Below are 114069 nucleotides of genomic sequence, written 5' to 3'. Positions count from 1 at the left end.
CGACCTTGAAGGCCTTGATGAAGGCGCGGATCAGGGCGTCCTTCAGCCACACGAGGCGGCACTCGGCGAGAAACCCCACTAGCCGTGAGAGCAAGTGGTGGGGAATGGGGTACTGGATCAGGGAAAAGAGCTTGGAGAGTGACAAGGGTGGAATTCCGTCCTATTTCTCGATGGGGGTGTCGTCGCGGTTGCCCCATTCCTTCCAGGAGCCCGCATAACCGCGAATCTTCTCGAACCCCAGCGCCCTGCCCACCAGCCACGTGAAACCGCTGCGGTGATGGCTCTGACAGTAGGTTGCCACTTCCATGTCCGGCGTCAGGCCCAGCGCCTCGAGTTCGGTGATCAGCTCGGCGTAACCGCGAAGGCGCAGGGCGCGCTCACGATCCATGGCTTGGGTCCATTCCATGTTCACGGCGCTGGGAATGTGTCCCAAGTGCTTGTTGTTGCCTTTCTCGCCCCGGTATTCGGCCCTGGAGCGGGCATCCCAGACGGCGAAGTGTCGATCACCGAGGCGATCCTGAATCTCCTGACGATCGATGGCCGCTTCGGGGTGAAGGATGCCCGCCTCGTAATGGCTGGCCGTGGGCGCGTGGGGCTCGGTGGATAGCGGCAGGGCATCCTCGCGCCAGGCATGAATGCCGCCGTTGAGATAGGAGTAACGGGTATGACCGAGCAGCTCGAGGGTCCACAGCAGGCGCCCGGCCCAGCCGCCGCCTTCGTCGTCGTAGGCCACAACGTGAGTATCGCGCGTCAGCCCCAGCGAGGAGAACAGCCGGGAAAGCGCCTCCGACGAGGGCACGTCATTGGGGACTTCGCCCTCGCCACGCAGCAGCTCACGATGGTCGAGGAACACCGCACCGGGCACATGCCCCTGGTCGTAGCTTTCGGCCTTGGCTGGGACGTCGATGATCAGCAGCGAGGGCTCATCGATATACGCCGCGAGCTGGTCGGGTTCGACAATCAACGGCAGCAGGTTGTCTTCGGAACTCATGGCAGTCTCCTGGCTCGGGTCAACGTAGCTTAACGGGGCGTTGAGGTCGCGGGGTCGTTGAGGCTGTCGACGATGCGCCGATAGCTGGCGAAGCGCTCCGGGTGAATCTTGCCGCGCTCCACGGCGCCAAGCAGGGCGCAGCCGGGTTCCTGACGGTGGCGACAGTCTCGGAAATGGCAGCGGCCGAGCCATTCATGGAATTCGATGAAGCCCTCGGCGACCTGCTGTTCGTCCAGATGCACCAGGCCGAACTCGCGGATGCCCGGTGAATCGATCAGCTCGCCGCTGTCGGCAGGGCCGGTGGCAAGGTCTTCGCCGCCATGATCCCCGGTGGCTGGGTTGTTGGCATCGGTGCCGGGTAATCGATACAGGCGGGCGGTGGTGGTGGTATGGGTGCCCTTGCGCGAATCCTTGGACAGCGCCCCGATACGCAGTTCCTCGTCCGGCAGCAGGCGGTCGATTAATGAGGATTTGCCCACCCCGCTCTGGCCGACGAAGACCGAGGTGCGCCCGCCAAGCCGCCTGCGCAGCGCGGTCAGGCCGTCCTCCCGGGCGGTGGTGGAGTTCACGACCGCATAGCCCAGGCCTTCGTAGCGGCCGAGCAGGTCGCGTAATTCACCGCCGCCAACGGGCAGCAGATCGATCTTGTTCAGCACCAGCACCGGTGCGATGCCGGTAGCCTCGGCGGCGACCAGGTAGCGGTCGATCAGGTTGGCGTGCGGCGCGGGCTCCACGGCGAAGACGATCAGTATCTGATCGATATTGGCCGCCACGGGCTTGAGCTGGCCGCGGGCATCGGGGCGCTCGAGCACGCTCTCGCGCTCGCCGCGCGCGACCACCACACCGTCGATTACCCGGTCGTCGGCGTCGCGGGCGGCACGCCAGATCACGCGGTCGCCGGTGACCAGGCCGTCGAGATTGGCACGCAGGTGGCAGCGTACGATCTCACCGCCGCCGTCCGGCGCCACGTTCAGCGTGCGGCCGAAGTGGGCGACGACGCGGCCGGGCTGTTCAGGGCCATATTCCCCGGCGGCCAGCTTGTCACTGTCCCGGGTGTCGTGCTTCTCGGCGCGCCTGGCACGCTCCGCCTGGACTTTCTCGACTCGCCAACGCTGCTGACGACTCAGGTTACGTTTGCTCATGGGGGCCCGATGCTCGGTACAATGGGGGCATTGTACCCACCACGAGCGGCCGCTGTCGTCAGCCACCGTTCTTCAAGCACCGTTCCTTCAAGCTCCATCTCTCAAGTATTGTCACTCAAGGAAGTCTCTTCATGTCCGCAAACGACACGCACGATCCGCGCGCCAATCGCCTGGTGTGGATCGATCTGGAAATGACCGGGCTCGATCCTCAGCGCGAGCGCATTATCGAGGTCGCCACGCTGGTCACCGACAACGCGCTCAACCTGATCGCCGAAGGGCCGGTACTCGCCGTCCATCAGCCCGAGGCGCTGCTGAGCGCCATGGACGACTGGAATCGCAAGACCCATGGCGAGTCGGGGCTGATCGAGCGGGTCAGGCAGAGCGAGATCGGCACCGCCGAGGCACAGCGCCAGACACTGGAATTTCTAAACGCCCACGTTGCCCCCGGCAGCTCGCCCATGTGCGGCAACAGCGTGCACCAGGATCGGCGTTTTCTCGAACGTGAAATGCCGGCACTGCTGGGCTTCTTCCATTACCGCAATCTCGATGTCTCGACCCTGAAGGAACTGGCCAAGCGCTGGAATCCTGGCGCCATGGCCGGCTTCGAGAAGTCCGGTGCGCACCTCGCCATGGACGACATCCGCGAGTCGGTCGCCGAGCTTGCCCATTACCGCAAGACCTTCCTGATCGTGCCCGAGGATACGCCGGCGTGACGGCTCACGCCGAGGCGATCAGCGCCTCGCGCTTGTCTCGCTGACGAGCCAGCGCCCAGCGCACATGCTCGCGCACCAGGTCGGAAGGGTAGGGCAGGCGTGCCCGCAAGGCGGCTTCGACCGTCTCGCTCCACGGCGCGTTACCGAGCCCCACCGCCAGGTTGCGCAGCCAGCGTTCGTAGCCGATGCGGTGGATGGGGCTGCCGGCGGTCTTGTCGAGAAATTCCTGCTCGCCCCAGGCGAACAGCGAGACCAGGCTGGCTCGGTCCAGGTCATGACGGGGGGCGAAGTCGGCCTCGTCGCTTGCGCGGGTGAAGCGCGTGAAAGGGCAGACCAGCTGGCAGTCGTCGCAGCCGAATACGCGATTGCCCATGGCCTCGCGATAGCGCTCGGGAATGGCACCGAACAGCTCGATGGTGAGATAGGAAATACAGGCCCGGGCATCCACCACGTGGTCCTCGACGATGGCGCCGGTGGGGCAGGCGCTGCGACAGGCGCTGCAGCTGCCGCAATGCTCGCCCTCGAAGGGCGCGTCCACGGGTAGCGGCAGGTCGGTGTAGAGTTCGCCGAGAAAGAACAGCGAGCCGGCCTTGGGATGAAGCAACATGGCGTTCTTGCCGAACCAGCCGAGGCCGGCCTTTCTGGCCAGCGCTCGCTCCATCACCGGGGCGGAATCGACGAAGGCGCGATAGCCGAACGGCCCGGTTTCGGCCTCGATCCACTTCGCCAGGGTCGCCAGGCGCTTGCGCATCAGCTTGTGGTAGTCGCGGCCGGTGGCGTAGCGGGAGACATAGGCCTTCCGCGGCTGGCCGAGGACCTTGGTGGTTTCCACCTCGGCGGGCAAGTAGTCCAGGCGCACGCTGATCACCCGCACGGTGCCGGGGATCAGTTCCTCGGGCCTTGTGCGCCGGGTGCCGTGCTTGGCCATGAAGCCCATCTCGCCATGATGACCCGCGGCGAGCCAGCGCTCGAGGCGTGCCTCGTCGGCGCTAAGGTCGATATCGGTGATGCCCAGCTGCTGGAAGCCGAGCTCGCGCCCCCAGGTCTTGATCCGCGCGGCCAGGGCGTGCAGGTCGGGCTGGGCGTCGGCCAATGTGTCGGGCTGCGTATGGGACATAGTTGCGGACATCGTCACCGGGGCATGTATGGGAGAAACCGCTATTGTGGAAATACGGCTGATGCCATCTCTCGGCACTTGGCGAGAGGCGGTCAGTTCTTACACTGGATGATAAAGCATCGCCTTCAGGGGAGACACCGATGTCCGTCGCGTCATTTGCCCACCGCGCCGACCCGGGTCGCGCGCTCTACCGCGCCGAGCAGGTGCGAGAGCTCGATCGGCGTACCATCGCCGCCGGCACCCAAGGATTTGCGCTGATGCAGCGCGCCGCCGCCGCGGCCTGGCAGGACCTCAAGGTGCGCTGGCCCGGGGTGCGCGCGATCAGCGTGCTGTGCGGCGGCGGTAACAATGGCGGTGACGGCCATGTGCTGGCGGCACTCGCCGCCGCCGAAGGAGTGACGGTGCAGCGCATCGTCCTCAAGCCCCTCGAGGAACTCGGCGGTGATGCCCGCCGCGCCGCCGGGATGGCCTCGGCCGGCGGGGTCGCGGCGATTGACTGGCAGCCGGGGCTCAGGTTGAACGGCCAGGTGGTGGTCGATGCGCTGCTGGGGACGGGGCTGACCGGTGAGGTGCGTGGCGCTTTCCGCGAGGCCATCGCGGCGGTCAACCAGAGTGACAAGCCGGTGCTGGCGCTCGACATCCCCTCCGGTCTGCATGCCGATACCGGTGCGGTGCTGGGTCTGGCGATTCGCGCGACACTGACGGTGACCTTTATCGGCGACAAGCTGGGCCTGCATACCGGGGCGGCGTCGGCGTATGTCGGCGAGCTGGCGTTCCGGAACCTTGAGGTCGATGCCGAGGCCGAAACGGATCTTTTGCCTGCGGCGCGGCTGCTCGGGGCAGGACTGGTCGCGGCCGCGATGCCGCCCCGCTCGCGTAGCGCGCACAAGGGCGATTTTGGCCATGCACTGATACTTGGCGGTGCGCCAGGGTTCGGTGGCGCGGCGCTGCTCGCCGCGGAGGCCTGTGGGCGGCTGGGCGCCGGCAAGGTGAGCCTTGCGACCTCGCCCGAGCATGTCGTGGCGAGCCTGGTACGACGGCCCGAGGTGATGGTGCATGGTGTGCGTGGCGCGAGCGAGCTGGGGGAATTGCCGCACCAGGCCGATGCCCTGGTGGTCGGGCCGGGATTGGGGCAGGGCAGTTGGGGGCAGGGCATGCTCCAGGCGGCCCTGGCGGCCGGCAAGCCGCTGGTCGTGGACGCCGATGGCCTCAATTTGCTGGCGACGCGTTTTACCGGTGAGCGACGCGACGACTGGATTCTCACCCCCCACCCGGGCGAGGCGGCACGCCTGCTTCGGATCAGTGCTTCTGAGGTGGAGGCCGACCGTCCTGCGGCGGCCCAGGCGCTGCAACGCCAGTTTGGTGGTGCGGTGGTGCTCAAGGGAGCCGGCAGCCTGGTGATCGGCTCTGAGGGGCTGGTCGTCTGCCCCTTCGGTAACCCCGGCATGGCCAGTGGCGGCATGGGCGATGTGCTCACGGGCATGTTAGGCGCCTTGCTTGCTCAGCGTTTTGTACTAGAGCAAGCCGCAAGGCTTGGGGTGCTGGTACATGCTCTGGCCGCCGACCTGGCGGCTGATGATGCCGGGGAGCGTGGTCTGCTGGCCAGCGATCTGGCATCCTATGCGCAACTTTTGATCAACCCCGGGACTGGCGAGGACCATGCTGCTGCGACTCGATGACGAAAATGCCCAGGTCGCCTTCGGCAAATGCCTGGGACGGGCGCTTGGCGGGCAAGGTAGGGTGCACCTGGCCGGTGAGCTGGGTGCCGGCAAGACGACACTAACGCGTGGCCTTCTGCGTGCCCATGGCTATAGGGGAGCGGTCAAGAGTCCGACCTATACGCTCGTGGAACCCTACGAGCTCGATGACGCGCGCATTCATCATTTCGATCTCTATCGCCTGGGCGATCCCGAAGAGCTTGAGTTCATCGGGGGGCGCGACCTGCTGGGCGACGACGCCCTTTGCATTATTGAATGGCCGGAACGTGGCGAGGGCTGGTTGCCGCCCCCGGATCTGAGCATCGAGCTCACCATCGCCGGCCAGGGCCGCCAGGCGAAAGTTGGAGCCAAAAGCGAGCAGGGTCAGCGCGTGCTGGCGCGCCTCCAGGCCGACCCGGCACTAGAGACGATGATCATGGAGCGTCTCGAGCCTGACGAAGGGAGTGCGACAGCATCATGACGTTACCGGTTCTTGTCTTGCGCCGCCTGGGGGCGCTGGGCCTGTTGATGGCAACGCTGCTGGCGGGCGCAGCCCAGGCCGGCCAGGTCGACAATCTGCGGCTGTGGGCGGCCCCCGATCATGCAAGATTGGTGTTCGACCTGGCCTCGCCCACCCAGGCCAATGTCTTCGCCCTGGACAACCCGCGCCGCCTGGTCATCGATCTCGACGACAGCCGCATGGCCGCCGCGATCGAGGACCTGGATCTTTCCGGCAGTGCGATCAGCGAGGTGCGAAGCGGCACTCGCAATGGCAATGGCCTGCGGGTGGTACTGGAGCTAGAGCGCGCGGTGGAGCCGCGTCATTTCACGCTGGCACCCAACGACCAATACGGCCACCGCCTGGTGGTGGACCTCGAGTATCCCGGCGAGAGCGCCGTCGAGGACCCCATCGATCCCATCGAGGCGATGATTCGCGAGCAGGAAATCATCGCCAGTCGCGGCCAGACGATGTCCGAAAGCAGTTCCGGCCAGGATGCCTCAGCGCCCACCGAAGCCCTCAAGCCGGCGCAGCCGCATCCCCGACGTGACATCATCGTCGCCATCGATGCCGGCCATGGCGGCGAGGACCCCGGTGCCATCGGACCCGCCGGCACTCGCGAGAAGGATGTGGTGATGGAGATCGCCCGTCGCCTGCAGGGGCTGGTCGATAGCGCTGAGGGGTTTCGCGCGGTGATGATCCGCGATGGCGACTATTACGTGGGACTGCGACAGCGGACCCGCATCGCGCGTGAGCAGAAAGCCGATTTCTTCGTCTCCATCCATGCCGACGCCTTCAACAGCCCGCGTCCCAACGGCAGCTCGGTCTATGCGCTTTCCCAGCGTGGCGCGACGTCAGAGACCGCGCAGTGGCTAGCCGCCAGCGAGAACCAGGCCGACCTGATCGGCGGTGTCGATGGCAGCCTCTCCCTCGATGACAAGGACGAGGTGCTGCGCGGCGTACTGCTCGACCTGACGATGACCGCGACCCTCAACGATTCCCTGACTATCGGCGGTCAGATGCTCGACCAGTTGGGGCGCGTCAATCGGTTGCACAAGCCGAGGGTCGAGCAGGCCGGCTTCGTGGTGCTCAAGTCGCCGGATATTCCTTCGCTGCTGGTCGAGACGGGGTTCATCTCCAACCCCGAAGAAGAGCGACGCCTTAACGATGGTGGGCACCAGCAGAAGATGGCCGAGTCGATGTTTGGCGGCATTCGTGGTCATTTCCAGCGCAATCCGCCGCCCGCCAGCCTGCTGGCCTGGCAGCGCGACCGCAATCGCGATACCGATGACAACGATTACCGTATCCAGCCCGGCGATACCCTGTCGGAGATCGCCGCCCGTCATGATGTGCCGGTGGCACAGCTACGCCAGGCCAACGAGCTCAACGGCGACGTGATTCGTGTCGGCCAGGTGCTGCGCATTCCCCGTTCATGAGCTTCGAGATGCGAGCTTTGAGAAGTGATATGACCGAGCCTCGACGTATCCGGGTACTCGACCCGCGATTGACCAACCAGATCGCCGCCGGCGAAGTGGTGGAACGTCCCGCCTCGGTGGTCAAGGAGCTGGTGGAGAATGCCATCGATGCCGGCAGCCGGCGTATCGAACTGGAACTCGAAGCCGGCGGTTCGCGCCTGATTCGCGTGCGCGACGACGGCAGCGGCATCGACGAGGAAGACCTGCCGCTGGCGCTGTCGCGCCATGCGACCAGCAAGATTCATTCCCTCGAGGAGCTCGAGGGCGTGGCAAGCCTAGGGTTTCGGGGCGAGGCGTTGGCCTCGATCGGCTCGGTATCGCGGCTCGAGCTGACGTCCAACATCGACGACGACCCCCGCAGCGGCTGGCGAGTGGTGACTGAAGGGCGTTTGATGGAGCCCCGCGTCAGCCCAGCCCCGCATCCGCGCGGCACCTCGGTGACGGTGCGCGATCTGTTCTTCAATACCCCGGCGCGGCGCAAGTTCCTGCGTACCGAGAAGACCGAGTTCGGCCATATCGAGGAAGCCTTTCGTCGCCAGGCGCTGTCGCGTTTCGACATCGGCTGGGTGCTGCGTCACAACCAGAAGACGCTGCATCAGCTCAAGCCCGGCGACGACACGGTGGCCCGCGAGCGTCGCCTGCAGGCGCTGCTTGGCAAGGCGTTTCTCGAGAATGCCTTGCATCTTGATCTTGAGGTCGGCGGCCTACGCCTCTGGGGCTGGGTCGGCTTGCCGACTCATTCACGAGCCCAGGCGGACCAGCAGTATTTCTATGTCAACGGGCGCGTGGTGCGCGACCGCCTGGTTGCCCATGCGGTACGCCAGGCTTACCGCGACGTGCTGTTTCACGGCCGCCACCCGGTCTTCGTGCTCTATCTGGATGTTGACCCCACGCTGGTAGACGTCAACGTTCACCCCACCAAGCACGAGGTGCGCTTCCGCGACAGCCGCATGGTGCACGACTTCCTGTTCTCCAGCCTGCACCGGGCGCTGGGGGAGGCGCGGGCCGGGGATCATATCGCGCCAGCGGTCGAGGGAGCCGGTTCCGCGCCTTCGTCGTCAGGTGCTGGGTCGTCAGGTGCCGGGGTTTCAGGAGCCGAGGCGCCAGAAACAGGTGCAGGAATAGGAGAAAGCGCCGGACGCTGGGAACAGCAACCTATGTCGCTGCCCGGTCGCGAGGCCGAGCGTCAGCCGGCGGTCACGCCCAACCGCGTCAGGGCGTTCATGGAAGGGTATAGAGCGCTGCATCCCCAGCACGAGGAGAGCCTGTTGACCCCGCAGCCAACCGCACCCGATGCGGATAGCTCGGCGGCGGCGCCGGCGACACAGCAGGCCCTGCGGGACTCGGGTCGTACCTTGCCCGCGGCGGACGACACCCGGGCACCGCCGCTGGGTTACGCGCTGGCGCAGCTCAAGGGCATCTATATCCTCGCCGAGAGCGAGCGAGGGTTGATTCTGGTGGACATGCACGCCGCTCACGAGCGTATCGTCTATGAGCGAATGAAAACGCAGATCCAGACGGGCGCGCTGCAGGCGCAGCCGCTGCTGATGCCTGTCTCACTGGCCGCGAGCCCGGCCGAGATAGCTACCGCCGAAAGTGAACACGACGCCTTCGCCCGGTTTGGCGTCGAGCTCGACGTAGCCGGCCCCGAGACCTTGCTGGTGCGGCAGTTACCGATGATGCTCATCGAGGCGGATGTTGAACCGCTGATCCGTGACATGCTGGCGGAGCTGGAACGTTACGGGCGCTCCGACCGTCTCGAGGCGCACATCAATACCTTGCTCTCCACGATGGCTTGTCATGGCAGCGTGCGCGCCAACCGTCGCCTGACCCTCGAGGAAATGAATGCCTTGCTGCGCGACATGGAGCGTACCGAGCGCAGCGGGCAATGCAATCATGGCCGGCCTACCTGGACCGAGATGGGGCTTCGCGAACTCGATCGTCTGTTCATGCGGGGGCAATGATGTCGACAAGCCAGGCAGCGGCGACCCGGGACGATCGCCCCCTCGCGATCATGCTTGTGGGGCCCACCGCCGCCGGCAAGACCGACCTGGCCATTGCGCTGCACGAACGGCTGGGGCATGAGCTGATCAGTGTCGACTCGGCCATGGTTTACCGAGGCCTGGATATCGGTAGCGCCAAGCCCTCAGCCCAAGAGCTGGCCCGCGCGCCGCATCGTTTGATCGACATCCGCGACCCCGCCGCCCCTTATTCGGCCGGTGATTTCCGCGAGGACGCCATGGGCGAGATGCGGCAAATCAGCGCAGCCGGTGGGGTGCCGCTGCTGGTGGGCGGCACCATGATGTATCTCAAGCGATTGCTCGAGGGGGAAGCCAATCTGCCTTCAGCCGACCCGGAGGTACGGGCTGAGCTGGAGCGGCGGCGCGAGCGCCTGGGGCTGGCCGGACTGCATGCCGAGCTTACGCGCCTCGACCCGTCATCGGCGGCGCGGATTCATCCCAACGACCCGCAGCGGCTGATGCGGGCGCTGGAAGTGCATCGGCTGAGCGGGAGGCGTCTCAGTGAACTGTGGGATGAGCAGAGTGTCAAAATCTTTCCCTGGCGTACACTGTCGATAGGCTTGGCCCCTTTCGACAGAAAAGTGCTGCACGCGAGAATAGCTCAGCGCTTTGCATTGATGCTCGAGGCGGGGCTGATCGAAGAAGTCACCGCGCTGAAAGCGCGTCCCGAGTTGCATTCCGAGCTGCCGGCGATGAAGAGTGTCGGCTACCGCCAGGTCTGGGAATACCTCGATGGCACGATCGACATGCTGGAGCTGGAGCGTCGCGGGGTGATTGCGACGCGTCAGCTGGCCAAGCGGCAGCTGACCTGGATGCGCAGTTGGAACGACCTGCGCTGGGTCGACAGTTTGGAACCCGATCCTCTCGCGAAAGTGCTGAAACTGGTGCGAGAATTCAGTAGTTAGCGTAACATGAAACCTTCGAGTGGCCGGACGACCAGGCCCCTTCGGGTAACACAGAGCGCCGCGTCAGGCGCCGCAGCAAACATAATTTTAACCCCAGAGACAATTTCAGGGAGAGTAACATGTCCAAAGGGCAGTCCCTTCAAGACCCGTACCTGAACATTTTGCGCAAGGAGCGCATTCCGGTATCGATTTTCCTGGTCAACGGCATCAAGCTGCAGGGACAGATCGAATCATTCGACCAGTTTGTCATCCTTCTGCGTAATACCGTCAGTCAGATGGTCTACAAGCACGCTATTTCCACCGTGGTGCCGTCTCGCAACGTGCGTTTGCCGGTCCAGGATCCTGCGGCACCGCAGGACACCGATGTGTGAGGTACTGATTGTTTTTTGAGCGTCCCGATGCCGGTGAAATGGCCGTTCTCGTTCATGTGGATTTCCATGACGAGCAGGAGCGCGAGGATCCTGGCGAATTCCTCGAACTGGTGCGTTCCGCGGGTGCCGAGCCGGCAATACTGGTTACCGGCAGCCGTCAACGCCCTGATTCACGGACCTTCGTAGGCTCAGGCAAGATAGAAGAGCTGCGCGAGGCGTTGTCGGTGCATCATGCCGACCTGGTGATCTTCAACCATGCACTGAGCCCCTCCCAGGAACGCAACGTCGAGCGCGCACTCAAGTGTCGCGTGCTCGACCGCACTGGCCTGATTCTCGATATCTTCGCCCAGCGCGCCCGCACCCATGAGGGCAAGCTGCAGGTGGAGCTTGCCCAGCTCGAATATATGTCGACCCGTCTGGTGCGTGGCTGGACCCACCTGGAGCGCCAGAAGGGCGGTATTGGCCTGCGCGGACCCGGCGAGACCCAGCTTGAGACGGACCGTCGTCTGCTGCGTGGCCGCATCAAGTCGATCCACAAGCGGCTCGACAAGGTGCGTAGCCAGCGTGACCAGAATCGACGCGCGCGCTCACGGGCAGAAATCCCCAGTGTTTCGCTTGTCGGCTATACGAATGCCGGCAAGTCAACGCTGTTCAACGCCCTGACGGCATCGGAGGTCTATACGGCCGACCAGCTCTTCGCTACGCTCGATCCGACACTGCGTCGCCTGGACATCGAGGACGTGGGGCCGGTCGTGCTTGCCGATACCGTCGGCTTCATCCGTCATCTGCCGCACAAGTTGGTTGAGGCCTTCCGCGCCACCCTGCAGGAGGCTGCCGAGGCGAGCTTGCTGGTGCATGTGATAGATACTGCCGACCCCGACCGCGAGCTCAACGTTTCACAGGTCGAAGTCGTGCTCGACGAGATCGGTGCGCTGGACGTGCCGACCCTCAAGGTGATGAACAAGATCGATCTGCTCGACAGTGCGCCGCGCATCGAACGCGACGGCGAGGGGCGCCCCGAGGTAGTGTGGCTGTCGGCACGTGACAACAAGGGGCTCGAGCTGCTGGCGCAGGCACTCTCGGAATGTCTGGCCGATGACGTCATCGACTTCGAACTCAGCCTGGCGCCCGAGCAGGGTCGTCTGCGGGCGGGACTGCACGAGCTTGATGCGGTACGCGAGGAGCGCTTCGACGAGGCGGGGCATACCATCCTCGAGGTGCGGCTGCCGCGCCGCGATTTCATGCAGCTGATGGCACGCCTCGGCGAGAAGGCCGATGACTACCTTCCGAAGACCCTGCAGGCGCCGTCCATATGGGAAACGTGAGTCAGTTATCCGCCAGGATGGTCGTGGATCCGAGGCATGGCAAGGCTGCACGGCAATGAATGGATCACAAGGCGCCGTCTCCAGGCGCTGACAGGATCGCAACCGATATCCGTCGCGGAAACCTTTCCGCCGCGGGACGCAACGCATAGTGGAGAGAGGACGTATGGCCTGGAATGAGCCTGGTGGTGGCAACCAGCACGACCCCTGGAGCGGTGGTGGTGGCGGTCGACGCGGTGGTAGTGGCAACGGTGGCGGCGGTGACAAGAACCGTGGCGGCAACCAAGGGCCTCCTGACCTCGACGAAGCCCTGAAGAAGTTTCAGGACAAGCTCAACGGTATGCTGGGTCGTGGCGGCAAGGGCGATAGGCCCGGCGGCTCCGGTGGCAAGAGCGGCGGCGGCAAGCCGCGCAACGTCTTTACTCTGCCGGGGCTATTGATCGTGGTGGCGCTGGCGATCTGGGCGGCGTCCGGTTTCTATCTGGTCGACCAGTCCGAGCGTGGCGTGGTGCTGCGTTTCGGCGAGTTCCAGGAGGTGGTGACCCCGGGCCTGCAGTGGAATCCGCCGCTGATCGATGATGTCCGCATGGTCAACGTGACGCGTGTGCGTTCCTTGACCCAGACCCAATCGATGCTGACCCAGGACGAGAACATCGTCTCGGTGGAAATCTCGGCGCAGTACCAGGTCGCCGATCCGCGGGATTATGTGCTCAATGTGCGCGACCCCGAACTCAGCCTCGAGAACGCCCTGGATTCGGCCCTGCGTCACGTCGTCGGCGGCACCGACATGATCGACATCCTGACCTCGGGGCGTGAAATTCTCGGCAGCTCGGTCAACAGCCGCTTGCAGTCCTACCTCGACAGTTACGGTACCGGCATTCTTCTGCAGACCTTGAACGTCGAGTCCACCTCGCCGCCGACGGCCGTGCAGGATGCCTTCGACGATGTCATCCGTGCCCGCGAGGATCGCCAGCGCACCATCAACGAGGGCATGGCCTACGCCAACGCCATCATCCCGCAGGCACAGGGCCAGGCCCAGCGCCTGGTCGAGCAGGGCCAGGGCTACCGTGAATCCGTGGTGGCCGAGGCGCAGGGCCAGGCCAACCGTTTCACCGCCCTGTTGACCCAGTACGGGAACTCGCCGGATCTGATGCGCGAGCGTCTCTATCTCGACGCGATGGCCGAAGTGCTCGGCAATACCGAGAAGGTAATGGTCGACGTGGCCGGGGATAGTCCGCTGATGTACCTGCCGCTGGACCGGCGCCTTGGCGGCGCTAGCGGCGGACAGGATAGCGATGCCCGACTCGGTGAGGAGGGCGAGCTCGATCCACGCGTGCTCGAGCGCCTGGGCAACACCCAGTCGTCGAGCAGTAGCGCAAGCAACAGCAACAGCAGTGGAATCCGCAGGGAGGGCCGCTAAATGATCAATAATCGTTCCCTGCTTATCGTCGGCGGCCTCGCCGCTGTCGCCTGGTTGGCAAGCAACACCCTGTATGTGGTCGACGAGACCGAACGCGCGGTCAAGCTGCGCTTCGGTGAGGTGATCGAGGAGAACATCCAGCCGGGCCTGCATGCGAAGGTTCCGATCACGCAGACCATCCGCAAGTTCGATACGCGCGTGTTGACCCTGGATACCGAGCCCAGCCGCTATCTGACGCTCGAGCAGAAGGCCGTGATCGTCGATTCCTATGTCCAGTGGCAGGTGGTCAACCCCACGCGCTACTACGAGGCGACGTCCGGCGACGAGCTGATGGCGATCCGGCTGATCCAGCCGCGGGTCGACGAGAGCTTGCGTAACGAGTTCGGTCGCCTTGATCTGCAGCAGATCATCGCCGAACGCCGCGACGACTTGATGACCGGACCTGCCGAGGATCTCGACGAACTGATGCGCGAGGAACTGGGCGTGTCGATCCTAGATATCCGCGTCAAGCGCATCGACCTGCCTGAGGACGTGTCTGCCGCGGTCTACGAACGGATGCGCTCCGAACGTGAACGACAGGCGCGGGAATGGCGTGCCCAGGGCCAGGAAGAGGCCGAGCGGATACGCGCCAACGCCGATCGCCGACGCCAGGTGCTGCTTGCCCAGGCCCAGGCGCGTTCCGAAACCCTGCGAGGTGAGGGCGACGCCGAGGCGGCAGGGATCTTCTCCGAGGCATATGGCGAGGATCAGGAGTTCTTCAGCTTCTGGCGCAGTCTGAATGCGTATCGCGAGAGCTTCGAGGGCGACGGCAACATGCTGGTGCTCGATCCGTCGAGCGAATTCTTCCAGTACCTCAAGAGCCCCACTCCCACCGAGGAGTGAGGCGCCGGCGGGTGGCACGCCGCCCGCCGCATGGGGTTCATCCCGCTCTCAAACGTGGTAAGATCCTGAAACCGGGCGTGGCCCGGTTTTTTTGTGGCCGTCGTCCTCGATCCGGTCACGTCTGGGCAATTCATCGTCTTGCAGGATTATTCTCATGACCATCGCTGACCGCTGGCTGCTGCCCGACGGCATGGATGAAGTGCTGCCGCCCCAGGCGAGCCGCATGGAAGAGCTTCGCCGAGCGCTGCTGGACCTCTACCAACGCTGGGGCTATGACCAGGTGATGCCGCCGCCGGTCGAGTTTCTCGACTCGCTGCTGACCGGCACCGGCACCGATCTCGATCTGCAGACCTTCAAGCTCACCGACCAGCCGACCGGCCGCATGATGGGGGTCAGCGCCGATGTCACGCCCCAAGTCGCGCGCATGGACTCGCATTCCATGAAGCGCCAAGGGCCGGTGCGGCTGTGCTACTGCACCAACGTGCTACGGGCCAAGGCCGACCAGCACCAGGGCGGGCGCAGCCCGGTCCAGGTGGGCGTGGAACTGTTCGGTCACGCCGGGCTGGAGGCCGATCTGGAGGTACTCCAGTTGGCGTTGGCCAGCCTGAAGGCGGCCGGTGCCGACGAGGTCCACCTGGCGCTGGGCCATATCGGCATCTACCGCAGCCTCGTGCAGGCCGCCGGGCTCGACATCGAGCAGGAACGGGCGCTTTTCGCGGCGCTGGAACTCAAGTCGCCGGGAGAGCTCGCGGCTCGTGTCAAGGAGAGTGTCGACGATGCGTCCTTGGCCGATATGTTCATGGCCCTGGGCCGCCTGCATGGCGGGCCGGAAGTGCTTGATGAGGCGCGCGAGGCCTTCGTCGAGGCGCCCGCGCCGGTCGGCGCGGCGCTCGACCAGCTGCGCGCCCTGCAGCGTGGCGTGCTGGCCGAGCATCCGGAGGTGGCGCTTTACGTTGACCTGGCCGAGCTGCGTGGCTATCAGTATCACACGGGAATGATGTTTGCCGCCTATGCGCCCGGCTACGGTCAGGCCCTGGCAAAGGGTGGGCGTTATGATGATACCGGTCGCGCCTTCGGCCGGGCCCGGCCGGCCACCGGGTTTTCCATGGATTTGAAGTTGCTCGCCACGCTGGTGTCGGTGGCGTCTGCCCACGACGGCATCTGGGCACCTGCCGAGGGGAGCGGGCTGAGAGAGGCGGTGTCCGTCCTGCGTGAGCGTGGCGAGCGGGTCGTGCAGGCGCTTCCCGGCCAGCGCACCGGACCCGAGGCGCACCGCTGCGATCGTATTCTGGAAAAGCGCGACGGACGCTGGGTCGTGATGTCCCTGGCGGCATCATCATCGGATCGGGCCTGAGGGTCGGCGGTCACGGAACATGGCCCTGGGCCCGGACGGGCGCGGGGTCGCAACGAGAGACGAGAGCTAATGGGTAAGAACGTAGTCGTACTGGGCACCCAGTGGGGTGATGAAGGCAAGGGCAAGGTCGTCGACCTGCTGACCGAATCCGCCTCGGCGGTGGTGCGCTTCCAGGGTGGCCACAATGCCGGCCACACCTTGGTCATCGACGGCGAGAAGACCGTCCTGCACCTGATCCCCTCGGGGATCCTGCGCGACGACAAGATCTGCGTGATCGGCAACGGGGTCGTCCTGTCACCCGAGGCGTTGATCAAGGAGATCCGCGAGCTCGAGGCCAAGAGCGTGCCGGTGCGCGAGCGCTTGCGCCTGTCGCCTGCCTGTCCGTTGATCCTGCCCTATCACGTGCACCTCGATCAGGCGCGTGAGAAGGCTCGCGGGATCGCCAAGATCGGCACCACCGGGCGCGGCATCGGCCCAGCCTACGAGGACAAGGTGGCGAGACGTGGCCTGCGCCTCGGCGACCTGCTGCATCGCGAACGCTTCGCCTCCAAGCTCGGCGAGGTGCTGGATTACCATAACTTCGTGCTGACCAATTATCACAAGGAAGCCCCGGTCGACTTCAAGGAAGTGCTCGACGGCGCGATGGCGATGGCTGAAGAGCTCCTGCCGATGGTCTGCGACACCGTGGGGCTGGTCCATGAGCTGCGCCGCGCCGGAGAGAATATTCTCTTCGAAGGCGCCCAGGGCTCGCTGCTCGACATCGACCACGGCACCTACCCCTTCGTGACCAGCTCCAACACCACGGCCGGCGGAACGGCCACTGGCTCCGGCGTCGGGCCGCTGTATCTCGACTACGTGCTGGGCATCACCAAGGCCTATACCACGCGGGTCGGCTCCGGGCCTTTCCCCACCGAGCTTTTCGATGCGCATGGTCGACACCTGGCCGAGCGTGGCCACGAGTTCGGTGCCACGACCGGGCGTCCGCGTCGCTGCGGCTGGTTCGATGCGGTGGCACTGCGTCATGCCGTGCAGATCAACTCGGTGTCCGGGATCTGCCTGACCAAGCTCGACGTGCTCGATGGGCTGGAAACCATCCGCGTCTGCGTGGGCTATCGCAGCAAGGATGGCGACGTGCTCGACACCCCGGTGGATTCCGAGGGCTACGCGGCTATCGAGCCGCTCTACGAAGACCTGCCCGGCTGGAGCGAATCGACCCTGGGCGCGCGGCGCATCGAGGACTTGCCGGCCAATGCCCGCTCCTATATCAGCTTTCTCGAGGAGCGGGTGGGCACGCCGATTCATATCATCTCGACCGGGCCGGACCGCAACGAGACGATCGTGCTGCGCAACCCCTTCGACGACTGAACCGTTCGCGTCGATGGCAGGCATCGCAAAGGCGCCCGAGAGGGCGCCTTTCACTTTTTGTGGTTCGGTGCGAGCGTGGTTCGGCGCATCGAGCGTTCAGTAATCGATGCCGCGCCTGGCCTGAAGGCCGTTGTTGAAGGCGTGGCGGACCTCCTGCATCTCGGTCACGGTATCGGCCATGGCGGTGAGCTCGCGATGCGCATTGCGGCCGGTGACGATCACCGTCTGTTCAGGCGGGCGGTTCTCCAGCGCCTGCTTGACCGTCGCGATGTCCAAGTAGCCGAACTTGAGCATGTAGGTGATCTCGTCGAGCACCACCAGATAGACCTCGGGGTCGGCCAGCATGCGTTCGGCCTCGACCCAAACCTCGCGGCAGGCACGGGTGTCAGCCTCGCGGTTCTGGGTATCCCAGGTGAAGCCGGTGGCCATGATGGCTACGTCGAGGTTGGGGTCTTCCGCCAGGCGGTCGCGCTCGCCGCACTCCCAAAGCCCCTTGATGAACTGCACCACGCCCACCCGGTAACCGTAGCCGAGCGCCCGCGTCACGGTTCCCCAGGCGGCGGTGGTCTTGCCCTTGCCGTTGCCGGTGAATACCAGCAGCAGGCCGCGTTGCTCGTCGGCACTGGCGACTTTCTCGTCGACCCGGGCCTTGAGTTTCTGCATGGACTGTTGGTGGCGGGATTCTCGATCGCTCATCACGGCTCCTCGACAGGGGAAGGGGATCGCGAAGCGTACGTCATTTTCCCTCGCTCGTCAGCCGCTGCGGGCGCCTGGCGAGCGTTACGCACCCGTGCTTCCATACGCGCCAGGAACACACCCATGATGCGCTCATAGAGGGCGCAGCCAAGGATCGCATCCTCGATACCGGCATCCACGTTGGGGTTGTCGTTGACCTCGATCACCACGACCCGCTCGCCCGCCTGCTTGATATCCACGCCGTAAAGCCCGTTGCCGATCAGCCGTGTCGCCTTGAGCGCCGCCTTGATCACCCCCTTGGGTACCTCGGCGGGGTCATGGGTCGTGAAGCCGCCGCTTTTCACCCGAGCGCCGGAATGATCGTAGATCTGCCAGTGCCCGCGGGCCATGTAGTAGCGACTGGCAAACAGTACCTGGCCGTCGAGCACGCCGATGCGCCAGTCGTACTCGGTGGGCAGCCATTCCTGCAGCAGCAGCAGGGCGGAGTCCTGAAACAGGCGGCGGGCCTCGGATTCAAGCTGCGCCAGCGATTCGATCTTGACGATACCGCGCGAGAAGGCGCCGTCGGGAATCTTCAGCACCAGCGGGAAGCTTAGCCCGGCGACCCGCTCGGCCAGCGGGCGCCGGTCGCGCCGCTTGAGCAGCACACCTTCCGGCGCCGGCACGCCGCGGGCGCGCAGCAACGCATGCAGGTAAACCTTGTTGGTGCAACGCAGGATGTCCTGTGGCGCGTCGATCACGACCAGTCCCTCGTGCTCGGCCTGGCGCGCCATACGATAGGTGTGGTGATCGAGCGCGGTAGTCTCGCGGATGAAAAGTGCGTCGAATTCTGCCAGGCGCCCCGCGTCGCGCTTGGTGATCAGCGACACATCGATCCCCTGTTTGCGTCCGGCGCGTATGAAGGCCTTGAGCGCGCTGCGGTTGCTGGGCGGGAGGGCCTCCTGGGGTTCGACCAGGATCGCCAGGTCGAAGCGGTAACGACGCCGCGCCGTGGGGGTTCGCCATACCTTGCGCGAGTGGCGGTTGAGCGCGACGGCGAAGCGGTCCTGCTCGTCAGCGTTCAGGTCACGCAACCGCAGGGGTTTGAGGCTGGCCAGCCGCCAGAGGTCGTGCCGACGCTCGAGGCGGGCCTCGAGCAGCGGGCAGGGGAGTCGCTCGAACAGCTTGCGGGCGAGCTTGGCCAATTCCGGCAACAGGCATTCGCCGAACAGCAGCCGCAACGAGAGGCGACCACCGGAAAGCGAGCCACGTCGGGCCAGCTCGCTGAGCAGTGGCGCAATATCATCGAGTTGCAGGTCGATAAGGGCCTTGCGCGACAGGGCGTTGAGTGTCTCGACCGTGGGTATCGCTCGCTGCCCACGTGCTTGTGCCAGCAGCGAGACATAGTACCCGGTCCCCAGGTAGTCGAGCTCGCCGCACAGGTTGATCACGTGCGTGGATCGTTCCTGGTTGTGGACATCGCCATGGCGACGGTCCAGGGAGAGAAAATCGTCGGCGGTGATCAGGTCTTCCGAGGGATAATAGGGCTGCCAATCTTCCAGACGGTCAACAACAATGCGTAAAGGGCACATGAGGGGTTTCCTGGAATGAGCCGGAGCACGAGACGGGGCGAGCTGTGGGCAAGTCCGTTAGCATGACCGTGAGATTCTTCATCAACAAGCAGAATTCGTAGTGAAAATATTTCATGTAAAGACGGCTGACAGTGACTCACGCGATGGCCACAATCACAGCCACTGATCAGGAGATAAGTCATGACCGCCAGCCTGCGCCAGGCCACTTCCCGCGACCTGGACGCCATTTGTCGCCTGGAGCAACTCGCCTTCAGCGGTGATCGTTTCAGCCGGCGCCAACTCTGGCACCTGCTGAATCGGGCCAATGCCGAGACGCGCGTGGCAGTCGATGAAACCGGCCGCCTGCTCGGCTACGCGACGGTGCTGCTGCGTCAGAACAGTCGGCGCGCTCGACTCTACTCCTTCTGCGTTCACCCCGAGGCTCGGGGAAGCGGCCTCGGGAAGCGTCTGCTGGTGACCATGGAGGCCGTAGCGCGCGAGCGAGGCAGTGATGTGCTGGGCCTGGAAGTGCGAGCCGACAACCGCGTGGCGCTGGGGTTATACCGGCGCATGGGCTTTCGTCTGCAGGCCTGGCTCGAGGCCTATTATGAGGATGGCTGCGCCGGCTGGCAGATGGCAAAGCCCCTCGCGCCGGTGGTCGAGGCCGCGTCCTGATCCCTGGGCTGATAAGCGGCTTGTCGTTCACGCCGCTGTGTCATGGCTTTTCACAGCGTACTATCCATCAAAGCCTCGCAGCTCACTATTTCTCAATACTCCGTTGTCATTCAGGAAAGCGCCATGCCCTCTTTCGATATCGTCTCCGAGTTCGACCGTCACGAAGCCAGCAATGCCGTTGACCAGGCCAACCGTGAGATACAGACGCGCTTCGACTTCAAGGGCGTCACCGCGAGCTTCGAGCTCAGTGGTGAGACAGTTGCGCTGGAGGCCGAGGTCGACTTCCAACTCAAGCAGATGCTCGATGTGCTGCGCAACAAACTGATCGGCCGGGGCATCGATGCGCGCTGCATGGATATTCAGGAGCCGGTGCTCTCCGGCGTGCGGGCCCGGCAGGAGGTGAAGCTCAAGCAGGGCCTCGACGCCAAGGAGGCCAAGGACGTGGTCAAGCGCATCAAGGACAGCAAACTCAAGGTGCAGGCGCAGATTCAGGGCGAGAAGGTCCGGGTGACCGGCAAGAAGCGTGATGACCTCCAGGCGGTGATGGCGCTGCTGCGGGGAGAGGGCGGCCCAGACCTGCCGTTGCAGTTCGACAACTTTCGCGACTGAGCCCTGGTGACTGGGACCACGCCAAGAGTTACGCCATCGCTGGCCTGATGGGATCGAAGCGCTTTGATTGGCCTTGCCGAGCATGATGCGCTTCAATAAGGGACGAGGACGAAGGAGGAATTCGCCGATGTCGTCGTTGCGGCGCGTCATTTACATTGCCGTTGCCTGGGTCGGCTTTTCGCTCGGCGTCATTGGCGTGTTCGTGCCCTTGATGCCGACGACATGCTTCATGCTGCTGGCCGTCTGGGCGGCGTCTCGTGGGTCGCCGCGTTTCGCTGAGTGGATTCGCGAACATCCGCGCTTCGGCCCAGCCGTCATCGCCTGGGAGGATGAAGGGGCCATCCCGCGTCATGCCAAGTGGCTGGCCGTCTTCATGCTCGGTGTGTCGATGCTGGTACTTGTCTTTACCGTTGGCATCCTGTGGCTCAAGCTCACCCTGATCGTGGGGCTCTCGTCGATTGGCGTGTGGATCGTTACGCGGCCCGAGCCTGCCGTGACCTCCTGATGTTGTGCCGCAGGGACGTTTCTCGTTCCGCCGCGAGCGATGTTTAGGGAAGCGATATTTTGGGATAAGCGGCAGCGGCGCCGTACAATGTTCGGTAATTCCAGACAGGAGCCTTACTGAATGTCCGAACCGCAGCCGACCTACCTGAGCGACTACCGGCCTCCCGCCTATCGCGTGACGCACACCGAGCTGACGTTCGACCTCGACCCATCCGCGACGCGCGTCAAGGCACGCCTGCACCTGGAGCGTCATCCCGAGCATGAGCCCGGCGCGGCGCTTGAGCTCGACGGGGAACAGCTGACGCTCAAGGCCATTGCCATCGACGGGCAGCCACTGGACGAGGACGAATATGCGCTGACGGACACGGGGCTGAGGGTACACCGCGTTCCTCAGCGCTTCCTGCTCGACACCGAAGTGAACATCGCGCCAGAGGCCAACACCGCCCTCGAAGGGCTCTATCTCTCTAATGGCATGTACTGCACCCAGTGCGAGGCCGAAGGGTTTCGGCGCATTACCTATTACCCGGACCGCCCGGACGTGATGGCGACTTTCTCCACCACGGTGATCGGCGATGCCGTCCAGTTGCCCATCCTGCTGTCCAACGGCAACCCGGTGGAACGGGGCGAGCTGCCCGGTGGCCGCCATTTCGTCACTTGGGACGACCCGCACCCCAAGCCCAGTTATCTGTTCGCGTTGGTGGCCGGCGACCTGAAAAAGGTCGAGGACGGTTTTACCACCATGAGTGGGCGCGATGTGACGCTGCAGATCTGGGTCGAAGAGGAGAATCTCGACAAGACCGATCATGCCATGGCGTCCTTGAAGCGTGCCATGCAGTGGGACGAGGAGACCTATGCTCGCGAGTACGACCTCGACCTGTTCATGATCGTTGCGGTCAACGACTTCAACATGGGCGCCATGGAGAACAAGGGGCTCAACATCTTCAACTCGGCGGCGGTGCTGACCCATCCCCATACCGCGACCGATGCGGCTTTCCAGCAAGTCGAGGGAATCGTCGCCCACGAATACTTTCACAACTGGTCGGGTAATCGGGTGACCTGCCGCGACTGGTTCCAGCTATCGCTCAAGGAAGGTTTCACGGTCTTTCGCGACCAGTGCTTCAGTGCCGATACCAACTCGGCCCCGGTCAAGCGGATTCAGGACGTTTCCTTCTTCCGCACCGCCCAGTTCGCCGAGGACGCCGGCCCCACGGCGCACCCGATTCGTCCGGACCACTACATCGAGATCACCAACTTCTACACCCTGACCATCTATGAAAAGGGGGCTCAGGTGGTCCGCATGCTGAGCAATCTGCTGGGTTGGGAGGCGTTCCGGCGCGGCAGCGATCTCTATTTCGAGCGCTACGATGGCCAGGCGGTGACGATCGAGGATTTCGTCGGCTGCATGGCGGAAGTGTCGGGACTGGATTTGTCCCAATTCATGCGCTGGTATTCCCAGGCCGGTACGCCGGAAATCGACACACAAGGCGAGTATGACTATGCCAAATGCGAGTATCGCCTGGTGCTGCGACAGCGCACGCCGGCGACCCCTGGCCAGCCCGACAAGCTACCGCTGCACATCCCGCTGCGTCTTGGCCTGGTGGGCACCAAGTCCGGACGTGATCTGCCGTTGACTCTGGACGGTGAGTCGCTGGGCAGCGATACAGTGATCCATCTGCGTGAGGAGGAGCAGGAATTCGTCTTTACCGATGTCTCGGAGGCACCGGTGCCGTCGCTACTGCGCGGCTTCTCCGCCCCGGTGAAGCTACGCTTCCCTTACGGCCGAGAAGATCTGGCTTTCCTGCTGCAGCACGACTCGGATGATTTCAACCGCTGGGATGCCGGCCAGCGGCTGGCCATGCTGGCGTTGGAAGACCTCATCGCCGCGCATCGCAACGGGGTCGAGAAGGTCATGGATACGCGGGTAGTGGAGGCTTTCCGCGGCCTGCTGGCGACTGAGACCGACGACAAGGCGGTGCTCGCCGAGATGCTGACCCTGCCCACCGAGGCCTATATCGCCGAGCAGCAGGCGCTGGTGGATGTCGACGCCATCCATGCCGCCCGCGAATTCGTCAAGCAGTCCCTGGCCGCTGCCCTTCGCGACGACTTCCTGCGCCTCTTTGAGGAAAACCGCTCCGATGCGGCCTACGCCCCCGAGCCTGAGCAGATCGCCCAGCGCAGCCTTAAAAACGTGGCGCTCGCCTACCTGATGGCCATCGAAGATGATCAAGGAATAGAACTGGCGCGCACCCAGTTCGCCGCCGACCACAACATGACCGATGTACGCCATGCCCTGACCCTGCTGGTGCACAGCTCGCGCACCGATATCGCCGAGCCGGCACTCAAGGCCTTCGGTGAGGCATGGGCCCACGACCCGCTGGTCATGGATCAGTGGTTCAGCATCCAGGTGACCCGTCCCCAGCCGGACGCCCTGGAGCGGGTCAAGTTCCTGATGGATCATCCCGCCTTCTCGCTCAAGAACCCCAACAAGGTACGCGCCCTGATCGGTGCCTTTGCGCAGAACCGCGTCAATTTCCATCGTCTCGATGGCGCCGGCTACCGGCTGCTGGCTGACGTGGTGATCACGCTCAACCAGCTCAATCCGGAGATTGCCGCCAGAATCATCACGCCGCTGACTCGCTGGCAGCGCTTTGAGGAGCCGCGCCAGGAACTCATGAAAGCCGAGCTCGAACGCATTCGTGCCGAGGAGCTCTCGCCCAATGTCTACGAGGTCGTCGAGAAGGCCCTGGCGTAAGCCAGCGAGGTCAGGGCTACCGGCAGCAGGACCCGTCAACGACAACGCCGCCCCGGGGCGGCGTTGTCGTCTGGCGTCGGTGTCTGCGAAAGTCGCGACGCGTTAGTTGATCAGCCAACTAAGCACGACCACGGCTAACAACCACCAGATCAGGGCGGCAATCAAGCCTCCGCGGGTAATGGCGCGCAGGCCTTTCCAAAGCAGCCACAGCCCGATGATCAAAACCCCCAGGCTGATCAGAGAAGGGGCGATACCCAGCGACTCGGAGAGCCCGCTCAAGAACCCGCGGGTCGAGTCGCCCAGACTGGCAAAGAGATTGGTCAGCAGGTCGACCAGAAAGCGGATGATGTCGCCCAGGGTACTGCCGAGCCAGGAAAAGAAGTCTGCCATCAATTAATATCCCGCATCACTCGATCAGGTCCATCACGGTTCCGACGATATCGTCCATGGTCACCAGGCCGACCAGGCGGTTGTCGTCGAGCACCAGCACGCGCTTCACTACGCTGGTGGTCATCAGGCTAGCCACGTGCTTCACATCAAGCGACTCGCCGACGCCGATCGCCGGTTTGGCGCAGACATCGTAGACGTTGATCAGGTCGATGTCGCCATTCTCGGCGACGATCGTCTTGAGAATATTGGTATAAGTGATCAGCCCCCAGGCGTCGTGGGGGGTCTGTTGTTCGACGACCAGACACTTGAGGCGGTGACGCTTCATGAGCCCGAGGGCATCGCGTAGGGTGGCAAATGGCGATACCGTCACCGGGTCGCGCATCATGATGTCTTTGACCAGCATGCTGTCTCTCCGTCGATTGGGTTCAGCGCTCATGTCTGAGTTGCTCCTCAAAGCGCATGACCTGAGACATGTCGATGCCGCCCAAGTGTTCCACGGGCAGCGTCATGACCAGGCCGCGAGAGTCGTCACCGGCAGGGTTGAGCACGTGGCGTATGGCCTTTAGCACCTTGAGTGACAGGCTTTTTTCCAGGGTTATCAGCACCACGCTCTGGCTGCCTTCGAAGGTCAGGCCGAAGAAGGTCTTCTTGCGTTCGCCGCCGATGCCACGCCCTGACATCAGCGTCATGCCCACGGCCCCCGCGTCAGTGGCGGCATCGATGCACGCCTGCTCGAGCTCCTCCGGTGCAATGGCGACCAGCAAAGAAAATTTCATGTCGTCTTGCCTCTCATTTTCATCAGGCTTTCCATCAGAATGGCATAGCTCATTACAGTCACAATAGGAAAGATCGAGGCGAAGGCGATCAGTCCAAAACCGTCGACCAGCACGTTGCGTCCGTCGATCTGACTGGCCAGGCCAATGCCTAACGCTGTCACCAATGGCACCGTGACCTCGGAAGTGGTGACGCCCCCCAGGTCGAAGGCCAGGGCCACGATGTAGCGGGGCGCCAGTGCCGTCAGCACGATCACCAGCGTGTAACCCCCGATGATGTAATGGTGGATGGAGTCGCCGGTGATGATGCGATGCACGCCGATGGTGATGCCGATGGCGACACCCAGCGCGACCAGCAGTCGAATCACATTGCCTTGTATCTTTCCAGCGGCGGCCTCCTCGGCCTGCTGGCCCACGGCGATCAACGCCGGCTCGGCCATGGTGGTGGCAAAGCCGATCGAAAAGGCAAACAGATACACCCAGAGCCAATTATCGAAGGCGATCAATTGTGTCGCCATGCTCTGCCCGATGGGAAACAGGCCCAGCTTCAGCCCTACCACGAAGGCATAGAGTCCGATAATCACAAGAGCGAAGCCGACGGTTACACGGAGGGGGTTGGTCAACGGATGCCGGAGAACCGCGTACTGGAAAAACAGGATCACCAGGATGATCGGCAGCACATCGCGCAACATGCCCAGCAGGTCGAGGACAGCCTTCAACAGCCCAGAAGGCGCTTGCGTATCGGTGGCCTGGGCGGTGAGCCATGTCACGCCACCTGTTACGTTGCCCGGGTCGCTGTACACCAGGATGCCGTAGAGCTGCACACTGATCATCGGTACCATGACCGCCAGGGCGACCAGTCCGAAACCATCGATCAGTGGGTTGCGGCCCCGGATCGAAGACGCCAGGCCAATGCCCAGGGCGGCGATCAGCGGAACGGTTACGATGTTGGTGGTCACGCCGCCGGAGTCGTAGGCCAGCCCGACAATTTCCTCGGGAGCGAAGAAGGTGACGGTGACGACAGCCATATAGCCGATGATCATGTACCAGTGCAGCGGATGGCCGAGAATTACTCGAAACACCCCGAGCGCCATGACCAGCCCGACCGAGGAGGCGACGATCAACCTCAGGGTCAATGCCTCAATGCGCCCCTCGCTGATCTGTGAGGCTTGCTCGGCCACGGCGATCAGGGCCGGCTCTGCAACGACAGCCGAAAAGCCGATGGCGAAGCCGAACAGCATCAGGATCGGCATCGAGCCACGACGTGCGAATTGGTTGGCCAGTCGTTTGCCGACCGGGAAGATGCTCAGTTCCAGTCCCCGCAGGAACAGCGCGACGCCCACGGCAACGATCAGCAGCCCCGCTATCATGCCCATTCCACCCTCGGGCCACTCTTGCAGCAGCAGCGCCTGAAAGGCCACGACCACCAGAATGATGGGCAGCAGGTTGCGCAGGGCATGGGCGAGGGCGTGGGCGAAGTCCCTGAGCTGTTCCGCCAAGACCACCTCCATGGTCTGCATGGGTTATTTGGCCGGATCGACCATGGGGCTAACAATCTATCATCATTTCCCGCTGTTCTCCCCAATGACCGGTCAGCGTTGTTAATAAGATATTGTTGATAAGCTGACAGGGCATCAGGCCACTACGCTGAGCGCTCATGAAGATCGGCAAGGCAGACGAGTGGGGGAAGACGTAAAGTATATGGCATGCCTTCCTGCCATCAGCGGGAGCGTAAATGGGCGCCAAGACCAGGAAATCTTCAGGGAGTTGATATGATTTCGCTCATTCTGAACGGAATGAAGGCTCAGTTGCCGGCGGTACGGGATGCGGTTAACGCGCGTCGCAAGTCAGGTGATGTTTTCGAGGTGCTCGTGACCTGGGAGCCAGGCGATGCGGCGCGTATGGCTGAGCAGGCAGGTCAGGCGGGGGTGAAACGGCTGATTGCCGGGGGCGGCGACGGCACGGTCAACGAGGTTGTTAAAGGCCTCATGCGCTTGCCGCGGGAGCGACGCCCCGAGCTGGGTATCCTGCCTCTGGGCAGCGCCAACGACCTGGCGACCTCAGTGGGGCTGCCATTGGATGCCGAGCCGGCTCTTGAGGCGGCCCTACGGCTGGAGGCGTTTCCTGTCGATGTGCCGCGGCTTGGTGATCACCATTATCTGAACATGGCCAGCGGTGGTTTCGGCCCTGAAATCACCTCGTCCACGCCCAAGACACTCAAGCGCCTCCTCGGCGGAGGGGCCTATTCGTTGATCGGTGCGCTGCGTGCCTGGCAATACAAGCTCTATCCGGGGCAGCTGGAGTGGGAGGGAGGCAAGCGCAGCGCCTCCCTGTTCCTGCTTGCCATCGGCAATGGAGTACAGGCCGGGGGAGGGCAGCCGCTGACGCCGGAAGCCAAGCTCGATGATGGGTTGCTTGACGTACTGGTTATTCGGGACTTCACGGGCCTGTCGCAAATGCGGAAGGTCATTGCCGAGCTCCAGTCCCGTCCTAAGCAGGGCGAGTTTGTCGATGCCTTTCGCACCCCCTGGCTGACGTTCGAAGGCGATGTCGAGCTGCCCATCACTCTGGACGGTGAGCCCTGCCAGCGCCGGGGCTTTCGCGTCGAACTAGACCCCGGGGCTCTCTCGCTGGCGGTTCCCCTTGACTGCGCGCTGCTTTCCTGCGAGCGACCAGGTGTGACCGCTCAGCTGGCAAGCCGACAACAGTCGCGGCATCATGGCGTCTGATATGTCCAAACAATGGAGGAATTTCCCATGCTGACGCCTTTCCATCTCGCCGTTCAGGTCCGCGACCTGGCGGAAGCGCAGGGCTTTTATGGAGACCTGCTGGGCTGTCCGCAGGGCCGCTCCAGTGATACCTGGGTCGATTTCAATCTTTTCGGTCACCAGTTCGTTTGCCATCTCAATCCGGCCCTGGGTGACAAGGGCATCGACGACCACCGCAACCCCGTCGATGGTCATGGCGTCCCGGTGCCCCATTTCGGCGTGGTGCTGGAGATGAGCGACTGGGAAGCGCTGGTCGACCGGCTGACCGCGGCGGGGGTGCGTTTCGAGATCGAGCCCTACATCCGCTTTCGCGGCGAACCCGGTGAACAGGCCACCATGTTCTTCCGTGACCCCAGCGGCAATGCGCTCGAGTTCAAGGCGTTTCGTGATATCGAGGGGCAGCTGTTTGCGACCTGACAGGTCACGTTGTCTTGCGGGAGGGCCGTCGCTCTGCTGCAATAGAGTTTTTTCGTCAGGAGCAAGAGGATGGCAATGAAACCCTGGATGCCGCTGGTCATGGCCCTCACATTGAGCCTGGGGCTTTCGGCCTGTGGCAATGGTGAGGACGAACCCGAACCATCCCAGACCGAGCCGTCCCAGACTGAGCCGAGCCAGCCTGAAGCGGAGCAGGAAGCCCCGGAAACGCCTGAGACATCGGACGCTGCCGCCGAGGAAAGCGACGCCGCTTCCGAGGCGCCGCCTGCTGACGACACCGTAACGGACGCGGACCCTGCGCCGGGTAGCGACGCCGACCCCGATGCCCCGACAGCCGAGGGCAACGAGGCCACGGCAAGCGATGATGGCGAGGTCGAGGCCGACACCGAGACGACACTCGGCGAATCGCCGGGCACCAGTCTGGAAGGGGACGAGGCGTTACCTGGAGAAACCACCAGTGATGACGTGGATGCCATCATCGAGGAGCAGGAGCGGCGCTTCGACGAGGCTAGCCAGCGCATCGACGAGCAGTTCGAGCAGGTAGAAAGTCAGCCGGCCCTGCCGGATAGCCTCGACGAAGAAACGCTGGACTCGGAAATGCAGGCACTGGACTCGGAAATGGAGTCGACTGATGATATCGGCTCGACAATCGACGAGGAAGCCGCCCAAGCCGGTGAGCCTACCAGTCGCGATATCGACGCCATCATCGAGGAGCAGGAGCGGCGCTTCGAGGAAGCCAGTCGACGCCTGGAAGAGCAGTTCGAGCAAGTCGGCGAAGACGAGATGCCCGAACTGGAACCCATGGAGATCGACGAGCCACTGGAAATCGACGAACCCATGGCCGAACCCATGGAAAGTGACGATCCTGCCGGCCTCGACGAATCCCCTTGAGTCTGACGCTGACGCCTCGTGAGGTAAGTCGTCACAACACAAAGAAGGCCCACCGTCAGGTGGGCCTTCCTGTTTCGCTGTATGGTAAGGGTCGCGGCTAGTGCCTGGCTGGCTTACTGTATCCTGCCAGCCGGACAGGACCGTACCGCTGCTACAGCGCCGTATCGCTGGATGAGTTAGTGCTCAGTTGGCGAGACGGATGTTGGAGGCCTGAAGGCCCTTCTTGCCTTGAGTGACCTCGAAGGAGACCTTCTGGCCATCCTGGAGGCTCTTGAAACCTTCAGCCTGAATTTCGGAGAAGTGGGCGAACAGATCATCCCCGCCATCATCGGGAGAAATGAAGCCGTAGCCTTTAGTGTCGTTGAACCACTTGACAGTGCCAGTTGCCATTATCGATTTCCTTAACTTACTGTAATGATCATGCAGGGTACCCGAGGTGGATTCGAGCGCCCCAAATGCACAGGTGCTACAAGGAAAGTTCATTAATGCCGTATCGACAGAGTCGAGATGCCATCGACAAACCTTACTCTTAAACCTGCACAGCGGTTGATGCGACAACGCTTGACCTAGGCTGTGCGGCCCTTCGTCTCGCGCGTTGCAAATACCCGCAAAAATCACTTTAGTTGTAAAGCCGTCACGCGTCCAGCAACGGATTTACGCATTTTTTTCATCTTCACGTGAGGCTCGTTATGTGGGTGGATGACCAATTCTGGCCCTTTCTGGTGGCCATCACCTTGTTGACCGTAAGCCCCGGGGTCGACACCTTGCTGGTCATTCGCAACACTGCGCGAGGCGGCATACGCGACGGGATACTGACCAGTCTGGCCATCAGCTGTGGGCTTTTTGTGCATGCCGGGGTGTCGGCGTTGGGCATCTCGCTGATTCTGCTGCAATCGGTCTGGGCCTTCGGTCTTCTCAAGCTTGCGGGGGCCGCCTACCTGATATGGCTGGGGGTGACGAGCCTGCTGGCCGCCCGTCGTGGGCGGGGATTGATGTTTGCCGGCAGGCCCGGTGAACCTCAGCGAGTATCGGTCTGGCGCCCGTTGCGGGAGGGCTTTCTCTCCAATGTGCTCAACCCCAAGACGGTGGTGTTCTACATGGCCTTCCTGCCACAGTTCATCGCCCCGGGCGATCCTGCCCTCGCCAAGTCATTGTGGCTGGCCGGCGTACATTTCATGATTGCCAATGCCTGGCAGGTGGCCATTGCCATGACGGTCGGAACGGCCGGCGAATGGTTAAGTAGCCCGCGGTTCGCTCGCTGGCTCAATGGCATCACGGGGACGGTGCTGGTCGCGCTGGGCGTGAAACTGGCATTGCAGCGCTTGCCGGGCTGACGATCATACCCACGAAAACGCCCGGCATTGGCCGGGCGGTAGTCGGGGGGACGGGATGGGCGCGAAGACTAGCGACGCGCGAGCAGCGATACGTCGTAGCGCACGGTCTTCTCGGCAGCACTCAGCATCGAGACCCCTTCGCTGTTGCCATCGTTGGCGAGACTTTCGAAGATCGCCCGATAGGAGAGGACCGCCTGGACGTAGGCGCGCGTCTCGCGGAAGGGGATGCTCTCGACGAACAGGTCGAACTCCTCGGGGGCCTCGCGTAGCCAGCGGTCGACCCGGCCGGGGCCGGCATTGTAGGCGGCGGTGGCGGCCAGGCGGTTGCCGCGGTAACGATCCAGCATGTCACGAATATAGGTGCTGCCGAGCCGGATGTTGGTTTCGGGGTCGAGCACACCGTACGGGCCGGGGTCGGCGATGCCCAGTTGACGGCTGAGCTGGGTGGCAGTGGCTGGCATCAGCTGCATCAGACCCCGGGCCCCGGCAGGGGAAAGCGCCGCTGGATTGTAGGCACTCTCGCGACGCGCGATCCCCATCAGCAGATAGGGGTCGACATCGTTCTGCTGCCCCCAATGGATGAAGTCGTCTCGATAGGCTTCGGGAAAGCGCCAATCCAGCGCATCCCACATGCCACCGGCAATAGTGGTCTGGACCAGCTTGGCCAGCCAGCCGCGGCGCTGGGCATAATCCGCCATGGCTCTTGCCTCGCGCGGGCTGGCGTTGGCCACCGCGCGATACCATTCGCTGCCTGCCAGCCCCGGCTCACCGATGCGCACCAGGGCCTCTGTGCGCCGAACCACCGGCCAGCTCTCGACCTCTTGCCGGTAATCGTCATCGAAGCCGTTGCGCTCCAGGTTCAGGGCGTAGGGACGCTCGAGGCGGTCGGCCGCGGCGAAGCCGTAAAAGCTGCGCTGATCGGCGGCGGCGGCATAGGCGGACTCCGCCGTGACAGGATCGCCGAGCTGTTCGAGTGCCCGGCCCAGCCAGTATTGCCAACGGGCGTCCTGGCGGGGATCGTCGGGCATACGATGGATCCAGTCGATGACGGCCTGCCAGTCGCGTTCGGTCAGGGCATCGCGAACCCGCAGTTCCAGCAGTTCGGGGTCTGCGAGTCGCGCCACCGTGTCGTCGGTCCAGCCCCGATGACGGTCGATATCCCGCACCAGGGCATAGAAGGCGAGGTCGCGCTCGATGGTTTCTCGATGCATGGTATCGATTGCCAGGTGTGGTGCGATCTTGCGCCAGGCCTCGAGGGCGGCTTCGGTGTCGGCGCGGGTGAAACCATGCATGGCCGCGGCGAAGAGTGATCCGCTGCCCTGGCAGTCGGGGCCGATGCAGGTCGGGATGCGAGTCACGGCGCTGAAATCTTTCTTCAGACGTGCGAGGGCGTCGCGCCCATCCTGCCAACGGCTGCCGAGCATGCGGTCGAGATAGCGCACCAGGCCGGTTTCACCGGCCTGCCAGGCCAGCATCATGCGCGCCCAGACGTCGCTTTCGCTGATCTCGCCCCTGTCGCGCAGGGTCTGGAAGAGCGTATCGCAGGCTCCCGGCTGGGAGTGACCTACTCGCCATAGCTCACGCCCGCCCTCGGCGGCGACCTGTGGCTCGCGGCCGAGCAAGGCCGAGTAATAGTGGCATTGGCGCTCGGCACTCGCAGGAACACCGTCGGCGACGGTGAGCAGGTTATCGTAGCGACCGGCCTCGCCATAGCGAGCAATGGCCTGGCCGCGCATCCAGTCACTGAGCGGTGAATCCGCGTAACGCTCGAGATAGGCCAGCACCTCCTGCGGGTCGGCATAGGGGAGGCGCTGAAGCAGGCCGTGATAGGCCACGTAGCCGACCAGGACATGGTCCTCGATGGCGACGTGATCGATCTCCTGCCATTGCTTCTGGCGGGCCGCCTCAAGCGCTTCGCGCATGGCGTCGTCGTTCGCTTGCGCCACCATCGGTGACAGCGTGCCCAGCAGAATGGTCGCTGCGAGAGCGCGCCGACAACGAGACCAGCCACGAGAGAAGAGGCGTGTAGGCATCGAGAAACCTCATGAGATGAAGGTGATCGGCTAATGAGGTAGGTGATCGTCTATAGTGATCATCTTCGCCGATGATGGGGTAGATGAGTAGTGTCGCGCCACCACGACAGTTACCGCAAGGCATGTCGGGCTAGTATGGCAATATGGGTGGCCGGCGGGGTCGCCACGGTCAGCAAGGAGGACATGAAATGGCCAAGAAAGGCGGTTTGACACGGGTGGGACGATTGAGGCGCCGTTCGCGGATGCTGGGACAGATAGCTGGCGCCCTCAAATGGTTTCTGCCCATGACCCGCGATGTGCTGAGCGGTCGTTATCGACCGGTGCCCTGGCGCGCGTTCGCTTGGATGCTGGCGGCGCTGGCCTATCTGATATCGCCTCTGGACCTGATTCCCGACTTTATTATGCTGCTGGGCCTGGTCGACGACGTCTTCATCGTCGGCTGGCTGCTCACACGCGTTGACATGGCGCTCTCGGACTACCGTCACTGGCGTGATGCCCGGGACGCTCCGAGCGAGTAGTGCGCTTGAAATCCTCTTGTCGAGCCCCATATCTCTTCCAGCCTTGGAATCGTCGGCGCGCCTGCGCCGTCGTGATGTGCATTCGATGAAGGATTCGATAAATGACTACTGCTACGCGTGAAGAGACACTGGGTTTTCAGACCGAGGTCAAACAGCTTCTGAACCTGATGATCCACTCCCTGTACTCCAACCGGGAGATATTCCTGCGCGAGTTGATCTCCAATGCCGCCGACGCCTGCGACAAGCTGCGTTATCAAGCGCTGGACAACGATGCGCTTTATGAAGGCGACAGCGAACTGCGCGTCGAGATCGAACACGATGCCGAGGCCGGCACCGTCACTCTGCGTGACAACGGTATCGGCATGAATCGCGATGAGGTGATCGAGAATCTCGGCACCATCGCACGTAGCGGTACCGCCGAGTTCCTCAAGCAACTCTCCGGTGAGCAGCAGAAGGATGCGCGACTGATTGGCCAGTTCGGCGTCGGTTTCTATTCCAGCTTCATCGTCGCCGATGAGGTCACCGTGCGAACCCGCAAGGCCGGCACCAACAAGTCAGAGGGCGTCGAGTGGCAATCGAAGGGCGAAGGCGAATTCACCGTCGCCGACATCGAGCGGGACCTTCACGGCACCGAGATCACCCTGCACCTGAAGGAGGACGCGAAGGAGTTTGCCGACGACTTCCGCTTGCAGAGCCTGGTGCGCAAGTACTCGGATCACATCGAAGTGCCGGTTCGCATGCCGAAGATCGAGACGGCCAAGGATGAGGATGGCAATGAGATCGAAGGCAGCGAGACGACTACCTGGGAAACGGTGAACGAGGCCACGGCCCTCTGGGTTCGTCCCAAGAGTGATCTTACTGATGACGAATACAAGGCCTTCTACAAGCATGTCGCTCACGATTTCAGCGACCCGTTGGTCTGGAGCCATAACAAGGTCGAGGGCAAGCTCGAGTACGTGAGCCTGCTTTATGTGCCGAGTCGCGCGCCTTTCGATCTTTATGAGCGTGACGGTGCTCGTGGAGTGAAACTCTACGTGCAGCGTGTCTTCATCATGGACGATGCCGAGCAGTTCCTGCCGCTGTACCTACGCTTCATCAAGGGCGTGCTGGATACCCGCGAGCTATCGCTCAATGTGTCCCGTGAGCTGCTCCAGCAGGACCCCAAGGTCGAGAAGATCAAGAGTGCCTTGACCAAGCGGGCGCTGGATATGCTCAAGAAGCTCGCCAAGGACCCGGAAGGCTATCAGACCTTCTGGAACAACTTCGGCAGCGTACTCAAGGAAGGGCCGGCAGAAGACTATGCCAACCGCGAGAAGATCGCCTCGCTGCTGCGCTTCTCCACTACTCACACCGACAGCGCTACCCAGGATCAGTCCCTGGCGCAGTACGTTGAGCGCATGAAGGAAGGGCAGCAGAAGATCTATTACATCGTCGCCGACGGGTTCAACGCGACCAAGAACAGCCCCCATCTGGAAATCTTCCGCAAGAAGGGCATCGAGGTGCTGCTGCTGCACGACCGCATCGATGAGTGGCTGATGAGCCATCTCACCGAGTTCGAGGGCAAGAGCTTCGTTGATGTAGCCAAGGGCGATCTCGACCTCGGCGATGTTGAGGATGAAGAAGAAAAGCAGGCGCAGGAAGATACCGCCAAGGCCAAGGAAGGGCTGGTCAAGCGCGTCAAGGAGGCCCTCGGAGATGAGGTGCAAGAGGTGAAGGTTACGCATCGCCTGACTGATTCGCCGGCCTGCGTGGTGCTGCCCGAGCACGAGATGGGTTTCCAGATGCGTCGCATCATGGAGGCTGCGGGGCAGAAGATGCCCGAGGTCAAGCCGATTCTCGAGCTCAATCCCGAGCATGCCCTTGTCGCGCGCCTTGAAAGCGTCGAGGGCGAGGGATTCGCGGATCTTGCCCGCATTCTGCTGGATCAGGCGATCCTGGCGGAGGGCGGCCATCTCGACGATCCCGCTGCCTACGTCAAGCGACTCAATGCGCTGTTGACTGCCTGACGCATCGTTCAAATAAGCGGATGAGAGTGAGCTTTATCACCCCCGCTGGCCGGTCGGTCAGCGGGGGTGATGTATTGTGCAGCGCAATATTATTCGGGTTTTCAGCAACCGCCTGCTAACATTCGCCATTGTCGCCGGTTAGGCGCCTGGATCGACAGGGCGTCGCCGTAGCGTATAAATCGTCGAGGGGCGGGAAGTCTACGTTGAAAGTTTGACAGCTTGATGCGTCGTTCCTCGGCTTGTGCGAGGGTGCCACCTACGGTAAGAGTGGCACTCGGGAATCATTCAACAACGATCAAGGCCTGCCACAGGGGGATCGAACGTGAAGATCGGAGCACCCAAAGAGAGTGCTCGGGGGGAGGCGCGTGTCGCGCTGACCCCGGAGAGCGCAAAGCAGATTCAAAAGCTGGGTCATGAGTGCCTGGTCGAGGCTGGCGCCGGTATCGCCGCCGGGTTCGATGACGAGGCCTATCGTGAGGCCGGCGTCACGGTCGTCGAGAATGCCGAGGCACTCTGGGCGGAGGCGGACATCGTCATCAAGGTCCGTGAGCCTTCCGAGCAAGAAGCCGAGCGCCTGCGTCAGGGCCAGACGCTGATTTCGTTCTTCTGGCCGGCACAGAACGAGGCGCTGCTCGACAAGTGCAAGGCGCAGGGCGCCACTGTCATTGCCATGGACATGGTGCCGCGCATTTCGCGGGCGCAGAAGATGGACGCGTTATCCTCCATGGCCAACATCGCGGGCTATCGCGCGGTGATCGAGGCGGGCAACAACTTCGGACGCTTCTTTACCGGCCAGGTGACCGCGGCCGGCAAGGTGCCGCCGGCCAAGGTGCTGATCGTCGGTGCCGGGGTGGCGGGGCTTTCCGCCATCGGTACCGCCACGAGTCTGGGAGCGGTGGTCAGGGCCTTCGACGTGCGTCCCGAAGTGGCCGAGCAGATCGAATCGATGGGTGCCGAGTTTCTGTTTCTTGACTTTGAGGACACTCAGGACGGCTCGGAAAGCGGCGGTTACGCCGCGCCTTCTTCACCGGAATTTCGTGAGAAGCAGCTCGAATGCTTCCGCGAGCAGGCGCCGGATGTCGACATCGTTATCACCACCGCGCTGATTCCTGGCCGGCCGGCTCCCAAGCTGTGGCTCGAGGACATGGTCAAGGCCATGAAGCCGGGCTCGGTGGTCGTCGACCTGGCGGCCGAAAAGGGCGGCAACTGCGACCTGACCAAGCCCGACGAGAAGGTGGTGTCCGACAATGGCGTGACCATCGTTGGCTACACTGACTTCCCGTCGCGCATGGCGACCCAGTCGTCGCTGCTCTACGCCACCAACGTGCGTCACATGCTGACCGATCTCACCCCCGAGAAGGATGGGGCAGTCGTCCATAACATGGAAGATGACGTGATCCGCGGGGCCACGGTGACTCATCAGGGCGAGATCACCTTCCCGCCGCCGCCGCCCAAGGTGAAGGCGATCGCTGCCGCCAAGCCCAAGGAGAAAGTCAAGGAGCCGACGCCCGCTGAGAAGAAGGCCGCCGAGCTCGCCACCTTCAAGGCCCAGACCAAACGCCAGGCGACGCTGCTGGGGGTCGGGGGCGTACTGATGCTGCTGCTCGGCCAGGTGGCGCCGGCCTCGTTCATGCAACATTTCGTGGTCTTCGTGCTGGCCTGCTTCGTGGGCTTCCAGGTGATCTGGGGCGTCAGCCACTCGCTGCATACACCGCTGATGGCGGTCACCAACGCGATCTCGGGCATCATCATTCTCGGGGCGATCCTGCAGATCGGCTCCGGTAGCGTCATCGTGGGGATACTCGCGGCGATCTCGGTGCTGATCGCGTCCATCAATATCGTGGGTGGCTTCCTGGTGACACGCCGGATGCTGGCCATGTTCCAGAAATCCTGAGCGGCGGAGAGACGATATGTTGGGTCAAGGATTCGTATCTGCCGCGGCAATCGCGGCAAGTGTACTGTTCATCCTCTCGCTGGGGGGGTTGAGTAACCAGGAGAAGGCCAAGCGGGCCGTCTGGTACGGCATCGTCGGCATGGCGGTGGCGGTGTTCTTTACCGCCTTCGGGCCGGGGATCGGTGGTTACTGGTGGATGATCCCGATGATGATCATCGGCTCGGCCATTGGCGTCTATGTCGCTCGTAAGGTCGATATGACCGAGATGCCGCAGCTGGTGGCGGCGCTGCACAGCTTCGTCGGCCTGGCGGCGGTGTTCGTTGCCTGGAGTGCCGATCTTGAGCGCCGGCGCGTCATGGCGGCGCGGGCGATTGATGCTTCGGTGGAGGAGTTCTCCGCCTTCGCCGCCCTGGTGGCGACCAAGGCGCCGGACGAGCTGCTGTTCCTGCAGATTGAAGTGGTGCTGGGTATCTTCATCGGCGCGGTGACCTTTACCGGCTCGGTGATCGCCTTCGGCAAGCTCGCCGGCAAGGTCGACGGCAAGCCCAAGCAACTGCCCGGTGGGCATATGCTGAATGCCGGTGCGGCGGGGCTGTCGCTGCTGCTGGCGATCCTCTACCTCAACGGGGCGGGCTTCTGGACGCTGCTGGTCTTGGCTGCACTGGCCTTCTTCATCGGCTATCACCTGATCATGGGCATCGGCGGCGCCGACATGCCGGTCGTCGTGTCGATGCTCAACAGCTATTCGGGCTGGGCCGCGGCCGCGATCGGCTTCACGCTCTCCAACGACCTGTTGATCGTCACCGGCGCGCTGGTGGGTTCTTCCGGTGCAATCCTGTCGTACATCATGTGCAAAGCGATGAATCGTAACTTCATCAACGTGATCCTGGGCGGCTTCGGTGGCAGCCAGGGGCCGGCGGCCGAGATCGAAGGCGAGCAAGTGGCCATCGATGCCGGTGGCGTGGCCAGCGCCCTCAATGATGCCGACAGCGTGGTCATCGTGCCGGGCTACGGCATGGCGGTGGCCCAGGCCCAGAACGCGGTCAGCGAGCTGACCCGCAAGCTGCGCAGCGCCGGCAAGAACGTGCGCTTCGGCATCCACCCGGTGGCCGGGCGTCTGCCGGGGCACATGAACGTGCTGCTGGCCGAGGCCAAGGTGCCCTACGACATCGTGCTGGAAATGGACGAGATCAACGATGACTTCCCCAAGACCGACGTGGTGATCGTCATCGGCTCCAACGACGTCGTCAACCCGGCGGCGCAGGAGGATCCCAATAGCCCGATTGCCGGCATGCCGGTGCTGGAGGTCTGGAAGGCCAAGCAGGTGTTCGTCTGCAAGCGTGGCCAGGGCACCGGCTACTCCGGCATCGAGAACCCGCTGTTCTTCAAGGACAACACGCGAATGTTCTATGGCGATGCCCGCGCGAGCATCGATTCGCTGTTGCACCTGGTCGACTGACGGCAGCACCTACGAGAGTGACGGCCGATACTGGTCGGTCCGTGTCACTGTCTTCTTGACGCCCCCTTGCCGGGGGCGTTTTTCGTTACAATGCTTCCAACACTCTCCCTTTCATTCTTCATCACTTTCATTCGGTGTCATCATGTCCGACGTTACCATGCGGGTGGCAGTGCTCGGCGGCGGCAGCTTCGGCACGGCGCTTGCCAGCATCGCTGCCGACAACGGAGCCCGGGTATGCCAGTGGCTGCGCGATCCCGAGTTGGCGGCACAAATCAATTGCGAACATCGCAATGGCCGGTATCTGCCCGATTACGCCATCAATCCCGCCGTGACGGCCTCCACCGAGATGGCCGAGGTGCTGGAGGGGGCCAAGCTGGTGCTGGTGGCCATTCCTTCCCAAGCTTTTCGTGAGGTGGTACGCCAGGCAAGGCCTTGGCTCAACGCCGAGCAGATCCTCGTCAGCACCACCAAAGGTATCCAGGAAGAGGGCTTCAAGCTGATGAGCCAGATCCTCGAGGAGGAAACCGGCTTTGCGCATATCGGGGTAATTTCCGGCCCTAACCTGGCCTCCGAGGTGGCCCAGAAGCAGCTTACCGCCACGGTGATCGCCAGCGACGACCCCGAGACCCGTACTTGTGTCCAAACGGCGCTGGGTTGCGATTACTTCAGGGTCTACGCCAGCAACGACCGCTTCGGGGTGGAGCTTGGCGGGGCGCTCAAGAATCTCTACGCGATTGCCGCCGGCATGGCCGCCGCGCTCGGCATGGGCGAAAATACCCGCAGCATGCTGATGACCCGCGCGCTGGCCGAGATGGGGCGTTTTGCCGTCGCACGGGGCGCCAACCCCATGACGTTCCTGGGGCTGGCAGGGGTCGGCGACTTGATCGTGACCTGTTCCTCGAACCTGTCGCGCAACTATCGCGTCGGCTATGCGCTGGGCGAGGGCAAGACGCTGGATGAGGCCGTGGCGTCGCTCGGCCAGGTGGCCGAAGGTGTCAACACGGTACGCCTGGTGCGCGAAAAGGCGCTCGAGGATGGCGTCTATATGCCGCTCGCCGAAGGGCTCTATCAAGTGCTTTTCAATGGCGTGCCGGCGCGCGAGATGGCGCGCCTGCTGATGCGTGGCGAGCAGAGCAGCGATGTGGAATTCGTGCTGCCCCGTGAGGACGTCAAGCAGGACCGCCGCGACGCGGGAGCGCCTAATGACTGAGCGACTCTTGATCATGCGTCACGGTCAGGCAGCGCCGGGCCATCCCGATGCAGCGCGGGAGCTGACCCCGCAGGGCCGTCAGGAAGTACGGCGCATCGCGGCCTGGCTCTCGGGGCGGGACGATCTCGACCTGGCGCAGCTACGGCTGCTGGCAAGCCCCTTCGTGCGGGCTCGCCAGACCGCCGACCTGGTCGCCGAAGGGCTGGCAATCGCCCGACCACGACGCGATGTCGAGACACTCGAGAACATCACTCCCGATGACTCCCCTGGCGCTGTGGTGGACTGGCTGCTCGAGCAGGACGACGAGCGTCCGGTACTGATCGTCAGCCATATGCCGTTGGTCGGTGGGCTCATCGGCTTGCTGGTCGACGGGCGAGCCGATGGCGGCCTGGCCTTCCCCACCGGGGCCATTGCCGAACTGACCGCCGACACTCCTGCCGCCGGCTGTGCCCGCCTGGCGCGATTCATCGCTCCCGCGGATATAGCCGGTTGAGGCGCATCCTTGGCGGCGAGGACTCTTTGAGTGGGGGATGCAAGTTTGCGAGGATGATAGAAATGACTGCATGAATTGACCGCCTAGATCAGCACGAGCAGCTTCAAGGCGAAAATGCCTGCGGTGACGGTCAAGCTTGCCATCAACGTGCTGATGGCAATGATGTTGGCCGCCAGCTTGGCATCGCCGCCCATCGCCTTGACCATCACGAAGCTGGCCGCCGCCGTCGGGCTGGCAAAGAAAAGAAACAGCAGCCCCAGCTCACGCCCGGAAAATCCCACCAGCCAGGCGCCGGCGGTGGCGAGGACGGGTAGGGTGACCATCTTCAGCAGACTGGCCCCCATGGCGGGGCCATAGGATTGACGCAGAGCACTGACCGAGAGCGTTGCGCCGATGCAGACCAATGCCAGGGGCAGAGTCAGTGACGCGAAATACTCACCCGACGTCATCAGCCAGGCCGGCAGGTCAATCTCCAGAATCGCCAAGGGTAGCGCCGCCAGCACCGCCAGGATCAAGGGGTTGCGAGCGACATGCTTGGCGATGCTGCGCCAGTTGGCATCCTTGCCCGGCCGGTATGCCGCGAGCACGATCACCGACAGTACGTTATAGCTCAGAATCACCACCCCCAGCAGCAACCCGCCGGCCGAGAGGCCATAATCGCCGTACATGCTGGCCGCCAGCGCCAGCCCAACGATACCGCAGTTGCCGCGAAACGCGCCCTGAACGTAGACCCCTCGATCGGCATGGCTTACTCGCCACAGGGCCCAGGCCCAGCTCAGCAGAAAACTTGCCAGGGTCGCCAGCGCAAAATAGACCATCAGCCAGGGATGGAAGGCCGTCTCGATATCGGCCTTGATCAGGCTCAGAAAGATCAGGGTCGGCATGGTGGCCTTGAATACCAGCGCCGAGGCGGTCGCAACGAAGCCCTGGTCGATCCAGCCGGCGCGTTTGAGCACCAGGCCGATAAACACCATAGCGAACACGGGAAGCGTGATCTCCAGTGTGCCGAGGAATATTTCGACAGGACTCATACGCAGGTGGATCTCAGCAGGTGAGAGGCGTTGGGCATAACTGGGGTTCTTCGTCTTTAGGCATCTGAGAATCGCTCCCGAGGGCCAGGAGCGACAACCGGTAACCCAGCATATGCACCCCGCTGCATGCATACAACTTTGGTCGCGATCACCATGATGGCGCTTGCGAGACGGCAATCCAAACATTAATTTGTTGCTTGTATGATGTATGACAGCAACGCACGGTCGATTGTTGTCCCTCCCCAGGCGAGACGGCGCAGCGAACCCAAGCCGTCGCCACCGCAGGCCACATTGACGCGCAGAAGAGGACAAACGGGTGAAATTTTCAGTAGATGAGGTGACACGCGCCCTGGGAAATGGATTGCTCTCCTTTCCCATCACCGACTTTGACGAGCAGGGCAACTTCGACCCGGACAGCTACCGCCAGCGCCTGGCGTGGTTTATCAGCCATGACATCTCGGCCGTCTTCGTGGCGGGCGGCACCGGTGAGTTCTTCAACCTGTCGCTCGAGGAATACCGTGAGATCGTCACCCTGGCGGTCGAGGTGGTGGACGGCAAGTTACCGGTGATTGCCAGCGCCGGCTTGAGCGTCGGCAGCGGCCAGGCGTTCGCCAAGGCCGCCGAAGAGGCGGGGGCCGACGGGATCCTGCTGATGCCGCCCTACCTGACTGAATGCCCGCAGGACGGGCTGGTCGAATACGCCCGGCAGATCTGCGATGCCACCTCGCTCAATGTCGTTTACTACAACCGCGGCAACGGCATTCTCACGGCCGCCTCCGTCCAGGCACTGGCCGACCGCTGCGCCAATCTCATTGCGCTCAAGGACGGCAAGGGCGACATGCAGGCGCTGAACAAGATCGTCAAGACGGTCGGCGATCGACTGGTCTATATCGGGGGCGTGCCCACCGCCGAAATCTTCGCCGAGGCGTACCTCTCCATCGGCGTCAACACCTATTCCTCGGCCGTGTTCAACTTCGTGCCCGACATGGCCGTCACCTTCTACCAGGCACTGCGCAAGGGCAACCGGGAAGCCGTCAAGCAGATCACCAACGACTTCTTCATTCCCTTCGTGGACCTCAGGGATCGGAAGGCCGGCTATGCCGTCAGCCTGATCAAGGCGGGTGCCGCGATCATCGGGCGCCCGGCGGGCCGCGTTCGCGCCCCGTTGAGCATGCCCACTTCCGAAGAATGCCAGCAGCTCGAGACGCTGATTGGTATCGCCAAGCAACGCTAGACCGACAACAAGCGAACGAGGTGAAAGCATGACTGTATCCAAGAAAACCCTGACAGGACTGGGCTCCGCCGTCGTCATGGCATCCATGACCTTCGGTGCCGGCATCGCCATGGCTCAGGATGGCCCGCTGCGTGGCAATATCCGTGTCGTCATCGGCTCCACGTCGACCGGGGGTGATACCTATCAGAACTCCACCATCGTCGTGGACAAGCTGGCCGAGCAGCTCGACCTCAACATGAAGGTCGATGCCGTCGGGGCGAGTTCGGCGTTCCGCACGCTGGACCGGGACTCTCGCGGCAATACCTTGATGATCTTCCACGACCAGTCCTACCTGGGGTATCTGTATGGCGTGGAGGGCTACGACAACATTTTCGAGAAGTACACCGTCGGGCCGACCGTCGCCATCAACCCGGGCAACGCCTATCTGGTGCCCAAGGACTCGCCGTACGAGACTCTCGACGACATCATCGCCGCGGTGGGCGACGGCGAGGAGGTGCGCGTGGCGATCCAGCCGGGCGGTGTCTCCGAGATCGGCTTCAGTGCCCTGAAGAACGCCATCTCCATCGAGCACCCGGGCCAGGAGGACAATCTGGTTGCTGTCAATACTGGCTCCCAGTCGGACAAGAACCAGCAGCTCTTCGACGGTCAGGCGGACGTGATCAACGGCACCGTGCAGGCCAACGAGCAGTACACCCGACTGCCGGAAGACGACCAGAAGGCCATGCGCTTCGTCTGGCTGACCGCGCGTCAGGACACCATCGAGCAGGCGCCGGAAGAGGGCCTGGGCCAGACCACCCGCGAACAGCTGCTGGAGTACGTGGAGCCCAACGTTCACGTCACCATGGGTGACGACGAGACCTTCACCTTCGATAAGGAATTCTTTTTCCTCTACAACAAGGACATGGACCCAGCCATCGTGGACCAGATCGACGAGGCCCTCACCGAGATCTATGCCGAAGGCGAGATCCAGGAAGTCCAGAAGAATTCCTTCTTCATCCCCAACTTCAAGCCGTCCGAAGAGGCCACGGAGTATCTACAAGAGAAGATGTCACGCTACGAAGAGATCATCGAAAACATTCAGTAAGTGAACCGGCATCGGCGGCGCCATGTCGCCGGTGCCCCCGCCATATGGCATGAACCGCTATAGAACACTGCCGGCAGGAGATCTTCCTGCCCGTTCCCGGAGCCGCTATGGAATCAGGTCTCTCAAGTCTGCTTAGCGTCTCGATAGATTTCGAGACCTCCCATCTGTACTTCCCAAGAATCATCCACTGGATCATGGCGGGGCTGTTTGCGGTGATCCTGGTGACCAAGGTGGCCCCCTTCCTGGTCGCGGTGAAGCGCGGAGAGCGGACCCTGCCCATCGTGGGGGAGCCCATGGATGGCTGGCGATTCTTCGGCACCCTGGCGCTGATCGTGGCCTATTTCTACCTGATGACAGTGGTGGGCGATATGTTCCCGTATACGGGCTATGGCTTCCTGTTCGTCTCGATGGCGTTCGTGCTCCTGATGTCGCTGATGTACATGCACGAATGGACAAAGAAGTCACTAACCATCGTGGTGGTCAATGCCGTCGTCGCCCCTAGTCTGGCCTGGTTCGTTCTCGCCAAGCTATTCACTATCACCCTGCCGTGACCGAAGCGAGTGCCGCCATGGAATTCCTGTCACTTCTTGACCTCACTTTCTTTCTTCTTGCCGGATTCGGGGCGCTAGTCGGCATCATCTTCGGCGCCATTCCCGGCATGACCGCCACCATGGCGGTGGCGGTCTGCCTGCCGCTGACCTATGCCCTCGGTCTGCACCACGGCCTGGCACTGCTGCTCGGCCTCTACGTGGGCGGGATCTCCGGCGGTATGGTGCCGGCGGTGCTGCTCAACATCCCCGGCACACCTTCCTCGATCACCACCACCTTCGATGGTTACCCCATGGCTCAAAAGGGCGAAGGGGAGAAGGCGCTGCGGGTCTGCGTCGTCGCGTCGGTCGTCGGAGGGCTGATCAGCGCCGCCGTGCTCTTCTTGTTCGCGCCACTGTTGGCGGACTTCTCGATCAAGTTCTCCTATGTGGAGAAGTTCCTGATCATCCTGCTGGCATTGAGTGTCATTGCCTCGCTGTCGAGCAGCATGCTGATCGGCATCTTCAGCGGGGTCATCGGCATCTGGCTGAGTCTGATTGGCGACTACAGCATCTCCGATGGAGGGAACGGCAAGACCCGGTTGATGTTCGATTTCATGGAGCCCTACCTGTTCGAAGGTTTTTCGCTGTTACCGGTACTCATCGGCATCTTCGGTATCTCCACCATCCTGCTCGAGGCCGAGAAGGGTGTGAAGAGCGACACGACCAACAAGCGCATCAAGATCGGCAAGGGAGCTGGCTTCTCGCTTTCAATCTTCAAGGGTCGCCTGACCAATCTGGTGCGCTCGTCCTTTATCGGGACTTTCATCGGCATGCTGCCTGGGGTCGGCGGCAGCGCCGCCTCGGTGCTGGCCTATACCCAAGAGAAGAACCTGGCGCGGGATTCGTCGCAGATGGGCAAGGGTGCTCCGCAAGGGCTCATCGCCTCGGAGTCGGCCAACAATGCGCTGACGGGCGGCGCCTTGATTCCGCTACTGTCGCTCGGCATTCCCGGTGATTCCACCACGGCGGTGCTGATCGGGGCCTTCACCCTGCAGGGCATCCAGGTGGGGCCGCTGTTCATCCCGGAAAACCCCGAGACCTGGTACATCATGATGACGGCGCTGGTGTTCGCCAATATCGTGATGTTCTTCCTGATGTTCTATGCCATCAAGCACATCGCCAAGGTGGTGATGGTGCCCAAGCACATTCTCTATCCGATCATCGTGATGATGTGCGTGGTGGGGGCCTATGCCATCAATTACGGCATCATGTTCGACGTCTGGACCCTGTTGATCTTCGGCATCCTGGGTTACCTGGTCCAGAAGATCGGCCTGGAGGTCGCTCCGCTGATCATCGGTTTCATTCTGGGAAGTCAGGCAGAGGTCTACTTCGTCAAGAGCCTCGAGTCGTTCGGGACATTTTCCATCTTCTTCACCAAGAGCCCCATCGCGGTAGTGCTATGGGGGTTGATCATCGCCTCGGTGATGTTCTCGATCGTCATGGGTGTCAAGTCTCGCGCCAGGGAGAAGATGGAGCTGACCCAGATCACCGGCAGCACGCAAACCGCTTCAGGGAAGGGTCATGACTCAAACAGCCGCTAATGCCCGGGTGATTCGGGTGCACCCGAACGATAATGTCGCCATCGTGGTCGAGCGCGGTGGCCTCGCCGAAGGCACTGCCATCGCGGGCGGCGTCATTACTACGATGCCTATCCCGCAGGGCCACAAGGTGGCGCTGGTGGCGCTGGCCGAGGGCGACCGGGTGATTCGCTACGGCGAGGTCATCGGCACAACGGTGGCGGCTATCTCCCGTGGCGGGCACGTCAACGAGACCAATGTGCGCCTGCCCACGGCGCCAGCACTTGGCGAATTGCCCTTGGCCACTCGCGAGCCGCCCGCGGTAGAGGCGCTGGAAGGCTACACCTTCGAGGGGTTTCGCAACCCCGATGGCAGTGTCGGCACCAAGAACGTGCTCGGCATCACCACCAGCGTGCAGTGCGTGGCCGGTACCGTCGATTACGTGGTGCAGCGGATCAAGCGTGAGCTGCTGCCGCGCTTTCCCAACGTCGACGACGTGGTAGGCCTCAATCATTCCTATGGCTGCGGTGTGGCGATCAACGCGCCGGCTGCCGTGGTGCCGATTCGCACTCTCCGGAACATCGCCCTGAATCCCAACTTCGGCAACGAGGTGATGGTGATCGGGCTCGGCTGCGAGAAACTGCAGCCCTCCACCCTGATCGATGACAAACCGGTCAAGATCTACGAGAACACCGAAGCGGCGGATCCGGACGCCAACGTCTTGAGCCTCCAGGACGAATCCTTCCACGGCTTCGGCGAGATGGTTGAGGGCATCCTGGCCATGGCGGAGCGCCACCTGGAGCGTCTCGACCGGCGGCGTCGCGAGACTTGCCCGGTGTCCGAGCTGGCGGTCGGGATGCAGTGCGGCGGCAGCGACGCCTTCTCCGGCGTGACCGCCAACCCCGCGGTGGGCTTCGCCACCGACCTGATTGTGCGGGCTGGGGGCAGTGTGATGTTCTCCGAAGTCACCGAAGTACGTGACGCCATCCACCTGTTGACGCCGAGGGCAGTCGACCGCGAGGTGGGCCAGGCGCTGGTCGATCAGATGGCCTGGTACGACGACTACCTGGCCCAGGGTCAGGCGGACCGCAGCGCCAACCCCTCGCCCGGCAACAAGAAGGGCGGCCTCAGCAACGTGGTCGAGAAGGCGCTGGGGTCGGTGATCAAGTCCGGTAACTCACCCATCGTCGACGTCATCGGCCCCGGTGAGCGACTGCGTCGGCGAGGCCTGACCTTCGCCGCCACCCCGGCCAGCGACTTCATTTGCGGCACCCTGCAACTCGCCGCCGGCATGAACCTGCAGGTCTTCACCACCGGCCGTGGCACGCCCTACAACCTGTCCATGGCACCGGTCATCAAGGTGTCCAGTAACTCGACCCTGGGTCAGCGCTGGTTCGACCTGATCGATCTCGATGCGGGGCGCATCGCCACCGGCGAAGCCAGTATCGAGGACGTCGGCTGGGAACTCTTTCATCTGATCCTGGAGGTGGCCAGCGGCCGTCAGCGCGTCGCCGCCGAGCGCCTCGGCCTCTACAACGATCTGGTGCTGTTCAATCCGGCGCCGGTCACTTGATCGTCGCCGACACGACATTTTTTGCGAGGCAAGACCCATGTTTCCCAAGATCACCAAAATGAATATCGTGCCTGTCGCCGGCTACGACGGTTTCCTGCTGAACCTCAGCGGCGGCCACGCGCCCTGGTTCATCCGCTGCGTGCTGGTGCTGGAAGACGACTCGGGCAACCGCGGCGTCGGGGAGATCCCGTCCAGCGACGGCATCCTCAAGGGGCTCGAACAGTGCCGCTCGCTGATCGAGGGCGCCCGGGTCAACGAAGTGAAAAAGGTCCTGAGCCAGGCCCGTCACGTGCTCTCGCGCAACGGACCCGAAGAACGGGGTCGCCAGACCTTCGACCTGCGCGTGGCCGTGCACGTCGTCACCGCCATCGAGTCGGCGCTGTATGATCTCTTCGGTCAGGCGCTCGGCATGCCCGTGGCCGACCTGCTGGGTCAGTTCGGACGTCAGCGCGACGAGGTCGAAGCACTCGGCTACCTGTTCCTGCTCGGCGACCCGGACAAGACCGATCTGCCGTATCCGAAGACGACCGACCCGGTCGATGCCTGGGACGAGGTGCGCTACCGCGAGGCGATGACGCCGGATGCCGTGGCTAATCTGGCCAAGGCCGCCTTTGATCGCTACGGCTTCAAGGACTTCAAACTCAAGGGTGGCGTGCTGCCTGGCGAGGAAGAGGCCGACTGCATTCGCGCGCTGCACGAGGCCTTCCCCGAGGCGCGTCTGACGCTGGACCCCAATGGTGCCTGGGGTCTCGAAGAGGCGGTGCGGGTGCTGGAGCCGATCAAGGGGCTATTGAGCTATGCCGAGGACCCCTGTGGTCAGGAGGGCGGATTCTCGGGCCGCGAGACCATGGCTGAATTCAAGAAGCGCACCGGCCTTGCTACGGCTACCAACATGATCGCCACCGACTACAAGCAGCTCAAGCTGGCGGTTCAGCTCAACGCCGTGGACATCCCCCTGGCCGACTGCCACTTCTGGACCATGCAGGGCGCGGTCGCGGTAGGAGAGCTTTGCAACGAGTGGGGCATGACCTGGGGCTCGCACAGCAACAACCATTTCGACATCTCACTGGCGATGATGACGCATGTGGCAGCCGCTTGCCCCGGCGAGATCACGGCCATTGATACGCACTGGATCTGGCAAGACGGGCAACGCATTACCCAGGAACCGCTGACAATCCGCGATGGCCAGTTGACGGTCCCGACAACGCCTGGTCTGGGGGTTACGTTGGATGAGGATAAACTGATGGAAGCGCATCAGCTCTACCGGCAGCTGGATGTTGGTCAACGCGACGACGCTATGGCGATGCAGTTCCTGATACCCGGATGGTCTTTCGATCCGAAGCGGCCAGCCCTCGTCCGTTAGAGCTTTCAGGCGTATTCAGTGTCATGAGCGCTCCCTTGTGTAACAGCACTGGGGCTTGCCCCATCGGTTCTTCCCAGTGCGTCACGATCATGTTGGGTCAACAAGCGAGAGGCTCGTAATTAAAGTGATGCAGCCAAGATATATGAGCATTAAACTTTGGTCGTGATTATTGCAATGTTGCTTGTGAGACCGCGACTCGATCACTATCTTGACAGTTGTATGATGTATGACAGCAATGCACGGTCGATTGTTGTCCCTCCCCAGGCGAGACGGCGCAGCGAACCATGCCGTCGCCACCGCAGGCTACATTGACGCGCAGAAGAGGACAAACGGGTGAAATTTTCAGTAGATGAGGTGATACACGCCCTGGGGGATGGATTGCTCTCTTTTCCCATCACCGACTTTGACGAGCAGGGCAACTTCGATCCGGACAGCTACCGCCAGCGCCTGGCGTGGTTTATCAGCCATGACATTTCGGCCGTCTTCGTGGCGGGCGGCACCGGTGAGTTCTTCAACCTGACGCTCGAGGAATACCGTGAGATCGTCACCCTGGCGGTCGAGGTGGTGGACGGCAAGTTACCGGTGATTGCCAGCGCCGGCTTGAGCGTCGGCAGCGGCCAGGCGTTCGCCAAGGCCGCCGAAGAGGCGGGGGCCGACGGGATCCTGCTGATGCCGCCCTACCTGACTGAATGCCCGCAGGACGGGCTGGTCGAATACGCCCGGCAGATCTGCGATGCCACCTCGCTCAATGTCGTTTACTACAACCGCGGCAACGGCATTCTCGATGCCGCCTCCGTCGTGGAGCTTGCCGACCGCTGCACGAACCTGATCGCGCTCAAGGATGGCAAGGGCGACATGCAGGCGCTGAACAAGATCGTCAAGACGGTCGGCGATCGACTGGTCTATATCGGGGGCGTGCCCACCGCCGAAATCTTCGCCGAGGCGTACCTCTCCATCGGCGTCAACACCTATTCCTCGGCCGTGTTCAACTTCGTGCCCGACATGGCCGTCACCTTCTACCAGGCACTGCGCAAGGGCAACCGGGAAGCCGTCAAGCAGATCACCAACGACTTCTTCATTCCCTTCGTGGACCTCAGGGATCGGAAGGCCGGCTATGCCGTCAGCCTGATCAAGGCGGGTGCCGCGATCATCGGGCGTCCGGCGGGCAGCGTACGCGCCCCGTTGAGCATGCCCACTTCCGAAGAATGCCAGCAGCTCGAGACGCTGATTGGTAACGTAAAGCAGTAACCATAAACCGCTAAGTTCATCAAGAAAGGTAGACAAAAAAATGCAAACAAAGACAATTAAATCAGGTGCACTACTCTCCGCTAGCACCATTACCGCTTCAATGATGCTATTTGCCGCCCCCGTTCAGGCAGAGGATTGGAGAGGATGGAATATTCACCCGCCAGGTTATCCCAACACCGTTGCCTTGGAAGCCTTTGCCGAAGCGATTGAGGAAGACACGGAAGGCCGTGTGACTGCCCGAGTCTATAATAATGCCGTTCTTGGCGATCAACCAGACGCTATTGAACAGACTCGCAGCGGTGCATTGAATTTTGCTAACTTCAATATGGGACCTATGGGACCTATTGTGAAGGAAACAAACGTCCTTTCATTGCCCTTCATCTTTGATGATGTTGACCATATGCATCGTGTCATGGATGGCGAAATAGGCGAGCGCTTTGCTGACGCCTTGGCAGAGCAAAACCTAATTGCACTGTCTTGGTTCGATTCTGGAGCAAGAAGCCTTTACAACACTGAAAAGCCGATCAAGACGCCGGCAGATGTCGAAGGTCTCAAGATTCGTGTCATGAACAACGATCTTTACGTGGACATGATTGAATCTCTGGGCGGCAATGCTACGCCCATGGCCTATGGAGAGGTCTATCAAAGCTTGACGACTGGCGTGCTTGACGGCGCAGAAAATAACTATCCTTCCTTCGAGTCAAGCAACCATTATGAAGTTGTAGGTTATTACTCTTTGACCGAGCACCTGATCATTCCTGAATGCCTGTGTATCGCGAAATCCAGCTGGGAAGCGCTTTCAGAAGAAGACCAGGAAATAATCGAGGCGGCAGCCATTGAGGCCTCGGAAATGCAGCGTCAACTGTGGGTAGAAAGCTCTGAAGAGAGTAAGCAAAAAGTGCTGGATGCGGGAGTGGAAATCAATGAGGTCGAGGACAAGGCTGAGTTTCAGGAACTGATGCAGCCTGTCTATGACGACTTCATCGCGGAAAACCCCGAACTTGAGTCACTCATCGAGGATATTAGATCAGCCAGCTGACGCCTTCGTATAACCGTTCTCCCGGCGATGTCTTCGCCGGGAGACGAAAAGGAACCGGTATTGTGAATAGCTATACTGATACGTCAGAAAATGAGAAGGAAGCAGAGAAAGTTGGCACTATCGATATGATCCTCGACGGTGTGGCGATGCTTTGTTTATGGGCTGGCGGCATACTCCTTGTTATCCTGATTGCCATATTTGGATGGCTGGTTTTTGGACGATATATTCTTAACGATACGCCGACGTGGGTCGAGCAGGCCTCGCTGGTGATAGTTGTATATATCACATGTCTTGGAGCGGCAGCAGGAGTTCGTTATAACACCCATCTTAATATAGATTTTGTTCGTGAGGGGCTTCCGGGTCCTATAAGACGTGTTATGCATCATATTGCCGACCTCTTCATCCTATTGTTCGGCGGTTTTATGGCTCATCAGGGTTGGGGGCTGGTCATGACAAACCTTGAAAGGGCGATCCCCATGATCGGTCTATCAGAAAGCTGGCGTGCGGCGCCTCTAGTGCTATGTGGGCTGCTCATGGTCCTTTTCTCGGGTGCGAATATTCTAAAACGCATGTTCAGTCCGAACCAGTAGGAAGGAAATGGATATGGGGCTCATCATTCTTTTCGGCATTTTCTTTTTAGGGTTGGTTGTTGGCGCGCCAGTGGCATTTGCCGTCGGCCTGGCCGCCGTTGCAGCTTTCCTGTACGAAGGTTTGCCATTATTTGTTGCCTTTCAGCGATTGCTTTCAGGCATCTCGGTGTTTTCGTTGCTAGCGATTCCTTTCTTCATTTTTGCAGGCGAATTGATGCTGCATGGGGGAATATCAACTCGCCTGGTAAGGCTGGCTTCCGCCATGGTGGGTAGGGTCCGTGGCGGTCTGGGCATGGTGAATATCAGCTCCTCCATGCTGTTTGGCGGCATTTCTGGCTCTGCAGTTGCTGATACCTCCGCGTTGGGCTCCATATTGGTGCCCGTCATGAAAGAAAAGGGCTATGACGCTGACTATGCGGTCAACGTGACGGTGACATCGTCGGTCGCCGGAGTGGTGATTCCGCCGAGCCACAACATGATTCTTTATGCGGTGGCTGCCGGCGGTGGGATTTCGGTGACGCAACTTTTCATCGCAGGGATCGTACCCGGAATACTCATGTGCCTGGCCTTGGCGGTAGCCGCCTATGTGGTAGCCGTTAAGCGCGGGTATCAAGGCGAAGCATTCCCCGGCTGGCATGCGCTGGTGGTTAGCCTGGCCGCTGCCCTTCCGGGCCTGTTCACTGCGGTGATCATTGTCGGTGGGGTGCTGTCGGGCATATTGACGGTGACGGAGTCTGGAGCGTTCGGCGCTATTTATGCGATCGTTGTCACCGCCATCGTCTATCGAGAGTTGAGATGGGCATCCTTCAAGGCGGCCGTATTGCAGTCTGTCAAGACGACGTCCTTGGTCATGATTCTGGTGGGATGTGCTTCAGCATTCTCTTATTTATTGGCGCTTTACAACGTTCCTGAGATGTTGACGTCAGGGCTCATGTCGATTTCGGATCGCCCCTTGGTCATATTCCTCATGCTCAATCTCATCCTGCTGCTGTTGGGCATGATAATGGACATGGCAGCGCTGATATTGATCTGTACACCAATCTTTCTTCCTGTCGCCATGGAATTTGGCATGGACCCGATCCAGTTTGGGATCATCCTGATGATGAACCTGGGACTGGGTCTTTGCACGCCACCTGTAGGGGCCTGCCTCTTCGTTGGCTGCGTTATAGGAAAAATCAAGATTGAACATGCCGTACGCACGATTTGGCCTTTTTATCTTGCCCTTTTTGTTGCCTTGATGCTCGTGACTTACATCCCGGCCGTGTCTCTGACGTTGCCGCAGATGTTTGACTGATTTCAATAAAAAAGGATGGTCATTGATGAAGGTGGAATCTGTACACACGCATATTCTGGACCATGTGCTGGATACGACATTCGAAAGCGCTTCAATGCATTTTGCAAGGCGTCAGCATTGCCTGGTCGAGATCGTCTGCGACAACGGCTTGATCGGGTGGGGGGAGTGCCTGGGGCCGGCTAAGCCCAACGCTGCCGTCGTCGAAGCCTATGCGGCGGCGTTGGTCGGTCAGGATCCGCTGCAAACAGAAAGAATATGGCTTGAGCTTTACAACCGCCTGCGTGATCAAGGGCAGCGAGGCCTGACGGTTACCGCCTTGAGTGGCATCGATATTGCGCTCTGGGATATCAAGGGCAAGCATTTCGGAGCGTCGATCTCGATGTTACTGGGCGGGCGCTTTCGTGACAGCGTGCGTGCCTATGCCACCGGTTCCTTCCGGCGCGAAGGCGTCGATCGCGTCGAGGATATTTCGCGTGAAGTCGCGGGCTATCGGCAGCAGGGGTTTCATGCCGTAAAAATCAAGATCGGTTTCGATGTCGAGGAGGACCTGCGCGTCATCGAAGCGGTGCGCGAATCCATCGGGCCTGACATGCGCCTGATGATCGACGCCAACCATGGTTACGATTATCTGGAAGCGGTGGAAGTGGGCAGGCGTGCCGCGCACTTTGGCGTCGACTGGTTCGAGGAACCGGTACTGCCGGAGCATATTTCAGCCTATCGTGCCGTGCGCGCCGATCAACCGATCCCCGTGGCGGGAGGCGAAACCTGGCACGGTCGCTATGCCATGCTTGAACCGTTGTCGATCCGCGCCGTGGATATTCTGCAACCCGATATCTGCGGGGTAGGAGGCTTCACCGAGATCCGTCGTGTGGCCGACATGGCGGCCATGCACGGCGTACGCCTGGTGCCGCACGTCTGGGGCACGGCTGTGTGCCTGGCCGCTAGCCTGCAATTCATGGCCGCCATGCTGCCCAATCCACCTCGCCGTAACCCGATCGAACCAATACTCGAGTTCGATCGCACGGAGAATCCGTTCCGTCAGGCCGTCGTGCAAACGCCGATCGAACATGACCAGGGCGTGGTTCGCATCCCGGACGGTCCTGGCCTGGGTATCGAGATCAACCGCGACGCGTTGCGCCAGTTCGCTTTGAAGGAGACATGAGCGTGTCAGAGATCCCTGCCAATACCCGGCCGCTCGAAGGCCCGGCACCCAAGCTCAAGGCGCCGGCCGGGGCTACCGACTGCCATATTCACCTGTACCTGCCGGGGTACGAGGCCCAGCCCGGCGGTCCCAGGATTCCCGAACTGGCAACTGTGGCGGACTATCGTCGCTTTCAGAAGTGGCTTTGCCTGGATCGAGTGATTGTCACTCAGCCCAATGCCTACCAGCTGGACAACCGGGCACTGCTGGATGCTTTGACGCAGTTGGGTACGGATACGGCACGAGGTATCGCTGCCGTGGCGCCAGATACCCCCATCGATGAGCTACGCGACTGGCACGAAAAAGGCGTTCGCGGCGCGCGCATCATGAACCTGCCGGGCGGCGCGGTTACACATGCCGACATGCTCGCAGTGGAGCGGCGGATCCGGCCTTTGGGCTGGCACCTGATGGTGCAGTTCAATGGCCAGTATCTCGACGACTACCTGGATGGACTGCGGCGTATCGAGGGTGATTACATCATCGATCACATCGGTAAGTTCATGCCCCCGGTACCGGCTAGCGACCGCCGCGTCGACGAGATCCTGCGGCTGCTCGATCGCGGCAATGTCTGGTTCAAGATCTGTGCCGGTTATGAAGCCAGCCAGACTGGCGGTCCCGACTACGCGGATATCGGGGCGATCGCCAAACGAGTCATCGACCACGCGCCCGAGCGCATCATCTGGGGCAGCAACTGGCCGCACGTCGGTGTGCCGCGCGAACAGTACCCCGACGATACCGAGCAGCTCGACGTGTTACTCGACTGGGCACCTGAAGCATTGCACCGTCAGATCCTGGTGGATAATCCGGCGAATCTATACGGCTTCTAGTCGTCCTGCGCTGTTTTCGTGACTGGCGCACGGGCTTGGCGATGGCCGTGCGTTTCGAACATCAAAAAGGAGTGTTTTCATGTTGAACCGAATCCTGGTGACGGGAGCCGCCGGTGGCCTGGGGCAGGCCCTTCGTCCCCATCTGCCGCGACTGGCACGCCAAGTCAGGCTGTCGGACGTGGCTGAACTCGGTGAGGCTGCCGATCACGAGGAACTGGTCTACGCCGACCTGGCCGATGCCGGGGCTGTCCGTGGCCTGGTTGCCGATTGCGAGGGGGTCATTCACCTGGGCGGTATGTCGGTCGAGAAACCCTGGGAAGACATTCTCCAGGCTAACATCGTCGGCACCTACAACCTCTACGAGGCGGCCCGACAGCTGGGCAAGCCGCGTGTCGTTTTCGCCAGTTCCAACCACACCATCGGCTTCTACCCGCGCACCACGCGCATCGATACCGAGGTGCCGCATCGCCCCGATTCTCTGTATGGCGTCTCCAAGTGCTTCGGCGAAGATCTGGCGAGCCTCTACTTCCACAAGTTCGGTGTCGAGACACTGAGCGTGCGGATCGGATCCTGCTTCCCCAAGCCGGCCGATGCTCGCATGATGGCCACCTGGATGAGCGTCGAGGACTTCGTGAGCCTGCTTGAGCGTGCCTTCGTGGCGCCGAAACTGGGCAACACGGTGATTTATGGCGCCTCGGACAACCAGGAGACATGGTGGGACAACAGCAAGGTGGCCTTCCTCGGCTGGGTGCCCAGGGACAGCTCCGAACCATGGCGCGAGGAGATCGCACAGCAATCCATGCCGGCTCCCGATGATCTCGCCGTTGTCTATCAAGGCGGAAAGTTCGTCACCTTCGGTCATCCGGATGACGCTGGAGGTGGCGCATGATGCTTTGCAAACCAGCCGGGGGGCATATGGATGATCAAGTGAGGCTATCGCTCGATGAGGCCTGGGCACTTAGCGTTGCCATACTCGAGCAGCACGGTTTTTCTTCGGCACATGCCGCTGCCATCGCCCGAAGCGTGGTGGCGGCCCAGCGCGACGAGTGCCACTCGCATGGCCTGTATCGACTCCTCGATTGCGTTCGCACCGTCAGGCACGGCGGAGTTGACCCGTGCGCTATTCCCGAGGTGATCGACCAGGCGTCGGGCGTGGTGCGTGTCGATGCACGAGGAGGGTCTTCGCTGCTGGCCTTCGAGACTGGCCGGAAACATCTGATCGATAAGGCGCGTGCCAATGGAGTGGCGGTTCTTGCCGTCAACAACGCCTTTCACTTCTCGGCCTTGTGGCCCGAGGTAGAATCGCTGGCAGAGCAGGGACTGGTGGCGCTGGCGATGACACCGAGCCATGCCTATGTCGCACCAGCCGGGGGACAATCGCCGCTGTTGGGTACCAACCCTATCGCCTTCGCCTGGCCGCGGCCGGAGGGTCTGCCGTTCACCTTCGATTTCGCCACCAGTGTGGTGGCGCGCGGCGAGGTCGAACTCCACCGGCGGGCTGGGAAGAGGCTTCCGGAGGGTTGGGCGCTCGACGGCGAGGGACATCCGACGACCGACCCCGCAGCCGCGCTGGCGGGCGCGCTGCTGCCTTTCGGTGGTCACAAGGGGTCGGCCTTGTCGATCATGATCGAACTACTCGCCGGACCGCTGATCGGAGATCGCCTGGGTCACCAGACCCGGCCAGCAGACGGGAGCGGGGAGGGAGCACCTCAGCACGGTGAATTCATCCTGGCCATGGATCCACACGCTTTTCTTGGCGCGGATGCCGAGACACACTTGCGCCAGGCTGAGGCCTTATTCGAAGGGGTCATTGCGCAGGGCGCTCGTCTGCCGTCACAGCGTCGCCATGCCGCCAGGAAGCGAAGTCAGACCGAGGGGGTGACGATTCCTTCTGAGCTGTATGAGGAGCTGGTGCATCTCAAGGATAGCGACGGGGCCTAGGACGCTGCTCGCGATGATAGGGTGTTTTCCTATCTGATTCTTCGCAAGAAGCCGACCCTCGAGGCCATTCCTTAGTCGGCAGACATCAGGAATGGTTTCCCTTGCTCGACCCGTGCCTCCAGTCACCCTGGGGGCGTCCGTCTCTGCCATTAGGAACCTGACATGGCCACAACGTCACGACCCTCCCCACGCACCGGGGGGAAAGTGCTGGTTGACCAGCTGCTGACTCACGGCGCCGATAGTGGCTATTGCGTGCCCGGGGAAAGCTACCTGGAGGTACTGGATGCCCTCCACGATCAGCGCGAGCGTTTCACGCTCTACAACGCGCGGCACGAGGCCGGAGCGGCGAACATGGCCGAGGCCTATGGCAAGCTGACGGGGCGACCCGGTATCTGCCTGGTGACGCGTGGCCCAGGGGCTTGCCACGCCGCCATTGGCGTGCATATCGCGCAGCAGGACTCGACACCGATGATCCTACTGGTCGGTCAGGTCGACCGCGGTTCCATGGATCGGGAAGCGTTCCAGGAGATCGACTACCGGGTCATGTTCGCCGGGGTGGCCAAGTGGGTCGCCCAGATCGACGATGCCCGCCGGATTCCAGAATACATGGCGCGTGCCTTCCGGGTCGCCACCTCGGGCCGCCCGGGTCCGGTGGTACTGGCCTTGCCCGAGGACATGCTGACCGACGTCGTCGAGGTCGCTGACGCGCCGCCTTATGCGCCCTCGCGGCCGGGCGTCACCGTTGAAGAGATCGAGCGGATCGGCACCCTGGTATCGCGTGCCGAGCGCCCGATGATGCTGGTGGGCGGGTCGGGCTGGACAGATGAGGCCTGTGCACAGATCAGGACGTTCGCCGAGGCCAACGGGATGCCGGTGGCCTGTTCCTTCCGGCGCCAGGATATCCTCGACAACGCCTCGGATTGCTATGTGGGTGATTTCGGTACCGCCGTGGTGCCGTCGCTGATCAAGCGCCTGGGCGAGGCCGACCTGCTGCTGGTCGTCGGCGCCCGGCTCGGCGAGATGACCACCAAGACCTACACCACCCTGACCGCGCCCAACCCCACCCAGACGCTGATTCATGCGCATGTCGACCCGGACGAGATAGGCCGTGTCTTCAGCCCGGCGCTGGGCGTGGTCTCGGCGCCCGACAAGCTTGCCGCCGCGTTGGCGCCATGCGACTGGGAGCAGCGCCGCCGCTGGAACGAGTGGCGCAAGACGCTTCGCGATGAGTACCTTGCCGATATCCAGCCACCGGCGCACGACTATCCGCTCGACATGGGTGCGGCGATGCATGCGTTGCGCGACAGCCTGCCGAAGGATGCTATCGTCACCCTGGACGCCGGAAACCACACCGGGTGGGCGCAGCGTTTCCTGGCCTATCAGCGTCCCGGTCGGATCATCGGTTCGACCTGCGGCGCGATGGGCTATTCGGTGCCCGCCGCCGTAGCGGCGTCGTTGCGCGAGCCGGACAAGTGTGTGCTGGCGTTTGTCGGCGATGGCGGCTTCATGATGAGCGGCGTCGAAATTGCCACTGCCGTCCAGCATGGCGGGCGACCCATCGTGTTGCTGTTCAATAACGGTACCTACGGCACGATTCGCATGCATCAGGAGCGCGACCATCCGGGACGCGTCTCGGGGACCGACCTCGTCAATCCGGATTTCGGCCTGATGGCGGCCGGGCTCGGCGCGCATTTCGAGCGGGTCAGCGACACGGGCAGCGTCAAGCCGGCCCTGGAACGGGCCATGGCTTCGGGGCGTCCTGCCGTCATCGAGCTTATGACCGATCCCGAGCGGATTTCGACGCGCACCACCGTCTCGGCACTGCGCGACTCGGCACGGCGTTCCGCCTGACCGGTCGCGTTGCGGTAAAAAATGACCCGATATGCTATGCTGTATGACATCATACAGCGAAGCGCTGCATACATCATGAGAAGGATGTCAACATGGTGACGGATCTTGCTCGCATCAATGTGCGAAAGGTGCCACAACAGGGGAGCTTATCCGTTCATGTAGCGGATCAACTGGAATCCCTGATCACGCAGGGCAAGGTCGCGGTGGGTAACAAGCTACCGACCGAGAATAGCCTGTGCGAATCCTTTGGCGTCAGCCGTACGGTCATTCGTGAGGCGATCACCCACTTGAAGTCGTTGGGACTGGTCGAGACGCGCCGTGGTGTGGGCACGACGGTGCTGCGTGCGACCACCGAGGAGGCCAAGCCTGCCGAGCGCATCAACCCAACGACGGTCGAGGACATCCTGCACCTGCTCGAGCTGAGACTGACGCTCGAGCCCGCTGCCGCCGAGTTGGCGGCTTTACGTCACGACGACGAGGACCGTCGTGAACTTCTGAAACGCCATGAGGCTTTTGGAAGGGCTCACCTGGAGAAGTCCCAGGCGCGCAGTGAGGATTATGACTTTCATTTCGCCATCGCGCGGGCGACCAAGAATCCTTTCTTCAAGTCCTTTTACGAGCAGTGGAGCCAAAGCGTTATTCCGCGAGCCAAGCTGCTTAGTGTCGAAATCAACGCCACGTCCTCGGAGCGCTATCTGGAACGTGTTCATGAGGAACATACCTATATTCTCGAGGCGATCCTGTCGCGGGATGCCGAGGCCGCTCGTGAAACCATGTTTCAGCATCTCAATCGTTCGCGGAACATGTACGCCAAGTACCGGGACCAATGATTCGTAACGCGATCTATGCTCAAAGCTCGCGTACGTTGCTATTTTCTGCGCGATGGCGCTGAGGCTTTCTTTTCAACTCCCCTTCAGTGACACAGGAGTCTTCTATGTCAATTAACGGAACCATGCTCATTGGCCAGCAGGCCGTCAGCGGCCAGCAGGCCGAGATCCACGCCGTCAACCCGTCCACCGGCGAGAGGCTGGAACCGACCTATATGGGCGGCGGCAAGGCCGAGGTCGAGCAGGCCTGCGCACTGGCCGAGGCGGCCTTCGATACCTATCGCGAGACCTCGCTCGAGGAACGCGCGACCTTTTTGGAAACCATCGCCGCCGAGATCGAGGCGATCGGCGATGACCTGATCGAACGCGCCATGGCCGAGACCGGGCTGCCCCGCGCGCGCCTGGAAGGCGAGCGTGGCCGCACCTGTGGCCAGCTGCGGCTGTTCGCCAACGTCGTGCGGGCCGGCGAGTGGCTCGACCTGCGCATCGACCCGGCGCTGCCCGAGCGCGCGCCGATGCCGCGCGCCGACCTGCGCCAGCGCCATATCGCGCTGGGCCCGGTGGCGGTGTTCGGCGCCAGCAACTTCCCGCTGGCCTTTTCCGTCGCTGGCGGCGATACCGCCTCGGCACTCGCCGCCGGCTGCCCGGTGGTGGTCAAGGGCCATTCCGCCCACCCCGGCACTTCCGAGCTGGTCGGTCGCGCCGTGCAGGCCGCGGTGAGCCAGTGCGGGCTGCCCGAGGGCACCTTCTCGCTGCTGTTCGGCTCGGGCCGCGAGATCGGCCAGGCGCTGGTCGCCGACCCGCGCATCCAGGCGGTCGGCTTCACCGGCTCGCGCAGTGGCGGCACCGCGCTGGTGGCCACCGCCCAGGCGCGCCCGCAGCCGATCCCGGTCTACGCCGAGATGAGCTCGATCAACCCGGTGTTCCTGCTCCCCGAGGCGCTCGCGGCGCGCGCTGACACGATCGCCGAGGGCTTCGCCGCCTCGCTCAACATGGGCGCCGGGCAGTTCTGCACCAACCCCGGCCTGGTGATCGCGCGCCAGGGCCCTGAACTTGACGCCTTCGTCGCCGCCGCCGGCGAGGCGGTCCAGGGCAGCGCCGCCCAGACCATGCTCACCCCCGGCATCCACGACGCCTACGCGCAGGGCGTCGGCCGGCTGGCCGGCCATGCCAAGGTCAAGGAAGTGGCGCGCGGCCAGGTTGGCGAGACCGCCCACCCCTGCCAGGCCGGACTGTTCGTCACCCAGGCCGAGGCCTTCCTCAACGATCCCGCGCTGCAGGAGGAGGTCTTCGGCTCGACGGCGCTGGTGATCGCCTGTCAGGACGCGCAGGAGATGCAGCGGGTGGCCGCCGAGCTCGAAGGCCAGCTCACCATCACCCTGCAGATGGACGACGGCGACCTTGACGCCGCCCGCCAGCTGCTGCCGACGCTGGAGCGCAAGGCGGGTCGTATTCTGGCCAACGGCTGGCCGACCGGGGTGGAAGTCTGCCACGCCATGGTCCACGGCGGGCCGTATCCGGCGACCTCCGACAGCCGCACCACCTCGGTGGGCAGCGCAGCGATCTTCCGCTTCCTGCGCCCGGTGTGTTACCAGGCGCTGCCGGCGGGCCTGCTGCCCGAGGCGCTGCAGGACGCCAATCCGCTGGGCGTGAGCCGCCTGGTCGATGGCCAGCGCGAAGGCTAAGGCTAGACAAGACACGTGACGCAGACGAGGGGTCGGCCGGGAGGCCGGCCCCTTTTTGCTGGCGCCGGAGGAAAGCGATCATTCCAGGATCGTTGGGGTTTAGATCAGTTGGGCGAGCTTGAGCAGGAAGATGCCCAGGCTTACCGTTGCCATGCTGCCGAAGGTGCTGATGACGATAATATTGGCGGCCAGTTGTTCGTTGCCGCCGACGGCTTTTGCCATGACATAACTGATCGCGGCGCCAGGACTGGCAAGAAACAGGAACAGGATACCAAGCTCGGCGTCACGAAAGCCCAGCGGCAGGGCCAGGATGACCCCGAGCGCCGGCATTCCGATAATCTTCCACAGGCTCGCTTCCAGCGCCTGACCGCGTGTCTGGCTGACGGCCTTGAGGGTAAGGCTTCCGCCGATACAGATCAGTGCCAGCGGCAATGATAGCGAGCCGAAGTATTCCCCCGAGGTCATCAGCCAGGCCGGTAGCGTAATGCCGAAATAAGCCACCGGGATCGCTGCCAGGATACTGATGATGAGGGGATTGACGGCAAGCTCGCGGAAAATGGAGACGAGGTTGGAGCTTGCGGTGGGACTGTAGAGCGCGAGAATGATCGCCGAAAGTACCAGGTTCAGTACGATGACACCGCCGGCCATGATGCCACCCAGCGACAAGCCGTAGTCGCCGTACATGCTGGCCGCCAGCGCCAAGCCGACAATCCCGCAATTGCCGCGAAAGGCGCCCTGAACGAAGACACCGCGATCGAGGCGAGGACTGCGCCAAAGGGTCCATGCCCAGATCAGCAAAAAGCACAGTGTCGTGACCGCCAGATAATACACGATCAGGCCGGGTTGCAGGGCGCTTGCCAGGTCTGCCTTGATAATGCTCAGAAACAGCAGTGTCGGCATGGTGGCCTTGAACACGAGGCTTGACGCCGTGTTGATGAAAGGCATGTCAATCCAGCCGATGCGCTTGAGCAGGATGCCGATCATGACCATGGAGAACACCGGCAGGGTGACTTCCAGGGTGCCGAAGAAGACATCAATCGGGCCCATCAGCGGGCCAGCCACAAACCAACCACCAGGGCGGTGAGGGTTGTGGCGAAGAACAAGGCGTTACGCAGGCGGGTGTCGCGGGGCGGCTTGGTCACGAGCTCTCCTGGCGTTGTCTCGTCGACAGGTGTTAAAACGAGTGTTTGCTTCTCATGGAAGAGGCGTTAACGATGGTAAACTCGTTAGTCTGCTACCGCTAGTCAGGATACCACCATGCACGAACACACGACTCAGCGCGACACTCTGGTTTTCGCCCATGCCAACGGGTTTCCTGGCATCAGCTACCGAAGCTTCCTGGCCCCCTTGGAAGCGCGATTCGCCCTGCACCCGCTGGATCGTCTGGGGCATCACCCCGATTTTCCGGTCGGACACAACTGGTACTCGTTGCGCGACGAGTTGCTGGAGCACTTGACCCATATCGAGACCCCGGTGATCGGCGTGGGTCACTCGATGGGTGGAGTGCTCATGGCCATGGCGGCCGAGCAGGCTCCCGAGCGGTTTCGTTGCGTGGTGATGCTGGACCCGCCGCTGATGCTCGGCCCGGATGCCTTGGCCGTGAAGCTTGCCAAGCTGCTGGGGTTTGTCGACCGCGTCACGCCGGCGGGAAAGAGCCAGGGTCGGCGCATCATCTGGCCGGACCGCGACGCCATGGCGCACTACCTGCGTCGCCGGGGGCTCTTCCGACGTTTTACTGAGTCGGCACTGCAGGATTACATCGAGGGCGGCACCCGGATTCTCGAGGATGGTCGGGTGACGTTGACCTACGATCCCCAGGTCGAAGTGAATATCTTTCGCCATTTGCCGGACCACCTGGGCACGCTGCCGCGGCGCTTGAGGGTGCCGGCAGGAGTGCTGGCCGGTACGCAGTCTGATCTGCTGACCCCGCGCCGACGCAAGCGGCTTGTCCGCCATGGCATCGAGGTCCAGGAAGTACCGGGAAGCCATATGTTCCCCATGGAAAACCCCGACGAGACCCGTCAGGCCTTGCTGGCCATGCTGCATACCCTGCTGGATGACCGAACATGATGGAGCCGCGTTCCCTGCGAATCGCCGAAGGCCGCCTGGCTGCGTTGAGCTGGGGCGACGCCAATGCGCCTGTCTGGCTAGCGCTTCATGGCTGGCTTGATAACGCGGCGAGCTTCACGCGCTTGGCGCCACCCTTGGTCGAGCGGCTCGGCATTCGCGTGGTCGCCATCGATTTTGCCGGCCACGGCCTCTCGCAACCGCTCGCCGGGGAGAGTGACTATGCGCTCTGGGATTACTGCCATGATCTGCTCGACGCATGCGATTCGCTGCAGATCGACCAGGCGACCCTACTGGCCCACTCGCTGGGTGCCGGAGTCTCTTGTCTGGTGGCCGCAGCACTTCCCGAGCGCGTGGCACGCTTGATGCTGATCGATGGATTAGGCGTACTGACCACCGAGGCCAGAGAGGCGCATCAGCAACTGCGCAAGGGACTATTAGGTCATCGGCGCTCCAGATCCCCAGCACCGCGCTATCCTGATAGTGAGACGGCAGTAGCCGCTCGGGTGGCCGGTGGTGTGACGCCCATCGATGCGCATACCGCCGAGCCGATGGTCAGACGCAACCTGGCGCCCGACGAAGGCAACAAACTGCGGCTGCGTACCGATGGTCGACTGTTGCGCCCTTCACCGGTGCGGTTCTGTCCCGAGCAGTCACTGGCCATGTTGGCGGCCATTCGATGCCCGGTGCTGCTGGTCGAGGGTGAGGATGGCATTCTCGGCGAGCGCGACATGGCCAGACGGGCCCGCGCCGCGGTGGCGGAGCTCGAGCGCCGGGTGCTGCCGGGCGGCCATCATCTGCATCTGGAGTCTGGCGCTGTCGGGCGCGTGGTCGAGACGCTGGTGGCCTGGCAATCAGCGCAATGAGCAGGAGGTCGTAGCCATGAGCCCGCAGCCTAGCAACTCCTTCGACCAGGGCAAGCGGGTGGCGCTGGTGCTCGGCAGTGGCGGGGCGCGCGGCTATGCGCATATCGGGGTGATTGCTGAGCTCGAGGCGAGAGGATACGAGATCGTGGCGATCTCCGGCTGTTCGATGGGGGCGCTGATCGGCGGTATCTATGCGGCAGGCAAGCTACAGGGCTATTGCGACTGGGTCCGCCGTCTCGATTATCTCGATGTGCTCAGGCTGGTCGACGTGACCTGGAGTCCGATGGGTGCGATGCGTGGCAGCAAGGTAATGAGCAAACTCGAGTCACTGATCGGTGACACGCGCATCGAGGATCTCCCGATCCCGTTTACTACCGTGGCTACCGACCTCAACCGTCAGCGAGAGGTATGGTTTCAGAGTGGTTCCCTGCTCGAGGCGATCCGCGCCTCCATCGCCGTGCCTGGGGTTATCACACCGGTCCACCGCGGCGACCAGGTACTGGTCGATGGCGGCCTGCTCAACCCGCTGCCGATCACGCCGACGGTATCGGCAAATGCCGATTTCGTGCTGGCGGTCAATGTCACCGCGCACAGCCCGCGCCCCATTTCGCTTGAGGAGCTGTTGCCGGCGCCGCCCGGCGAGTCGGCGCCGGACACCCCGGCAGCAACTAACGAGATTGCCAATAGCCCACAGTTGTCTGGCTGGATCGATGACGTCAAGGGGGCGGCCCGGCGGATGCTCGATGGGTTTGGCAGTGGCGCCAACGAGGAAGACGATACCGATGAGCGCTCGCGTGGCAGGCGCGCCTGGGGCCGGCTCGACATGATCCTGGCATCGTTCGACATTACCCAGGCATCGCTTGCCAAGTACAAGATCGCGGGCTACCCACCGGACGTGCTGATCGAGGTGCCCAAGACGGTATGCGGGGCCTACGAGTTTCATCGTGCCGAGTCGCTGATCACGCTCGGACGTCACTTGGCTGTCGAGGCGCTGGACCGCTTCGAGGGGCGTGTCCCGAGCGGCTGGGGCAGCCGTGCCATCACCGCAGGGCCGGGCGACGTGGCGGCGCGTAACAGAGCAAATACCAAGGGTAAGAGCAAAGCCAAGCTTAAGCAGTGAGCCGAGTCGGAGTCAGGCGTTGTTACCTTGACGCCTCAGCAGGACGTAGACGGCTCCCGTGCCACCGTCGCTATCCGTGGCGGAGCAGAAGGCCAGCACGCTCGGCCATTCGCGAAGCCAGGTGTTCACATGACTCTTGATCACCGGATAGTTGCTGGTGGTGCCCCAGGCCTTGCCATGCACGACGAGCACGCAGCGACGCCGCCTGGTAGCCATCTCGCGCAGGAAACTTTCCAATTCGCTTCGCGCCTCTTCGAGCGTATAGCCATGCAGGTCGAGGCCTTCTTCCCAGGCGATGCGGCCGCGCTTTAATTGCTGGCGCGTCCGCCAGGGCAGGTCGGGTAGGGAAAAATCGAGAAACTCGGCGGGACGCACCGCCTCCACCCGGCCGTCGGACGTGCGCCCTGCCTGGTAGTCGTCTCCCTGGGCGATGGCGGCCGCGCGGCGTTCGGCGACCGAGGGACGGGGCCGACGTGGTCGCCCCGGATCGGCGCGATCGCTTTCTATCGGACGCACACCGGCCTCGCGCAGGGCCTGACGGAAGGCGTCGATATCGGCGTCGTCAGGGTGGTGGCGGTGTCGGCTCATTGGCGTCTCATGGCAAAAAATCAGTGAGTCAGTATAACCAGCCCGGCGTGGCTGTGAACCGTCGGGGCAGTTACAATCAAGCACTTTTATGTATTGCTCGATTCATTACTGCTCAGTCCTGAGTGCGGGAGACCCTGTGGCCGCTTGCAACGATGCTTCCACCTCGACGCTGCCGCTTGCCGATAGCGAACTTCGCGACGGGCTCGTCACCCTGCGCGACTGCCTGCGTTGGGCCGCCAGCGAGTTCCAACTGGCTGGGCTCTTTCATGGCCATGGCACGGCCTCCTGCTGGGACGAGGCGGTGGCCTTGACGCTGGGGGCGGTTCATCTGCCCTGGGATGTCGACCCGGCGGTACTCGATGCTCGCTTGTTGCCCATGGAGCGCCTGCGCATCGTGGTCCTGGTGCGCGAGCGCGTCACGACGCGCCGTCCGCTGCCCTACCTGCTTGGGGAGGCGTTCTTTGCCGGGGTGGCGTTCACGGTCGATGAGCGGGTGCTGGTCCCGCGCTCGCCGATCGCCGAGCTGATCGAGGACGGTTTTGCGGCCTGGTTCCCCGATGAGCCGCCAGCGAGGGTGCTCGATCTCTGTACCGGATCGGGTTGCATCGGCATCGCCACCGCGCTGTATCTGCCCACCTGCGAGGTCGATCTGGCTGATATCAGTCCTGAGGCGTTGGCGGTGGCGAAGGCCAACATCAGCCGCCATGGAGTCGGTGAACGAGTCAGGACGGTGGCCTCCGACCTGTTTGCGGGGCTTGCCGGTCAACGGTATGACTTGATCGTCTGCAACCCGCCTTACGTGGATACCCGCGATCTCGCGCTGATGCCCGCCGAGTTTCGTCACGAACCGACCTTGGCGCTGGCGGCGGGCGCGGATGGTCTGGATATCGTGCGGCGCCTGCTTCGCGAGGCACGCGGCTACCTTGCCGACGACGGCGTGCTGATCGTCGAGGTCGGCAATTCCGATCGCCATCTCGAGGCCGCCTTTCCCGAGGTCCCGTTCCTTTGGCTCGAGTTCGAACGCGGGGGACAGGGGGTCTTTGCTCTCAGCGCCGCCGAACTCGACGCCCATGCGGCTTCCTTCGCCTGATTCCTGATACTGCTATCTCCTGGAGCGCCCATGTCCGGCAATACCTTCGGCAAGCTGTTCACCCTCACCACTTTCGGCGAGAGCCACGGACCCGCCCTGGGGGCCATCGTCGACGGCTGCCCGCCAGGACTGCCGCTCAGCGAGGAGGACCTGCAGCATGACCTGGACCGCCGCCGTCCCGGCACTTCGCGCCATACGACACAGCGCCGCGAGCCCGACCGAGTCAGGATCCTCTCGGGAGTCTTCGAAGGCGTCACCACCGGGACCTCGATCGGCCTGTTGATCGAGAATACCGATCAACGCTCCGGGGACTACACGAAGATCAAGGATCGGTTCCGTCCGGCGCATGCCGATTACAGCTATCACCACAAATACGGCGTGCGCGATTACCGCGGTGGCGGGCGTTCAAGCGCCCGGGAAACTGCCATGCGTGTCGCCGCCGGCGCCATCGCCAGGAAGTATCTCGCCACCCAAGGCATCCAGGTGCGTGGCTACATGAGCCAGCTGGGCCCCATCGCCATCGACTTCAAGCAGTGGGAGGCCGTCGGCGACAACCCCTTCTTCTGTCCCGACCCGGAGCGTGTCGCCGAACTCGAGGCCTTCATGGATCAGCTGCGACGCGATCAGGATTCGGTCGGTGCGAAGATCACCGTGGTCGCCGAGGGCGTGCCGCCGGGCCTCGGCGAGCCGGTCTTCGATCGACTCGATGCCGAATTGGCCCATGGATTGATGAGCATCAACGCCGTGAAGGGAGTGGAGATCGGCGACGGCTTCGCGGCCGTGTCGCAGCGTGGCAGCGAGCATCGCGACGAAATGGCCCCCGAGGGGTTTCTCTCCAATCATGCCGGTGGCGTGTTGGGTGGTATCTCCAGTGGCCAGACGATCATCGCCCATCTGGCGCTCAAGCCCACTTCCAGTATCACCACGCCGGGGCGCTCCATCGATATTCACGGCAATGCCGTGGAGGTCGTCACCAAGGGGCGTCACGATCCCTGCGTGGGTATCCGTGCGACGCCCATCGCCGAGGCGATGATGGCCTTGACACTGATGGATCATTTCCTGCGTCATCGTGGTCAGAACGCCGAGGTCAGCGTGGAAACACCACAACTGCGTTGAGCTACGCTTGCGTTCATGGCTGCTACACTGCATATAACCACTAACAAGAGTCACGCCATGAAGATAAACGTCGAGTTCGACCTGACCCCCGATGAGTTTCGTCAGTCGCTGGGCCTGCCCGATGTGGAAGCCTTCCAGAAGGATTTGATGGACCGGATCCAGAAACAGATGGAGTCTGGTGTCGAGGGTTATGACCCGATGAGCCTGATGCGGCCTTTCCTGCAGCAGCAGGGCATGCCCCAGCAGTTGACGCAGGGCCTTTCGCAGGGGTTGTCCAGCTTCGGCTCCTACCAGCAAATGATGCTGGATATGCTGCGTCAAGCCAGTACTAGCCAGAAAACCGGCAATGGCGATGATGACAAGACGAACACGCAACGCGAGACGTCAGGCAAGCAGGCAAAGGCAGGGTCAGCGCAGGACAAATCGGCTGCCAGCAGCGCTGAGCGTAAATCAACGGCGAGTGCCCGCTCGCGAGCCAAGCGTGAAAGCTGACACGTCGCACGTCTGATCGTATTGCTATGGGGCACTAGGCAAACTATCATTGTTGCACTGCAACAAGAGGGATGTGGCTGATACTGCCATGTCTCGCTTCAACCAGGACCTTCGAAGGAGGATCCGTGATGCAAGATAAAATGACTGAAAACTTCAATGAGCAGACTCGTCAGTTCTTTGAACCGATGCGCAAGCTCAATGCTCTAATGCTCAACAACATGGAAAAAATGACCCAGCAGCAGCTGGAAGCCATGAAGCGCTACAGCCAGATGGGTACCGAGCGCATGCGCAGCGCTACCGAGATCGAGGATGCCGAGGGCATGCGAGACTTCGGGACACAACAGGCGCAGATGATGCAAGAGCTTTCTCAGCAGATGCTCGAGGATGCGCGCGCCATGAGCGAGATGAGCCTGGAGTTCAAGAACCAGCTTGAACAGCTCTTCAGTGAAGCGGGCCAGCAGATGAACCAGCAGGCCGAAAAAACCGCTAGCAGCAGCAAGTCCTCTTCATCCAAATCGACTAGCCAGTCCTCACGCAGCAACAAGAGCTGAGCCAGGCTGGGCCAGAAGTGCGGCGGCCCCAGGCCGCCGCGCGATATTTATTACATCACAATGCCGTCGGTAGTCAGTCAGGAGGGGTCAATGCAGCCAGAGATTCAAGCGCCATCACAGGCCGATATTGAAGCCTGGAGCGGTCAGCTTCAGGGCATCGGCGAGGAGTATCGCGCCTTGATGGAGCAGCTGCTGGAGCGCCTGGTGCCCAGCGATGCCGCAGATTCGATCCACGGTGACATGCGCGACAGCTTCAAGGCTGGCGCCGAGGCGCTGGTGCGCAACCCGCCGCTGCTGTGGCAGGCGCAGTCCAGGCTGTTACAGGATCAGTTCCAGCTGTGGCAGCAGGGTCTGCGCGTTCTGGCTGGCGAGGAGGTCGAGCCGCTGGTGTCTCCGCAGCGCAGTGACCGTCGATTCAAGGATGAGGCCTGGACCCAGGATCCTTATTACCGGTGCATCATGCAGCAGTACCTGCTGTTCTCGCGGACGGTCGAGGAGCTTATCGATAACCTCGATGACATGGATCCCGACCGTAAGCGCAATCTGGCGTTCTATGCCCGCCAGATGGTCAATGCGATGTCCCCCACCAACTTTGCCACAACCAATCCCGAGGTGATGCGCAAGACCCTGGAAACCCGAGGCGAGAATCTGATCGATGGTATGGCTCGGTTGCGTGAGGATCTAGCCAACTCTGCCGAAGGCATCAACGTCACCATGACCGATCGCAGCGCCTTCGCGATTGGTGAGAACATTGCCGTGACGCCCGGTTCGGTGGTCTTCGAGAACGAGCTGATCCAGCTGATCCAGTACGCACCCACCACTGAGCAGACGTTCAAGACGCCGCTGCTCATCGTGCCACCCTGGATCAACAAGTATTACATTCTCGATCTTCGTCAGGACAACTCGCTGGTCAAGTGGCTGGTGGACCAGGGGCATACGGTCTTCCTGATTTCCTGGCGCAATCCGGGACCCGAGCAGCGTGAACTGACCTGGTCCGACTACATGCAGATGGGGCCGATCGATGCCATGGGCGCCATCGAGCAGGCCACCGGCGAGAAGTCGGTCAATCTCGTGAGCTACTGCATCGGTGGTACCCTGACGGCGTCCACCGTGGCCTATCTCACCAGTACGCGGCGCGGTCGCAAGGTCAAGTCGGTGACTTACATGGCCACGCTCCAGGATTTTCGTGATCCCGGCGAGATCGGCGTGTTCCTGTCCGAGCCGGTACTCGAGGGCATCGAGGCCAAGCTCGAGCAGGATGGCTATCTCGATGGCCGTGTGATGGCCTATTCGTTTAACCTGATGCGCGAGAATGACCTCTTCTGGTCGTTCTACATCAATAACTACCTGAAGGGTGACATGCCGGCGCCCTTCGATCTGCTCTACTGGAACACCGACGGCACCAACCTGCCGGCCGGAACTCACGGTTGGTACCTGCGCAATATGTACATGGAGAATCGGCTGGTGGAGCCGGGCGGCATCGAGCTCGACGGGGTCAAGATCGATCTGCGCAAGGTGTCTACCCCGAGCTACTTCATCTCCACCCATGACGATCATATCGCCAAGTGGAACAGTACCTACTACGGTGCGTTGCTGCCCAAGGGACCGGTAACGTTCGTGCTCGGTGGTTCCGGTCATATCGCCGGCGTCGTCAACCCGCCGCACAAGAACAAGTACGGTTACTGGACCAATGAGGAGTTGCCGGAGACCGCAGAAGAATGGCTCGAAGGCGCAGAGCGGCATGAGGGGTCCTGGTGGCCGCATTGGCAGGAGTGGATTACTTCCAATGGCTATGCCGACAGCGAGAAGATGGTACCGGTACGCCAGCCTGGCGAAGGGGAGCTCAGCATCATCGAGCCGGCTCCGGGTCGCTACGTGCGCATGACCATCCCCGAGGTGCTGGGCGAGGCCTCAGCTTCCAGAGAACTGGCTTCAAAGGAATCGGCTTCCAAGGAATCTTGATGTCCTGAGCTGTCAGCTGACAACAACATCCCTATCCATACGGTAGGGATGTTTTTCGTTAGCAGCCGCGAGACCCAATCGGCCTTCGGGTTACTGATCAACGCTTGAGGCGCAGCCCGGGTAGTATCATCAGCCCGGCGAGCAGCCAGACCGGCCAACTGCCGGTGCGGCCGAAGGGCGTCAAGCCGGCCATGGGGCTGACCTCGCCGCTGATGCTGGTTGTCTCGAACCGCGGCGCCTGGACGGTAACGTTGCCCTGAGGGTCGATGATCGCGGTAACACCGTTGCTGGTCGCGCGGGCCAGATAACGGCCATTCTCCAGGGCGCGCAGCCGGGCCATCTGAAGGTGTTGCAGTGGGCCGATGGAGGCCCCGAACCAGGTGTCGTTGGATACTGTGAGCAACAGGTCGGCGCTTCGGGCACGCTCGGCCACCAGGTCGGGATAAATGATCTCGTAGCAGATGGCGTTGCCGATGGTGAGCCCGGCCGCCCGGATCGGTGCCTGCTGCGAGGGTCCGGGCGTCATGGCCGGCATGGGCAGGTCGAAAAAGGCTATGGTGCCGCTCAGCAGGGTTTCCAGAGGCAGGTACTCGCCAAAGGGTACCAGATGCGCCTTGCGGTATTCCCCCTCGACGTCTCCCACGCCCACCACGCTGTTGTAGTAACGGCGGTTTTCATCGCGCTGCAGAATGCCGGTGAGCAGCGTGGTCTCGGGAGGCAGGTTCGTCTGTACCCGCTCGAGGATAGGACGCGCCTCGTCTTCGAACATTGGCAGCGCCGCCTCGGGCCAGATGATCAAGTCAATGCCGTCGCTCTGCTGGCGAGTCAGTTCGCGATAGGTATCGGCGGCCACCCGCTGGCCCTCGGGGGTCCACTTGATCAACTGCGGCAGGTTGCCCTGTAGCAGGGCGACACGTACGGGCTCTCCCGTGGGTGTCGTCCATTGCTGGGGCAGCGCCAGCGGCGCAAGCCACATCATGGCGATGGGGATGGCCGCCCACCAGCGGCGGCGCAGCAGCTCGACGCCTAACGTGCCTGTCAGCGCGGTGAGCAGCGACAGCAAATAGACGCCGCCGATCGGCGCCCAGGCGGCCAGCGGCGAGTCGACATGGGCCGTACCCAGCAACAGCCAGGGAAAGCCGGTGAACAGCCAGGTGCGTAGCCACTCGCCCAGTACCCAGGCGCCGGCAAAGGTCAAAAAGCCCAGTCGCGGCCCGCACAGGCGCCGATACAGTCCCAAGGTGACCGCAAAGAACAGCGCCAGTCCGGCCACGAACAGCGTGGTAAGCAGCACCGCCAGAGGCACGCCGGTATACCCGTAGTCATGGATCGAAACGTAGACCCAGGACGCGCCGGAGCCGAACAGGCCCACCCCGTAGCACCAGCCGCGCAAGGCAGCCTGCCCAGCGGTCAGGTCGTGAATGCCGAGATAGACGAGCCCCGCGGCGATGGGGCCGAGCCACCAGAGTTCGAAAGGTGAGGCGGTCAGGGTGGTGAGGCCGCCGGCAAGCAGGGCAGCCAGGCAGCCCAGCGCCGGGGTGAGGTGTCGTTGCGTCATGAATGCCATCCGTCGTTGCGTTGCCGAGTCACTCCTCGGAAGGCTCCTCGCAGGGCTCGGCTTCCAGCAGACGGATGCGCCGATTGTCGGCATTGAGTACCGTGAAACGCCAGCCACCGATTTCGGTATGCTCCCCGCGGCCCGGCAGGTGACCGAAGCGCTGCATCACCAGTCCGCCGAGGGTATCGAATTCCTCGTCGGAGAAGCGGGTCTGGAAGCGCTCGTTGAAGTCTTCGATAGGCGTCAACGCGCGGATGGCGAAGCGACTCTCGCCAAGCTCGCGGATATCGTCTTCCTCGTCAGTATCGTGCTCATCCTCGATGTCGCCAACGATCTGCTCGAGGATGTCTTCGATGGTGACGATCCCGGCGGTGCCGCCATATTCATCCACGACTACCGCCATGTGGTTGTGCGTGTCGCGAAATTCCTTGAGCAGGCTGTTGAGCCGCTTGGATTCGGGCACGAACATCGCCGGGCGGACCACCTCTTCGAGCCGGAAGGCCGGTGCATCGTCGGCGCTGCGACGCAGTAGCGGCAAGAGATCCTTGGCCAGCAGGATGCCCTTTACCTCATCAAGGTTCTCGCCGATGACCGGATAGCGCGAGTGGCCGGTTTCCAGAATCACCGGCAGGTAGTCTTCCAGCGGCTGGTCGAGGGCGATGGCAGTGACCTGCGAGCGGGGGATCAGCACTTCGCGTACCTGCTGATCACTGATGTTCAAGGCCCCCTCGATGATCATCATGGCATCCTGCTCGAGCTTCAGGCGGCTCGCCGTCTGCCGCAGGAAGCCGAGAAGTTCTTCCCGCGAGTTGGGTTCCTCGCTATCGCTGGATAGGGCACTGAAAAACTTCTCGAGCCAGGACTTGTTGCCCTGGCCGGTCGATCGGTCTTCGCTCATGCGTCGGTTCTCTCGTCCTCGTGATGGGAATCGCGATGGGGTGGCGTGTAGGGATCGGCGATTCCCAGCGCCGCCAGTATCTCTCGCTCGAGTGATTCCATGGCGTCGGCCTCATCGTTCTCGAGATGATCGTGGCCCAGGAGGTGCAAGGTGCCATGCACCACCATATGAGCGTAGTGATTGTGTAACGACTTGTCCTGCTCGGCTGCCTCGTAGGCCACCACCGGATGGCAGAGCACCAGGTCACCGAGCAAGGGCAGCTCGACACCCGGTGGGCCCTCGAAGGGGAAGGACAGCACGTTGGTCGGCGTATCTCTGCCGCGATAATCGCGGTTGAGCGTGCGACTCTCGTCGCTGCCGACGAATCGCACGGTCAGTTCGTTGCGGGACTCGTCGGGGTAGCGGGCCAGCACGGTGGCGACCCAGGCTTCAAGCTCATGGAACTGAGGAAGCCCCTCGGCGGTCACGGCAACCTGTCGATCCACCAGGGGCGATGTCATGGCTCATCACGCTCGCTGGTGTCGCGGTCATGACGCGCCTTTTCCAGGCTGGCGCGCTCGAGCCGCTCCTGCCGCTGGGTCTCCCGCTCATCACGGCGGGCGCGCTCGGCGGCTTCCTCGGTGGCTTCGAAGTGGTCGTAGGCTTCGATGATGCGTTGCACCAGCGGATGGCGCACCACATCCTTGGCCGCGAAATGTGTCACTCCGATACCTGGCGTGCCCTTGAGTACCTCGAGCACCTGGATCAGGCCCGAGGTCTGGCCGCGGGGTAGGTCGACCTGGGTGACATCGCCGGTGATCACCGCCGTAGAGCCGAAACCGATGCGGGTCAGAAACATCTTCATCTGCTCGCGCGTGGTGTTCTGGCTCTCGTCGAGGATGATGAAGGCGTTGTTGAGCGTGCGGCCACGCATGTAGGCCAGCGGGGCGATCTCGATCACCTGGCGTTCGATCAGCTTGGCGACCTGTTCGAAGCCAATCATTTCGTAGAGGGCGTCATACAGCGGGCGCAGGTAGGGATCGATCTTCTGGGCCAGGTCGCCGGGCAGGAAGCCGAGCTTCTCGCCGGCCTCGACGGCCGGGCGCACCAGCAGGATGCGACGCACCTCCTGCTGGTTGAGCGCCTCCACCGCCGCGGCGACGGCCAGATACGTCTTGCCGGTGCCGGCGGGGCCGATGCCGAAGTTGATGTCGTGGGCACGGATGCTCTGCACATAGCTCTGCTGGTTGAGCCCGCGCGGCTTGATCAGCGTACGAGGCGTGCGCAGCAGTACCTCGCTCTCCGAGGCCTCGCCTTCTTCTTCATCCAGCGCTTCGAGCCCCGATTCTTGCAGGAACAGATGCAGGGTGTCGGGGGTAAGCTCGCTGGCTTCGGTCTCGCGGTAAAGATGCTCCAGCACATTGGCGGCGGCCTTCACGCGTGCCGAGGGGCCTGCCAATTGAAAGATGTTGCCGCGGTTGCGCAGGGTGATGCCCAGACGAGACTCGACCAGCTTGAGATGCTCGTCACGCTCGCCACACAGATTGGCCAGACGCCGAGGGTCGTTGGGCTCGAGATTGAGGGTAACGATGCGATTTGCCTGAGAAGATGGCTGGCTCAAGACGGAAGAATCCTGGGTAATGGGTGTGGTTTCAGCTTACTGCCCCGGCCCGTGCCGGGGCAATTCATGGCGACCGCTCAGAAGCGCTCGGGGGAGGCGAGCTCGCCTCTCAAAGAGTTGGGGAGGGCTTCGCTGATTTCAACGTCAACAAAATAGCCAATCAACTCGACGGGATTGGCGGCGCGAAAGTTGACCACTCGATTGTTTTCGGTGCGTCCCGACAGTTGGCCCGGGTCCTTTGGCGAGAAGCCGGTGACCAGGATGCGTTGCCGGCTGCCGACCATACGCCGGCTGATCTGCATCGCCTGCTGGGTGATGCGCTCCTGCAGGATCGCCAGGCGTTGCTTCTTGACGCTCTCAGGCGTGTCGTCCGGTAGGTCGGCCGCTGGCGTGCCGGGCCGGGCCGAGTAGACGAAGCTGAACGAGTGATCGAAGCCGATGCGATGGATCAGGTCCATGGTGGCCTCGAAATCCGCCGCGGTTTCGCCGGGAAAGCCGATGATGAAGTCCGAGGAAAAGCTCATATCCGGGCGCAGCGCACGGATGCGCTCCATCTTCTCGACATATTCCTCCACGCTATGGCCGCGCTTCATGGCAGCAAGCACGCGGTCGGAGCCGGCCTGTACCGGCAGGTGCAGGTGGCTGACCAGCTCGGGAATCTCGCCATAGGCTTCGATCAGGCTGTCGGAAAATTCCACCGGGTGTGAGGTGGTAAAGCGAACTCGGTCGATGCCGTCAACCGCCGCCACACAGGCGATCAGTTCGGCCAGGTCGATCTCGTCACCCACCTGGTTGGGGCCGCGATAGGCATTGACGTTCTGGCCCAGCAGGTTGATCTCGCGCACGCCTTGATCGGCCAGGTGAACAACCTCGTCCATCACCGCCTCGAAGGGCCGTGAAACCTCTTCGCCACGGGTGTAGGGCACCACGCAGAACGTACAGTACTTGGAGCATCCCTCCATCACCGACACGAAGGCGGTGGCGCCGTCGGAACTGGGCTTGGGCAGATGGTCGAACTTCTCGATCTCGGGGAAAGTGACGTCGACCACCGAGATCTGGTCGTTGCGCCGCGAGTCGAGCATCGCCGGCACCCGATGCAGGGTCTGGGGCCCGAACACCATGTCGACGTGCGGCGCGCGCTTGCGCAACGCCTCGCCTTCCTGGCTGGCCACGCAACCGCCGACACCGATCACCAACTCGGGGTTGGCTTCCTTGAGCTTTTTCCAGCGCCCCAGCTGGTGGAAGACCTTTTCCTGGGCCTTTTCGCGGATCGAGCAGGTGTTAAGCAGGATGACGTCGGCTTCACGTTCATCATCGGTGAGTTCGAGCCGATGGGATTCGCCGAGCAGATCCGCCATGCGCGCGGAATCGTACTCGTTCATCTGGCAGCCATGCGTCTTGATGAAGAGTTTCTTCGTCATAAGAATAGATCGGAGCGCCAGGCTCGCGATGTTTTAACCCGTGGATAAAAAGGAAACGATAAGTGCGTTCATGATACGCCTGCACCCCCTTGCGGGGCCAGCGTGGGCTCTCGACGCAGCGGCTTGAGCGCGGATGGTTGTGCTATCCTCGGCACTTCGCATTGGAGTGGACGTTCAAAAGCCTTGACCTGCCAGGATGACGGCATGACAAAACACAATCTCACGTTTCTGACCCTGGGGTTGGCCCTGGGGCTTACTGCGTTGCCGCTGCACGCCCAGGAGGCGGCCGATGGCACCCATTGGGTGTCCGATGAACTCACTACCTGGGTACGCAGCGGCCCCACTGATGGCTACCGCATCATCGGCACGCTGACCGCCGGTGAGCCGGTGACGGTACTCGAGTCCAGCGGCGACTACAGTCGTGTCGAGAACGAGGAGGGCGATGCGACATGGATACTCTCCGATGAGTTGCAGGACCAGCCCAGCGCCCAGGTGCAGCTGCCGCATCTGGAAGCGCAGGTGGAGGAGCTCCAGGCCGAGCTCGGCGATATTAACGCCACCTGGGAAGACCGGGTCAGCGGCATGACCCAAACACTCCAGTCGCGCGAGCAGCGCATTGCTGAGTTGCAGGAGCAGAATCAGGCTTATACGGCGGCGGCCGACGAGTCGAGCCAGACCATCCGCCGGCTCCAGGCGCGCCTTGATACCCAGGAAGAAGACTTATTGATTCGCTACTTCATGTACGGTGGCGGTGTTGCCGGGGCAGGGCTGCTGGTCGGGTTGATCGTCCCGCACCTGCCACGCCGCCGCAAGAAGCGTGACCGCTGGTTTTGATGCCGGCGCCGGAGGAGATCGCATGGCCCATGACTGGCTAGACCGCTGGAGGGAAGGACGCATCGGTTTTCATCGTGATCGTCCCCACCCGGCCTTGGTGCGTCATTGGCCTCGGTTGGGCATCCGGCCCGGCACCAAGGTGCTGGTGCCGCTATGCGGCAAGAGCCTGGACATGCGTTGGCTGGGTCAGCACGACCATCCTGTGCTGGGCATTGAGCTGGCGCCGGAGGCAATCGAGCAGTTTGTCGGGGAAGGCACCAGCGAGATATCCCGCTATCGCCAGGATGGCTTCGACATCTGTCGGCAGGCCAATGTCGAACTCTGGTGCGGTGACTTTTTCCACTTTCATATCCAGCAGGCAGCGGAGATCGGCGCCTTCTATGATCGTGCCGCCTTGATTGCGCTTCCGGCGCCGACGCGCCAGCGCTATGCCTTTCATCTGGCGCAGTTGCTGCCACCCGGTGCGGCCGGTCTGCTGATCAGCCTGACCCGCACCCTCGACGATGGCGGTCCCCCTTATACGGTCTCCAGCGACGAGGTGCGCGAGCTTTTCGAACCCAACTTTCACGTCACGCATCTGGAGGATGGCGAACCGGAGGCGGGCAGTGGTTTTCAGGAGAGCGTCTGGGCGATGGTGCGCCGCGGCCCGATCGACTAACGGGCCAGCAGCTGGCCCAGCTCCGGGTCGCGAAACGCACGGTCGAGACCATCGGAAAGCAGCTCGTTGACCATGCGGGTATTAGCTTCCTTGTCCGGGCGCAGGGCGTAGCTCTGGGTTCTGAGCGAGGTATAAGTGCCGGTATAGGTATTGCCGCCATTGATTGCCTCGGCGATAAAGACTGCCTCGAGGCGCGCCTCGTCGATCACCGGACGGCTCTCGCCACGCTGGTAACCCAGGTGATCCAGCGTCAGGGTCAGGCTGGGGCGCCCCTCGGCCTGTTCGGTGGTAGGACGAAAGCCCATCTCACGAACGGCGCGTTCGGCTTCGGCTTGCAGCTTTGGTACCAGTTCATGGGCGCTGACGGTGATGGTGGCGGTAGACATGGCGCTACCGCTGCGCGTGCCGATGACTTCACTGTCACGCCCGTCGACGGCGGTGACGGTGATCTCGCGACCGTTGCCGGTCGCCGGGACGTCGGCGGTACGTCGCGGGTCGAGCTGTAGATAGTGGGGGCTGGCGCAGCCGCTCAGCCAGAGAGCGGCGAGCAACACGGCGCCGTAGCGCAGAAAATGACGACGAGGCATTCGATGGCTCCACATGAATCGGGTGGGAATCGTGAAATGACGTACCCGGCGAGTATATCCTCTGGCGACGGCCGTCGATATTCCCCGACGCTGGAGTGCCCGGCGCGCTCTGCTAGAATGCGGTGCTTCCGAGATGCTCCTAAAACCCTTCCATGCCGGATTCGCTCATGACAGATGCCACCAGACATGATGCTTCGCTGCCTCCCCAGCAGCGCGATTTCTTGATTGCCCCGTCGATCCTGTCCGCCGACTTCGCTCGTCTCGGAGAGGAGGTCGAGGATGTGCTGGCATCCGGTGCCGACATCGTTCACTTCGACGTGATGGACAATCACTTCGTGCCCAATCTCACCATCGGCCCGATGATCTGTGAGGCGCTGCGCAAGCATGGCATTACTGCCCCCATCGATGCGCACTTGATGGTGAAGCCGGTCGATCGCCTGATCGGTGATTTCATCGATGCGGGGGCCGACTACATCACTTTTCACCCGGAGGGCTCAGATCATATCGATCGCTCCCTGCAGCTGATCCGTGACGGTGGCGTGAAGTCGGGGCTGGTCTTCAATCCGGCCACGCCGTTGAGCTACCTCGATCATGTGATGGACAAGGTCGACATGATCCTGTTGATGAGCGTCAATCCCGGCTTCGGCGGTCAAGCCTTCATCCCGGCGGCTCTCGCCAAGCTGCGCGAGGCGCGCCGGCGGATCGATGCGTCGGGATATCCCATACGCCTCGAGGTCGATGGCGGCGTGAAGGTCGATAACATCGCCGAGATCGCGCGTGCCGGGGCCGACACCTTCGTCGCCGGCTCGGCCATTTTCAAGGCTGGCCAGGACGCCGACCCTCACCGCTATGACAGCGTGTTGCGTGACTTCCGAGAGCAACTGGCCACGGCCCGGTGAGCGAGGCGCCTCCCGCCGCGCTCTGGCACCTCTATCTGCTCGAAACCGCCAGGGGCTCGCTCTATATAGGCATCACCACCGATGTGACACGTCGCCTTGGCGAGCATCGCGCCGGACGCGGGGCCAAGGCACTCCGCGGCCGAGGCCCCCTGCGGCTGGTACACCACGAAGCGGTAGGCAGCCAAGGGGAGGCACTTCGCCTAGAGGCCGCCCTTAAGCGCTTGTCGGCGTCGGGCAAACGCGAGTGGGTCGCAAGGCGCTTGACATCCCCACTCTGATTGGTCTGACAACTTGACGATATTCCATAAGCTGCTTTACTCGATTCAGCCGATCGATTCTAGATCGGCATAACAGGAGCTTATAATGAACAAGAAACGTCTCGTTGTCGGTATCGCGGTTGCCAGTGCCGTGGCGCTCATGCCAGTCCATGCTCAAGAGGCCACCACGCTGGAAAAGCTCGGTAGTTTTCAGTCCACCGGCACCACTGAGCACACCGTCATCGACCAGGACTCCTCCAGTGCAGAGGCGATCCGCAATACGCTTGAGAAGATCGACCTGCCGGACGGGTTTGAAATTGATCTGTACGCCCTGGTCCCCGATGCGCGTCATATGGCGGTAGGCCCGCAGGGGGTGGTGATGTTCGTGGGCACCCGCAAGACCGAGATCTGGGCGGTCACCGACCGCGACAAGGACCGGGTAGCTGATGAGGTCAAGAACTTCGCACCGTCGCTTACAAAGGCTATTCCCAACGGCCCGTGTTTCTCCCCCGATGGCGTGCTTTATGTGGCCGAGCAGAACCGGGTTCTGGCCTATCCCGCCGCGGAATTCTTCTACGAAAGCCCGGATGTGGTTGCCGTGCCGGTGATCGCCGGAGGCGAACTGATTCCCGAGGAGCACGTCAGCTACAACCATACGGCTCGTGTCTGCGATATCGGACCCGACGGCAAGCTCTATATCTCCTTGGGCCAGCCCTATAATGTGCCACCCGAAGAGCATCTGGAAATCTTCGATGAGTATGGGATCGGCGGCATTATCCGCGTCAACCAGGATGGCAGCGAGCGGGAAGTCTATACCCGAGGCGTTCGTAACTCGGTAGGGCATGATTTCCATCCCCAGACCGACAATCTATGGTTTACCGACAATCAGGTGGATGGTATGGGCGATGATATTCCGCCTGGCGAAATCAACCAGCAGACCGAGGCGGGGCAGAACTTCGGCTTTCCCTGGTATGGCGGAGGCAGCGTTCGCACCAACGAGTACAAGGATCATGAGATCCCCGACGACGTTATCTTTCCGATGGTCGAGACCGTCGCCCATGCCGCGGACTTGGGCATGATGTTCTACACGGGCTCGATGTTTCCCAACAAGTATCGCAACGGCATCTTCTCGGCGCAGCACGGTTCATGGAACCGTTCGGAGCCGGTCGGTGCGCGGGTAATGTTCACCCCGGTGGACGCCGAGGGAAACGTGACCGGCGATACCGTGCCTTTCGCCGAAGGCTGGCTCGACGAGAACGGTGAATACCTGGGACGCCCGGTGGATGTCGCCCAGCTGCGCGACGGGTCCCTGCTGGTGTCCGACGACTTGGCCGGTGCGGTCTATCGCATCTCCTATAACGCCTCGGCCTCCGAGTAGCCTTTCCACTCGCCGTCACGTAGCAGGGTAGGTGCCTGGCGGCGACCTTCCTCGATGAGAGAACTCCCATGAGACGAATGCTCAAGGCGTCGCTGCTGGTGGCGTTGATTGGCGTGGCCGGTGGTGCCCTGGCGGCCGATCCCGCCACTGGCCGCCTCCTGGCCAGCAAATGTCAGACCTGTCACGGCCTGGACGGGATCGCCAAGATTCCCATTGCACCGCATCTGGCCGGCGAGAGTCGAATCTATCTGGAGACGCAGCTCAAGGCGTTTCGCAGCGGCAAGCGGGAGCACGAGATGATGTCGGTGATCGCCAGGGACCTGAGCGACGCGGAGATATCCGACCTCTCCGCCTGGTACGAATCGATCCAGATCACCGCGACCATGCCCGAATAAACGACGAACCTCGATCGGCCAGCCAGAAGGCCGAGCGACTCAATGAAGCTTCATTCTCGGCCGAATGAAGTGGTAGAGGCCATCGACCAGCATGGTCACGCCCGTCTTGAAGCTGCCATGGATGGCGCGCTGATGCATACGGTAGAGCGATGAATAGAAGAACTTTGCCAGATGCCCCTCGATGAACAAGCTGCGCGCCGAGGCGCCACGCATCAGGCTGCCGATCGCCTCGAAGTGCGCCAGCGAAATCAATGAGCCCCGGTCGTGATAGACAAAGGGTTTTAGCGGCTTGTTTTCCAAAGTGGCGACAAGGTTTCGATAGAGGCATCCGGCCTGCTGATGCGCTGCCTGGGCGCGTGGCGGCACGGAAGTTCCGTCCGGCTGCGGGCAGCTCGCGCAATCGCCGAAGGCGAAGATATGTTCATCGTCGACGCTCTGCAGCGTTTGCTTCACCTTGACGCGATGGTTGCGTTCGGTCGAGAGGCCAAGTTCGGAGAGAATAACCGGCGCCTTGATGCCGGCGGCCCAGACGCCGAGATCGGTAGGGAGTTGCACGCCATCGGCGGTGGTAAAACCTCCCCCATCGACCTCTGTCACTCGCGTGTCGACATGGATCTTCACGCCGAGTTTTTCCAGCTCCGCATGCACGGCCCGGGCGATGCGTTCCGGCAGGGCCGGCAGAATGGCCGGGGCCGCTTCGATCAGATGCACTTCCAGATGATCGCTGTCCATGCTGGTAAAGCCGTAGCTGTGAAGTATCTTTGAGGCGTCGTAGAGCTCCGCTGCCAATTCGACGCCGGTAGCCCCGGCGCCGACGATCCCCACGGTAAGCCGGCCATGGCTGCGACGCTCGGGGTTGCTGTAGCGCAGAAAAGTGTTAAGCATGTCGCGCCGGAACGCCTCGGCCTGTTCGGGGCTATCCAGGAAGTGGCAGTGCTCGGCGACGCCCGGGGTGCCGAAATCGTTGCTGACGCTGCCTAGCGAGAGCACCAAGGTGTCGTAGTCGAGCGTGCGTGAGGGCAGGATCACCTCACCGTCCTCGTCGAGCACGGGCTCAAGGCTGAGGCGGCGTTGTTCGCGGTCGATGTCACACAGGGTTCCGTGCTGGAATCGATAGCCGTTGGCGCTGGCATGCCCCTGATAGGAAATCTCGTCGAGACGTGAATCGAGAGCCCCGGTGGCAACTTCATGCAGCAATGGCTTCCAGATATGGGTGGTGCTGCGATCGACCAGCACGATTTCGGCGCGCTTGCGTTTGCCGAGCTTGCGGCCAAGCCGTGTGGCAAGCTCCAGGCCGCCGGCGCCGCCTCCGACTACCACGATCCGTGAAGAGGTCATCGAAAACTCCTTGATAAGGTATCGACCCACAGAATAAGCGCTATCGTATTTCCTGCCCATCGCCATTGCGTCAGAATGGCCTCCTTCCCGTCACCCGAGACAGTGCGCATGCATACTCTCCTGAAAGGTATTCGCCTGGTCGTCTTCGACCTGGACGGTACCCTGGTCGACTCCGTGCCCGACCTGGCGGCGGCCGTCGACGGGGCGCTGCGCGAGCTGGGATACCCCGCGGCGGGTGAAGCGCGGGTGCGCGACTGGGTCGGCAACGGCTCGCTCAAGCTGATGGAGCGCGCGCTTGCCGACGCGTTGGGCGAGCCGCCCTCAGACGCATTGCTGGCGCGGGCGCATGAGGCGTTTCTTGACCACTATGGCCGCGATCCGAGCTCGCGCACCCGACTGTATCCCGGCGTTCGTGAGGCGCTCGATGGCCTGCGCGAGAGGGAAATGCCCCTGGCGCTGGTGACCAACAAGCCGTACGCCTTCATCGCGCCCATTCTCGACAGCATGGGATTGGTGGACTACTTCGGACTCTGCCTGGGCGGCGACAGCCTGCCCGAGAAGAAGCCACATCCGGCGCCGTTATGGCAGGTAGCGGCGCACTTCGACGTGGCCCCACAGGCGTGTCTGATGGTGGGCGATTCGCGCCATGATATCGCCGCGGGCAAGGCCGCGGGATTCAGGACCGCGGCGGTTCCCTATGGCTACAACCATGGCGAACCGATCAGCCATAGCCGGCCGGATGGCGTAGTTGAATCGCTTTCGGAACTCGTTTAGTGTGAATTTCCGTGTCGCTAACGTCATCGACCGCTCGATATATCCTCGCTATGTCGCGAAGCGTTGACGCTTGCTTTGCAATAGCGGCCTGTCACCAAGTGCCTGTACCCCGTTTCGCGCTCACTCTTCCCCTGCGGGATATGTTTCGATGGATTATTGCGATGGACTGTTTCGATGGATAACCGCATGACGCTGGATGCGCTTTCATACCCTGGCGGCGTGCCTCTTGCCGCTGCCGTGATGCCGACTCACTCGCTCGCCGTGCCCGGCGGCTGGCGATGGTGATGCCTCTTGTCTAGAGCGCTGGCGCGCGTCTCGATATCCCCCATCGTCAACTTTTCTCCGCGAGGACCCGGGCATGATGACCCCCGACCGTTTTCATGAGCTGGCGGCTGCCGGCTACAACCGCATACCGGTCACCCGCGAGGTGCTGGCCGATCTCGATACCCCGCTTTCTACCTACCTGAAGCTGGCCAACGCCCCTTGGACCTTCCTGCTGGAGTCCGTGCAGGGTGGCGAAAAGTGGGGGCGTTACTCGATCATTGGCCTGCCCTGCCAGGAGCGCATCGAGGTGCGCGGCCTCACCGTCCGGCATATCGTCAATGGTGAACAGCACGGAGTAGCGGAGGTCGAGGATCCCTTGGCCTGGATCGAGGACTTTCAGGCTCGCTTCCGGGTCCCGCGCCTCGACGATCAACCGCGTTTCGACGGCGGGCTGGTGGGCTACTTCGGCTACGACACCATCCGTTACATCGAACCCCGGCTGCGCGGGCCGCATGTCGAGGCCAAGTCCGACCCGCTGGGTGTGCCGGATATTCTGCTGATGGTGTGCGATGAACTGGTGGTGTTCGACAACCTCTCCGGTCGCCTGACCCTGTGGACGCATGCCGATCCGGCCGAGGCCGGCGCCTACGCTGGCGCGGTGGAGCGCCTGGAGACGCTGGAGATCCGGCTGCGCAGCGCTACCCTGAATACCGTCAGCCCCGGCACGGGCAGCGCCGCGGTGGAGGAGGGCGACTTCACCTCCGGTTTCACGGAGGAGGGCTTCAAGGCCGCGGTCGAGACTATCAAGGAGTACGTGCTGGCCGGCGACGTCATGCAGTGCGTGCCCTCCCAACGCATGTCGATTCCCTACCGCGCCGCGCCGCTGGATCTCTACCGCGCGCTGCGCAGCCTGAATCCTTCCCCCTACATGTTTTTCCTCGACCTGGGTGACCACCAGGTGGCCGGGTCCTCGCCTGAGATCCTCACCCGTCTGGAAGAGGGCGAGGTCACGGTCCGTCCCATCGCCGGGACCCGCAAGCGCGGACGCACCGAGGAGGAGGACCGTGCGCTGGAGGCGGAGCTGCTGGCCGACCCCAAGGAGCGCGCCGAGCATCTGATGCTGATCGACCTGGGCCGCAACGACGTGGGGCGGATCAGCGAGACCGGCTCGGTGAAGGTCACCGAGGAGATGGTGGTGGAGCGCTACTCGCACGTGATGCATATCGTTTCCAACGTCACCGGGCGGCTCAAGCCGGGGCTCACTGCCATGGATGCCCTGCGCGCTACCTTTCCGGCGGGCACCGTCTCCGGGGCGCCTAAGATTCGTGCGCTCGAGATCATCGACGAGCTTGAGCCGGTCAAGCGCGGCATCTACTCCGGCGCGGTGGGGTATCTCTCCTGGCATGGCAACCTGGACACCGCCATCGCCATTCGCACCGCGGTGATCAAGGATGGCCAGCTGCATATCCAGGCCGGTGCCGGCATCGTCGCCGATTCCGTGCCCGAGATGGAATGGCAGGAGACCCTCAACAAGGGACGCGCCCTGTTTCGCGCCGTGGCCATGGCCGAGCGCGGCCTGGACAACCTCGAATAGCCCGGTGGCGGAGAGACCCATGAAAGTCTGCATGATCGATAACTACGACAGCTTCACCTTCAACGTGGTGCAGTATCTGGGCGAGCTGGGCGCCGAGGTGGTGACTCACCGCAACGACGCCATTACGCTTGAGCAGATCGAGGCCATGGCTCCCACCCATCTGGTGATCTCGCCGGGGCCCTGCACACCCAATGAGGCGGGTATCTCCATGGCGGCCATCCGCCACTTTGCCGGCAGGCTGCCGATACTCGGCATTTGCCTGGGGCACCAGGCCATCGGCCAGGTCTATGGTGGCGAGGTGGTACGCGCGCCTAGGGTGATGCATGGCAAGACCTCGAAAATTCGTCATCGGGGCCAGGGCGTGTTCACCGGCCTGGACGACCCATTAGAGGTTACGCGTTATCATTCCTTGATCGTTGAGGCCGGCGATCTGCCGACCTGCCTGGAGGTCACGGCCTGGACCGCCGCCGACGACGCCACTCCGGAGCTGATCATGGGCCTGCGCCATCGCGAGCTCGACGTGGAAGGGGTGCAGTTTCACCCCGAGTCGATCCTCACATGCCAGGGCCATGAGCTGCTGGCCAACTTTCTACAACGTCGTCCTCAAGCGCCGCTGGGCAGCGCCTGAATCGAGGAGAGCCATGATGCAGATGCGAGACGCCCTCAGCGCCTTGATGCGCCGCGAGAACCTGAACTTTGCCGAGACCCACGAAGTGATGCACCAGATCATGACCGGGGAGGCCAGTGACCCGCAGATCGCCGCCTTCCTGATGGGTATGGCCATGAAGGGCGAGACCGCCGAGGAGATCAGCGCCGCCGCTCAAGTGATGCGCGAGCTGATGAAGCCGGTGCACTTGGGCGCCGAGAACGTGGTGGATATCGTCGGCACCGGCGGCGACGGTGCCAACCTGTTCAATGTCTCCACCGCGGCCAGCTTCGTGGTGGCGGCGGCCGGCGGTCACGTGGCCAAACACGGCAACCGCGGCGTGTCGTCCTCTTCCGGCAGTGCCGACCTGTTCGCCGTGGCCGGCATCCACCTGGACCTCGATGCCGAGCAGGTGGCGCGCTGCATCGAACAGGTGGGCGTGGGCTTCATGTTCGCTCCCAACCATCATCCGGCGATGCGCCACGCCGTAGCACCGCGTCGCGAAATGGGGGTGCGCACGCTGTTCAATATCCTCGGCCCGCTGACCAATCCCGCCGGCGCCCCCAATCAGGTGCTAGGCGTCTACGCTCAGGAATTGGTGCCGTTGATGGCCGACGTGCTGCGCCGCCTGGGTAGCCGCCATGTGTTGGTGGTGCACGCGGAGGACGGCCTGGATGAGATTTCCTTGGCGGCGCCAACCCGGGTCGCCGAGCTGAAAGATGGCGAGATTCGCGAATACTCGATCACACCGGAAGACGTGAGCATCGAGCGCCAGTCGCTGGATGCACTGCGCGTCACCTCCGCGGAGGACAGCCTGCGCCTGGTCGAACGGGCCTTGGTGGGCGAAGGCGCTGCGGCGGATATCGTCTCGCTCAACGCCGGCGCGGCACTTTATGCTTCGGGCGTTGCCGACAGCCTCAAGGAAGGCGTGGCGCTGGCCCAGGATGCCCAAGCTTCCAAACTGCCCCTGGAGAAGCTCAGGGAACTGGCCAATTTCACCCGCGTCTTCCTGCAGTGAATGCACCCCGACAAGGAGCTATTCGATGAGCGTTTCCCCGGAGACGGCCCCCACCATCCTGACTCGCATTCTGGCGCGCAAGGACGAGGAGGTCGCCGAGCGTCGTCGAGCCGTACCGGAAGCGGAGCTGTTACGACTGGCCGCCGAGCAAAGCGCGCCGCGAGGCTTCATCGCCGCCCTCGATGCCTATATTGGCCGAAACGATCCGGCGGTGATCGCCGAAATCAAGAAGGCCTCACCCTCGAAAGGCTTGATACGCGAGGACTTCCGACCCGGCGCGATTGCTGCAAGCTACGCCGCCGGCGGCGCCGCCTGTCTCTCGGTGCTCACCGATGCCGACTTCTTCCAGGGCCACGAGGATTTCCTCATCGAGGCGCGCGATGCCTGCACGCTGCCGGTAATTCGCAAGGACTTTATCACCCAGGGTTACCAAGTGAGTGAGGCGCGGGCCATCGGCGCCGATTGTATCCTGCTGATCGTCGCCGCCTTGGACGATGCGCAAATGGTCGACCTTCATCGTCAGGCGGTCGAGCTGGGCATGGACGTGCTGGTGGAGGTTCACGATGCCCTCGAGCTCGAGCGGGCGCTGCGTCTCGACCTGGCCCTGGTCGGCATCAACAATCGCGACCTGCACACCTTCGACACCCGCCTCGAGACCACCCTGGAGTTGCTCCCGCGCATTCCCGACGGCGTCACCGTGGTCACTGAGTCGGGCATCCACACCTCCGACGACGTGCTGCGCATGCGTGAGCATAACGTCAACGCCTTCCTGGTCGGCGAGGCCTTCATGCGCGAGCCCGAGCCCGGCGAAGCGCTGCGGCGGCTGTTTTTCTGAGTGGCTGTTGGCCGCTCGGGCGCTCAATGGAGAAACGAGGAGAGAACGATGGCCAAGTTCAAGGTTGGCGACTATGTCGCCTGGAATTCCGAAGCCGGTCACGTCAGCGGCACGATCATCAAGGTGCATACCAAGGATTTTGACTACAAGGGCCACACGCGCCGCGCCTCGCCCGAGGAGCCGCAATATGAGATCAAGAGTGACAAGACGGAGCATGTCGCGGCCCACAAGGAAGGTACGCTGAAGAAGATCGACTGACCCCGGCGCGTCGCCACTCAGCGGTACCTGTTGCTCTCGGGGCTGGCGATAGCCCGTCGGCCAGCGTGAACCCGGCCAGCGAAGGAAAACGCCCCCATGGAACTCTTCTTTCTGGGTACCTCCGCCGGGGTACCGACCCGAGCGCGCAACGTCGCGGCGCTCGCGATCAGGAAGCGCAACGCCAAGGCCTGGTATCTGGTCGATTGCGGCGAGGGCACGCAACAGCAAATCCTGCGCACGCCGCTGTCGCTCAACCGACTTGAGGCGATCCTGATCACCCACGTGCATGGCGACCATTGCTATGGCCTGCCCGGGTTGTTGTCGAGCGCCTCGATGACCGGCCGCGAGCGGCCGTTGACGATCGTCGCGCCGGCGCGCATCCGTGCTTTCCTCGAGGCGATCCAGGCGACCACGGGGCTTCACCTGACCTTTGCCATCGACTTCATCGCCGTGGAGGACCTGGCGGAGCCCCTTGCTCTGCCCGATTTCGCGCTCGAGGCCGCCGCGCTTTCGCATGGCGTCGCCTCGTACGGCTACGCCTTCACCGAGAGAGGCGTCGAGCGCAAGCTCGATATCGCGGGCCTGGAGGCAGCGGGCGTGACGCGAGGGCCGTTGTGGGGGCGTATCGCCAAGGGAGAGGACGTCACGCTGGATAACGGTTCGCTGGTGATAAGCGACGACTTCCTGTTGTCGCAACGGCGAGCGAGAAAGCTCGTGGTCGGCGGCGACAACGACACGCCGGCACTGCTCGATGAGCTGTGCACCGGCGCCGATGTGCTGGTTCACGAGGCGACCTATGACCGCGCCGTGGTCGAGCGACTGGGCACCGACAACCAGCACAGCACCGCCGCTGCCGTCGCGAGCTTCGCCCAGCACAAGGGGCTGGCGAACCTGGTGCTCACCCATTTCAGCCCGCGCTATCAGCAAGACCCTGGCGCCACGCCCTCCATCGACGACATCGAATACGAAGCCCGCAGCCAATACCGCGGCAACCTGTTCCTAGCCAACGACTTCGACCTCTACCGGCTATCGCATGACGGCGTGCTGACGCGGTGATCGAGACTCCTAGGCTTCCCTATACGAGCTTGCAATCTAGCCACTGTTGGGCAGTCATTTCTAAGCCTAGTTGGCACGCGGCACATGACGGATTACGCTTTGATCTTGATCGAATCCTTCGCTGACAAACGAACTTAAGTGCCTTATTCCAAGAAGAGGACAAAGGAGTTTCCTGCGGATGTTGCGCCGAGAACGGCCTGCTTTTGCTCTGAAGATGGCGGGTGTTAAATAACCACTACTACCCCCCTCACCGATTCATCAGCCACAGCACTCCCGATAAGACAAGGCTCGCCAGTACCATAGTGGTAACCGGGAAGTAGAATGAAAAGTTCTCGCGGCGGATTGCAATGTCGCCGGGTAGCTGGCCGAGCGGCAGCTTGGAGAGCCAGGGCCAGAGCAGGCCGATGGCGACGACGAGCAGGCCGATCAGGATCAGGGTGCGGTTCATGGTCTTCCCCTCCTGGTTGAATGGTTTCCCGAGTTTGAAATTACTACGCTAGCAAAAGCGCCCACCGGTTGTTGGCCGGTGGGCGCTTTTCGTATGCATGCGGCTGTCCCTGCCATGGCTTCTAGCTATTTGATAAGCGCCTAGAACGCGAACTCCAGGCCGGCGTAGAAGGTTCGTCCGGGGCGGGCTCGTAGTAGCGCCCGCCAAAGGAATTGATGCGCACGTTCTCGAAGTATTCCTCGTCGAGCAGGTTGCGAATACCCAAGTGCGCGCCGTGCCGGAGCGTCACTCGGCCGCGGGGCTTGCGGATGCCTGCGCTCGGTCCGGTCGGCGCCAGGCCAGCACAGTGACAGTCAAGGCGGGCAGGAAGGTGAGCGTGACGAAGGCCGAGCCGAGCAGGCCGAACAGTACGATGGCGCCGACCCCCCGATAGAGCTCGGTACCTTCACCGGGTAGAAACACCAGCGGCGAGAGGCCGCACAAGGTCGTCAAGGTGGTCATGGCGATAGGCCGCAGACGGCTCGCCACCGCGTCGCGAACGGCCTGGCGGGCGCCGATGCCGGCCTGACGCAGATTCTCGCGTGCCTGGTGCACTACCAGGATCGGGTTGTTGACCACGGTGCCCAGCAAGATCAGAAATCCCAGCATGGTGATCATGTCGAAGGGTTGACGGATCTCGCCCAGCCCCAGGCTCGGCAGCCAGCCGCCCACCAGATTCATCAGGGCGAGCCCGACGATACCGCCGGCGGCGCCGAGCGGAATGGTGGCAAGGATCAGCAACGGATAGCCCCAGTGGGCGAAGATCGCCACCAGCAGCAGGTAGACGAGGGACAGCGCGATCAGGATATTGCTCGACAGCGCCTGACGGGTGGCGTCGAGCTGGTCGCTGGCGCCGGTGATCGTGACGTCGATTTGGGCCCCGAGGGCGCCTTCTTCGCGCAACGGCTCGATCACCTCGCGCTGTACCCGCTCGATACCGGTTTCCAACGCGACGCTGCGCGAGGGAATGATGTTGAGCGTGACGCTGCGTCGGCCATCCACCCGGCGCAGCGTGGCGGTATCCACGGTTTCGCGAATCTCGGCCAGGGTGCCCAGGGGCAGCGTGACGCCGTCCCGCGTGTACACAGGCAGATCGGCCAACGCATCGAGGTCGATGTCGCCGGCATCGGGGCCGTAACCATAGAGATCGACCTTCTCATCGCCGAGATAGAAGTCGTCCAGATAGGTGCCATTGGTAAACGCGGCGACGGTCGTTCCCAACTGCTCGGCACCCAGCCCCAGCTCGGCGGCACGTTCCCAGTCGGGATGAATCTCGATCAGCGGCTGGCCCAGGTCGAGTGCCGAGGGGCGGGTCTGGATGCGCGGCGAGTCGAAGACCTCGTCGGCGCGGTCGTAGATGCGGTTGGCGGCGGCATAGAGCTCGGCGAGGTCGTTGCCGCCCACGTCCAGCGTGATGCTGCGGGTGCCGCCGTCGTTACTGGAGATGATCGACCCGCGGGCGGCAAAGGCGCGCATGTCGGGATAGGCCTCGAAGCGCTCGGTCAGCGCCGCCATCAGCGCCTCGATATGCGCGGGGTCGCGGGTCTCGGCGATGATGCGCAGGCTCTGCGCCTCGACCTGGGTGCCCATGGTGCGCATGGCCGGCACCTCGGTCTCGCCGGCGTCGAAGTCCTCCGGGTCGGCCCCGACATGCGGCAGCAGCGCCTCCTGGACCTCATCGGCAATCGCGGTCATGGTCGAGAGGTTGTAGCTCGCCGGCGCGTTCATGCTGGCGAAGGTCTTGGCTTCCTCGCCTTCGGGAAGGTATTCGGCCGGCGGTGTCAGCCACACGAAGATCGCCAGGCCGCCGCCGAGCGCCATGGCCATCGCCGCCAGCCGGCGCGGCCAGGAGTCGATCATGAGATCGACCAGGCGCAGGCTGGCGCGCATCCAGCGGGGCTTTGGCTTGCTGTCGGGCTTGTCGTCAGGCGTATCGTTGCCGTGAAAATCCAGATGCGCGCCCAACGCCGGGATCACCGTGATGGCGACGACCATCGAGACCAGGATCGCCGCCGAGATGGCGACGGCGACATCGGAGAACAGCTGGCCGGCTTCCTGCTCGATGAAGAAGATCGGCACGAACACCAGAATGGTGGTGAGGGTCGAGGCGAGCACGGCCGGCCACACTTCCTTGACGCCCGCCACGGCAGCGTCGAAGCGCGCGAGCCCGCGGCGACGCTGCGTCTCGATGCTCTCCAGCACCACGATAGTGTTGTCGATGGTCATGCCGATAGCGAAGGCGACCCCGGCCAGCGAAATGACATTGAGCGTTCGCCCGGCCAGCAGCAACCCCAGGAAGGCGGCAATGGTGCAGATCGGGATGCCGATCACGCCGGCGATGGTGGCGCGCACCGAGCGCAGGAAGGCGTACATCACCAGGGTAGCGAAGAGGGCGCCGAGCCCGAGATTGGCCCAGACGTTGGCAATGGAGGCTTCCACGTAGCGCACGTCATCGCTGGACAGCGTCATCGTCAGCCCCTGGTCGGCCAGCAGGCCCTCGTTGAGCGACTCCACCTCCTCGAGCATGTTGCGCTTGATATCGATGACGTTGGCGCCCGGCTCGCGGCGGACCTGGACGCTGATGACCGGTTCGCCCTGCGAGTTGAAGGAGCGCGAGGTCAATTCGGCGTGCGACTGGCGAACCTCGGCGACATCGGACAGGCGGATCACCGCATCGCCGCGGCGGGCCAGGATCAGCGCCTCGAGTTCGGCGATGTCGCTGAAGCGTCCCACCGTGCGCAGCAGGTAACGACGCTTGCCGCTTTCCAGATCGCCCCCCGAGACGTCCTGGTTGCGCGCCGCCAGGGCGGCCTGCACATCGCCGATGCCCAATGAGCGCTGGGCCATGGCCTCGGGGTCGAGCAGCAGCTGCACCTGGCGCACGGCGCCGCCCGAGACGTTGACGTCGGAGACGCCCGGAACGCTTTCCATGCGCGGGCGCACGTTGTCTTCGAGGTAGTCGCGCATGGCCGCCATCTCGAGCTCGCGGGGATTGCCTTCGCGGGGCGCGACGTTGAAGTACATGAAGGCGTTGGCGGAAAAGGAGTTGGCGACGATGCGCGGCTGGTCGACGTTGACGGGGTAGGAGGGCACCTGACTCAAGGCGTTGTTGACGCGGATCAGCGTCTCGGTCAAATCGACGCCGAAGGGAAACTCAAGCTCGATCTCGGCGTTGCCGCTGCTCGCTGTGGACTCCATGCGCGTGAGCGCGGGCACGTTGCGAAGATACTCTTCCTGCTCGATCAGGATGTCTTTCTCGATGTCCTGCGGGGTGGCGCCCGGCCACTGGGTCTCGACCCCGATGGTGCGCACCTCCAGGTCGGGAATCATCTGGACCGGAATGCGCCAGATGGCGGCAAGGCCGAGAATCATCAGGATCAGGACGACCACGCTGACCAGGATGCCGTGGCGAATGGTGGCGGCAAACATACGGGGTCAGCGCTCCTTCGGTGCGTTTTGCGGTCGGTGGTCGGGCCCCATCAGCTGTCGGACAACGCGAGGCGCTGTCCATCCTCCAGACGCTCGTTGCCTTCCACCACGATCCGCTCGCCGGCCGTCAGGCCCTCGAGTACGGCGGTTTGCCCGTCGTGGCTGGCGCCGATCTCGACGCGCCGTTGCTGCGCGCGCCATTCGCCGTCCTCTTCCTGGGCCAGCCAGACGCTGACCTGCCCGTCCGGGCGGCGCAGCAGGGCGTCGCGAGGCACCACGGGGCCTTCGGCGCCCGGAACCCGCAGGCGCCCCTGCACGGCCATGCCCGGCAGCAAGGTGCCACTCGTCTCAAGTTCGGCGCGCATCAGGAACTGCCGGGCCGCTTCGTCCTCCTGCGGCACGCGGGCGATGATCTCTGCGTCTTGCCATTGAGAGCCACCCGGTACCTGAACCTCCAACGCCGCCGTCTCCAGCCGTGGATACCAGGCCAGGGGCACGGCGAAATCCAGCATCAGGCGGTTCAGGTCGACCAGGGTCATGAGCGCGGCGCCGGGGCTTGCCCATTCGCCGATCTCGACATGTCGCGCGGTGATCATGCCGGCGAAGGGGGCGGTCAGCCGATGGCGGTCGATACGCGACTCCCACCTTTCACGCGTGGCGGTCTGGCGTCTCAGCACCGCCTCGGCGACGGCAACGGCATTGGCGCGTTGATTGAGTTCGCTATCGGCAATACTGCGGCTTTCCCTGAGCCGGCGGGCCTCATTGAGGCGTCGGCGGGCATCGTCCAGTTCGGCACTGGCCTCGTCGACGTCGGCAGCGGCACCACGGGCCTCGAAGCGTGCTTCTTCGGCATCGAGGGTTAGTAGCGTTTGATCGGCGGCGACCCGCTCGCCAATCGCGACCGGAAAAGCTGCAATACGGCCTTCGACCTCGCTGGAAAGGCGTGCGGTACGCGGGGCGGTCACGCTGCCGCTGACGTCCAGAAATTCCACGATCATTGCCTCTTCGATCACGGCCGTGGTGACGCGGGTCTGTTGGGCCAGGACCTCAAGGCTGACCCCCGCCGTCAGACAGGCAGCCAGACAGGGAGAAAGGACGAAGCGCAGGATGTGGGATGACGGCACGCGGCTCTCCCTTCGATGGGCGGTATGGCGATTATCGGAATTTGATCGACGGCACTTTTATCAACGCTATATCTATCGACCGTATCGGGCTGGGCGCCGGCTAACCCTCGGCCGGCGCCCCCTATACGGCCGACGGATCGGCAGCGAGTTCCGTTGGCGACGATGAGCGTCGATCAACGCTGGGTGAGGCGTAGCTGGGCGAGCAGCGCCTGCAGCGGATGCAACAACGCCTGGTTGGATAGCCGGCCCGCCTGGCTGCGGCACGAATAGCCGGTGGCGAGCAGCTTGCCCGCGTTGGCGGCGTCCTCGACCACCGGCTGCCACGACTGGGCGTAGATGGTCCGGGAGGTGTCGCGGTTGCGCGCCTCGTGGCCGTAAGTGCCGGACATGCCGCAGCAGCCGGTGTTGACCAGTCCCAACTCGAAGCCGAAGGCGGCGAATACCTGCTGCCAGGCCTTGGGGCTGCCCGGCGCCTGGGTCTTCTCGGTGCAGTGGGACAGCAGCCGATAGCCGGGGTCCTGCGTCGCCAGGCCACTCGGGGCTAGCTGGCGGGCCAGGGTGGGTGACTGCGCGACCAGCCATTCCTGCAGCATCAGCACCTCGGGCACGGCGTCGGGGCCGAGCGCTTGCACGTACTCCTGGCGATAGGTCAGGGTCATCGCCGGGTCGATGCCCACCAGCGGCACGCCAAAGTCGGCCAGGGTGCGCAGCCGCCGGGCCTGCGCCTCGGCGGTGCGCGCGAAGGCGCCGAGAAAGCCCTGGACCTGCAGCGGCTTGCCGTTGGGCGCGTAGGGGGCGACGAAGACCCTGACGTCGAGCCGGGCGAGCAGCTCGACGATGTCCATCACCAACCTGGCCTCGAAGTGGCTGGTGAAAGCGTCCTGCACGAGGATCACGCTGCGGGCCTTCTGCGATTCGGTGAACAGGCCCAGCGACGTCGGTGTCGCTTCCGCCACGCCCCACGCTTGAAGTTGTTTGCTCAGGCTGGCCCGCGAGAGCCGCGGGCTGTCGACCAGGCCGATCGGCCCGGCCAGCAGCCGGTCGACCAGGCGGTTGCCCAGCGCCGCGTTGTAGAGCGGGGCGAGCCTGGCGAGTGTCGGCACGAAGAACTCCATGCCGCCGATCAGGTAGTCGCGCAGCGGGCGCAGGTAGCGGCCGTGGTAGACCTCGAGGAACTGCGACCGGGAATCGGGCACGTTGACCTTGACCGGGCACTGGCCGGCGCAGGCCTTGCAGGCCAGGCAGCCGGCCATGGCGTCATACACTTCATAAGAGAAATCGTCGGAGACGCCACTTTTCTTGCCGCGGCGCAGCGTGTTGAGGGTGCGCATCGGCAGGTGCTTGACGAAGCCCCAGGCCCCTTCTGCCTTCTTTTTACGCGACTCGCCGATGAGATCCACACCGGCCGCGCCCTGCAGGCGCAGCCATTCGCGGATCAGGCTGGCACGGCCCTTGGGCGAGTGGATGCGGTCGCGGGTGGCCTTCCACGACGGGCACATGGCGTCATCGGGATCGTAGTTGTAGCAGGCGCCGTTGCCGTTGCAGTAGACCGTGGCGGCATGCGCCTGCCAGACCCGCTCGTCGATCTGGCGGTCGTACTCGCCGCGGGTCGGCACGCCGTCGATGGTCAGCAGGTTGGGGTCGGCCCAGGCCACGGGGTCGACCTCAAGATCATCGGCGACCGCGAGCGGGGAGGCGATCTTGCCGGGATTGAGCTGGTCATGCGGGTCGAAGGCCGCCTTGACGCGCTGCAGGCTGGGGTAGAGCGCGCCGAAGAACTGCGGGGCGTATTCCGAGCGAATGCCCTTGCCGTGCTCGCCCCACAGCAGGCCGTGATACTTTTTCGTCAGCGCGGCGACCTCATCGGAGATCTCGCGAATCAGCCGCGCCTGCGCAGGGTCCTTCATGTCCAGCGCCGGACGCACGTGCAGCACGCCGGCATCGACGTGACCGAACATGCCGTAGGCGAGACCGCGGGCGTCGAGCAGCGCGCGGAACTCGGCGATGTAGTCCGCCAGGTGCTCCGGCGGCACCGCGGTGTCCTCGACGAAGGGCAGCGGGCGCTTCTCGCCCTGGGCATTGCCCAGCAACCCTACGGCGCGCTTGCGCATGGCGTAGACGCGCTGGATCGCCTCGCGGCCCTCGGCCAGCGTATAGCCGAGCCGCTCGACGCCGGCGTCGCGCTCCAGGTGCCGACAGAATGCGGCGATGCGCTCGGCCAGCCGTTCGGGGTCGTCGTCGTTGAACTCGACCAGGTTGATGCCGTGCACCGGCGTCTCGGCCTCGGGGAAGAACTCGGCGACGCCGTCCCAGACGAAGTCGTTGCGCGCCAGGCCCAGCACGGTGTCGTCGACTGTCTCGATGGAGGTGGGGCGCGCCTTGGGTTGTGAAGAGTCGCTCGCCATCAGCGCCTTGGCGTCGCGCAGGGCGTCCATGAAACCGGCGTAGCGCACGTTGACCAGCGTCGAGTGCTTCGGAATCGGCAGCACGTTGAGCACCGCCTCGTCGAGAAAGCCCAGCGAGCCCTCCGAGCCGCACAGCAGGCTGTTCAGGTCGAGCCGACCTGCCGCGTCCCTCAAGTGCGCCAGGTCGTAGCCGGTCAGGCAGCGATTGAGCGGCGGAAAGGTGGCGTCGATCAACGCGCGTTGGGTGTCGATGATCTCGCGGGCGGTGCGGTAGGCGCGGCCGGTGACGTCGTCGCGCGCGCACAGCGTGTCCAGCTCGGCTTCGTCGACGGGACGGCTCACCAGGCGCTCGCCGCCGATCAGCACGGTGTCGAGTGCCAGCACATGGTCGCGGGTCTTGCCGTACTCGCAGCTGCCCTGGCCGCTGGCGTCGGTGGCGATCATGCCGCCGATCGTCGCGCGGTTGGAGGTCGAGAGCTCCGGAGCGAAGAACAGCCCATGCGGCTTGAGCGCCGCGTTGAGCTGGTCCTTGACCACCCCGGCTTGCACCCGCACGCGGCGATTCTCGACGTCGATCTCGAGGATGCGGTTCATGTGCCGCGAGACGTCCACCACCAAGCCGTCGGTCAGCGATTGGCCGTTGGTGCCGGTGCCGCCGCCGCGGGGCGTGAGGGCGATCGCACGGTGCTCGTCGCGCCCGGCGAGCCGCGCGAGGCATTCAAGATCGGCGCCATGCTGGGGATAGACCACCGCCTGGGGCAGGCGCTGGTAAATGGAATTGTCGGTGGCGAGCACCGTGCGGGCGGCGTAGTCCGGGGCGATCTCGCCGGCGAAGCCCTCGGCCTTGAGGGCGTCAAGGAAGCGCTGATAGCGCGCTTCGAGGCTCGGGGCGGTACGCGCTTGCGCAGTGTCCAGTCGTGCAATCATGGTGTGATATTCGGCCGGTATCGCTGCCGCGGCGGGCCCGGGCAGGCAGGAGAAGTCGTGCCGCCATTTTACCCCGGGAGGAGGCGCGCGCGCATCCCGGCGCCGCGTGGCGCCGGGGCGGGCTTTTGCCTACAATGGCGCCCTGTTTTCACGACTGCGACGGACTGGATGCCATGCTCGATCCCAAACTGCTGCGCGGTGACCTCGACGCGGTCGCCCAACGATTGGCCACGCGGGGCTTCGCCCTGGACACCGAGCGACTCGAGGCGCTGGAATCCCGGCGCCGCGAGCTGCAAACGGCGACCGAGACCCTGCAGAGCGAGCGCAATACCCGCTCCAAGGCGATCGGCAAGGCCAAGGCCGCCGGCGAGGATATCCAGCCGCTGCTCGACGAGGTGAGCGACCTAGGTGACCGGCTCGATAGCGCCAAGAAGACGCTGGCCGAGGTGCAGGGCGAATGGGAAGCACTGGTTAGCGGGTTGCCCAACCTGCCTCACGACAGCGCGCCGGTAGGCGACAGCGAAGACGACAATGTCGAGCTGCACCGCTGGGGCACGCCGGGTTCGCTGGCCTTCGAGCCCCGCGATCACGTCGACCTGGGCGCGCTGAAAGGCGATCTGGACTTCGACCTGGCGATCAAGCTGACCGGGGCGCGCTTCGCGGTCATGCGTGGCCCCATCGCGCGACTGCATCGGGCGCTGACCCAGTTCATGCTCGACAAGCAGACCCTCGAGCATGGCTACGAAGAGTGCTATGTGCCCTACATGGTCAACGAGGCGTCGCTGTACGGCACCGGCCAGTTGCCCAAGTTCGGCGAGGACCTGTTCCGGCTGGACGACGAGCGGGGCTATCACCTGATTCCCACCGCCGAGGTGCCGTTGACCAACTTCGCGCGTGACGAGATTCTCGAGTACCAAGCCTTGCCGCTGAAGCTGACGGCGCACACCCCCTGCTTTCGCAGCGAAGCGGGCTCCCACGGTCGCGATACGCGGGGGATGATTCGCCAGCATCAGTTCGACAAGGTCGAAATGGTGCAGATGGTCGAGCCCGAGCAGAGCTATGCGGCGCTGGAGGAAATGCGCGGCCACGCCGAGGCGATTCTCCAGGCGCTGGGGCTACCCTATCGCGTAGTGACGCTGTGCACCGGTGACATGGGCTTCGCTGCTGCCAAGACCTACGACCTGGAGGTGTGGCTGCCGAGCCAGCAGACCTACCGCGAGATCTCGTCGATTTCCAATTGCGAGGACTTCCAGGCGCGGCGCATGCAGGCGCGCTATCGTCATCCCGAGCTCAAGAAACCGCAGTTGCTGCATACCCTCAACGGCTCCGGCCTGGCGGTAGGTCGCTGCTTGATCGCCGTGATGGAGAACTACCAGAACGCCGACGGCTCGATCACCGTTCCCGAAGCGCTGCGTGCCTATATGGGCGGTGTGGAAACGATCAACGTCTGACCGAGCTTGGCCTGATAAGAAGCCAGAAACGGCAACCCCACCAGTTTGGTGGGGTTGCGTCGTTATGGACTCGTTAAATACGAGCTCAGGCTTCGTTCACTCACCGGATGCTTCGATCGCCCAGCTGACGCTTACGCCCGCCTCGATGGAGAGGGTGCCTGGGCGGTACTCGGGCTGTGCGCCGCTCTCTCTGGCATCGGCGCTCATGGCCATCATGCGGGGCTGGAACTGGGGCGGAAGGGTCTCGCTCACGCTGATGACGTCGCCCAGCGTAATGCCCAGGGTCTTGGCCATCAGCGTTGCCTTGTGGCGGGCTTTCTCGAGGGCGGCGACCAGCGCCTGGTCGGTGGCAGCATCGCGGTCGGTCAGGTCGTAGGTGATGCCATCCAGCGCGTCGACACCGGCCTCGGTCAGGGCGTCGAGCAAGCGCGGCAATTGCTCCAGATCGTCGATCTCGACATGGAAGGGGCGCTCCAGCCGGGTACGCACCATCGGCTGACCCTCGCCGTTGTCCAGACGCGGACCCGGGACATATTCCGGTTGTACGTTGAGCGAGCCGGCATTGATATCGTCACTCGCCACGCCAGCGTCTTCCATCGTCTGGATCAACATGGCGGCGCGTTGCTCCAGGCTTTCGCGCGCATCGCGCAATGCGTCGGGATCGCTACTTTGATTATCCTGCCGGGCAATCGCTGGGGTGCGCTCCCAGAGCCGGGCGTTGAGGGTCGCGCGATCCGGCACCGCTTCCTGCTGGGCCTCGGCCTGAACATCAAGACGTGGGCGTGGCTCCTCGGCCATGGCAGTGGTCATCATCAAGGGGGACGCGACGAGCAGGCCGCCGAGTAACATCTTGCGAAGGGGCGTGTCGTGAAGGAGCGTGGCGATGGTCATGGTCGAAAAATTCCTTGCCGCAATGCATGTTGAGGGTGGCGCGGTATCGGGGCCGCGCGGTGTTTCAAGAGTGAGATGATGCAGATGGTTCCTCGCCGAGGGAAGCCCTGTGCAACGGCTTCCCTGCGCAGGGATAAGGTTTGTGCCCTGGCTCTGCAGGCGGCATGATGGGCAATTCTCGGCTGGCAGGGATTTCCGGCATGGCGCTATCCAACGATGGGTCTTCCAAGACCATCCCCCTCAACCTTATCCTGGCACTGGCCGCGCTGGTGATCATCATTACCGGTATGAAGGCCGGTTCGAGCCTGCTGGTGCCCCTGCTGCTGGCGGTATTCATTGCCGTGGTCTGCACGGCTCCGGTGCAATGGTTGACCCGCCTGGGAGTGAGTCCATGGCTGGCGGTATGGCTGACCCTGCTGGTGCTCGGCGGACTGTTGTCATTACTCGGTCTGTTGCTGGTAAACAGCTTCGGCACCTTCGTCGATGCCTTGCCGGGTATCGAACAGAAACTTTATCAGTACTATCTCGGCATCCTCGATAGCCTTGCGGCCATGGGGTTGGCCATCGATACCAACCGGCTGGCGGAACTGCTGGATGCCGAGCAGATGGGAAGCTTTATTCCCACGCTGCTCGGTGAGGTGGGTAACCTGATGATGCAGAGCGTCATCGTGGCCTTGCTGGTGATGTTCCTGCTGTTCGAGACTATCAATTTTCGCACCAAGGTTTTCCTCGCCCTGGATGATCCGGCGCCGAGCCTGCGACGTTTCAGCGAGTTCAGTTTGACGCTCAAGCGCTACCTGGCGGTGAAAACGCTGATCAGCCTGGTGACCGGCACGTTGATCTGGGTCGCCTGCAAGATGCTCGGTGTCGAGTTTGCGCTGCTCTGGGCGGTGATGGCCTTCGCGCTCAACTTTATCCCCAACATCGGTTCGGCCATTGCCGCCTTCCCGCCGGTGCTGCTGTTGCTGGTGTCGCCCGAGGGCGGGTTCTTCGATGCGATGCTGTTGGCGGCGGCCTATCTGGCCGTCAATTTCCTGCTGGGTAATATCGTCGAGCCCAGGGTCATGGGGCGTGCCTTGGGGCTCTCGACCTTCGTAGCCTTTCTTTCTCTAGTGGTCTGGGGGTGGATCTTCGGCGCCGTGGGCATGCTGCTGTCGGTGGTGCTGACCATGACGCTGAAAATTGCGTTGGATAGCCACCCCGAGACTCGCTGGATCGCCCATCTGTTGGGGCCCGCAGACGGGCCTAAGCCAGGGAAGGCCGAACGGCCGCCACTGGAACGCCTGGACGATCCGGCCTGAGCCGATTAAACGACATCGCCCCGGGCGGGCCGGGGCGATGCGAAAGGGCAGTTCGAAAACAGGGGGAAGCAGCGTTGCCGGATCAGGCGTTCTGTTCGATGAATTGTGAAAGCTGGGACTTGGACTGGGCGCCTACCAAGGAGGCCACCTTGGTACCAGACTTGAACAGCATCACGGTAGGTACACCGCGTACCCCTTGCTCGGCGGCGATTTCCGGGGCGTCATCGACGTTGATACTGACGACCTTGAGGTTGCCGTCGCGCTCTTCGGCGACCTCATCGACCACCGGCGCCATTACCTTGCAGGGGCCGCACCAGGGGGCCCAGAACTTCAACAGGACCGGCGTTTCTGCCTTGAGAACTTCCTGTTCGAAATTTGCATTGGTGACATCGACGTTATTGGCCATGGGGTTCTCCAGTTACGTTACGCTGCATCGAGCGGATCGGGATGACATGCCGACGGCATATCCGGTCGGCCGATGTTAGCGGTCGGCCGCGACGCTGGCAAATGCGACGGCGACGGTATAGCGATAGGCAGTGACTATCGTGGTTGAGGCGATCAAGGCGTAGCCTCGTCTATCTTTTATGCTATTTAGTGATTACATTGTTTTATAATATACGTTGCGTTCAGGAATTAAGGAGCCGCATGTGACAGCGGCCGCAAGGAGTGGGGGTCGTCATGAAGCTTCAGCAGCTGCGTTATGTCTGGGAGGTTACGCGGCACAACCTCAATGTCTCGGCCACCGCCCAGAGTCTCTTTACTTCCCAGCCGGGCATTTCAAAGCAGATTCGCTTGCTGGAAGACGAGCTCGGGGTCGAAATCTTTGCCCGTAGCGGCAAGCACCTCACGCGTGTCACGCCCGCGGGGCAGGCGATCGTCGAGCTGGCCGGCCAGGTATTGCGTCTCACCGAGAACATCAAGGATGTCGCTCAGGAGCACAGCGATGAGCGTCGCGGCAGCCTGTCAATCGCCACGACACATACCCAGGCACGCTATGCGCTCCCGCCGGTGATTCGCGACTTCACACGCAAGTATCCGGACGTCGCCCTGCACATGCAGCAGGGCACCCCCAAGCAGATTGCTCAAATGGTCAGCGACGGTCAGGCCGACTTTGCGATTGCCACCGAGTCGTTGGAACTGTTCAACGACTTGGTGCTGTTGCCCTGCTATCGCTGGAACCGATGTCTGCTGGTGCCACACGGTCATCCTCTGGCGGATGAGAAGCCACTGACCCTCGAGGCCCTGGCACGTTATCCGCTGGTCACGTATGTATTCGGTTTCACCGGTCGCTCCCAGCTCGACGATGCCTTTCGCGCCAAGGGGCTTTCGCCCAATGTAGTGCTGACCGCAGCCGATGCCGATGTGATCAAGACCTATGTGCGATTGGGCATGGGCGTGGGCATCGTCGCCCATATGGCAGTGGATCCAGAGCAGGATGCCGACCTGGAAGTGCTGGAGGCGGGACACCTCTTCAAGAGTTCCACCACCAAGATTGGCATCCGTCGCGGAACCTTCATGCGTGGCTATATGTACGACTTCCTGCAAGGGTTCGCTGCCCATCTGGAGCGTGACCTCGTCGATGCGGCTCTGGAGGCCGGGCCGCGCCATGAGGAGGCGCTGTTCAGGGACATTACCTTGCCTGAGCGCTGAGGGGGGCCCAACGCTCTCAGTCCAGCGTTGCGTTCTTTAATCGTCCAGCACTTTGGTCTTAATCAGTATGGCGGCCTTGATCAGCACGGCGCTTCGCCTTCAATGCTGCAGATGCAGGCCACACTCGCGCTTCGCCTCGACCTTGGTGGGGTCGAAATAGTCGAAGTTGTTGGGCAGGTCGTGCGCCTGAAGGTACCGATAGAGATCGCGGGCATTCCAGTGAAGAAGCGGAGATACTTTTAAAAGGCCACTGGTATTGCGGCTCACGGGATCCATGCGGGCTCGTTCAGGAGTATCTTCGGCGCGCAGTGCGGTGAACCAGACATCCGGTGCCATCTCTCGCAGGGCTCGCTCGAAGGGCTCGAGCTTGACCTCGCGCGTGAAAGCCTCGTGGCGAGGATCGTCAATCCCCGGCATGACGCCTTCCAGCGCCTCGCGATGGGCACGCGAGCGCCGCGGTAGATAACTGACCAGATTGAGGTCGAGGCGGTGGATCAACGCGTCAGCAAAGCGATAGGTTTCTTCGGTATTGTAGCCACTATCCATCCAGACGATGGGAATGTCGGGGCGCTGGCGGGTGACCATGTGCAGAATGACGGCTTCGAAAGGGCGAAAGTTGGTCGTGCAGATCGGCCGCTCCCCTTGCTCGAGAGACCAGCGGATCAGGGCCTCGGGATCATTGCCAAGCGCTTGGTTGATCGAAACCAGCTCTTGGTTGATCGAAACGGATCCCTGCTTGAGCGAGTCGAGTGGTTGCGCCATCGGAAATTTCCTGAATTGGTGTAATGCCAGTTTCCGCTACCCTAGCAAAGCTTGCTGGCGTTTCCCCAATACCGATTCATTGGGTTTATATTATTTTAAAGAATATATAAATCCAATCTTTATTCCATATAGTGCTTTCAATTTTCCGCAAGTGCGCTCATGAGATGACGAATCTTGTCGAGCGTCTCGTCGTATTCATCTTCCGCTCGCGAGTCGGCCACCAGTCCACCGCCTCCCCACAGATGCAGGCGCCCCCGGTCCGCTACTGCCGTGCGAATGGCGATCGAGGTATCCATTCGTCCGCGCACGTCCACGTAGCCGAGGCTGCCGCAGTAAGCGCTGCGTCGGCTGGGCTCGAGCTCGTCGATGATCTGCATGGCCCGTACCTTGGGTGCGCCGGTAATCGACCCACCGGGAAAGGCCGCCGCCAGGAGATCGAGAGGGCGTTGCTCTTGTCTCAGCTCGCCGGTCACCACGCTGACCAGATGATGGACATTGGCATAGCTTTCCAGGGCGCAAAGCTGCGGAACCCGAACGCTGCCCGGGCGGCAGACGCGTCCCAGGTCGTTGCGTAGCAGATCGACGATCATCACGTTTTCGGCCCGATCCTTGGTGCTTGTCATCAGCGCATCCGCGAGCTGCTGGTCCTGTTCGGGCGTCAGGCCGCGGGGGCGGGTGCCCTTGATAGGGCGCGCTTCGACTTTTCCGTCACGGCAGTGAAGAAAGCGTTCCGGTGAAAGCGACAGGATCGCCTTGTCGTCCCAAGCGAGAAAGCCTGCGAACGGTGTGGGCGTGGCCAGACGCAGACGTTGATAGGCGTTCCACAGATCCCCCTGGAAGGGGGCGCTGAAGCGTTGTGACAGATTGATCTGATAGCAATCCCCGTCACGAATATAGCGCTGAACGGCATCGAAGCGTGCCAGGTATTCGTCGCGGCTTAACTCGCCGGTAAACGGTGCGGTGAGTTGAAACTCCGCCAGTGGGAGGGGGGCGCGCGCGAGATGGGCGAGGACCTGAGATCTCCGTTCTGGGGTGGCCACTAGCCAGCTGGCCCGTTCATGGTGATCTTGAATCAGCGCCCAGTCATACAGCCCGACCCGACTCGAAGGCAGGCCGACTACGCGTCTCGCGCGCCCGGCAATCGGTTCCTGGCGACACCCAAGATCATAGCTCCAGTAACCGATCAGACCGCCGAGAAAGGGAAGATCGCTGTCGGGGACATCGCAGGGCAATCGGTCGAGCAGCGCCTGCTGAATATCGAAGGGAGCGGGGCGGTCGCGAGTCAGGTCGGCGCCTGGGACATCGAGCGCGAGCAGGCTCACGGGGTCGCTGCTCAGGATATCGTAGCGACCGCCGGGAGACGCGGGGCGTCCGCTGTCGAGCAGCACGGCGCCAGGCCGGTCGCGCAGCGCGGCAAAATAGCCCAGCGGACTTTCCTGATAGGGCAGGGATGTGATCTGGAGAGTAAGGGTCATCAATGGGTCTTCCCTGAACGGGCGCTCCATTCTAGGTATCGCGCGCTAATTTGTCCCTTGGGGGGCACCGGTTGCCGAGAACGCCACGTCAACGTCTTCCAGCTGATTGTCTACAACCAAAGGTGTAGATAACCCTCTTATGTCGTGGTTGACCCGCGCAAAGGCAGTGATTACAGTTCCTCTACCATATGATTGTCGACAATTACGATGAACTCAATTTTATCAGAACAAGCAACTCCTGAGGTTCGTACCCTGGCCGAGCGGGTCTTTCACCAACTCCAGGACGCCATCGTGCGGGGTGAGCTACCGCCGGGCAGCAAGATCACTGAGCCAGGGCTATCCCGGGCCTACGGCATCTCGCGAGGGCCCTTGCGCGAGGCCATGCGCCGTCTCGAGGCCCATCGGTTGATCGAGCGGGTGCCGCATGTGGGGGCGCGCGTGGTCAAGCTTTCGGTCAAGGAACTTCTGGAGCTGTTCGACCTGCGCGAGGCGCTGGAAAGCATGGCGGCTCGACTTGCCGCCGAGCACATGAGTGCGGTGGAAATTGCCGGGCTGCGCGAAGTGCTGGCGGTCCACGAACAGCAGAGTGATCTCAAGCGTGGCGAGGCTTATTACCAACATGAGGGCGATCTGGATTTCCACTACCTCATCGTCCAAGGCAGCCAGAATCGCATGTTGATGACGCTGCTCTGTGACGATCTCTACTATCTCGTACGTCTTTATCGCACCCAGTTCGGTGCCAGTGGTGCACGCCCGCAGCGTGCCTTCGTCGAGCACCATCGTATCGTCGATGCTATCGAGGCCGGTGATGCCGAACTCGCCGAACTGCTGATGCGCCGCCACGTCAGTGCCTCTCGCGCCAACGTGGTCAACCGTTATGCCGCAATACTCGATCCGCAAGCCCCGACGCCGGTCGACTGAGACCCGCCGGACAACGTTGCTGAACCACTGAGGACCCTTGCATGCATAAATCTACTCCCGGAAGCCGTTTCCGTTCTGCCCTCGATGCCCACCGGCCGCTGCCGATCGTCGGTACCATCAATGCCTACTCCGCGATGATGGCCGAGCGCGTCGGCCATCATGCCATCTATCTGTCCGGCGGTGGTGTGGCCAATGCCTCTTTCGGCCTGCCGGATCTGGGCATGACCACCATGAACGACGTGCGCGAGGATGCCCACCGCATCTGTGGCGCCACCGACCTGCCGCTGCTGGTGGACATCGACACCGGCTGGGGTGGTGCCTTCAATATCGCCCGCACCGTCAAGGAAATGCAGCGGGCCGGGGTGGCCGCCGTGCATATCGAGGACCAGGTGGCCCAGAAGCGCTGCGGGCATCGACCCAACAAGGCAATCGTGACGCAGGCCGAAATGGTCGATCGTATCAAGGCCGCCGCGGATGCTCGCCTCGATCCCGACTTCACCCTGATCGCGCGTACCGATGCCTTTCAGAAGGATGGCTTGGATGCCGCTATTGAGCGGGCCAACGCCTGCGTCGAGGCTGGCGCCGATGCCATCTTCGCCGAAGCGGTACATACCCTGGAGGACTATCGCGCCTTCTGTGAACAGGTCGACGCGCCGATTCTTGCCAATATCACTGAGTTCGGCGCCACGCCGCTGTTTACCCAGCAGGAACTGGGGCAGGTGGGCTGTCGCATGGTGCTTTATCCGCTGTCGGCATTTCGTGCCATGAATGCGGCGGCGCACAAGGTCTACCAGAGCATTCATGACAACGGACACCAACATGAGGTGGTCGAGCTGATGCAAACCCGCGACGAGCTCTACGACTTTCTCGACTATCACGCTTTCGAGCACAAGCTCGACGCGCTCTTCCGTGCGGATGATGACGACTCCAGCGCCGGGGTGTAAGTGGATTCGACCGCGTTAGCGACCTTATATGTACCTATAGGAGACACGACATGGCAGAACAACCCATCGGTGGCGCCGGTCTGCGCGGCCAGAGTGCGGGAAGCACGGCATTATGTACCGTCGGACAGACCGGTTCAGGCCTGACCTACCGCGGTTTCGACATTGAGGTACTGGCCGAAAAGGCGCGCTTCGAGGAGGTGGCCTATCTGCTGCTCAAGGGCAAGTTGCCCAATCAGGCAGAACTCGACGCCTACATCACCAAGCTCAAGGGCTTGCGCGGCTTGCCTCAGGCGCTCAAGACCGTGCTGGAACAAATTCCAGCCGGTGCCCACCCCATGGACGTGATGCGCACCGGGGCTTCCATGCTCGGCAACCTGGAAACCGAAGAGAGTTTCGATCAGCAGCAGGACGTCTCCGACCGCCTGTTGGCCGTGCTGCCATCGATCATCTGCTACTGGTATCGCTTCAGCCACGATGGGGTGCGCATCGACACCGAAACCGATGACGAGTCGGTCGGCGGGCACTTCCTTCACCTGCTGCGTGACGAACCAGCCTCCGAGCTCCATGCCCGCGTGATGAATGTCTCGCTGATTCTCTATGCCGAGCACGAATTCAATGCCTCGACCTTCACCGCGCGGGTCTGTGCCTCGACGCTGTCCGACATGCACTCCTGTGTGACCGGCGCTATCGGTTCGCTGCGTGGGCCCCTGCATGGTGGCGCCAACGAAGCGGCCATGGCGATGATCGAGAACTGGCAGTCCGCGGATGAGGCCGAGCGCGAAATCATGGGTAAGCTCGAGCGCCGCGAGAAGATCATGGGCTTCGGGCATGCGGTCTATCGCGAATCCGATCCGCGCAACGCCATCATCAAGCACTGGTCGAAGCGCCTGGCCGAGGACGTGGGCGACAGCGTGCTCTACCCGGTCTCCGAGCGCGTCGAGGCGGTGATGTGGCGCGAGAAGAAACTCTTCTGCAACGCCGACTTCTTTCATGCCAGCGCCTACTACTTCATGGATGTCCCCACCAAGCTGTTCACACCGATCTTCGTCTGCTCGCGGGTTACCGGCTGGTGTGCGCATGTCTTCGAGCAGCGCGAAAACAACCGCATCATTCGCCCCAGCGCCGACTATGTCGGCCCGGAGAAGAGCGAGTGGGTGCCCATTGAACAGCGTGACTGAGCGACGCCATGAATACTGATTATCGCAAGTCCCTTCCGGGCACTGATCTCGACTATTTCGACACCCGCGCAGCAGTCGAGGCGATCCAGCCCGGCGCCTACGCCGGGCTTCCCTATACCTCCCGGGTGCTGGCCGAAAACCTGGTGCGCCGCTGCAATCCCGACATGCTCACCGATGCTCTCACGCAACTGATCGAGCGTCGGCGAGATCTGGATTTCCCCTGGTTCCCGGCCCGTGTGGTGTGTCATGACATCCTCGGCCAGACTGCATTGGTCGATCTGGCGGGGCTGCGCGACGCCATTGCCGAGAAAGGCGGCGACCCTGCCAAGGTCAATCCGGTGGTGCCGACCCAGCTGATCGTCGACCACTCCCTTGCCGTCGAGCATGCCGGCTTCGACAAGGAAGCCTTCGAGAAGAACCGCGCCATCGAGGATCGCCGCAACGAGGACCGTTTCCACTTCATCGACTGGACCAAGAAGGCCTTCAAGAACGTCGATGTCATTCCGCCGGGCAACGGCATCATGCATCAGATCAATCTGGAGCGAATGTCGCCGGTGATTCAGGTGCGCCCGGATGAGCACGGAAAGCACGTGGCCTTTCCGGACACTCTGGTCGGCACTGACAGTCACACCCCCATGGTCGATGCCCTCGGGGTCATCGCCGTCGGCGTCGGCGGGCTCGAGGCCGAAAGCGTGATGCTGGGGCGGGCTTCGTGGATGCGCCTGCCGGACATCATCGGGGTGGAGCTGACCGGCAAGCCCAGTCCTGGGATCACTGCCACCGACATCGTGTTGGCGATCACCGAGTTTCTGCGCAACGCCAAGGTGGTCTCGGCATACCTGGAGTTCTTCGGCGAAGGGGCGGCTCACCTGACGCTTGGCGACCGCGCGACCATCTCCAACATGACGCCGGAATTCGGCGCTACCGCGGCGATGTTCTACATCGATCAGCAGACGCTCGATTACCTGAAGCTGACCGGTCGTGAAGACGATCAGATCAAGCTGGTGGAGACTTACGCAAAGCAAGCGGGCCTGTGGGCGGACAGCCTGGAAAACGCCGAGTACGAGCGTGTGCTGACCTTCGATCTTTCCAGCGTGGACCGCACCATCGCCGGGCCCAGCAATCCGCATAGCCGGGTCGCCACGCGGGATCTAGCGGCACGGGGGATTTCCGGCAAGGTGGAGAACGAGCCTGGCCTGATGCCCGATGGCGCCGTGATCATCGCGGCGATCACCAGCTGTACCAATACCAGTAACCCGCGCAACATGATCGCGGCGGGACTCATGGCGCGTAACGCCAACGCGCGTGGCCTGGCGCGCAAGCCGTGGGTGAAGAGCTCGCTGGCCCCCGGCTCCAAGACCGTCCAGCTCTACCTGGAAGAAGCCGGTCTGCTATCGGAGCTGGAAACGCTCGGCTTCGGTGTGGTCGCCTTTGCCTGCACGACGTGCAACGGCATGAGCGGCGCCCTGGACCCGGTGATCCAGAAGGAACTGGTGGATCGCGATCTCTATTCGACGGCGGTGCTGTCCGGCAATCGCAACTTTGATGGCCGTATCCATCCCTACGCCAAGCAGGCCTTCCTGGCCTCGCCGCCGCTGGTGGTCGCCTACGCCATCGCCGGGACCATACGCTTCGATATCGAGAAGGACGTGTTGGGCACCGATCACGAGGGCAACCCCGTCATGTTGATGGATCTCTGGCCGAGCGATGAGGAAATCGACGCCATCGTCGCCGAAAGCGTCAAGCCCCAGCATTATCGCGACGTCTACATTCCGATGTTCGAGGTGAAAGCCGACAACGGCCCGCAGGTCGAGCCGCTGTACGACTGGCGCCCGCAGAGTACCTATATTCGTCGTCCGCCCTATTGGGACAAGGAGGGGGACGGCGCGCTGGGTGGCGAGCGTACGCTCAAGGGGATGCGGCCGCTGGCGGTGCTGGGTGACAACATCACCACCGACCATCTGTCGCCGTCGAATGCCATCATGGCCGACAGCGCGGCCGGCGAGTACCTGGCGAAGATGGGCCTGCCGGAGGAGGACTTCAACTCCTATGCGACCCACCGCGGCGATCACCTGACGGCGTTACGCGCGACCTTCGCCAACCCGAAGTTGCGCAACGAAATGGCGCAACGGGAGGGTGAGGTCAAGCAAGGCTCTTTGGCGCGCATCGAGCCGGAAGGCGAAGTGACGCGCATGTGGGAAGCCATCGAAACCTACATGAAACGCAAGCAGCCGCTGATCATCGTCGCCGGTGCCGACTACGGTCAGGGCTCGTCTCGCGACTGGGCCGCCAAGGGCGTGCGCCTGGCTGGTGTCGAAGCTATCGTTGCTGAGGGCTTCGAGCGTATCCATCGCACCAATCTGTTAGGTATGGGTGTCTTGCCGCTGGAGTTCACGCCGGGTACGACGCGCAAGACGCTGGCGATCGACGGCACCGAGACCTATGACGTGATCGGCGAGTTCACACCGCGCAATACCCTGACCTTGATCATCCATCGCCGGGATGGCGAGCGCGTGGAAGTGCCGGTGATCTGCCGTCTGGATACCCAGGAAGAGGTCTCGATCTATTCAGCTGGAGGAGTGCTACAGCGCTTTGCCCAGGACTTTCTCGAATCGGAGGCAGTGGCGTGAGTAGACCCATGACCCACGAACCTCAGATCAGGATTCCCGCCACGTACATGCGTGGCGGTACCAGCAAGGGCGTGTTTTTTCGTTGGCAGGACCTGCCCGAGGCCGCCCAGGCGCCTGGTGCTGCACGCGATGCCTTGCTGCTGCGCGTGATCGGCAGTCCCGATCCCTACGCCAAGCACACCGATGGCATGGGCGGGGGCACCTCAAGCACCAGCAAGGCGGTGATCTTGTCGAGAAGCGAGAGTCCCGATCATGATGTCGACTACCTGTTCGGCCAGGTTTCCATCGACAAGGCCTTTGTAGACTGGAGTGGCAACTGCGGCAACCTGTCGGCGGCGGTCGGTCCCTTTGCGATCAGCAATGGTCTGGTAGATACCCGCCGCGTTCCTGAAAACGGCGTGGCAACGGTGCGCATCTGGCAGGCCAATATCGGCAAGACGATCGTTTCCCATGTTCCCATCACCAATGGCGAGGTGCAGGAAACCGGCGATTTTGAGCTGGATGGTGTGACCTTCCCGGCGGCCAAGGTGCCGGTCGAGTTCATGGACCCCGCCGATGGCGGCGGGACGATATTTCCTACCGGTAACCGTGTCGATGACCTGGATGTGCCCGGCCTCGGTGTCCTCAAGGCCACCATGATCAATGCCGGTATTCCGACCATCTTCGTGAACGCCGAGGCTATCGGCTTCACCGGCACCGAACGACAGGATGACATCAATGGTGATCCCAAGGCGCTGGCCATGCTCGAGTCGATCCGTGCCGCCGGGGCAGTACGCATGGGACTGATCGCGCATGTCGATGAGGCTCTCAACCGTCAGCACACCCCGAAGGTGGCCTTTGTCGCCAGGCCGGCCGATTATATCGCCTCCAGCGGTAAGTCAGTGACTGCCGCCGAGGTGGATCTGCTGGTGCGCGCGGTATCGATGGGCAAGCTGCATCACGCCATGATGGGCACGGCCGCCGTGGCCATAGGGACTGCCGCGGCGATTCCCGATACGCTGGTCAATCTCGCGGCCGGTGGCGGGGACCGCACCGCGGTCTGCTTCGGTCATCCCTCTGGCACCCTGAGGGTCGGCGCCGAGGCCACTCGAGTTGATGGCGCGTGGCAAGTGGTCAAGGCGGTCATGAGTCGCAGTGCGCGCGTGCTGATGGAGGGGTGGGTTCGGGTTCCCGGTGATGTCTTCTGAGGTGCGCTAGGCTGAGACCAGTATCGTGCTTACCCATGTTCCAGGACTCTGCCTATCTTCAGGGTCTTACCCATCAGCAGGAGCGGAGCCAATGAGTGCTACTGTCGAAACCAACATCCGTCCGGACTATGACATCGAGCTGCAGAAGATTGCCGACTATGTTCTCGATTACCGGATCGAGAGCAGCGAGGCACTGGATACCGCCCGCAACTGCCTGATGGATACCCTGGGCTGCGGCCTGTTGGCGCTGCGCTTCCCCGAGTGCACCAAGCATCTGGGGCCATTGGTGGAAGGTACTATTGTGCCGCATGGTGCCCGCGTGCCCGGCACTTCCTTCCGGCTTGACCCGGTCAAGGCCGCCTGGGATATCGGCACCATCATCCGCTGGCTCGACTACAACGACACCTGGCTTGCCGCCGAATGGGGCCATCCTTCCGATAATCTGGGTGGCATCCTTGCCGTGGCCGACCATCTTTCCCAGAAGCGTATCGGTCAAGGGGAAGCGCCGCTGACCGTGCGCGATGTACTGGAAGCCATGATCATGGCCCATGAGATCCAGGGAGTGCTGGCACTCGACAACTCCTTCAACCGTGTCGGCCTCGATCATGTGGTGCTGGTCAAGGTGGCCTCTACCGCCGTGGTCGCCAGGATGATGGGCGCCAACCGCGAGCAGTTGCTGTCTGCGTTGTCCCATGCCTGGGTCGATGGTCAAAGCCTGCGAACCTATCGTCATGCCCCGAACGCCGGCTCGCGCAAGAGTTGGGCCGCCGGCGATGCCACCTCACGCGGCGTGCGCCTGGCCGACATTGCCATGCGCGGCGAGATGGGCATCCCAGGGGCGCTCTCAGCACCGCAATGGGGCTTCTACGACATCCTCTTCAGTCATACCAACAAGGATCTGGCGACCAAACCTGAGTCGGAGCGCAAGTTCAGTTTCCAGCGTGATTTCGGCAGCTACGTGATGGAGAACGTATTGTTCAAGATCTCCTTCCCGGCGGAATTTCACTCTCAGACCGCCTGTGAGGCGGCGGTGACCTTGCACCCACAGGTCAAGGACCGGCTGGACGAGATCGACAGGATCGTGCTGACCACGCACGATTCGGCGATTCGTATCATCTCCAAGTCCGGCGCCCTGGCCAATCCCGCCGACCGCGATCACTGCCTTCAGTATATGACGGCTGTGCCGCTGGCCTTCGGCAGCCTGGTAGCTGAACATTATGAGGATACGTTCCACGAAGCCAATCCGATCATCGATGAGCTGCGCAACAAGATGGAAGTCGTCGAGGACGAACGTTATTCACGGGATTATCACGACCCCGAGAAGCGCTCCATCGCCAATGCCATTCAGGTGTTCTTTCATGATGGCACCTCCACCGAGCGGGTCGAGGTCGAATATCCGCTGGGTCATCGCCGCCGCCGTGCCGAAGGCATCCCGGCGCTGGAAGACAAGTTCAAGCATAATCTGGCCACTCGATTCCCGGCGGGTCGCTGCGAGATGATCTTCCAGCTCTGCAAGGATCAGGAACGCCTGGAGAGTACGCCAGCCAACAGGTTCGTCGACCTTCTGGTGATTTGATGCCAAAGGTCTTGGCGCTCTCGCAGAAGGTGGGCTATATTTTTCTATGGTTTCCTCTTGCATGAGCGCCACTGGCGTCGTAGGATACGCATCCGCTGCCAGGGACGGGGAACGTTGTTGGCGGTGGAGGCGGAAGAAGTGGTTGTTTTTCCTGGCAGTTAGCGGCGATCAGTACGAACGATCGGACGCGCCAGGGGTTGACACTTTCGCCGAACTCGGTAGACTACGCCTTCCTCGCCGGGCGCTGCGCTTCAGGCCAGCAACAGCGAGACGCTCCGCTCTCTATTAGCTAGCGAGAAGTGGGAGCCGCTCTTTAACAATCGATCAGGTAATTCATGTGGGCGCTTGTCGAGGTGTCGGTGACCAGTCACCGAGACATCGAGGCAAGCGACTCGTCAAGGTTGGCCCCTCGGGGCGGACCTGTTGAGAAGTTTGGACCTTGAGCCGAGTTT

At 62.7% G+C, this 114069-nt stretch carries 103 protein-coding genes (1 of these 103 only partly in view); 73 read left to right on the top strand and 30 right to left on the bottom strand.

All coding sequences use genetic code 11. The annotated features are described in order from the left end of the window. The 3 genes in view from asd to rsgA are tightly spaced (at most 29 nt apart) and all read right to left on the bottom strand, a layout consistent with a single transcriptional unit that may run on beyond the window. A protein-coding gene (gene asd / locus BM341_RS08775; protein ID WP_089795003.1) for an archaetidylserine decarboxylase crosses the window boundary here: on the bottom strand, positions 1–145 show its beginning. The gene continues 719 nt to the left of window position 1, outside the view; only the first 145 of its 864 coding nucleotides appear in the window; the start codon lies at positions 143–145; the stop codon falls past the left edge of the window. A gap of 15 nt (positions 146–160) precedes the next feature. Then, positions 161–991 (bottom strand): sulfurtransferase, encoded by an 831-nt coding sequence (locus BM341_RS08770; RefSeq protein ID WP_089795001.1) that lies wholly within the window; start codon positions 989–991, stop codon positions 161–163. A 29-nt stretch (positions 992–1020) separates the two neighbouring features. Then, a complete protein-coding gene (rsgA, locus tag BM341_RS08765) occupies positions 1021–2133 on the bottom strand; it encodes a ribosome small subunit-dependent GTPase A (protein WP_089794999.1) in 1113 nt (370 codons plus the stop codon). Positions 2134–2264: 131 nt separating this feature from the next. On the opposite strand from rsgA, the gene orn reads away from it, so the two are divergent. Beyond that, the gene (gene orn / locus BM341_RS08760; protein WP_089794997.1) at positions 2265–2846 is read left to right on the top strand and encodes an oligoribonuclease; all 582 of its coding nucleotides are present in this window, start codon (positions 2265–2267) and stop codon (positions 2844–2846) included. Positions 2847–2850: 4 nt separating this feature from the next. Here orn and queG read toward each other — a convergent pair whose 3' ends face one another. Then, positions 2851–3963, bottom strand: a complete 1113-nt coding sequence (gene queG, locus BM341_RS08755; protein WP_089794995.1) for a tRNA epoxyqueuosine(34) reductase QueG — start codon at positions 3961–3963, stop codon at positions 2851–2853. 140 nt (positions 3964–4103) lie between these two features. Here queG and BM341_RS08750 point away from each other — a divergent pair, with 140 nt between their 5' ends. The 11 genes from BM341_RS08750 to BM341_RS08700 all read left to right on the top strand — a co-directional run bounded on the left by BM341_RS08750 (position 4104) and on the right by BM341_RS08700 (position 17274). Beyond that, positions 4104–5642: an NAD(P)H-hydrate dehydratase gene (locus BM341_RS08750; protein ID WP_089794993.1), complete on the top strand. Its 1539-nt coding sequence runs from the start codon at positions 4104–4106 to the stop codon at positions 5640–5642. Then, entirely contained in the window at positions 5623–6141 is a 519-nt protein-coding gene (gene tsaE, locus BM341_RS08745) for a tRNA (adenosine(37)-N6)-threonylcarbamoyltransferase complex ATPase subunit type 1 TsaE (RefSeq protein ID WP_089794992.1), read from the top strand. Before BM341_RS08750 ends, tsaE begins: the two co-directional genes overlap by 20 nt. 47 nt (positions 6142–6188) lie before the next feature. Next, positions 6189–7595, top strand: a complete 1407-nt coding sequence (locus BM341_RS08740; RefSeq protein ID WP_245784228.1) for an N-acetylmuramoyl-L-alanine amidase — start codon at positions 6189–6191, stop codon at positions 7593–7595. A 29-nt stretch (positions 7596–7624) separates the two neighbouring features. Next, a complete protein-coding gene (mutL, locus tag BM341_RS08735; RefSeq protein ID WP_089794988.1) occupies positions 7625–9598 on the top strand; it encodes a DNA mismatch repair endonuclease MutL in 1974 nt (657 codons plus the stop codon). Then, a complete protein-coding gene (gene miaA / locus BM341_RS08730; protein WP_089795226.1) occupies positions 9598–10560 on the top strand; it encodes a tRNA (adenosine(37)-N6)-dimethylallyltransferase MiaA in 963 nt (320 codons plus the stop codon). Before mutL ends, miaA begins: the two co-directional genes overlap by 1 nt. Positions 10561–10679: 119 nt before the next feature. Further along, a complete protein-coding gene (gene hfq, locus BM341_RS08725; RefSeq protein ID WP_089794986.1) occupies positions 10680–10931 on the top strand; it encodes an RNA chaperone Hfq in 252 nt (83 codons plus the stop codon). Positions 10932–10939: 8 nt separating this feature from the next. Beyond that, positions 10940–12256: a ribosome rescue GTPase HflX gene (hflX, locus tag BM341_RS08720; protein ID WP_089794984.1), complete on the top strand. Its 1317-nt coding sequence runs from the start codon at positions 10940–10942 to the stop codon at positions 12254–12256. A gap of 163 nt (positions 12257–12419) precedes the next feature. After that, positions 12420–13673 (top strand): FtsH protease activity modulator HflK, encoded by a 1254-nt coding sequence (gene hflK / locus BM341_RS08715; protein WP_089794982.1) that lies wholly within the window; start codon positions 12420–12422, stop codon positions 13671–13673. Continuing rightward, positions 13674–14555, top strand: a complete 882-nt coding sequence (gene hflC, locus BM341_RS08710) for a protease modulator HflC (protein WP_089794980.1) — start codon at positions 13674–13676, stop codon at positions 14553–14555. A gap of 154 nt (positions 14556–14709) precedes the next feature. Then, positions 14710–15909, top strand: a complete 1200-nt coding sequence (locus BM341_RS08705) for an ATP phosphoribosyltransferase regulatory subunit (RefSeq protein WP_089794978.1) — start codon at positions 14710–14712, stop codon at positions 15907–15909. Positions 15910–15978: 69 nt separating this feature from the next. Then, a complete protein-coding gene (locus tag BM341_RS08700) occupies positions 15979–17274 on the top strand; it encodes an adenylosuccinate synthase (protein WP_089794976.1) in 1296 nt (431 codons plus the stop codon). Positions 17275–17370: 96 nt separating this feature from the next. On the opposite strand, the gene cobO is transcribed toward BM341_RS08700, so the two are convergent. Beyond that, positions 17371–17970, bottom strand: a complete 600-nt coding sequence (gene cobO, locus BM341_RS08695; RefSeq protein WP_089794974.1) for a cob(I)yrinic acid a,c-diamide adenosyltransferase — start codon at positions 17968–17970, stop codon at positions 17371–17373. After that, on the bottom strand, positions 17970–19541 hold the full coding sequence (locus BM341_RS08690) for a RimK family protein (RefSeq protein WP_089794971.1): 1572 nt from the start codon (positions 19539–19541) through the stop codon (positions 17970–17972). Before BM341_RS08690 ends, cobO begins: the two co-directional genes overlap by 1 nt. Positions 19542–19721: 180 nt before the next feature. On the opposite strand from BM341_RS08690, the gene BM341_RS08685 reads away from it, so the two are divergent. The 4 genes from BM341_RS08685 (at position 19722) to pepN (ending at position 24060) form a co-directional block, all read left to right on the top strand. Beyond that, complete coding sequence (locus BM341_RS08685) at positions 19722–20195, top strand: GNAT family N-acetyltransferase (protein ID WP_089794969.1); 474 nt, start codon at positions 19722–19724, stop codon at positions 20193–20195. A 123-nt stretch (positions 20196–20318) separates the two neighbouring features. Further along, positions 20319–20804, top strand: coding sequence for a YajQ family cyclic di-GMP-binding protein (locus BM341_RS08680; RefSeq protein ID WP_089794967.1), 486 nt, complete (start codon positions 20319–20321; stop codon positions 20802–20804). Between the two features lie 127 nt (positions 20805–20931). Then, entirely contained in the window at positions 20932–21309 is a 378-nt protein-coding gene (locus BM341_RS08675; RefSeq protein WP_089794965.1) for a YbaN family protein, read from the top strand. A gap of 120 nt (positions 21310–21429) precedes the next feature. Then, entirely contained in the window at positions 21430–24060 is a 2631-nt protein-coding gene (pepN, locus tag BM341_RS08670) for an aminopeptidase N (protein ID WP_089794963.1), read from the top strand. Positions 24061–24162: 102 nt separating this feature from the next. Here pepN and BM341_RS08665 read toward each other — a convergent pair whose 3' ends face one another. From BM341_RS08665 to BM341_RS19745, 4 genes are read right to left on the bottom strand one after another with little or no spacing between them, the layout of a single operon-like run. Further along, a complete protein-coding gene (locus tag BM341_RS08665) occupies positions 24163–24450 on the bottom strand; it encodes a hypothetical protein (RefSeq protein ID WP_089794962.1) in 288 nt (95 codons plus the stop codon). 16 nt (positions 24451–24466) lie between these two features. Continuing rightward, positions 24467–24853 (bottom strand): CBS domain-containing protein, encoded by a 387-nt coding sequence (locus BM341_RS08660; RefSeq protein ID WP_089794960.1) that lies wholly within the window; start codon positions 24851–24853, stop codon positions 24467–24469. Positions 24854–24875: 22 nt separating this feature from the next. Beyond that, complete coding sequence (locus tag BM341_RS08655) at positions 24876–25226, bottom strand: P-II family nitrogen regulator (protein WP_089794958.1); 351 nt, start codon at positions 25224–25226, stop codon at positions 24876–24878. Further along, a complete protein-coding gene (locus BM341_RS19745) occupies positions 25223–26743 on the bottom strand; it encodes a DUF1538 domain-containing protein (protein ID WP_342713879.1) in 1521 nt (506 codons plus the stop codon). Before BM341_RS19745 ends, BM341_RS08655 begins: the two co-directional genes overlap by 4 nt. Positions 26744–26995: 252 nt before the next feature. Here BM341_RS19745 and yegS point away from each other — a divergent pair, with 252 nt between their 5' ends. The 3 genes from yegS to BM341_RS08635 all read left to right on the top strand — a co-directional run bounded on the left by yegS (position 26996) and on the right by BM341_RS08635 (position 29317). Then, positions 26996–27952: a lipid kinase YegS gene (gene yegS / locus BM341_RS08645; protein WP_089794956.1), complete on the top strand. Its 957-nt coding sequence runs from the start codon at positions 26996–26998 to the stop codon at positions 27950–27952. Positions 27953–27979: 27 nt separating this feature from the next. Further along, entirely contained in the window at positions 27980–28408 is a 429-nt protein-coding gene (locus tag BM341_RS08640; RefSeq protein WP_089794953.1) for a VOC family protein, read from the top strand. A 69-nt stretch (positions 28409–28477) separates the two neighbouring features. After that, positions 28478–29317, top strand: coding sequence for a putative sodium/potassium/calcium exchanger (locus BM341_RS08635; protein WP_089794951.1), 840 nt, complete (start codon positions 28478–28480; stop codon positions 29315–29317). Positions 29318–29500: 183 nt separating this feature from the next. Here the strand turns inward: BM341_RS08635 and BM341_RS08630 are convergent, their stop codons facing one another. Continuing rightward, positions 29501–29707: a cold-shock protein gene (locus BM341_RS08630; protein WP_089794949.1), complete on the bottom strand. Its 207-nt coding sequence runs from the start codon at positions 29705–29707 to the stop codon at positions 29501–29503. A 299-nt stretch (positions 29708–30006) separates the two neighbouring features. Here BM341_RS08630 and BM341_RS08625 point away from each other — a divergent pair, with 299 nt between their 5' ends. Next, a complete protein-coding gene (locus BM341_RS08625) occupies positions 30007–30651 on the top strand; it encodes a LysE family translocator (protein ID WP_175507834.1) in 645 nt (214 codons plus the stop codon). A gap of 68 nt (positions 30652–30719) precedes the next feature. Here the strand turns inward: BM341_RS08625 and BM341_RS08620 are convergent, their stop codons facing one another. After that, positions 30720–32684: a transglycosylase SLT domain-containing protein gene (locus BM341_RS08620; RefSeq protein ID WP_175507833.1), complete on the bottom strand. Its 1965-nt coding sequence runs from the start codon at positions 32682–32684 to the stop codon at positions 30720–30722. Positions 32685–32872: 188 nt separating this feature from the next. Between BM341_RS08620 and BM341_RS08615 the strand changes: the two genes are divergently transcribed. The 6 genes from BM341_RS08615 (at position 32873) to sixA (ending at position 40264) form a co-directional block, all read left to right on the top strand. Continuing rightward, entirely contained in the window at positions 32873–33202 is a 330-nt protein-coding gene (locus tag BM341_RS08615) for a YkvA family protein (protein WP_089794945.1), read from the top strand. A gap of 101 nt (positions 33203–33303) precedes the next feature. Beyond that, on the top strand, positions 33304–35208 hold the full coding sequence (htpG, locus tag BM341_RS08610) for a molecular chaperone HtpG (RefSeq protein ID WP_089794943.1): 1905 nt from the start codon (positions 33304–33306) through the stop codon (positions 35206–35208). A 322-nt stretch (positions 35209–35530) separates the two neighbouring features. Next, a complete protein-coding gene (locus tag BM341_RS08605; RefSeq protein WP_089794941.1) occupies positions 35531–37102 on the top strand; it encodes a Re/Si-specific NAD(P)(+) transhydrogenase subunit alpha in 1572 nt (523 codons plus the stop codon). Between the two features lie 16 nt (positions 37103–37118). Then, a complete protein-coding gene (locus tag BM341_RS08600) occupies positions 37119–38561 on the top strand; it encodes an NAD(P)(+) transhydrogenase (Re/Si-specific) subunit beta (RefSeq protein WP_089794939.1) in 1443 nt (480 codons plus the stop codon). A gap of 142 nt (positions 38562–38703) precedes the next feature. Next, entirely contained in the window at positions 38704–39771 is a 1068-nt protein-coding gene (locus BM341_RS08595; RefSeq protein WP_089794937.1) for an NAD(P)H-dependent glycerol-3-phosphate dehydrogenase, read from the top strand. Further along, positions 39764–40264, top strand: coding sequence for a phosphohistidine phosphatase SixA (gene sixA, locus BM341_RS08590; RefSeq protein WP_089794935.1), 501 nt, complete (start codon positions 39764–39766; stop codon positions 40262–40264). The genes BM341_RS08595 and sixA overlap by 8 nt, the downstream gene beginning before the upstream one ends. An 83-nt stretch (positions 40265–40347) precedes the next feature. Here sixA and BM341_RS08585 read toward each other — a convergent pair whose 3' ends face one another. Continuing rightward, a complete protein-coding gene (locus BM341_RS08585; RefSeq protein ID WP_089794933.1) occupies positions 40348–41295 on the bottom strand; it encodes an AEC family transporter in 948 nt (315 codons plus the stop codon). Between the two features lie 316 nt (positions 41296–41611). Here BM341_RS08585 and kdgD (BM341_RS08580) point away from each other — a divergent pair, with 316 nt between their 5' ends. From kdgD (BM341_RS08580) to BM341_RS08500, 17 genes are all read left to right on the top strand, one after another. Next, positions 41612–42529 (top strand): 5-dehydro-4-deoxyglucarate dehydratase, encoded by a 918-nt coding sequence (gene kdgD / locus BM341_RS08580; protein WP_089794931.1) that lies wholly within the window; start codon positions 41612–41614, stop codon positions 42527–42529. A 28-nt stretch (positions 42530–42557) separates the two neighbouring features. After that, positions 42558–43613, top strand: coding sequence for a type 2 periplasmic-binding domain-containing protein (locus BM341_RS08575; protein WP_089794929.1), 1056 nt, complete (start codon positions 42558–42560; stop codon positions 43611–43613). 107 nt (positions 43614–43720) lie between these two features. Then, the gene (locus tag BM341_RS08570; RefSeq protein ID WP_089794927.1) at positions 43721–44164 is read left to right on the top strand and encodes a tripartite tricarboxylate transporter TctB family protein; all 444 of its coding nucleotides are present in this window, start codon (positions 43721–43723) and stop codon (positions 44162–44164) included. 17 nt (positions 44165–44181) lie between these two features. Then, positions 44182–45744, top strand: coding sequence for a tripartite tricarboxylate transporter permease (locus tag BM341_RS08565; protein WP_245784224.1), 1563 nt, complete (start codon positions 44182–44184; stop codon positions 45742–45744). Further along, entirely contained in the window at positions 45725–47293 is a 1569-nt protein-coding gene (garD, locus tag BM341_RS08560; protein ID WP_089794922.1) for a galactarate dehydratase, read from the top strand. Before BM341_RS08565 ends, garD begins: the two co-directional genes overlap by 20 nt. Positions 47294–47330: 37 nt before the next feature. Beyond that, positions 47331–48656 (top strand): enolase C-terminal domain-like protein, encoded by a 1326-nt coding sequence (locus BM341_RS08555; protein ID WP_089794920.1) that lies wholly within the window; start codon positions 47331–47333, stop codon positions 48654–48656. Between the two features lie 333 nt (positions 48657–48989). Next, on the top strand, positions 48990–49904 hold the full coding sequence (gene kdgD / locus BM341_RS08550) for a 5-dehydro-4-deoxyglucarate dehydratase (protein ID WP_089794918.1): 915 nt from the start codon (positions 48990–48992) through the stop codon (positions 49902–49904). A gap of 40 nt (positions 49905–49944) precedes the next feature. Continuing rightward, entirely contained in the window at positions 49945–50943 is a 999-nt protein-coding gene (locus BM341_RS08545; protein WP_089794916.1) for a TRAP transporter substrate-binding protein, read from the top strand. A 62-nt stretch (positions 50944–51005) separates the two neighbouring features. After that, the gene (locus tag BM341_RS08540; protein WP_245784223.1) at positions 51006–51533 is read left to right on the top strand and encodes a TRAP transporter small permease; all 528 of its coding nucleotides are present in this window, start codon (positions 51006–51008) and stop codon (positions 51531–51533) included. Between the two features lie 13 nt (positions 51534–51546). Beyond that, complete coding sequence (locus BM341_RS08535) at positions 51547–52827, top strand: TRAP transporter large permease (protein ID WP_089794914.1); 1281 nt, start codon at positions 51547–51549, stop codon at positions 52825–52827. A 25-nt stretch (positions 52828–52852) separates the two neighbouring features. Then, the gene (locus BM341_RS08530) at positions 52853–53989 is read left to right on the top strand and encodes a mandelate racemase/muconate lactonizing enzyme family protein (RefSeq protein WP_089794913.1); all 1137 of its coding nucleotides are present in this window, start codon (positions 52853–52855) and stop codon (positions 53987–53989) included. Then, positions 53986–54855, top strand: coding sequence for an amidohydrolase family protein (locus BM341_RS08525; protein ID WP_217646194.1), 870 nt, complete (start codon positions 53986–53988; stop codon positions 54853–54855). Before BM341_RS08530 ends, BM341_RS08525 begins: the two co-directional genes overlap by 4 nt. Positions 54856–54934: 79 nt before the next feature. Further along, the gene (locus BM341_RS08520) at positions 54935–55744 is read left to right on the top strand and encodes an NAD-dependent epimerase/dehydratase family protein (RefSeq protein WP_089794909.1); all 810 of its coding nucleotides are present in this window, start codon (positions 54935–54937) and stop codon (positions 55742–55744) included. Beyond that, on the top strand, positions 55741–56796 hold the full coding sequence (locus tag BM341_RS08515; RefSeq protein WP_281246492.1) for an Ldh family oxidoreductase: 1056 nt from the start codon (positions 55741–55743) through the stop codon (positions 56794–56796). The genes BM341_RS08520 and BM341_RS08515 overlap by 4 nt, the downstream gene beginning before the upstream one ends. Before the next feature lie 162 nt (positions 56797–56958). Next, positions 56959–58647, top strand: a complete 1689-nt coding sequence (locus tag BM341_RS08510; protein WP_089794907.1) for a thiamine pyrophosphate-binding protein — start codon at positions 56959–56961, stop codon at positions 58645–58647. A 92-nt stretch (positions 58648–58739) separates the two neighbouring features. Further along, positions 58740–59477, top strand: coding sequence for a FadR/GntR family transcriptional regulator (locus BM341_RS08505; RefSeq protein ID WP_089794905.1), 738 nt, complete (start codon positions 58740–58742; stop codon positions 59475–59477). A 104-nt stretch (positions 59478–59581) separates the two neighbouring features. Beyond that, positions 59582–61159: an aldehyde dehydrogenase (NADP(+)) gene (locus BM341_RS08500; RefSeq protein WP_089794903.1), complete on the top strand. Its 1578-nt coding sequence runs from the start codon at positions 59582–59584 to the stop codon at positions 61157–61159. A 99-nt stretch (positions 61160–61258) separates the two neighbouring features. Here the strand turns inward: BM341_RS08500 and BM341_RS08495 are convergent, their stop codons facing one another. Further along, on the bottom strand, positions 61259–62206 hold the full coding sequence (locus BM341_RS08495) for an AEC family transporter (RefSeq protein ID WP_089795216.1): 948 nt from the start codon (positions 62204–62206) through the stop codon (positions 61259–61261). A gap of 210 nt (positions 62207–62416) precedes the next feature. On the opposite strand from BM341_RS08495, the gene BM341_RS08490 reads away from it, so the two are divergent. The 3 genes from BM341_RS08490 to BM341_RS08480 are packed head-to-tail and all read left to right on the top strand — an operon-like array spanning position 62417 to position 65212. Continuing rightward, complete coding sequence (locus BM341_RS08490; protein WP_089794901.1) at positions 62417–63229, top strand: alpha/beta fold hydrolase; 813 nt, start codon at positions 62417–62419, stop codon at positions 63227–63229. Continuing rightward, positions 63226–64092: an alpha/beta hydrolase gene (locus BM341_RS08485; protein ID WP_089794899.1), complete on the top strand. Its 867-nt coding sequence runs from the start codon at positions 63226–63228 to the stop codon at positions 64090–64092. Before BM341_RS08490 ends, BM341_RS08485 begins: the two co-directional genes overlap by 4 nt. A gap of 16 nt (positions 64093–64108) precedes the next feature. Beyond that, positions 64109–65212 carry a patatin-like phospholipase family protein gene (locus BM341_RS08480; protein WP_089794896.1) on the top strand — a complete coding sequence of 368 codons (1104 nt, stop codon included), beginning with the start codon at positions 64109–64111 and terminating at the stop codon, positions 65210–65212. 12 nt (positions 65213–65224) lie between these two features. Here the strand turns inward: BM341_RS08480 and BM341_RS08475 are convergent, their stop codons facing one another. Next, a complete protein-coding gene (locus tag BM341_RS08475) occupies positions 65225–65800 on the bottom strand; it encodes a Smr/MutS family protein (protein WP_089794894.1) in 576 nt (191 codons plus the stop codon). Positions 65801–65936: 136 nt separating this feature from the next. Between BM341_RS08475 and prmB the strand changes: the two genes are divergently transcribed. The 5 genes from prmB to phaC all read left to right on the top strand — a co-directional run bounded on the left by prmB (position 65937) and on the right by phaC (position 71011). Continuing rightward, positions 65937–66890, top strand: a complete 954-nt coding sequence (gene prmB, locus BM341_RS08470) for a 50S ribosomal protein L3 N(5)-glutamine methyltransferase (protein ID WP_425431983.1) — start codon at positions 65937–65939, stop codon at positions 66888–66890. 30 nt (positions 66891–66920) lie between these two features. After that, complete coding sequence (gene aroC / locus BM341_RS08465; RefSeq protein ID WP_089794890.1) at positions 66921–68006, top strand: chorismate synthase; 1086 nt, start codon at positions 66921–66923, stop codon at positions 68004–68006. Positions 68007–68063: 57 nt separating this feature from the next. Beyond that, the gene (locus tag BM341_RS08460; RefSeq protein ID WP_089794888.1) at positions 68064–68498 is read left to right on the top strand and encodes a hypothetical protein; all 435 of its coding nucleotides are present in this window, start codon (positions 68064–68066) and stop codon (positions 68496–68498) included. A 128-nt stretch (positions 68499–68626) separates the two neighbouring features. Further along, positions 68627–69049: a phasin family protein gene (locus BM341_RS08455; protein ID WP_089794886.1), complete on the top strand. Its 423-nt coding sequence runs from the start codon at positions 68627–68629 to the stop codon at positions 69047–69049. A 90-nt stretch (positions 69050–69139) separates the two neighbouring features. Continuing rightward, positions 69140–71011: a class I poly(R)-hydroxyalkanoic acid synthase gene (gene phaC, locus BM341_RS08450; protein WP_089794883.1), complete on the top strand. Its 1872-nt coding sequence runs from the start codon at positions 69140–69142 to the stop codon at positions 71009–71011. A gap of 97 nt (positions 71012–71108) precedes the next feature. On the opposite strand, the gene lnt is transcribed toward phaC, so the two are convergent. The 5 genes from lnt to miaB form a co-directional block, all read right to left on the bottom strand. After that, positions 71109–72569, bottom strand: a complete 1461-nt coding sequence (gene lnt / locus BM341_RS08445) for an apolipoprotein N-acyltransferase (RefSeq protein WP_089795214.1) — start codon at positions 72567–72569, stop codon at positions 71109–71111. A 28-nt stretch (positions 72570–72597) separates the two neighbouring features. Continuing rightward, entirely contained in the window at positions 72598–73467 is an 870-nt protein-coding gene (locus tag BM341_RS08440; RefSeq protein ID WP_089794881.1) for a CorC family transporter, read from the bottom strand. Beyond that, positions 73464–73967, bottom strand: a complete 504-nt coding sequence (ybeY, locus tag BM341_RS08435) for an rRNA maturation RNase YbeY (protein WP_089794879.1) — start codon at positions 73965–73967, stop codon at positions 73464–73466. The genes BM341_RS08440 and ybeY overlap by 4 nt, the downstream gene beginning before the upstream one ends. Further along, a complete protein-coding gene (locus BM341_RS08430) occupies positions 73964–75067 on the bottom strand; it encodes a PhoH family protein (protein WP_089794877.1) in 1104 nt (367 codons plus the stop codon). Before BM341_RS08430 ends, ybeY begins: the two co-directional genes overlap by 4 nt. Before the next feature lie 77 nt (positions 75068–75144). Further along, positions 75145–76488, bottom strand: coding sequence for a tRNA (N6-isopentenyl adenosine(37)-C2)-methylthiotransferase MiaB (miaB, locus tag BM341_RS08425; protein WP_089794875.1), 1344 nt, complete (start codon positions 76486–76488; stop codon positions 75145–75147). Positions 76489–76692: 204 nt separating this feature from the next. On the opposite strand from miaB, the gene BM341_RS08420 reads away from it, so the two are divergent. Both BM341_RS08420 and BM341_RS08415 read left to right on the top strand, forming a co-directional pair. Continuing rightward, positions 76693–77322, top strand: a complete 630-nt coding sequence (locus tag BM341_RS08420) for a TIGR04211 family SH3 domain-containing protein (RefSeq protein ID WP_089794873.1) — start codon at positions 76693–76695, stop codon at positions 77320–77322. A gap of 22 nt (positions 77323–77344) precedes the next feature. Then, positions 77345–77980 carry a class I SAM-dependent methyltransferase gene (locus BM341_RS08415; RefSeq protein WP_089794871.1) on the top strand — a complete coding sequence of 212 codons (636 nt, stop codon included), beginning with the start codon at positions 77345–77347 and terminating at the stop codon, positions 77978–77980. On the opposite strand, the gene BM341_RS08410 is transcribed toward BM341_RS08415, so the two are convergent. Continuing rightward, positions 77977–78567, bottom strand: a complete 591-nt coding sequence (locus tag BM341_RS08410; protein WP_089794869.1) for a YajG family lipoprotein — start codon at positions 78565–78567, stop codon at positions 77977–77979. The genes BM341_RS08415 and BM341_RS08410 overlap by 4 nt on opposite strands. Before the next feature lie 167 nt (positions 78568–78734). Here BM341_RS08410 and rpe point away from each other — a divergent pair, with 167 nt between their 5' ends. The 4 genes from rpe to BM341_RS08390 all read left to right on the top strand — a co-directional run bounded on the left by rpe (position 78735) and on the right by BM341_RS08390 (position 81496). Further along, positions 78735–79466 carry a ribulose-phosphate 3-epimerase gene (gene rpe / locus BM341_RS08405; RefSeq protein WP_089794867.1) on the top strand — a complete coding sequence of 244 codons (732 nt, stop codon included), beginning with the start codon at positions 78735–78737 and terminating at the stop codon, positions 79464–79466. Beyond that, on the top strand, positions 79463–79744 hold the full coding sequence (locus BM341_RS08400; RefSeq protein ID WP_245784222.1) for a GIY-YIG nuclease family protein: 282 nt from the start codon (positions 79463–79465) through the stop codon (positions 79742–79744). Before rpe ends, BM341_RS08400 begins: the two co-directional genes overlap by 4 nt. Before the next feature lie 85 nt (positions 79745–79829). Then, entirely contained in the window at positions 79830–81101 is a 1272-nt protein-coding gene (locus tag BM341_RS08395) for a PQQ-dependent sugar dehydrogenase (RefSeq protein WP_089794865.1), read from the top strand. A gap of 68 nt (positions 81102–81169) precedes the next feature. Further along, the gene (locus tag BM341_RS08390) at positions 81170–81496 is read left to right on the top strand and encodes a c-type cytochrome (RefSeq protein ID WP_089794863.1); all 327 of its coding nucleotides are present in this window, start codon (positions 81170–81172) and stop codon (positions 81494–81496) included. A gap of 39 nt (positions 81497–81535) precedes the next feature. Here the strand turns inward: BM341_RS08390 and BM341_RS08385 are convergent, their stop codons facing one another. Then, a complete protein-coding gene (locus tag BM341_RS08385) occupies positions 81536–82834 on the bottom strand; it encodes an NAD(P)/FAD-dependent oxidoreductase (RefSeq protein ID WP_089794861.1) in 1299 nt (432 codons plus the stop codon). 108 nt (positions 82835–82942) lie between these two features. Here BM341_RS08385 and BM341_RS08380 point away from each other — a divergent pair, with 108 nt between their 5' ends. The 7 genes from BM341_RS08380 (at position 82943) to BM341_RS08350 (ending at position 89279) form a co-directional block, all read left to right on the top strand. Further along, positions 82943–83608: a phosphoglycolate phosphatase gene (locus BM341_RS08380; RefSeq protein WP_089794859.1), complete on the top strand. Its 666-nt coding sequence runs from the start codon at positions 82943–82945 to the stop codon at positions 83606–83608. A 361-nt stretch (positions 83609–83969) separates the two neighbouring features. Continuing rightward, on the top strand, positions 83970–85466 hold the full coding sequence (gene trpE / locus BM341_RS08375; RefSeq protein ID WP_089795210.1) for an anthranilate synthase component I: 1497 nt from the start codon (positions 83970–83972) through the stop codon (positions 85464–85466). A gap of 19 nt (positions 85467–85485) precedes the next feature. Continuing rightward, the gene (locus tag BM341_RS08370) at positions 85486–86094 is read left to right on the top strand and encodes an anthranilate synthase component II (RefSeq protein WP_089794857.1); all 609 of its coding nucleotides are present in this window, start codon (positions 85486–85488) and stop codon (positions 86092–86094) included. A gap of 16 nt (positions 86095–86110) precedes the next feature. After that, positions 86111–87130 (top strand): anthranilate phosphoribosyltransferase, encoded by a 1020-nt coding sequence (trpD, locus tag BM341_RS08365; protein WP_089794855.1) that lies wholly within the window; start codon positions 86111–86113, stop codon positions 87128–87130. 25 nt (positions 87131–87155) lie between these two features. Beyond that, the gene (trpC, locus tag BM341_RS08360) at positions 87156–87965 is read left to right on the top strand and encodes an indole-3-glycerol phosphate synthase TrpC (protein WP_089794853.1); all 810 of its coding nucleotides are present in this window, start codon (positions 87156–87158) and stop codon (positions 87963–87965) included. A gap of 48 nt (positions 87966–88013) precedes the next feature. Next, positions 88014–88223, top strand: coding sequence for a hypervirulence associated TUDOR domain-containing protein (locus BM341_RS08355; protein WP_089794851.1), 210 nt, complete (start codon positions 88014–88016; stop codon positions 88221–88223). A gap of 96 nt (positions 88224–88319) precedes the next feature. Beyond that, on the top strand, positions 88320–89279 hold the full coding sequence (locus tag BM341_RS08350; RefSeq protein WP_089794849.1) for an MBL fold metallo-hydrolase: 960 nt from the start codon (positions 88320–88322) through the stop codon (positions 89277–89279). A gap of 247 nt (positions 89280–89526) precedes the next feature. Here BM341_RS08350 and BM341_RS08345 read toward each other — a convergent pair whose 3' ends face one another. The 4 genes from BM341_RS08345 to ydiJ form a co-directional block, all read right to left on the bottom strand. Next, entirely contained in the window at positions 89527–89727 is a 201-nt protein-coding gene (locus BM341_RS08345; protein ID WP_089794847.1) for a DUF2905 domain-containing protein, read from the bottom strand. A gap of 285 nt (positions 89728–90012) precedes the next feature. Beyond that, on the bottom strand, positions 90013–93195 hold the full coding sequence (locus tag BM341_RS08340) for an efflux RND transporter permease subunit (RefSeq protein ID WP_089794845.1): 3183 nt from the start codon (positions 93193–93195) through the stop codon (positions 90013–90015). A 50-nt stretch (positions 93196–93245) separates the two neighbouring features. Further along, on the bottom strand, positions 93246–94319 hold the full coding sequence (locus BM341_RS08335) for an efflux RND transporter periplasmic adaptor subunit (protein ID WP_245784221.1): 1074 nt from the start codon (positions 94317–94319) through the stop codon (positions 93246–93248). 173 nt (positions 94320–94492) lie between these two features. Next, on the bottom strand, positions 94493–97651 hold the full coding sequence (ydiJ, locus tag BM341_RS08330; RefSeq protein WP_089794843.1) for a D-2-hydroxyglutarate dehydrogenase YdiJ: 3159 nt from the start codon (positions 97649–97651) through the stop codon (positions 94493–94495). A 173-nt stretch (positions 97652–97824) separates the two neighbouring features. On the opposite strand from ydiJ, the gene serS reads away from it, so the two are divergent. Further along, positions 97825–99102 carry a serine--tRNA ligase gene (gene serS, locus BM341_RS08325; protein WP_089794841.1) on the top strand — a complete coding sequence of 426 codons (1278 nt, stop codon included), beginning with the start codon at positions 97825–97827 and terminating at the stop codon, positions 99100–99102. 96 nt (positions 99103–99198) lie between these two features. Here serS and BM341_RS08320 read toward each other — a convergent pair whose 3' ends face one another. After that, positions 99199–99993 carry an SIMPL domain-containing protein gene (locus tag BM341_RS08320; protein WP_089794839.1) on the bottom strand — a complete coding sequence of 265 codons (795 nt, stop codon included), beginning with the start codon at positions 99991–99993 and terminating at the stop codon, positions 99199–99201. 200 nt (positions 99994–100193) lie between these two features. Between BM341_RS08320 and BM341_RS08315 the strand changes: the two genes are divergently transcribed. Then, positions 100194–101294 carry an AI-2E family transporter gene (locus BM341_RS08315; protein WP_089794837.1) on the top strand — a complete coding sequence of 367 codons (1101 nt, stop codon included), beginning with the start codon at positions 100194–100196 and terminating at the stop codon, positions 101292–101294. Between the two features lie 82 nt (positions 101295–101376). Here the strand turns inward: BM341_RS08315 and trxA are convergent, their stop codons facing one another. Continuing rightward, positions 101377–101700, bottom strand: coding sequence for a thioredoxin (trxA, locus tag BM341_RS08310; protein WP_089794835.1), 324 nt, complete (start codon positions 101698–101700; stop codon positions 101377–101379). Between the two features lie 272 nt (positions 101701–101972). Between trxA and cysB the strand changes: the two genes are divergently transcribed. Next, a complete protein-coding gene (gene cysB, locus BM341_RS08305; protein ID WP_089794833.1) occupies positions 101973–102944 on the top strand; it encodes an HTH-type transcriptional regulator CysB in 972 nt (323 codons plus the stop codon). A 99-nt stretch (positions 102945–103043) separates the two neighbouring features. Here cysB and BM341_RS08300 read toward each other — a convergent pair whose 3' ends face one another. After that, positions 103044–103706 carry a phosphoadenosine phosphosulfate reductase domain-containing protein gene (locus tag BM341_RS08300; protein WP_425431982.1) on the bottom strand — a complete coding sequence of 221 codons (663 nt, stop codon included), beginning with the start codon at positions 103704–103706 and terminating at the stop codon, positions 103044–103046. Between the two features lie 137 nt (positions 103707–103843). Then, positions 103844–105181 (bottom strand): aminodeoxychorismate synthase component I, encoded by a 1338-nt coding sequence (gene pabB / locus BM341_RS08295; RefSeq protein ID WP_089794831.1) that lies wholly within the window; start codon positions 105179–105181, stop codon positions 103844–103846. A 207-nt stretch (positions 105182–105388) separates the two neighbouring features. On the opposite strand from pabB, the gene BM341_RS08290 reads away from it, so the two are divergent. The 6 genes from BM341_RS08290 (at position 105389) to prpD (ending at position 113617) form a co-directional block, all read left to right on the top strand. Further along, positions 105389–106102: a GntR family transcriptional regulator gene (locus BM341_RS08290; protein WP_089794829.1), complete on the top strand. Its 714-nt coding sequence runs from the start codon at positions 105389–105391 to the stop codon at positions 106100–106102. A gap of 41 nt (positions 106103–106143) precedes the next feature. Next, positions 106144–107046 carry a methylisocitrate lyase gene (gene prpB / locus BM341_RS08285; protein WP_089794828.1) on the top strand — a complete coding sequence of 301 codons (903 nt, stop codon included), beginning with the start codon at positions 106144–106146 and terminating at the stop codon, positions 107044–107046. A 50-nt stretch (positions 107047–107096) separates the two neighbouring features. Next, a complete protein-coding gene (prpC, locus tag BM341_RS08280; protein ID WP_089794826.1) occupies positions 107097–108224 on the top strand; it encodes a bifunctional 2-methylcitrate synthase/citrate synthase in 1128 nt (375 codons plus the stop codon). Positions 108225–108232: 8 nt separating this feature from the next. Next, positions 108233–110854, top strand: coding sequence for a Fe/S-dependent 2-methylisocitrate dehydratase AcnD (acnD, locus tag BM341_RS08275; RefSeq protein WP_089794824.1), 2622 nt, complete (start codon positions 108233–108235; stop codon positions 110852–110854). An 8-nt stretch (positions 110855–110862) separates the two neighbouring features. Beyond that, a complete protein-coding gene (gene prpF, locus BM341_RS08270; RefSeq protein WP_089794823.1) occupies positions 110863–112041 on the top strand; it encodes a 2-methylaconitate cis-trans isomerase PrpF in 1179 nt (392 codons plus the stop codon). Positions 112042–112132: 91 nt separating this feature from the next. Beyond that, positions 112133–113617: a 2-methylcitrate dehydratase gene (prpD, locus tag BM341_RS08265; protein WP_089794821.1), complete on the top strand. Its 1485-nt coding sequence runs from the start codon at positions 112133–112135 to the stop codon at positions 113615–113617. The last annotated feature ends 452 nt before the right edge of the window (positions 113618–114069 follow it).

The sequence above is a fragment of the Halomonas korlensis genome, from assembly GCF_900116705.1.
Lineage (GTDB): Bacteria > Pseudomonadota > Gammaproteobacteria > Pseudomonadales > Halomonadaceae > Halomonas > Halomonas korlensis.
This window is presented reverse-complemented; position numbering and strand designations above follow the sequence as displayed.

Excerpts from the sequence above, each read along its gene's own strand:
- BM341_RS08615 (WP_089794945.1), top strand. The coding sequence starts at position 32,873 with ATGGCCAAGAAAGGCGGTTTGACACGGGTGGGACGATTGAGGCGCCGT.
- BM341_RS08505 (WP_089794905.1), top strand. The coding sequence starts at position 58,740 with ATGGTGACGGATCTTGCTCGCATCAATGTGCGAAAGGTGCCACAACAG.
- pabB (WP_089794831.1), bottom strand. The coding sequence starts at position 105,181 with ATGACCCTTACTCTCCAGATCACATCCCTGCCCTATCAGGAAAGTCCG.
- BM341_RS08595 (WP_089794937.1), top strand. The coding sequence starts at position 38,704 with ATGTCCGACGTTACCATGCGGGTGGCAGTGCTCGGCGGCGGCAGCTTC.
- pepN (WP_089794963.1), top strand. The coding sequence starts at position 21,430 with ATGTCCGAACCGCAGCCGACCTACCTGAGCGACTACCGGCCTCCCGCC.
- cysB (WP_089794833.1), top strand. The coding sequence starts at position 101,973 with ATGAAGCTTCAGCAGCTGCGTTATGTCTGGGAGGTTACGCGGCACAAC.
- BM341_RS08700 (WP_089794976.1), top strand. The coding sequence starts at position 15,979 with ATGGGTAAGAACGTAGTCGTACTGGGCACCCAGTGGGGTGATGAAGGC.
- rsgA (WP_089794999.1), bottom strand. The coding sequence starts at position 2,133 with ATGAGCAAACGTAACCTGAGTCGTCAGCAGCGTTGGCGAGTCGAGAAA.
- BM341_RS08490 (WP_089794901.1), top strand. The coding sequence starts at position 62,417 with ATGCACGAACACACGACTCAGCGCGACACTCTGGTTTTCGCCCATGCC.
- BM341_RS08300 (WP_425431982.1), bottom strand. The coding sequence starts at position 103,706 with ATGGCGCAACCACTCGACTCGCTCAAGCAGGGATCCGTTTCGATCAAC.
- BM341_RS08575 (WP_089794929.1), top strand. The coding sequence starts at position 42,558 with ATGACTGTATCCAAGAAAACCCTGACAGGACTGGGCTCCGCCGTCGTC.
- acnD (WP_089794824.1), top strand. The coding sequence starts at position 108,233 with ATGAATACTGATTATCGCAAGTCCCTTCCGGGCACTGATCTCGACTAT.
- BM341_RS08525 (WP_217646194.1), top strand. The coding sequence starts at position 53,986 with ATGAGCGTGTCAGAGATCCCTGCCAATACCCGGCCGCTCGAAGGCCCG.
- phaC (WP_089794883.1), top strand. The coding sequence starts at position 69,140 with ATGCAGCCAGAGATTCAAGCGCCATCACAGGCCGATATTGAAGCCTGG.
- queG (WP_089794995.1), bottom strand. The coding sequence starts at position 3,963 with ATGTCCCATACGCAGCCCGACACATTGGCCGACGCCCAGCCCGACCTG.
- BM341_RS08640 (WP_089794953.1), top strand. The coding sequence starts at position 27,980 with ATGCTGACGCCTTTCCATCTCGCCGTTCAGGTCCGCGACCTGGCGGAA.
- BM341_RS08520 (WP_089794909.1), top strand. The coding sequence starts at position 54,935 with ATGTTGAACCGAATCCTGGTGACGGGAGCCGCCGGTGGCCTGGGGCAG.
- ydiJ (WP_089794843.1), bottom strand. The coding sequence starts at position 97,651 with ATGATTGCACGACTGGACACTGCGCAAGCGCGTACCGCCCCGAGCCTC.
- BM341_RS08345 (WP_089794847.1), bottom strand. The coding sequence starts at position 89,727 with ATGAACCGCACCCTGATCCTGATCGGCCTGCTCGTCGTCGCCATCGGC.
- BM341_RS08420 (WP_089794873.1), top strand. The coding sequence starts at position 76,693 with ATGACAAAACACAATCTCACGTTTCTGACCCTGGGGTTGGCCCTGGGG.
- BM341_RS08740 (WP_245784228.1), top strand. The coding sequence starts at position 6,189 with ATGGCAACGCTGCTGGCGGGCGCAGCCCAGGCCGGCCAGGTCGACAAT.
- hflK (WP_089794982.1), top strand. The coding sequence starts at position 12,420 with ATGGCCTGGAATGAGCCTGGTGGTGGCAACCAGCACGACCCCTGGAGC.
- trpE (WP_089795210.1), top strand. The coding sequence starts at position 83,970 with ATGACCCCCGACCGTTTTCATGAGCTGGCGGCTGCCGGCTACAACCGC.
- BM341_RS08355 (WP_089794851.1), top strand. The coding sequence starts at position 88,014 with ATGGCCAAGTTCAAGGTTGGCGACTATGTCGCCTGGAATTCCGAAGCC.
- BM341_RS08585 (WP_089794933.1), bottom strand. The coding sequence starts at position 41,295 with ATGAGTCCTGTCGAAATATTCCTCGGCACACTGGAGATCACGCTTCCC.
- BM341_RS08440 (WP_089794881.1), bottom strand. The coding sequence starts at position 73,467 with ATGAGCGAAGACCGATCGACCGGCCAGGGCAACAAGTCCTGGCTCGAG.
- BM341_RS08565 (WP_245784224.1), top strand. The coding sequence starts at position 44,182 with ATGGAATTCCTGTCACTTCTTGACCTCACTTTCTTTCTTCTTGCCGGA.
- BM341_RS08655 (WP_089794958.1), bottom strand. The coding sequence starts at position 25,226 with ATGAAATTTTCTTTGCTGGTCGCCATTGCACCGGAGGAGCTCGAGCAG.
- cobO (WP_089794974.1), bottom strand. The coding sequence starts at position 17,970 with ATGAGCGATCGAGAATCCCGCCACCAACAGTCCATGCAGAAACTCAAG.
- BM341_RS08750 (WP_089794993.1), top strand. The coding sequence starts at position 4,104 with ATGTCCGTCGCGTCATTTGCCCACCGCGCCGACCCGGGTCGCGCGCTC.
- BM341_RS19745 (WP_342713879.1), bottom strand. The coding sequence starts at position 26,743 with ATGCAGACCATGGAGGTGGTCTTGGCGGAACAGCTCAGGGACTTCGCC.
- prpD (WP_089794821.1), top strand. The coding sequence starts at position 112,133 with ATGAGTGCTACTGTCGAAACCAACATCCGTCCGGACTATGACATCGAG.
- BM341_RS08685 (WP_089794969.1), top strand. The coding sequence starts at position 19,722 with ATGACCGCCAGCCTGCGCCAGGCCACTTCCCGCGACCTGGACGCCATT.
- BM341_RS08600 (WP_089794939.1), top strand. The coding sequence starts at position 37,119 with ATGTTGGGTCAAGGATTCGTATCTGCCGCGGCAATCGCGGCAAGTGTA.
- BM341_RS08510 (WP_089794907.1), top strand. The coding sequence starts at position 56,959 with ATGGCCACAACGTCACGACCCTCCCCACGCACCGGGGGGAAAGTGCTG.
- BM341_RS08290 (WP_089794829.1), top strand. The coding sequence starts at position 105,389 with ATGAACTCAATTTTATCAGAACAAGCAACTCCTGAGGTTCGTACCCTG.
- BM341_RS08455 (WP_089794886.1), top strand. The coding sequence starts at position 68,627 with ATGCAAGATAAAATGACTGAAAACTTCAATGAGCAGACTCGTCAGTTC.
- BM341_RS08535 (WP_089794914.1), top strand. The coding sequence starts at position 51,547 with ATGGGGCTCATCATTCTTTTCGGCATTTTCTTTTTAGGGTTGGTTGTT.
- BM341_RS08340 (WP_089794845.1), bottom strand. The coding sequence starts at position 93,195 with ATGTTTGCCGCCACCATTCGCCACGGCATCCTGGTCAGCGTGGTCGTC.
- BM341_RS08370 (WP_089794857.1), top strand. The coding sequence starts at position 85,486 with ATGAAAGTCTGCATGATCGATAACTACGACAGCTTCACCTTCAACGTG.
- BM341_RS08675 (WP_089794965.1), top strand. The coding sequence starts at position 20,932 with ATGTCGTCGTTGCGGCGCGTCATTTACATTGCCGTTGCCTGGGTCGGC.
- BM341_RS08320 (WP_089794839.1), bottom strand. The coding sequence starts at position 99,993 with ATGACCATCGCCACGCTCCTTCACGACACGCCCCTTCGCAAGATGTTA.
- BM341_RS08770 (WP_089795001.1), bottom strand. The coding sequence starts at position 991 with ATGAGTTCCGAAGACAACCTGCTGCCGTTGATTGTCGAACCCGACCAG.
- trpD (WP_089794855.1), top strand. The coding sequence starts at position 86,111 with ATGCAGATGCGAGACGCCCTCAGCGCCTTGATGCGCCGCGAGAACCTG.
- BM341_RS08415 (WP_089794871.1), top strand. The coding sequence starts at position 77,345 with ATGGCCCATGACTGGCTAGACCGCTGGAGGGAAGGACGCATCGGTTTT.
- mutL (WP_089794988.1), top strand. The coding sequence starts at position 7,625 with ATGACCGAGCCTCGACGTATCCGGGTACTCGACCCGCGATTGACCAAC.
- BM341_RS08680 (WP_089794967.1), top strand. The coding sequence starts at position 20,319 with ATGCCCTCTTTCGATATCGTCTCCGAGTTCGACCGTCACGAAGCCAGC.
- garD (WP_089794922.1), top strand. The coding sequence starts at position 45,725 with ATGACTCAAACAGCCGCTAATGCCCGGGTGATTCGGGTGCACCCGAAC.
- BM341_RS08475 (WP_089794894.1), bottom strand. The coding sequence starts at position 65,800 with ATGAGCCGACACCGCCACCACCCTGACGACGCCGATATCGACGCCTTC.
- BM341_RS08555 (WP_089794920.1), top strand. The coding sequence starts at position 47,331 with ATGTTTCCCAAGATCACCAAAATGAATATCGTGCCTGTCGCCGGCTAC.
- trxA (WP_089794835.1), bottom strand. The coding sequence starts at position 101,700 with ATGGCCAATAACGTCGATGTCACCAATGCAAATTTCGAACAGGAAGTT.
- lnt (WP_089795214.1), bottom strand. The coding sequence starts at position 72,569 with ATGACGCAACGACACCTCACCCCGGCGCTGGGCTGCCTGGCTGCCCTG.
- yegS (WP_089794956.1), top strand. The coding sequence starts at position 26,996 with ATGATTTCGCTCATTCTGAACGGAATGAAGGCTCAGTTGCCGGCGGTA.
- BM341_RS08485 (WP_089794899.1), top strand. The coding sequence starts at position 63,226 with ATGATGGAGCCGCGTTCCCTGCGAATCGCCGAAGGCCGCCTGGCTGCG.
- BM341_RS08705 (WP_089794978.1), top strand. The coding sequence starts at position 14,710 with ATGACCATCGCTGACCGCTGGCTGCTGCCCGACGGCATGGATGAAGTG.
- ybeY (WP_089794879.1), bottom strand. The coding sequence starts at position 73,967 with ATGACATCGCCCCTGGTGGATCGACAGGTTGCCGTGACCGCCGAGGGG.
- BM341_RS08570 (WP_089794927.1), top strand. The coding sequence starts at position 43,721 with ATGGAATCAGGTCTCTCAAGTCTGCTTAGCGTCTCGATAGATTTCGAG.
- hflC (WP_089794980.1), top strand. The coding sequence starts at position 13,674 with ATGATCAATAATCGTTCCCTGCTTATCGTCGGCGGCCTCGCCGCTGTC.
- BM341_RS08515 (WP_281246492.1), top strand. The coding sequence starts at position 55,741 with ATGATGCTTTGCAAACCAGCCGGGGGGCATATGGATGATCAAGTGAGG.
- BM341_RS08385 (WP_089794861.1), bottom strand. The coding sequence starts at position 82,834 with ATGACCTCTTCACGGATCGTGGTAGTCGGAGGCGGCGCCGGCGGCCTG.
- aroC (WP_089794890.1), top strand. The coding sequence starts at position 66,921 with ATGTCCGGCAATACCTTCGGCAAGCTGTTCACCCTCACCACTTTCGGC.
- BM341_RS08635 (WP_089794951.1), top strand. The coding sequence starts at position 28,478 with ATGGCAATGAAACCCTGGATGCCGCTGGTCATGGCCCTCACATTGAGC.
- BM341_RS08530 (WP_089794913.1), top strand. The coding sequence starts at position 52,853 with ATGAAGGTGGAATCTGTACACACGCATATTCTGGACCATGTGCTGGAT.
- tsaE (WP_089794992.1), top strand. The coding sequence starts at position 5,623 with ATGCTGCTGCGACTCGATGACGAAAATGCCCAGGTCGCCTTCGGCAAA.
- BM341_RS08380 (WP_089794859.1), top strand. The coding sequence starts at position 82,943 with ATGCATACTCTCCTGAAAGGTATTCGCCTGGTCGTCTTCGACCTGGAC.
- htpG (WP_089794943.1), top strand. The coding sequence starts at position 33,304 with ATGACTACTGCTACGCGTGAAGAGACACTGGGTTTTCAGACCGAGGTC.
- trpC (WP_089794853.1), top strand. The coding sequence starts at position 87,156 with ATGAGCGTTTCCCCGGAGACGGCCCCCACCATCCTGACTCGCATTCTG.
- BM341_RS08660 (WP_089794960.1), bottom strand. The coding sequence starts at position 24,853 with ATGCTGGTCAAAGACATCATGATGCGCGACCCGGTGACGGTATCGCCA.
- BM341_RS08690 (WP_089794971.1), bottom strand. The coding sequence starts at position 19,541 with ATGTGCCCTTTACGCATTGTTGTTGACCGTCTGGAAGATTGGCAGCCC.
- orn (WP_089794997.1), top strand. The coding sequence starts at position 2,265 with ATGTCCGCAAACGACACGCACGATCCGCGCGCCAATCGCCTGGTGTGG.
- BM341_RS08315 (WP_089794837.1), top strand. The coding sequence starts at position 100,194 with ATGGCGCTATCCAACGATGGGTCTTCCAAGACCATCCCCCTCAACCTT.
- prpB (WP_089794828.1), top strand. The coding sequence starts at position 106,144 with ATGCATAAATCTACTCCCGGAAGCCGTTTCCGTTCTGCCCTCGATGCC.
- BM341_RS08495 (WP_089795216.1), bottom strand. The coding sequence starts at position 62,206 with ATGGGCCCGATTGATGTCTTCTTCGGCACCCTGGAAGTCACCCTGCCG.
- miaB (WP_089794875.1), bottom strand. The coding sequence starts at position 76,488 with ATGACGAAGAAACTCTTCATCAAGACGCATGGCTGCCAGATGAACGAG.
- BM341_RS08630 (WP_089794949.1), bottom strand. The coding sequence starts at position 29,707 with ATGGCAACTGGCACTGTCAAGTGGTTCAACGACACTAAAGGCTACGGC.
- BM341_RS08665 (WP_089794962.1), bottom strand. The coding sequence starts at position 24,450 with ATGGCAGACTTCTTTTCCTGGCTCGGCAGTACCCTGGGCGACATCATC.
- BM341_RS08500 (WP_089794903.1), top strand. The coding sequence starts at position 59,582 with ATGTCAATTAACGGAACCATGCTCATTGGCCAGCAGGCCGTCAGCGGC.
- BM341_RS08395 (WP_089794865.1), top strand. The coding sequence starts at position 79,830 with ATGAACAAGAAACGTCTCGTTGTCGGTATCGCGGTTGCCAGTGCCGTG.
- hfq (WP_089794986.1), top strand. The coding sequence starts at position 10,680 with ATGTCCAAAGGGCAGTCCCTTCAAGACCCGTACCTGAACATTTTGCGC.
- BM341_RS08410 (WP_089794869.1), bottom strand. The coding sequence starts at position 78,567 with ATGCCTCGTCGTCATTTTCTGCGCTACGGCGCCGTGTTGCTCGCCGCT.
- miaA (WP_089795226.1), top strand. The coding sequence starts at position 9,598 with ATGTCGACAAGCCAGGCAGCGGCGACCCGGGACGATCGCCCCCTCGCG.
- serS (WP_089794841.1), top strand. The coding sequence starts at position 97,825 with ATGCTCGATCCCAAACTGCTGCGCGGTGACCTCGACGCGGTCGCCCAA.
- BM341_RS08350 (WP_089794849.1), top strand. The coding sequence starts at position 88,320 with ATGGAACTCTTCTTTCTGGGTACCTCCGCCGGGGTACCGACCCGAGCG.
- BM341_RS08545 (WP_089794916.1), top strand. The coding sequence starts at position 49,945 with ATGCAAACAAAGACAATTAAATCAGGTGCACTACTCTCCGCTAGCACC.
- sixA (WP_089794935.1), top strand. The coding sequence starts at position 39,764 with ATGACTGAGCGACTCTTGATCATGCGTCACGGTCAGGCAGCGCCGGGC.
- BM341_RS08625 (WP_175507834.1), top strand. The coding sequence starts at position 30,007 with ATGTGGGTGGATGACCAATTCTGGCCCTTTCTGGTGGCCATCACCTTG.
- prpC (WP_089794826.1), top strand. The coding sequence starts at position 107,097 with ATGGCAGAACAACCCATCGGTGGCGCCGGTCTGCGCGGCCAGAGTGCG.
- BM341_RS08460 (WP_089794888.1), top strand. The coding sequence starts at position 68,064 with ATGAAGATAAACGTCGAGTTCGACCTGACCCCCGATGAGTTTCGTCAG.
- prpF (WP_089794823.1), top strand. The coding sequence starts at position 110,863 with ATGACCCACGAACCTCAGATCAGGATTCCCGCCACGTACATGCGTGGC.
- BM341_RS08620 (WP_175507833.1), bottom strand. The coding sequence starts at position 32,684 with ATGCCTACACGCCTCTTCTCTCGTGGCTGGTCTCGTTGTCGGCGCGCT.
- rpe (WP_089794867.1), top strand. The coding sequence starts at position 78,735 with ATGACAGATGCCACCAGACATGATGCTTCGCTGCCTCCCCAGCAGCGC.
- BM341_RS08480 (WP_089794896.1), top strand. The coding sequence starts at position 64,109 with ATGAGCCCGCAGCCTAGCAACTCCTTCGACCAGGGCAAGCGGGTGGCG.
- BM341_RS08390 (WP_089794863.1), top strand. The coding sequence starts at position 81,170 with ATGAGACGAATGCTCAAGGCGTCGCTGCTGGTGGCGTTGATTGGCGTG.